This is a genomic window from Stutzerimonas stutzeri (assembly GCF_018138085.1).
In the GTDB taxonomy this organism is placed as follows: Bacteria; Pseudomonadota; Gammaproteobacteria; order Pseudomonadales; family Pseudomonadaceae; genus Stutzerimonas; species Stutzerimonas stutzeri_AI.
Window position 1 is genome coordinate 2,497,835 of the sequence record NZ_CP073105.1, and the last position, 115,343, is coordinate 2,613,177.

At 63.3% G+C, this 115,343-nt stretch carries 99 protein-coding genes and 1 pseudogene (2 of these 100 running past the window's edge); 51 read left to right on the forward strand and 49 right to left on the reverse strand.

Annotation, left to right across the window (positions count from 1 at the left end; all coding sequences use genetic code 11):
* From ercA to exaC, 9 genes are all read right to left on the reverse strand, one after another.
* Positions 1-687: the 5' portion of an alcohol dehydrogenase-like regulatory protein ErcA gene (gene ercA / locus KCX70_RS11505; protein ID WP_021206801.1), read on the reverse strand. It extends 477 nt beyond the left edge of the window; 687 of the gene's 1,164 nt are visible here — the first part of the coding sequence; it begins with the start codon at positions 685-687; its stop codon lies beyond the left edge, outside the window.
* A gap of 156 nt (positions 688-843) precedes the next feature.
* Entirely contained in the window at positions 844-2,760 is a 1,917-nt protein-coding gene (locus KCX70_RS11510) for an alpha/beta hydrolase family protein (protein WP_212617614.1), read from the reverse strand.
* A 41-nt stretch (positions 2,761-2,801) separates the two neighbouring features.
* A complete protein-coding gene (gene pqqE / locus KCX70_RS11515; RefSeq protein ID WP_212617615.1) occupies positions 2,802-3,956 on the reverse strand; it encodes a pyrroloquinoline quinone biosynthesis protein PqqE in 1,155 nt (384 codons plus the stop codon).
* Positions 3,928-4,206, reverse strand: a complete 279-nt coding sequence (gene pqqD, locus KCX70_RS11520) for a pyrroloquinoline quinone biosynthesis peptide chaperone PqqD (protein WP_021206804.1) — start codon at positions 4,204-4,206, stop codon at positions 3,928-3,930. The genes pqqE (KCX70_RS11515) and pqqD (KCX70_RS11520) overlap by 29 nt, the downstream gene beginning before the upstream one ends.
* A gap of 107 nt (positions 4,207-4,313) precedes the next feature.
* Positions 4,314-5,066, reverse strand: coding sequence for a pyrroloquinoline-quinone synthase PqqC (gene pqqC, locus KCX70_RS11525; protein ID WP_021206805.1), 753 nt, complete (start codon positions 5,064-5,066; stop codon positions 4,314-4,316).
* 89 nt (positions 5,067-5,155) lie between these two features.
* Positions 5,156-6,067 (reverse strand): pyrroloquinoline quinone biosynthesis protein PqqB, encoded by a 912-nt coding sequence (pqqB, locus tag KCX70_RS11530; RefSeq protein WP_021206806.1) that lies wholly within the window; start codon positions 6,065-6,067, stop codon positions 5,156-5,158.
* A 48-nt stretch (positions 6,068-6,115) separates the two neighbouring features.
* On the reverse strand, positions 6,116-6,187 hold the full coding sequence (pqqA, locus tag KCX70_RS11535) for a pyrroloquinoline quinone precursor peptide PqqA (RefSeq protein WP_003253598.1): 72 nt from the start codon (positions 6,185-6,187) through the stop codon (positions 6,116-6,118).
* A 136-nt stretch (positions 6,188-6,323) separates the two neighbouring features.
* A complete protein-coding gene (locus KCX70_RS11540; protein ID WP_212617616.1) occupies positions 6,324-7,442 on the reverse strand; it encodes an NADH:flavin oxidoreductase in 1,119 nt (372 codons plus the stop codon).
* A 237-nt stretch (positions 7,443-7,679) separates the two neighbouring features.
* Complete coding sequence (gene exaC / locus KCX70_RS11545) at positions 7,680-9,200, reverse strand: acetaldehyde dehydrogenase ExaC (protein WP_212617617.1); 1,521 nt, start codon at positions 9,198-9,200, stop codon at positions 7,680-7,682.
* Between the two features lie 419 nt (positions 9,201-9,619).
* Here exaC and pqqA (KCX70_RS11550) point away from each other — a divergent pair, with 419 nt between their 5' ends.
* The 6 genes from pqqA (KCX70_RS11550) (at position 9,620) to KCX70_RS11575 (ending at position 13,701) form a co-directional block, all read left to right on the forward strand.
* Positions 9,620-9,709 (forward strand): pyrroloquinoline quinone precursor peptide PqqA, encoded by a 90-nt coding sequence (pqqA, locus tag KCX70_RS11550; protein WP_207765120.1) that lies wholly within the window; start codon positions 9,620-9,622, stop codon positions 9,707-9,709.
* A gap of 56 nt (positions 9,710-9,765) precedes the next feature.
* The gene (gene pqqD / locus KCX70_RS11555; RefSeq protein WP_212617618.1) at positions 9,766-10,059 is read left to right on the forward strand and encodes a pyrroloquinoline quinone biosynthesis peptide chaperone PqqD; all 294 of its coding nucleotides are present in this window, start codon (positions 9,766-9,768) and stop codon (positions 10,057-10,059) included.
* A complete protein-coding gene (pqqE, locus tag KCX70_RS11560) occupies positions 10,028-11,173 on the forward strand; it encodes a pyrroloquinoline quinone biosynthesis protein PqqE (RefSeq protein ID WP_212617619.1) in 1,146 nt (381 codons plus the stop codon). The genes pqqD (KCX70_RS11555) and pqqE (KCX70_RS11560) overlap by 32 nt, the downstream gene beginning before the upstream one ends.
* 84 nt (positions 11,174-11,257) lie before the next feature.
* A complete protein-coding gene (locus KCX70_RS11565; protein WP_212617620.1) occupies positions 11,258-11,761 on the forward strand; it encodes a urate hydroxylase PuuD in 504 nt (167 codons plus the stop codon).
* Positions 11,742-12,842, forward strand: a complete 1,101-nt coding sequence (serC, locus tag KCX70_RS11570; RefSeq protein ID WP_212617621.1) for a 3-phosphoserine/phosphohydroxythreonine transaminase — start codon at positions 11,742-11,744, stop codon at positions 12,840-12,842. The genes KCX70_RS11565 and serC overlap by 20 nt, the downstream gene beginning before the upstream one ends.
* Complete coding sequence (locus KCX70_RS11575; protein ID WP_212617622.1) at positions 12,835-13,701, forward strand: phosphoserine aminotransferase; 867 nt, start codon at positions 12,835-12,837, stop codon at positions 13,699-13,701. The genes serC and KCX70_RS11575 overlap by 8 nt, the downstream gene beginning before the upstream one ends.
* Before the next feature lie 101 nt (positions 13,702-13,802).
* On the opposite strand, the gene KCX70_RS11580 is transcribed toward KCX70_RS11575, so the two are convergent.
* Positions 13,803-15,581, reverse strand: a complete 1,779-nt coding sequence (locus KCX70_RS11580) for a PQQ-dependent methanol/ethanol family dehydrogenase (protein WP_212617623.1) — start codon at positions 15,579-15,581, stop codon at positions 13,803-13,805.
* Positions 15,582-15,864: 283 nt separating this feature from the next.
* Between KCX70_RS11580 and KCX70_RS11585 the strand changes: the two genes are divergently transcribed.
* Both KCX70_RS11585 and KCX70_RS11590 read left to right on the forward strand, forming a co-directional pair.
* Entirely contained in the window at positions 15,865-17,100 is a 1,236-nt protein-coding gene (locus tag KCX70_RS11585) for an ABC transporter substrate-binding protein (protein WP_212617624.1), read from the forward strand.
* Positions 17,101-17,336: 236 nt separating this feature from the next.
* Positions 17,337-18,533 (forward strand): MFS transporter, encoded by a 1,197-nt coding sequence (locus KCX70_RS11590; RefSeq protein ID WP_212617625.1) that lies wholly within the window; start codon positions 17,337-17,339, stop codon positions 18,531-18,533.
* Between the two features lie 110 nt (positions 18,534-18,643).
* Here KCX70_RS11590 and KCX70_RS11595 read toward each other — a convergent pair whose 3' ends face one another.
* Together KCX70_RS11595 and pedF are read right to left on the reverse strand one after the other, a co-directional pair.
* Positions 18,644-19,531: a substrate-binding periplasmic protein gene (locus KCX70_RS11595; protein ID WP_212617626.1), complete on the reverse strand. Its 888-nt coding sequence runs from the start codon at positions 19,529-19,531 to the stop codon at positions 18,644-18,646.
* A 5-nt stretch (positions 19,532-19,536) separates the two neighbouring features.
* Positions 19,537-19,974, reverse strand: coding sequence for a cytochrome c-550 PedF (gene pedF, locus KCX70_RS11600; protein WP_102850556.1), 438 nt, complete (start codon positions 19,972-19,974; stop codon positions 19,537-19,539).
* A gap of 345 nt (positions 19,975-20,319) precedes the next feature.
* Between pedF and exaA the strand changes: the two genes are divergently transcribed.
* Positions 20,320-22,179: a quinoprotein ethanol dehydrogenase gene (gene exaA, locus KCX70_RS11605; RefSeq protein WP_212617627.1), complete on the forward strand. Its 1,860-nt coding sequence runs from the start codon at positions 20,320-20,322 to the stop codon at positions 22,177-22,179.
* A gap of 121 nt (positions 22,180-22,300) precedes the next feature.
* On the forward strand, positions 22,301-22,951 hold the full coding sequence (locus KCX70_RS11610) for a pentapeptide repeat-containing protein (protein WP_212617628.1): 651 nt from the start codon (positions 22,301-22,303) through the stop codon (positions 22,949-22,951).
* Between the two features lie 65 nt (positions 22,952-23,016).
* Here KCX70_RS11610 and KCX70_RS23295 read toward each other — a convergent pair whose 3' ends face one another.
* A complete protein-coding gene (locus tag KCX70_RS23295; RefSeq protein WP_249121633.1) occupies positions 23,017-23,229 on the reverse strand; it encodes a hypothetical protein in 213 nt (70 codons plus the stop codon).
* Here KCX70_RS23295 and KCX70_RS11615 point away from each other — a divergent pair.
* From KCX70_RS11615 to KCX70_RS11625, 3 genes are all read left to right on the forward strand, one after another.
* Positions 23,152-23,670, forward strand: coding sequence for a 3'-5' exonuclease (locus KCX70_RS11615; RefSeq protein WP_249121738.1), 519 nt, complete (start codon positions 23,152-23,154; stop codon positions 23,668-23,670). The genes KCX70_RS23295 and KCX70_RS11615 overlap by 78 nt on opposite strands.
* 86 nt (positions 23,671-23,756) lie before the next feature.
* Positions 23,757-24,296: a DUF421 domain-containing protein gene (locus tag KCX70_RS11620; protein ID WP_212617629.1), complete on the forward strand. Its 540-nt coding sequence runs from the start codon at positions 23,757-23,759 to the stop codon at positions 24,294-24,296.
* A 204-nt stretch (positions 24,297-24,500) separates the two neighbouring features.
* On the forward strand, positions 24,501-25,817 hold the full coding sequence (locus tag KCX70_RS11625) for a methyl-accepting chemotaxis protein (protein ID WP_212617630.1): 1,317 nt from the start codon (positions 24,501-24,503) through the stop codon (positions 25,815-25,817).
* 56 nt (positions 25,818-25,873) lie between these two features.
* Here the strand turns inward: KCX70_RS11625 and KCX70_RS11630 are convergent, their stop codons facing one another.
* Complete coding sequence (locus KCX70_RS11630; protein WP_249121634.1) at positions 25,874-26,905, reverse strand: potassium channel family protein; 1,032 nt, start codon at positions 26,903-26,905, stop codon at positions 25,874-25,876.
* A gap of 230 nt (positions 26,906-27,135) precedes the next feature.
* Between KCX70_RS11630 and KCX70_RS11635 the strand changes: the two genes are divergently transcribed.
* On the forward strand, positions 27,136-28,770 hold the full coding sequence (locus tag KCX70_RS11635) for a histidine kinase N-terminal 7TM domain-containing diguanylate cyclase (protein ID WP_249121739.1): 1,635 nt from the start codon (positions 27,136-27,138) through the stop codon (positions 28,768-28,770).
* On the opposite strand, the gene KCX70_RS11640 is transcribed toward KCX70_RS11635, so the two are convergent.
* The 4 genes from KCX70_RS11640 to KCX70_RS11655 all read right to left on the reverse strand — a co-directional run bounded on the left by KCX70_RS11640 (position 28,745) and on the right by KCX70_RS11655 (position 31,564).
* Positions 28,745-29,062, reverse strand: a complete 318-nt coding sequence (locus KCX70_RS11640; protein ID WP_212617632.1) for an EthD family reductase — start codon at positions 29,060-29,062, stop codon at positions 28,745-28,747. The genes KCX70_RS11635 and KCX70_RS11640 overlap by 26 nt on opposite strands.
* Before the next feature lie 108 nt (positions 29,063-29,170).
* Positions 29,171-29,824 (reverse strand): response regulator, encoded by a 654-nt coding sequence (locus KCX70_RS11645; RefSeq protein WP_102850549.1) that lies wholly within the window; start codon positions 29,822-29,824, stop codon positions 29,171-29,173.
* Positions 29,802-31,088 carry a histidine kinase gene (locus tag KCX70_RS11650; RefSeq protein WP_212617633.1) on the reverse strand — a complete coding sequence of 429 codons (1,287 nt, stop codon included), beginning with the start codon at positions 31,086-31,088 and terminating at the stop codon, positions 29,802-29,804. Before KCX70_RS11650 ends, KCX70_RS11645 begins: the two co-directional genes overlap by 23 nt.
* A 38-nt stretch (positions 31,089-31,126) precedes the next feature.
* Positions 31,127-31,564, reverse strand: coding sequence for a copper-binding protein (locus tag KCX70_RS11655; RefSeq protein WP_102846226.1), 438 nt, complete (start codon positions 31,562-31,564; stop codon positions 31,127-31,129).
* Between the two features lie 155 nt (positions 31,565-31,719).
* Here KCX70_RS11655 and KCX70_RS11660 point away from each other — a divergent pair, with 155 nt between their 5' ends.
* The 6 genes from KCX70_RS11660 (at position 31,720) to KCX70_RS11685 (ending at position 37,767) form a co-directional block, all read left to right on the forward strand.
* Positions 31,720-32,913: an ABC transporter substrate-binding protein gene (locus KCX70_RS11660; protein ID WP_212617634.1), complete on the forward strand. Its 1,194-nt coding sequence runs from the start codon at positions 31,720-31,722 to the stop codon at positions 32,911-32,913.
* Positions 32,914-32,917: 4 nt separating this feature from the next.
* Entirely contained in the window at positions 32,918-33,400 is a 483-nt protein-coding gene (locus tag KCX70_RS11665) for a tetratricopeptide repeat protein (protein WP_102850545.1), read from the forward strand.
* Positions 33,401-33,436: 36 nt separating this feature from the next.
* Positions 33,437-34,408, forward strand: coding sequence for a YVTN family beta-propeller repeat protein (locus KCX70_RS11670; RefSeq protein WP_212617635.1), 972 nt, complete (start codon positions 33,437-33,439; stop codon positions 34,406-34,408).
* Complete coding sequence (locus KCX70_RS11675) at positions 34,405-35,130, forward strand: ABC transporter ATP-binding protein (protein WP_212617636.1); 726 nt, start codon at positions 34,405-34,407, stop codon at positions 35,128-35,130. Before KCX70_RS11670 ends, KCX70_RS11675 begins: the two co-directional genes overlap by 4 nt.
* Before the next feature lie 836 nt (positions 35,131-35,966).
* Positions 35,967-36,758, forward strand: coding sequence for an ABC transporter permease (locus KCX70_RS11680; RefSeq protein WP_212617637.1), 792 nt, complete (start codon positions 35,967-35,969; stop codon positions 36,756-36,758).
* A gap of 343 nt (positions 36,759-37,101) precedes the next feature.
* On the forward strand, positions 37,102-37,767 hold the full coding sequence (locus KCX70_RS11685; protein WP_021206838.1) for a response regulator transcription factor: 666 nt from the start codon (positions 37,102-37,104) through the stop codon (positions 37,765-37,767).
* 230 nt (positions 37,768-37,997) lie between these two features.
* On the opposite strand, the gene nahK is transcribed toward KCX70_RS11685, so the two are convergent.
* From nahK to KCX70_RS11710, 5 genes are all read right to left on the reverse strand, one after another.
* A complete protein-coding gene (gene nahK, locus KCX70_RS11690; RefSeq protein ID WP_212617638.1) occupies positions 37,998-40,634 on the reverse strand; it encodes a hybrid sensor histidine kinase/response regulator NahK/ErcS' in 2,637 nt (878 codons plus the stop codon).
* Positions 40,564-41,691, reverse strand: coding sequence for a nitric oxide-sensing protein NosP (gene nosP / locus KCX70_RS11695; protein WP_165788471.1), 1,128 nt, complete (start codon positions 41,689-41,691; stop codon positions 40,564-40,566). The genes nahK and nosP overlap by 71 nt, the downstream gene beginning before the upstream one ends.
* Before the next feature lie 239 nt (positions 41,692-41,930).
* Entirely contained in the window at positions 41,931-43,118 is a 1,188-nt protein-coding gene (locus KCX70_RS11700) for a porin (protein ID WP_102850539.1), read from the reverse strand.
* A gap of 276 nt (positions 43,119-43,394) precedes the next feature.
* Positions 43,395-45,923, reverse strand: coding sequence for a pyrroloquinoline quinone biosynthesis protein PqqF (pqqF, locus tag KCX70_RS11705; RefSeq protein WP_212617639.1), 2,529 nt, complete (start codon positions 45,921-45,923; stop codon positions 43,395-43,397).
* A gap of 104 nt (positions 45,924-46,027) precedes the next feature.
* Complete coding sequence (locus KCX70_RS11710) at positions 46,028-46,975, reverse strand: MerR family transcriptional regulator (RefSeq protein ID WP_212617640.1); 948 nt, start codon at positions 46,973-46,975, stop codon at positions 46,028-46,030.
* Between the two features lie 237 nt (positions 46,976-47,212).
* On the opposite strand from KCX70_RS11710, the gene KCX70_RS11715 reads away from it, so the two are divergent.
* Complete coding sequence (locus KCX70_RS11715) at positions 47,213-47,659, forward strand: PAS domain-containing protein (protein WP_212617641.1); 447 nt, start codon at positions 47,213-47,215, stop codon at positions 47,657-47,659.
* A 210-nt stretch (positions 47,660-47,869) separates the two neighbouring features.
* Complete coding sequence (locus tag KCX70_RS11720; protein ID WP_212617642.1) at positions 47,870-50,506, forward strand: EAL domain-containing protein; 2,637 nt, start codon at positions 47,870-47,872, stop codon at positions 50,504-50,506.
* Between the two features lie 63 nt (positions 50,507-50,569).
* On the opposite strand, the gene hemH is transcribed toward KCX70_RS11720, so the two are convergent.
* Positions 50,570-51,595: a ferrochelatase gene (gene hemH / locus KCX70_RS11725; RefSeq protein ID WP_212617643.1), complete on the reverse strand. Its 1,026-nt coding sequence runs from the start codon at positions 51,593-51,595 to the stop codon at positions 50,570-50,572.
* 74 nt (positions 51,596-51,669) lie between these two features.
* On the reverse strand, positions 51,670-52,569 hold the full coding sequence (locus KCX70_RS11730) for a TIGR01777 family oxidoreductase (RefSeq protein ID WP_212617644.1): 900 nt from the start codon (positions 52,567-52,569) through the stop codon (positions 51,670-51,672).
* A gap of 352 nt (positions 52,570-52,921) precedes the next feature.
* Here KCX70_RS11730 and KCX70_RS11735 point away from each other — a divergent pair, with 352 nt between their 5' ends.
* The 4 genes from KCX70_RS11735 to KCX70_RS11750 all read left to right on the forward strand — a co-directional run bounded on the left by KCX70_RS11735 (position 52,922) and on the right by KCX70_RS11750 (position 57,176).
* The gene (locus tag KCX70_RS11735) at positions 52,922-53,884 is read left to right on the forward strand and encodes a YbgA family protein (protein WP_212617645.1); all 963 of its coding nucleotides are present in this window, start codon (positions 52,922-52,924) and stop codon (positions 53,882-53,884) included.
* 1 nt (position 53,885) lies between these two features.
* On the forward strand, positions 53,886-54,827 hold the full coding sequence (locus tag KCX70_RS11740; protein ID WP_212617646.1) for a MerR family transcriptional regulator: 942 nt from the start codon (positions 53,886-53,888) through the stop codon (positions 54,825-54,827).
* A complete protein-coding gene (gene phrB / locus KCX70_RS11745; RefSeq protein ID WP_102850531.1) occupies positions 54,824-56,251 on the forward strand; it encodes a deoxyribodipyrimidine photo-lyase in 1,428 nt (475 codons plus the stop codon). The genes KCX70_RS11740 and phrB overlap by 4 nt, the downstream gene beginning before the upstream one ends.
* Before the next feature lie 163 nt (positions 56,252-56,414).
* Positions 56,415-57,176 (forward strand): SIR2 family NAD-dependent protein deacylase, encoded by a 762-nt coding sequence (locus KCX70_RS11750; protein WP_212617647.1) that lies wholly within the window; start codon positions 56,415-56,417, stop codon positions 57,174-57,176.
* A 70-nt stretch (positions 57,177-57,246) separates the two neighbouring features.
* Here the strand turns inward: KCX70_RS11750 and KCX70_RS11755 are convergent, their stop codons facing one another.
* Both KCX70_RS11755 and KCX70_RS11760 read right to left on the reverse strand, forming a co-directional pair.
* Positions 57,247-57,558 (reverse strand): DMT family transporter, encoded by a 312-nt coding sequence (locus tag KCX70_RS11755; RefSeq protein ID WP_102850529.1) that lies wholly within the window; start codon positions 57,556-57,558, stop codon positions 57,247-57,249.
* Positions 57,558-58,193 (reverse strand): FMN-dependent NADH-azoreductase, encoded by a 636-nt coding sequence (locus tag KCX70_RS11760; RefSeq protein ID WP_212617648.1) that lies wholly within the window; start codon positions 58,191-58,193, stop codon positions 57,558-57,560. The genes KCX70_RS11755 and KCX70_RS11760 overlap by 1 nt, the downstream gene beginning before the upstream one ends.
* Before the next feature lie 115 nt (positions 58,194-58,308).
* Here KCX70_RS11760 and KCX70_RS11765 point away from each other — a divergent pair, with 115 nt between their 5' ends.
* Positions 58,309-59,193 (forward strand): LysR substrate-binding domain-containing protein, encoded by an 885-nt coding sequence (locus KCX70_RS11765; RefSeq protein ID WP_212617649.1) that lies wholly within the window; start codon positions 58,309-58,311, stop codon positions 59,191-59,193.
* 6 nt (positions 59,194-59,199) lie between these two features.
* Here KCX70_RS11765 and KCX70_RS11770 read toward each other — a convergent pair whose 3' ends face one another.
* Both KCX70_RS11770 and KCX70_RS11775 read right to left on the reverse strand, forming a co-directional pair.
* The gene (locus KCX70_RS11770; RefSeq protein WP_212617650.1) at positions 59,200-59,820 is read right to left on the reverse strand and encodes a glutathione S-transferase; all 621 of its coding nucleotides are present in this window, start codon (positions 59,818-59,820) and stop codon (positions 59,200-59,202) included.
* 82 nt (positions 59,821-59,902) lie between these two features.
* Positions 59,903-61,918 (reverse strand): DEAD/DEAH box helicase, encoded by a 2,016-nt coding sequence (locus KCX70_RS11775; protein ID WP_212617651.1) that lies wholly within the window; start codon positions 61,916-61,918, stop codon positions 59,903-59,905.
* A 214-nt stretch (positions 61,919-62,132) separates the two neighbouring features.
* Between KCX70_RS11775 and uvsE the strand changes: the two genes are divergently transcribed.
* The gene (gene uvsE, locus KCX70_RS11780; RefSeq protein WP_102845795.1) at positions 62,133-63,155 is read left to right on the forward strand and encodes a UV DNA damage repair endonuclease UvsE; all 1,023 of its coding nucleotides are present in this window, start codon (positions 62,133-62,135) and stop codon (positions 63,153-63,155) included.
* Positions 63,156-63,375: 220 nt separating this feature from the next.
* Here the strand turns inward: uvsE and KCX70_RS11785 are convergent, their stop codons facing one another.
* Positions 63,376-63,594, reverse strand: a complete 219-nt coding sequence (locus KCX70_RS11785; RefSeq protein ID WP_031310751.1) for a hypothetical protein — start codon at positions 63,592-63,594, stop codon at positions 63,376-63,378.
* A 255-nt stretch (positions 63,595-63,849) separates the two neighbouring features.
* Positions 63,850-64,986: an aminotransferase class V-fold PLP-dependent enzyme gene (locus KCX70_RS11790; protein ID WP_212617652.1), complete on the reverse strand. Its 1,137-nt coding sequence runs from the start codon at positions 64,984-64,986 to the stop codon at positions 63,850-63,852.
* Between the two features lie 570 nt (positions 64,987-65,556).
* Between KCX70_RS11790 and KCX70_RS11795 the strand changes: the two genes are divergently transcribed.
* On the forward strand, positions 65,557-67,293 hold the full coding sequence (locus KCX70_RS11795) for a glycoside hydrolase family 5 protein (protein WP_212617653.1): 1,737 nt from the start codon (positions 65,557-65,559) through the stop codon (positions 67,291-67,293).
* 205 nt (positions 67,294-67,498) lie between these two features.
* A complete protein-coding gene (locus KCX70_RS11800; RefSeq protein WP_212617654.1) occupies positions 67,499-68,587 on the forward strand; it encodes an endonuclease/exonuclease/phosphatase family protein in 1,089 nt (362 codons plus the stop codon).
* A gap of 42 nt (positions 68,588-68,629) precedes the next feature.
* Here KCX70_RS11800 and KCX70_RS11805 read toward each other — a convergent pair whose 3' ends face one another.
* Entirely contained in the window at positions 68,630-69,088 is a 459-nt protein-coding gene (locus KCX70_RS11805) for a hypothetical protein (protein ID WP_021206862.1), read from the reverse strand.
* Between the two features lie 305 nt (positions 69,089-69,393).
* Between KCX70_RS11805 and putA the strand changes: the two genes are divergently transcribed.
* A complete protein-coding gene (gene putA, locus KCX70_RS11810) occupies positions 69,394-73,338 on the forward strand; it encodes a trifunctional transcriptional regulator/proline dehydrogenase/L-glutamate gamma-semialdehyde dehydrogenase (protein WP_212617655.1) in 3,945 nt (1,314 codons plus the stop codon).
* Positions 73,339-74,000: 662 nt separating this feature from the next.
* Here the strand turns inward: putA and KCX70_RS11815 are convergent.
* On the reverse strand, positions 74,001-74,477 hold the full coding sequence (locus tag KCX70_RS11815; protein ID WP_212617656.1) for a GreA/GreB family elongation factor: 477 nt from the start codon (positions 74,475-74,477) through the stop codon (positions 74,001-74,003).
* 177 nt (positions 74,478-74,654) lie between these two features.
* Here KCX70_RS11815 and KCX70_RS11820 point away from each other — a divergent pair, with 177 nt between their 5' ends.
* Both KCX70_RS11820 and KCX70_RS11825 read left to right on the forward strand, forming a co-directional pair.
* Entirely contained in the window at positions 74,655-75,083 is a 429-nt protein-coding gene (locus KCX70_RS11820) for a DUF2141 domain-containing protein (RefSeq protein WP_212617657.1), read from the forward strand.
* A gap of 335 nt (positions 75,084-75,418) precedes the next feature.
* A complete protein-coding gene (locus tag KCX70_RS11825) occupies positions 75,419-75,691 on the forward strand; it encodes an HU family DNA-binding protein (protein ID WP_019339665.1) in 273 nt (90 codons plus the stop codon).
* Positions 75,692-75,985: 294 nt separating this feature from the next.
* On the opposite strand, the gene KCX70_RS11830 is transcribed toward KCX70_RS11825, so the two are convergent.
* Positions 75,986-76,750: an SDR family NAD(P)-dependent oxidoreductase gene (locus KCX70_RS11830; protein ID WP_212617658.1), complete on the reverse strand. Its 765-nt coding sequence runs from the start codon at positions 76,748-76,750 to the stop codon at positions 75,986-75,988.
* A 509-nt stretch (positions 76,751-77,259) separates the two neighbouring features.
* Here KCX70_RS11830 and KCX70_RS11835 point away from each other — a divergent pair.
* Both KCX70_RS11835 and KCX70_RS11840 read left to right on the forward strand, forming a co-directional pair.
* Positions 77,260-78,018, forward strand: coding sequence for a hypothetical protein (locus KCX70_RS11835; protein ID WP_212617659.1), 759 nt, complete (start codon positions 77,260-77,262; stop codon positions 78,016-78,018).
* 216 nt (positions 78,019-78,234) lie between these two features.
* A complete protein-coding gene (locus tag KCX70_RS11840) occupies positions 78,235-79,332 on the forward strand; it encodes a hypothetical protein (protein WP_212617660.1) in 1,098 nt (365 codons plus the stop codon).
* Between the two features lie 88 nt (positions 79,333-79,420).
* On the opposite strand, the gene KCX70_RS11845 is transcribed toward KCX70_RS11840, so the two are convergent.
* Both KCX70_RS11845 and KCX70_RS11850 read right to left on the reverse strand, forming a co-directional pair.
* A complete protein-coding gene (locus tag KCX70_RS11845; protein WP_212617661.1) occupies positions 79,421-79,810 on the reverse strand; it encodes a response regulator in 390 nt (129 codons plus the stop codon).
* Positions 79,807-81,594: a sensor histidine kinase gene (locus KCX70_RS11850; RefSeq protein ID WP_212617662.1), complete on the reverse strand. Its 1,788-nt coding sequence runs from the start codon at positions 81,592-81,594 to the stop codon at positions 79,807-79,809. The genes KCX70_RS11845 and KCX70_RS11850 overlap by 4 nt, the downstream gene beginning before the upstream one ends.
* A 234-nt stretch (positions 81,595-81,828) precedes the next feature.
* Here KCX70_RS11850 and KCX70_RS11855 point away from each other — a divergent pair, with 234 nt between their 5' ends.
* The 6 genes from KCX70_RS11855 to KCX70_RS11880 all read left to right on the forward strand — a co-directional run bounded on the left by KCX70_RS11855 (position 81,829) and on the right by KCX70_RS11880 (position 89,741).
* Complete coding sequence (locus KCX70_RS11855) at positions 81,829-83,340, forward strand: CoA-acylating methylmalonate-semialdehyde dehydrogenase (protein ID WP_212617663.1); 1,512 nt, start codon at positions 81,829-81,831, stop codon at positions 83,338-83,340.
* 68 nt (positions 83,341-83,408) lie between these two features.
* Positions 83,409-84,299 carry a 3-hydroxyisobutyrate dehydrogenase gene (gene mmsB, locus KCX70_RS11860; RefSeq protein ID WP_102850511.1) on the forward strand — a complete coding sequence of 297 codons (891 nt, stop codon included), beginning with the start codon at positions 83,409-83,411 and terminating at the stop codon, positions 84,297-84,299.
* Positions 84,300-84,301: 2 nt separating this feature from the next.
* Entirely contained in the window at positions 84,302-85,357 is a 1,056-nt protein-coding gene (locus tag KCX70_RS11865; protein WP_212617664.1) for an enoyl-CoA hydratase/isomerase family protein, read from the forward strand.
* 12 nt (positions 85,358-85,369) lie between these two features.
* Positions 85,370-86,521 carry an acyl-CoA dehydrogenase family protein gene (locus KCX70_RS11870; protein ID WP_102850509.1) on the forward strand — a complete coding sequence of 384 codons (1,152 nt, stop codon included), beginning with the start codon at positions 85,370-85,372 and terminating at the stop codon, positions 86,519-86,521.
* A gap of 154 nt (positions 86,522-86,675) precedes the next feature.
* Positions 86,676-88,319 (forward strand): long-chain fatty acid--CoA ligase, encoded by a 1,644-nt coding sequence (locus tag KCX70_RS11875; protein WP_392602167.1) that lies wholly within the window; start codon positions 86,676-86,678, stop codon positions 88,317-88,319.
* 351 nt (positions 88,320-88,670) lie between these two features.
* Complete coding sequence (locus KCX70_RS11880) at positions 88,671-89,741, forward strand: CaiB/BaiF CoA transferase family protein (protein ID WP_212617665.1); 1,071 nt, start codon at positions 88,671-88,673, stop codon at positions 89,739-89,741.
* 365 nt (positions 89,742-90,106) lie between these two features.
* Here the strand turns inward: KCX70_RS11880 and KCX70_RS11885 are convergent, their stop codons facing one another.
* The 5 genes from KCX70_RS11885 to KCX70_RS11905 all read right to left on the reverse strand — a co-directional run bounded on the left by KCX70_RS11885 (position 90,107) and on the right by KCX70_RS11905 (position 95,708).
* Positions 90,107-91,240: an acyl-CoA dehydrogenase gene (locus KCX70_RS11885; protein WP_212617666.1), complete on the reverse strand. Its 1,134-nt coding sequence runs from the start codon at positions 91,238-91,240 to the stop codon at positions 90,107-90,109.
* A 9-nt stretch (positions 91,241-91,249) separates the two neighbouring features.
* A complete protein-coding gene (locus tag KCX70_RS11890) occupies positions 91,250-92,437 on the reverse strand; it encodes an acetyl-CoA C-acyltransferase (protein ID WP_212617667.1) in 1,188 nt (395 codons plus the stop codon).
* A 13-nt stretch (positions 92,438-92,450) separates the two neighbouring features.
* The gene (locus KCX70_RS11895) at positions 92,451-93,218 is read right to left on the reverse strand and encodes an SDR family NAD(P)-dependent oxidoreductase (protein ID WP_212617668.1); all 768 of its coding nucleotides are present in this window, start codon (positions 93,216-93,218) and stop codon (positions 92,451-92,453) included.
* Positions 93,219-93,795: 577 nt separating this feature from the next.
* Positions 93,796-94,821, reverse strand: a complete 1,026-nt coding sequence (locus KCX70_RS11900; protein ID WP_212617669.1) for an AraC family transcriptional regulator — start codon at positions 94,819-94,821, stop codon at positions 93,796-93,798.
* Positions 94,818-95,708: a LysR family transcriptional regulator gene (locus KCX70_RS11905; RefSeq protein WP_021206881.1), complete on the reverse strand. Its 891-nt coding sequence runs from the start codon at positions 95,706-95,708 to the stop codon at positions 94,818-94,820. The genes KCX70_RS11900 and KCX70_RS11905 overlap by 4 nt, the downstream gene beginning before the upstream one ends.
* 175 nt (positions 95,709-95,883) lie before the next feature.
* Here KCX70_RS11905 and KCX70_RS11910 point away from each other — a divergent pair, with 175 nt between their 5' ends.
* A complete protein-coding gene (locus KCX70_RS11910; protein WP_212617670.1) occupies positions 95,884-96,660 on the forward strand; it encodes an enoyl-CoA hydratase in 777 nt (258 codons plus the stop codon).
* Positions 96,661-96,982: 322 nt separating this feature from the next.
* On the opposite strand, the gene KCX70_RS11915 is transcribed toward KCX70_RS11910, so the two are convergent.
* The 8 genes from KCX70_RS11915 to KCX70_RS11950 all read right to left on the reverse strand — a co-directional run bounded on the left by KCX70_RS11915 (position 96,983) and on the right by KCX70_RS11950 (position 105,700).
* Entirely contained in the window at positions 96,983-97,993 is a 1,011-nt protein-coding gene (locus KCX70_RS11915; RefSeq protein ID WP_212617671.1) for a branched-chain amino acid ABC transporter permease, read from the reverse strand.
* A 2-nt stretch (positions 97,994-97,995) separates the two neighbouring features.
* Positions 97,996-98,883 carry a branched-chain amino acid ABC transporter permease gene (locus KCX70_RS11920; protein ID WP_021206884.1) on the reverse strand — a complete coding sequence of 296 codons (888 nt, stop codon included), beginning with the start codon at positions 98,881-98,883 and terminating at the stop codon, positions 97,996-97,998.
* A gap of 69 nt (positions 98,884-98,952) precedes the next feature.
* Positions 98,953-100,167, reverse strand: a complete 1,215-nt coding sequence (locus KCX70_RS11925; RefSeq protein ID WP_212617672.1) for an ABC transporter substrate-binding protein — start codon at positions 100,165-100,167, stop codon at positions 98,953-98,955.
* Between the two features lie 90 nt (positions 100,168-100,257).
* Positions 100,258-100,974: an ABC transporter ATP-binding protein gene (locus KCX70_RS11930; protein WP_021206886.1), complete on the reverse strand. Its 717-nt coding sequence runs from the start codon at positions 100,972-100,974 to the stop codon at positions 100,258-100,260.
* Entirely contained in the window at positions 100,971-101,744 is a 774-nt protein-coding gene (locus tag KCX70_RS11935) for an ABC transporter ATP-binding protein (protein ID WP_212617673.1), read from the reverse strand. The genes KCX70_RS11930 and KCX70_RS11935 overlap by 4 nt, the downstream gene beginning before the upstream one ends.
* Positions 101,745-101,994: 250 nt before the next feature.
* Positions 101,995-103,260 carry an OprD family porin gene (locus KCX70_RS11940; RefSeq protein ID WP_212617674.1) on the reverse strand — a complete coding sequence of 422 codons (1,266 nt, stop codon included), beginning with the start codon at positions 103,258-103,260 and terminating at the stop codon, positions 101,995-101,997.
* 103 nt (positions 103,261-103,363) lie between these two features.
* Positions 103,364-103,957 (reverse strand): peroxidase-related enzyme, encoded by a 594-nt coding sequence (locus KCX70_RS11945; RefSeq protein WP_212617675.1) that lies wholly within the window; start codon positions 103,955-103,957, stop codon positions 103,364-103,366.
* A 66-nt stretch (positions 103,958-104,023) separates the two neighbouring features.
* On the reverse strand, positions 104,024-105,700 hold the full coding sequence (locus KCX70_RS11950) for an AMP-binding protein (protein WP_212617676.1): 1,677 nt from the start codon (positions 105,698-105,700) through the stop codon (positions 104,024-104,026).
* A 244-nt stretch (positions 105,701-105,944) separates the two neighbouring features.
* Between KCX70_RS11950 and KCX70_RS11955 the strand changes: the two genes are divergently transcribed.
* The 9 genes and pseudogenes from KCX70_RS11955 to KCX70_RS11995 all read left to right on the forward strand — a co-directional run.
* Positions 105,945-107,108: an isovaleryl-CoA dehydrogenase gene (locus KCX70_RS11955; protein WP_212617677.1), complete on the forward strand. Its 1,164-nt coding sequence runs from the start codon at positions 105,945-105,947 to the stop codon at positions 107,106-107,108.
* Positions 107,109-107,187: 79 nt separating this feature from the next.
* Positions 107,188-108,795 (forward strand): carboxyl transferase domain-containing protein, encoded by a 1,608-nt coding sequence (locus tag KCX70_RS11960; protein ID WP_212617678.1) that lies wholly within the window; start codon positions 107,188-107,190, stop codon positions 108,793-108,795.
* A 96-nt stretch (positions 108,796-108,891) separates the two neighbouring features.
* The gene (locus KCX70_RS11965) at positions 108,892-109,695 is read left to right on the forward strand and encodes a gamma-carboxygeranoyl-CoA hydratase (RefSeq protein WP_212617679.1); all 804 of its coding nucleotides are present in this window, start codon (positions 108,892-108,894) and stop codon (positions 109,693-109,695) included.
* A 712-nt stretch (positions 109,696-110,407) separates the two neighbouring features.
* A pseudogene (locus KCX70_RS23515) lies at positions 110,408-110,501 on the forward strand (biotin carboxylase N-terminal domain-containing protein); the annotation flags it as partial.
* Between the two features lie 133 nt (positions 110,502-110,634).
* Entirely contained in the window at positions 110,635-112,554 is a 1,920-nt protein-coding gene (locus tag KCX70_RS11975) for an acetyl/propionyl/methylcrotonyl-CoA carboxylase subunit alpha (RefSeq protein ID WP_212617681.1), read from the forward strand.
* 148 nt (positions 112,555-112,702) lie between these two features.
* Positions 112,703-113,602, forward strand: coding sequence for a hydroxymethylglutaryl-CoA lyase (locus KCX70_RS11980; protein ID WP_021209296.1), 900 nt, complete (start codon positions 112,703-112,705; stop codon positions 113,600-113,602).
* A 148-nt stretch (positions 113,603-113,750) separates the two neighbouring features.
* Positions 113,751-114,446 carry a CoA transferase subunit A gene (locus KCX70_RS11985; RefSeq protein WP_212617682.1) on the forward strand — a complete coding sequence of 232 codons (696 nt, stop codon included), beginning with the start codon at positions 113,751-113,753 and terminating at the stop codon, positions 114,444-114,446.
* 2 nt (positions 114,447-114,448) lie between these two features.
* Positions 114,449-115,075 carry a CoA transferase subunit B gene (locus KCX70_RS11990; protein ID WP_212617683.1) on the forward strand — a complete coding sequence of 209 codons (627 nt, stop codon included), beginning with the start codon at positions 114,449-114,451 and terminating at the stop codon, positions 115,073-115,075.
* Between the two features lie 138 nt (positions 115,076-115,213).
* A protein-coding gene (locus tag KCX70_RS11995; RefSeq protein WP_021209293.1) for a MerR family transcriptional regulator crosses the window boundary here: on the forward strand, positions 115,214-115,343 show its beginning. Its footprint extends 266 nt past the window's final position; 130 of the gene's 396 nt are visible here — the first part of the coding sequence; its start codon is at positions 115,214-115,216; its stop codon lies off the right edge, out of view.

A 115,343-nucleotide genomic window follows, 5' to 3' on the forward strand; every position in this document is an offset into this window, starting at 1 on the left:
CCCGTTGATCAGCCGCATCGCCTCCAATGCATGAGGGTCGGTCAATGGGCCATGGCCGGTGGAGACGAAGGCCTCGATCGCATGCACCAGCGCATCGATGCCGGTACAGGCGGAGAGGAACGGGTCCATGCTGAGCGTGGTTTCCGGATCGATCAGCGAGACGTCCGGCACGGCGCCCTTGCTGACGATCGAGAACTTCATGCGCTCTTCCTGGTTGGAGATGATCACGAATTGCGAGACATCCGCCGAAGTGCCGGCGGTGGTCGGGATCAGGATCAATGGCGGGCTCGGCACCCGCAAGGTATCGACGCCTTCGAATTCGATGATGCAGCGCCCATGGGCCACCGCGATGCCGATGCCCTTGGCGCAGTCCATGGGACTGCCACCGCCCACCGCGACGATGACATTGCACCCTTCGCTGCGATAGACCTCGGCGCCAGCCATTACCTCTTCCGCACGGGGATTGGCCGATACCTGGGTGAACAGATGATAGTCGATGCCCTGGTTGGTCAGGCTGGCCTGAACATCGCCGACCCAGCCGGCGGCGACGACGCCCGGGTCCGACACCAGCAGCACCTTGCGTGCGCCGAAATTCTTCGCGTAATTGCCGACGCTATGGCGGCATCCTGCGCCGAAAACGATCTCTGGCGAGACGAACTTACGCTGCAGGCTAAGGTTTGGGCTCATACAACGGCCTTCGTAATTATTTGTTACCGACACCAAGCCTACTGCTTTGCGCAATCAAAGCAATCGGCAAAAAGGTGCAGCCCGGGCCAGGCTGGGGAGTCTACAGGTTCGCCGGCTGGACCGGGTGACTCGAAGCGCCCGCAATGACGCCTGCCGCTAGCCGAGTAGCCGCTGGTAAAAACGATACTCGCACTCGAGGGCGTCGGCCAGGTTGGCTGCCTGGCGGAACCCGTGGCGCTCCTGCGGGTAGAGACGATACTCCACGGTAATCCCTTGCCGCTTCAGGGCATCGACCATGGATTCGGTCTGCTCGGGCAATACCACCGCGTCCTTGCCGCCCTGAAAGAAGATCACCGGCACCTTGATCCGCGCGGCATTGTTAAGCGGCGCGCGCTGGCGATAGCGGTCAGCGTGCTGCTCCGGATCGCCGATCAACCAATCCAGGTAATCCGCCTCGAACTTGTGCGTGACGCGGCGCAGGGCAAGCGGATCGCTGACTCCGTAAAGACTGGCGCCACCCCTGAAGCCACTGTCGGACGCCAACGCGCAAAGCGCTGTATATCCGCCGGCGCTGGAGCCGCGGATGAAGGTGCGGGCCGGGTCGATCTGCCCGCTCACGTTCAGCGCCCGGACCAAGGCTGCGGCGTCCTCGACATCGACCATACCCCACTGGTTCTTCAGGCGTTGCCGATAGGCACGGCCGAAGCCGCTGCTGCCGCGATAGTTGAGATCGGCAACGGCAAAGCCGCGTTGGGTCCAGTACTGAATTCGTGGATCGAATACCGGATAGCAGGCGGATGTCGGTCCCCCATGCAGGAAAACCACCAACGGCGGTTTTTCCCCTGTCAGGCTTCGGTAGTCAGCGTTGCTCGGCGGATAGAAGAACGCATGAGCTGTCTCGCCATTGGCCGTGGCGAAGCTGAACGGCTGCGGTCGCGACAGCTGCTCGGCCGGCAGCGGCTCAGCGCCGCCCGCGACGATTCGCACCTCTCCGGTTCGCCGTGTGATGGCCAGCACAGCGGGCGCGCGATTGGCGGCGCCGGCAATGCAGTAAAAATATCGATCATCTGCGGCAAGCTGTCGGCAACGGTCGAATCCGGTCGCCAACTGGCGCTCCTGGCCGTCTCCATTGCGCTCGAACAGCAGTCCATAGCCATCGATCATGCGCGTCAGCAGCAGGCCGCCGTCGGCCAACGGCAGGTAGCTGACGGTTCCGAGCTGCCAAGGCGCAGGGGCGTGGTCATAAGGAGCCGCCAGGTCGTCGGCCTCGGCGTCGACGTCAGCATCCGGCGCGAACGCCGGGACCAGCCGGCCGCACTGCTCGCGCCAGGGTTGCCACCAGCCCGCCCTGTCACTCAGGCAGTAGAGCGAGTCATCGGGGGCGAAACGCGGTTGCTGCAGGGATTCGCCGCCCTCCGCTCCGGCCAGGCGTAGCGCCGGCCGCCAGGCGCCGTCATCGCCACGTTCGGCCATCCACAGGCTGGTCGCCGTCCACGGCTGTTCGGGCCGCTGCCACTGGATCCAGGCCATCCGCCGGGATTGGGCATCGACGACCGCGGAGGAGTAGAAGTCCGCGCCTTCGCCGAGCACGCTGCGAGCGCCATCGCTCGTCGAGAAACTGACCAGCCGGTGCACAACGGGCTGCGCGGCGTGGCTTTCTTCTACCGCGATGATGGCCGACTGGCGCGAATCGAATTGCAGATCGCCGTAACGGCAGTCGGGGCACGCGGTCAGCGCGACAGGTTCGTCGAACCGGCCCCGTTCGAAGGATTGCAGATGAATCTGCTGGTCCGTTTCATCGACGAAGGCGACGCCCTGCGTCGTCACGCAGAACGCGCCGCCGCCATATTCGTAGACGCGGCTGCGCAGCGACCGGCCGGCTGGCGTCGCACAGACGAGCTGCCCGTCCCGCCAGTACCACAGCGTGCAGAGGGCGTCCGCCGGGTCGTATTCGATCCAGAACAGGCCGTCATGGCCTGCGCGGATCTCAGCGAAGTCGCGGCTCGCCGCTGCCGCCTTTTCGGCGCTCCAATCGCTTGGCCAGAAGCCGAAGGGTGTAGCAGTCTTGGTCATCGTGATCGCGCTCGACAGCCATAAGCTCGTGTCGAGCCACCTTATACCTTGAGGATCAGTTTCGAAGCCTTCTCGTTGCGGAAGGTCAGTTCTTCCAGTCCGCGGGGAGCCTGCTCGGCCTCGGTACGTGCCGCGAGAATCTTGCCGTGATGAGCCGACTTGCTGCACACCGGATCCGCGTTGGCTGCGTCGCCGGTGAGCATGAAGGCCTGACAGCGGCAGCCTCCGAAATCCTTTTCTTTCTCGTCACACGACTGGCATGGCTCGGGCATCCAGTCGAAACCACGGAACTTGTTGAAGCCCATCGAGTGCTTCCAAATCTGTTCGATGCTCTGCTCGCGTACGTTCGGAAAGCTGATCGGCAATTGGCGGGCACTGTGGCAAGGCAGCGCGGTACCGTCCGGCGTGATGTCGAGGAACAGGTTGCCCCAGCCGTTCATGCAGCCCTTGGGGCGTTCTTCGTAGTAATCGGGCGTCACGAAGATCAGTTTGCACGGGTGGTTCTCGGCGGCGAGCTTGTCACGCCACTCGTTGGTAATCCGCTCGGCCCGCACCAGCTGCGCCTTGCTCGGCAGTAGTCCGGCGCGATTGAGCTCGGCCCAGCCGTAGAACTGGCAGGTGGCAAGCTCGACGAAGTCAGCCTCCAGCTCCAGGCAGAGCTGGATGATGCGATCGATGTTGTCGATGTTGTGCCGGTGGGTGACGAAGTTCAGCACCATCGGATAGCCATGCGCCTTGACCGCCCGCGCCATTGCGAGCTTTTGGGCGAACGCCTTCTTCGAGCCGGCCAGCAGGTTGTTCACTTCCTCGTCGGCGGCCTGGAAACTGATCTGGATATGGTCGAGCCCGGCCTCGGCGAACGAGGCGATCTTCTCCTCGGTTAGGCCGATGCCGGAGGTGATCAGGTTGGTGTAGTAACCGAGGTCGCGCGCCGCCTTGATCAGCTCGGCCAGGTCCTGGCGGACCAGGGGCTCACCGCCGGAAAACCCCAGCTGCGCCGCCCCCAGCTCCCGCGCCTGGCGGAACACCTCGATCCACTGCGCGGTGGTCAGTTCGTCCTGGTTGCGGGCGAAGTCCAGCGGGTTCGAGCAATACGGACATTGCAACGGACAGCGATAGGTGAGCTCGGCCAGCAGCCACAAGGGTGGGCCAGGCTCGAAACCCGGTTTAGCGAAGCTCGATCCAGAACCGTTCAACGGCTACCTCCAGGAACGCAACGATGTCTTCCTCGATACCTTCCGCATCGGGAAACCTGCTCTGCAACTCGGCGACGATATTGCCGACCGTGCGGGTGCCGTCCACTTCGCCCAGTACGGCCGATGCGCTCTCGTTGAGCTTGATCATGCCCTCGGGGTAAAGCAGGACATGACAGTTCTGCGCGGGCTCCCATTGGTAACGAAAGCCGCGGCGAAAGGCTGGGATTTGCGTCAGTTGGATATCGCTCATGTTGTCTGTCTCGCCGATGGCAGACGGTGGCCTGCGAGTGGTAAATCTGTGACCTGTCGGATGAGTCGGCGGCGCCAAGCCCTGGCAGTCCAGTTTGGCGCCGATGCTCAGACGGTGATGCCCTTATGCCAGACGCGCTCGCTCGTTACTGTGTGATACGGCGGGCGGTCCAGCTCGTAGGCCATGCTCATGGCATCGAGCATGCTCCACAAGACGTCGAGTTTGAACTGAAGAATGTTCAGCATGCGCTCCTGGCTTTCGCGGGTCGTGTAGTGCTCCAAGGTGATGCGCAGGCCGTGTTCGACATCGCGGCGCGCTTCTTTCAACCGCTTGCGGAAATAGTCGTAGCCAGACGGATCGATCCAGCTGTAATGCTGCGGCCAGGCGTCCAGTCGGGACTGGTGAATGGTCGGCGCGAACAGCTCGGTGAGCGAGCTGCTGGCTGCCTCCTGCCAGACCGCTCGACGCGCGAAGTTGACGTAGGCATCCACCGCGAAGCGCACACCCGGCAGCACCAGCTCCTGGGACAGCACCTGCTCGCGATCCAGCCCTACCGATTCAGCCAGGCGCAGCCAGGCCTCGATACCGCCCTCCTCTCCGGGCCTGCCGTCATGGTCGATGATGCGCTGTATCCATTCACGCCGCGTCTCGCGATCCGGACAGTTGGCCATGATCGCCGCGTCCTTTACCGGGATGCAGACCTGATAGTAGAAGCGGTTCGCGACCCAGCCCTGAATCTGCGCGCGGGTCGAGCGACCTTCGTACATGGCCCGATGGAACGGGTGGTGGATATGGTAGTAGTCGCCCTTGGCGCGTAGCGCCGCCTCGAACTCGGCGGGGGTCATGGCTGGCTGAGTCATAGAGTTTCCTTACGGTGATAGCGAGCGGCTGTCCGGGCGCGCCTGGCTGCGTTGGACAGCGATACCTGTAGGCTTGGCGATCTATCCTGCTAGAGCTCGATGCTCATGCCATCGAACGACACCTCGATCCGATGCCTGTCGAGCTCGGCACGCTCGGCGGAATCCTCGTCGAGGATCGGATTGGTGTTGTTGATGTGGATGAGGATCTTGCGGCTGGCTGGCATGCCGTCGAGCACCTCGATCATGCCGCCAGGCCCGCTCTGTTGCAGATGCCCCATCTCGGAACCCAGCTTGGTTCCCACTTCCCGCACCCGCATCTCATCGTCACGCCAGAGCGTACCGTCGACCAACAGGCAGTCGGCGCCTCGCATCAGGTCCAGCAGCTCGGGGCTGACCTGGCCGAGGCCGGGCGCGTAGAACAGCTTGCCGCCAGTGTTGCGGTCCTCGATCAGCAGGCCGATATTGTCGCCGGGATGCGGGTCGTTGCGGTGTGGCGAATAGGGTGGCGCCGAGCTGCGCAGCGGAATCGGCGTGATCTCGAGATTCGGACAGGTCGGAATACGGAAGCTGCCTTCCAGCGCGATCGGGTTCCAGCGCAGGCCGCCGTTCCAGTGCTCGAGCATCTTGAACAATGGGAACCCGGTGGTGAGGTCCTGGTGGACCATCTCGGTACACCAGACTTCGTGCGGGCAGCCTTCACGCAGCGTCAGCAAGCCGGTGGTGTGGTCGATCTGGCTGTCCAGCAGGATGATGGCGCCGATCGCGGTATCGCGCGGCGCCCGTGCCGGTTGCAGCTTGGGAAACGATTCGAGCTGGGCACGGATATCCGGCGAGGCGTTGCACAGGATCCAGTCTTCGCCGTTGTCGCTGATGGCGATCGATGACTGGGTGCGCGCTTGGGCACGCAGCGTGCCGGCTCGCAGCCCGGCGCAGTTGGCACAATTACAGTTCCATTGTGGAAAGCCGCCGCCAGCAGCCGAACCGAGGATCTGGATGAACATGGGCAGCTCCCAAAAAGCGGAGCCCCGGCCGGGGCCGGGGCAGATCAATCAGCGGTTGGCGAAGTACATGGTGACTTCGAAACCAATGCGCAGGTCGGTGAAAGCAGGTTTGGTCCACATGGTTCGATTCCTCTTTTTATGGATGGCGGGTTATCCCGACGACTCATTAAGCACCCTGTTCCGTCAAAAGCAGAATGGTACTTTGGAAGGAGACAGCGCCCTGCCTTGGTAGTGCCCGCTCGCTGTCGGCAGCGAACTATCGCTGCCGCGTAGCCGGGCGGTCGTTCATGCCCCGCCAGGCCAGTTCGTTGGTGAGCGTGGCCATGGGCGAGAACATGTCGTAATCGAACGAGGTCATCCTGTCGCCTTGCTCGGCGCGTAGCGGCCAATCGTGATTGGCCAGCGCGGCCTTGCCCACCGCGACGAGGTCCAGTTCGCCATCGTCCAACAGCTTCTGCGCCTGCTCGCGGGTCTGCACACCACCGTTGCCGATCACTGGTATCGACACACTGGCCTTGGCAATCGCCGACAGCGTCGGGCCTTCTTCGAACGCTGGCGCACCGACGTCGTATTCGGTGATGTGCAAGTAATCCAGCCCCGCGTCGGCTAGGGTGGCGAAGCGAACCCTGGCCGCCTCTACCCCGCCGTCCCATTTCAGCCGGCTCGCGGACACCATGCCCTGGGACAGCCGCATCCCGACCAGAAATTGCGCACCGACCGCTTCGCGCACGGCCTCGATCACCGCCAACGGCAGCGCCAGCCGAGCCTTGAAATCGCCACCCCATCGATCGGTGCGCTGGTTGAACTCGGCGCTCATGAACTCGTGCAACAGATAGCCATTGGCGCCGTGCAGCTCGACGCCGTCGAAACCGGCATCACGCGCGTGCCGGGCGGCCTGAACGAATCCGGCAATGGCCTGCTGGATTTCTTGCTCGGTCATCTCGGCGGGCGTGGCGTACGGACCTTCGCCACCATAGAAGCTCAGTTGCTCACCACCAGGCTGCACCGCAGATGGCGCAACGTGGCGGGCATGGTGAACGTTGCCCTGGGTCTGCGCGCCACCGTGCATGAGCTGTGCAACGAAGGCAGCACCCGCCTCGTGCACGGCCTGGACCAGGGGTTTCCAGCTGTCCCGCTGGACCTCGGTCGCCAGCCCCGGCTGATTGAAGTACCCCTGGCTGTAGGCGGTATCGGTGTAGGTACCTTCGGTTATCAGCAAGGCGAAACCGCCTTCGGCGAACGCCTGGTAGTAGTCGCGCATCAGCTCGTTGGCCGTCCCGTCCGGCTCGGCGCTGACGCGCGTCATCGGTGCCAGCACGGTGCGATTGCGCAAGGTCAGTTGCTTGAGCGTGAAGGGTTCGAACAGCTGGGGCATGGGCCTTTCCTCATGAAAGCGGGGCGTTTCCGAATCTGAGGGGTTTCAGGGCAGCGGAGTTCGGTGATTAGCGATGGCTGGTCTGTCGCGAACAAAAAAACGCGGCCCTAAGGCCGCGTTGCGTTGACGAACCAGCGACCGCACCCTGCCGGTCGATGGTCCCGCACTCAGGGTGCGAGCAAGTCCTGCCGACGCGCTGGAGCGAACGCGCCGGGTCCAACGAGTGACGACGCTGGCTTAGAAGAAGCCCAGCGGGTTGATGTCGTAGCTGACCAGCAGGTTCTTGGTCTGCTGGTAGTGATCGAGCATCATCTTGTGGGTCTCGCGGCCGACCCCGGACTTCTTGTAGCCACCGAAGGCGGCGTGCGCCGGGTACAGGTGGTAGCAATTGGTCCACACGCGACCGGCCTTGATGCCACGGCCCATGCGGTAGGCGCGGTTGATATCGCGGGTCCAGACACCAGCGCCCAGGCCGAACTCGGTGTCGTTGGCGATCGCCAGTGCTTCGGCCTCGTCCTTGAACGTGGCCACCCCGACCACCGGCCCGAAGATCTCTTCCTGGAACACGCGCATCTTGTTGTGGCCCTTGATCAGGGTCGGCTGCACGTAGTAACCGGTCGACAGGCTGCCTTCAAGCTTCTCGGCGTTGCCACCGGTCAGGATCTGCGCACCTTCCTGCTGAGCGATTTCCATGTACGAAAGGATCTTGTCGAACTGCTGCTCGGACGCCTGTGCGCCGACCATGGTGTCGGTGTCCAGCGGGTTGCCGCGCTTGATAGCCTTGATCTTCTTCATCACCACTTCCATGAAGGGTTCGAAGATCGATTCCTGAATCAGTGCACGCGACGGGCAGGTGCAGACCTCGCCCTGGTTGAAGAACGCCAGCACCAGGCCTTCAGCGGCCTTTTCGATGAACGCCGGCTCGGCATTCATGATGTCTTCGAAGAAGATGTTAGGGCTCTTGCCGCCCAGCTCGACGGTGCTCGGAATAATGTTCTCGGCAGCGCAGCGCATGATGTGCGAGCCCACCGGGGTGGAACCGGTAAAGGCGATCTTGGCGATGCGGGTGCTGGTGGCGAGCGCCTGCCCCGCCTCCTTGCCAAAGCCCTGAACGATGTTCAGCACGCCGGCTGGCAGCAGGTCGCCGATCAGCTCAGCGAAGACCATGATCGACAGCGGAGTCTGCTCGGCGGGCTTGAGGATCACGCAGTTGCCGGCAGCCAGTGCGGGCGCGAGCTTCCAGGCGGCCATCAGCAGCGGAAAGTTCCACGGAATGATCTGACCGACCACACCCAGCGGCTCATGGAAATGGTAGGCCGCGGTGTGTTCGTTGATTTCGGCGGCGCTGCCTTCCTGGGCGCGGATGCAGCCAGCGAAGTAGCGGAAGTGATCGGCTGCCAGCGGCACGTCGGCGTTCAGGGTTTCGCGCACGGCCTTGCCGTTGTCCCAGGTCTCGGCGATGGCGAGCTTCTCCAGGTTGGCTTCGATGCGGTCGGCGATCTTCAGCAGGATCAGCGCGCGATCCTGGACCGAGGTCTTGCCCCAGGCGTCAGCGGCAGCATGCGCGGCGTCCAGCGCCTTCTCGACGTCTTCGGCGCCGGAGCGCGGGAATTCCGCGATGACCTGCCCATTGACCGGCGAGGTGTTGACGAAATACTCACCCTTGACCGGCGGGACGAATTCACCGCCGATGAAGTTGCCATAGCGTGGCTTGAAGGAAATGACGGAGCCTTCCGTACCGGGTTGGGCGTAGATCATGAGCGGCCTCTCCAATGTTCTGCTTATCGAGCCTGACCGGGGATGGACAGGGCATGGAGCGATAGTAGGCAGCGCGACAGCCGTGCCGGAATGCACCCAAGGGAGAGATGCGCTCGTCATTTGGTAGTAGATGCCGGGTGGCGTCCAGGCGGCCTGTCGCAGCGGCGATTAGCCTCGGGAACGGCCTGCGGCGGATCGAGAAATCCGACAGGTTAATCCGCGTCGCCCAGCTGGAAATTGACCATCGGCAAGCCCGATCAGGCGGATCGCAAATTCTCTTGCGACGCAACAAAAGCGCGACCAATTACCCATGAAATCGAGCCGAAAGTCCTATTAGGACGCCCCTCCTCGCACCGTAGTTTTCGGCTGGCGGCACCGTTCCATTTCCCTGATACGGAAAGTCAAAAACGAAAACAACGATGAGGAGATACCCCATGCAATGGATCGATCCTGACTTCTGCGACCTGCGACTGGGCTTCGAAGTCACCGCGTACGTCTACGTACGCTGAGCCCCTGACCGGCGTGGCGGCGCAAGCCGTCACGCTGGCGGTGCGAGGAAATCGACATGACCATCCCGAACACTGCGCTTGAGCGCTGCTACGAGATCCGCCCGCCGTTCCTGTTTCGCTGGGAAGACTCGCAGCAGGCCCACGTGCTGCTCTACCCCGAAGGCATCGTCAAGCTGAACGCCACCGGCGGCGACATCCTCCGGCACTGCGACGGCAAGACCAGCGTGGCCGAGCTGATCGACCGGCTCAGCCACATCTACAACGCAACCGACCGCGACGCCATAAGCAAGGGCGTCCTGAACTTCCTGGAGGTGTCCCATGGCAAGGGGTGGATCCGAGCTAAGGCTTGATGGCAGCGGCAACCCCGTCTGGCTGCTGCTGGAGCTGACCTACCAATGTCCGCTGCAGTGCGCGTTTTGCAGCAACCCGCGCAACTTCGGCGACTACCGCCAAGACGAGCTCAGCACCGCCGAGTGGATCGACGTGATGGCCCAGGCCCGCGCCATGGGCGCCATGCAGATCGGCTTCTCCGGCGGCGAGCCGACCCTGCGCAAAGACCTCGAGACGCTGGTCGCCGAGGCCGATCGCATGGGCTACTACACCAACCTGATCACTTCCGGCATCGGCCTGACCGAAGCTCGGCTGCACGCCCTGAAGGACGCCGGGTTGCGCCACATCCAGCTCGGTTTCCAGTCCACCGACCGCGACGTGGCGCGCCAGCTGGCCGGGGTCGATGCCTGGGAGCGCAAGCTCGGCATGGCACGGCTGATCAAGTCGCTGGACTTTCCCATGGTGCTGAACGTACCGATTACCCGACAGAACATCGGCCAGATCCCGGACATCATCGACTTCGCCATCGAGCTAGGCGTGGAATACCTCGAACTGGCCAATGTGCAGTACTACAACTGGGCGCTGCTCAACCGTGATGCGCTGATGCCGACCCGCGCCGATCTGCAGCGTGCGGAAAGCCAGGTGCAGCAAGCGCGCAAGCGTCACGGCGATCGGCTGACCATTTTCTTCGTCATCCCCGACTATTACGAAGGCCGACCCAAGGCCTGCATGAACGGCTGGGGCGCCATCCACGTCACCGTCGCGCCCAATGGCGACGTGCTGCCCTGCTCCCAGGCGGCCAACTTCAAGCATCTCCAGTTTCCCAACGTGCGCCAGCAGCGTCTGGCGCAGATCTGGCACGATTCGCCGGTGTTCAACCTGTACCGCGGCGATAGCTGGATGCCCGAGCCCTGCCGCAGCTGCGACGAGAAGGAAAAGGACTTCGGTGGTTGCCGCTGCCAGGCCCTGCTGCTGACCGGCGACGGCGCCAACACCGATCCGGCGTGCAACCGGTCGCCGCATCACCAGTTGGTGCGCCAGGCCGTGGCACTGGCCGAAGAGGCCGCCCGCCCGCAGGGCACCCTGATTGCCCGCCAAGCCAGCCAGGGGGTCGAAATTGAAACTGCCCCATGATTCATTCGCCGGCACTCTCGGCGCCGGCCTCGTATTGACGCTCGGCTGCTACCTGCTGCTGCGCGTGCTGGTCTAGGAGGCGTGATGCAGTCGCCCATCCTCGACGTGCTGGCCCGCTACGCGCATTTGCTATTCGCGCTGGTCTGGGTTGGCCACAACTACGCCAACTTCATCCAGAATCCGCGCTTCGTGCCGCTGCACAACGGCATCGACACTGCCACGCTGAATCGCGACCTGGAAGCGCGGATGAAGCGCGAGCACGGCATCTTCCGTTACGCCTCATTAGTGGTCTGGCTGTCCGGGATGGCCATGCTCTGGCATCGCGGTTGGCTGCCCGACGCCCTGTTGCTCAAAGGTCCGCTGGCGGTCATCGGCCTCGGCGCCTGGATCGGCACGGCAATGCTGCTCAACCTCTGGCTCGTGCTCTGGCCACACCAGAAGAAGTTGCTCGGCTTCGTCCCGGCGACGCTGGAGGAGCGCGTGCGCTGCTCGCGTATCACCTTCCTGTCGTCGCGCAGCAATACCATCCTGTCGATTCCCCTGCTGTTCCTGATGGCGACTGGCGGCCATGGCTTGCACCTCTACTGAACCGTCCGCTCGCTACAACTTCGCCGCCGGTCCGGCGATGCTGCCGGTCGAGGTGCTGACGCAGATCGCCGAGGAGTTGCCGAACTGGCAGGCGAGCGGCTTTTCGGTGCTCGAGCAACCGTTCACCGATGCGCCGTTCAAGCACTTGATGAGCGATACCGAACAGTTGCTGCGCAGGCTCCTGGCGATTCCGCACGGCTACCGCGTGCTGTTCCTGCAGGGTGGCGCATCGGCGCAGTTCGGGCTGTTACCGCTGAACCTGCTTCGCCCCGGACAAAGCGCCGACTACCTCGAAAGCGGCCACTGGGCACGCAAGGCGATCGCCGAGGCGCGTCGGCACGCACCGGTCAGGGTTGTCGCCAGCGGTGCCGCACGAGGCTTCAGCGCCCTGCCCTCGTTCGAACACTGGCGGCTCGATCCCGATGCCGGCTATTGCCACCTCACCAGCAACGAAACCAGCAACGGCCTGCAGATGCAGCATTTCCCAGAGTCGCCCGTGCCGCTGGTTGCCGACATGACCTCCGACCTGCTGACGCGCCCCTTGCCGGTCGGGCGCTTCGGGCTGATCTATGCCAGCGCACAGAAAAACCTCGGCGTCGCCGGCCTCTGCCTGCTGATCGTGCGCGATGACGTGCTACGCAAGCCGCCGCGCGGGCTGCCCGCCGCGTTCAGCTATGCCGTCCAGGCCGAGCAGCAGAGCCGCTTCAACACACCGCCAACCTTTGCCCTGTATGTCGCCAACCTGATGCTGCGCTGGATCGAGCGCCAGGGTGGCCTCGAGGTGATGGCCGCCAACGCCCGCGAGCGCAGCCAGCGGCTTTATCGCCATATCGACGCCAGCGGCTTCTACCATTGCCCGCAGCGCGTGGCAGACCGCTCCACCATCAACGTCTGCTTCCAGTTACGCGATCCGCAGCGGGTCGCGGCGTTCGTTGCCGAGGCGGCACATCAGGGGCTGCATCACCTGGCCGGCCACGCGGCGGTCGGCGGCCTGCGGGCGAGCTTGTACAACGCCATGCCGCTGGAGGGCGTCGAGCGGTTGCTGGCGTTCATGCAACGGTTCGAGTGCCGCCATGGCTGAGGGGGTTTTGCCAGCACAGCGCACGCGTCTGCGCCACCGCTTCGCACTGGACCTGGCGAGCCTGGCGTGCCGCCTCCCCGCGCAGCCAATCGCTCAACCGGTCGAGGCGATGGGCCTGCAGTTCCAGACCCCGGTGGGTATCGCGGCCGGCTTCGATCGACTCGGACGGCTCGGGCGCCGGGCTTCGACGCTGGGCTTCGGTTTTACCGAGATCGGCAGCCTGACCGCCGCCGACCTGCCCCTTCTGGCAGCTCCCCGGCTAGGCGCGGCACAACTGGGCGTCAACCTGACGCTCGACGCGGGTCATGCGATCGCCCAGACCTGCGCGCTGCTCCAGGGCGCCTGGCCTTGGGCCGACTATCTGTTGCTCAACCTCATCGGGCCAGCCTGTGCGCCTTTGCTGGAGCAGCCCGGGCGTCTCCAAGCGCGGCTCGCCTCACTGCGTGACCATCACCGACATCTCAACTGCGCCTATGGTCGGCAGGTCCCGCTGGTGGCCAAGCTACGCTGCCTGCCCGACAACCTGCCGCTGGCCCTGGTCGACCGGCTTCTGGGGCTGGGCTTCGATGGTCTGCTGCTGGCCCATGACCCCGGACCGCCAGCTACACGCCAACGCTACCTGGCCTGGCAGGATGAGCGTGTCCAGGCGCAGGCGTGCGCGCAGGTCGCGCAGCTGCACCGTCTCTGCGGACCGAACGCTGTATTGATGTCGGTGGGTGGCATCCAGACGGCCGATCACCTGCGTGAGCGTAGGGCGGCCGGCGCGCAGCTGGTCCAGGTGCATGCGGCCCTGCTGCAGCAAGGACCCTGGCTGGCGCGCCGCCTGCTGGGGGCGGGAACCGAAGGTCCGGTTCGGTAGAGGGCGCAAGGCTAGCCGCGCGAAGGCGTTGCCCTCCACGACTGCCTGCGCACAAACGAAAAGGGCCGGCTAAGAGCCGGCCCTTTGTCTTCAGGTGTCGATCAACGCTTGGCGACGACCTGGTCCTTCGGCAGCTTGAACGTCCAGACCATGCCACCCTGGTTGAAGTCCTTGATGCGCTTGGCGACTTCGCCGCCCCACAGCGGGACCGCACCACCCCAGCCGGAGAGCACGGAGACGTACTGCTCGCCGTCCATTTCCCAGGTAATCGGCGAGCCGATCACGCCGGAGCCGGTGTTGAACTCGTAGAGTTTCTTGCCGGTCTTGGCGTCGAACGCCATCAGGTAGCCTTCCGGGTTGCCGGTGAATACCAGGTTACCCTTGGTTGCCAGCACACCGCCCCAGAGCGGCGCGTAGTTCTTGTAGCGCCAGACTTCCTTGCCGGTCTTCGGATCGATGGCGCGCAGTACGCCGATGTAGTCCTCGTTCAGCGGATGAATGGTGAAGCCGGCACCCAGATAGGCCGCGCCCTTCTTGTAGGCGACGCCTTCGTTCCAGATGTCCATGCCCCATTCGTTGGACGGCACGTAGAACAGCCCGGTGTCCTGGCTGTAAGCCATCGGCATCCAGTTCTTGCCGCCGAGGAACGACGGCGCGACGAAGACCGACTTGCCCTTGTCCGCGTCGCCCGGGGCGCCAGGACGGTTGGCATCGTCGTAGACCGGACGGCCATCCTTGTCCAGACCCTTGGCCCAGGTGATCTTGTCGACGAAGGGGAAGCCGCGGATGAACTTGCCGTTGGTGCGGTCGAGAACGTAGAAGAAGCCGTTACGGTCCGCGGTGCCGGCGGCCTTGACGGTTTTTCCGCCGTCCTTGTAATCGAAGGAGATCAGCTCGTTCACACCGTCGAAGTCCCAGCCGTCATGTGGCGTCGACTGGAAGTGCCATTTGATCGAGCCATCGTCCGGGTTCAATGCCAGGCGGGACGACGAGAACAGGTTGTCACCCGGGCGCAGGTGCGAGTTCCACGGCGATGGGTTACCGGTGCCGAACAGCAGCGAGTTGGTATCCGGATCGTAATAGCCGCCCAGCCAGGGCGCGGCGCCGCCAGTCTTCCACAGGTCGCCCGGCCAGGTCTTGCCGGCCTCACCACCGGAGATGCCGTTCTCGACCTTCTTGCCGTCCTTCATCACGTAGCCCATGTGGCCTTCGACGGTCGGACGGGTCCAGAGCAGCTCGCCATTCTTGGCATCGAATGCCTGGATCATGCCGACAACGCCGAATTCGCCGCCTGCCAGGCCAGTGATGACCTTGCCCTTGACGACCATGGGTGCGGCGGAAATGGAGTAGCCGGCCTTGTAGTCAGCGACGGTCTTCTTCCAGACGACCTTGCCGGTGTCCTTGTTCAACGCGACCAGCTTGGCGTCCAGGGTGCCGAAGATCACCAGGTCGTCATACAGCGCGACACCGCGGTTGATCACGTCACAGCACGGCATGATGCCATCGGGCAGGCGCGCATCGTACTGCCAGATTTCCTTGCCGGTACGGGCGTCCACGGCGAAGACGCGGGAATAGGAGCCGGTCACATACATCACGCCGTCCTTGATCAGCGGCTGCGCTTCCTGACCACGCTGCTTTTCGCCGCCGAGGGAGAACCCCCAGACCGGGCGCAGTTGGCTGACGTTTTCGGTGTTCAGTTTGTCCAGTTGACTGTAGCGCTGCCCTTGCAGGCCCAGGCCGTTGGTGACGATCTGATCGGTGGACTTGGCGTCGTTGAGAATTTCCTGATCAGTGACTGCCCAAGCCGACACGCTGGACATCGCCATGGCGGCGCATAGCGCGGTCAGGGCGAAGGGCTTGCGAAGACCGGTGTGCTTCATTGCGGCTACCTCTACGGGTTCATTGTTATCGTCGCCGGGAAGTTTTCCCGGTCTGTTGCCGATTCTTCGTTGCAGGCCCTTTGCCAACAATTGCACGCAGTACCGATTTTCCTACTCCCTTGGTAGCAATACCGTCACGCAGGGCGCGCCAGCTCAGCGATCGAAGGGTCTGGCCGAGCGCAACCCGACACCGAAGTCGCAGCCCGGGGGCCCGAAAAGACAATTTCTCGCGGTGACAACTGCCCGTAAAAAAGCGGTTCCCCCGCTCACAAGGACATGAGCCATGCTTCGTCCCCTTTTTCTTATCCTGCTATTGGCGCTGACGGCTGACGGCCAAGCAGCAACGGCGATTCGCGTCGGCCTGAACTACCCGAGCACCGGTAACTACAAAAGCGAAGGGCTGGAGCTGCGCCGTGGCGCCCTGCTCGCGATCGACGACATCAACCGCGAGGGGGGCGTGCTCGGCAGGCCGCTGGAGCTGGTCAGCCACAACACGGCGGCACGCGACGAAAAGGCCAGCGCCAACATCGAGCGGTTTGCCGCCCAGGGTGTTTCCATGGCTTTCGGTGGCGCCACCAGCGAGGAAGCCATTGCCGCCGGCCAGCGGGCACGCGAGCTCGGTCTGCTGTTTTTCCCCACGCTGGCCTATGCCAATTCGATTACCGGCCGTGACGGGCAGCGTTATCTGTTCCGCGAAACCAACAGCGCCTGGATGAGTGCGCGGGTGCTGGGCGAGTACCTCAGTTGGCACCTGCCCAACCGCCGTTACCACTACATCAGCCTCGAAGACAGCTGGGGCCACAGCATGGAACAGGCGCTGCGTGAGGCCACTCGCAGCCGCGATCGAGCCCGTCATGGCTTCTCCAGAATCAGTGCCAGAGGCGCGCATCATGACGAGTATCTCGCCGCGCTGAAGAAAGCCGATGCGAGTGATGCCGATGTGTTGGTCGTCGTGCTGCTCGGCCAGGATCTGGTGCAGACGATGCGTCTCGCCCATGATCTGCGCCTCGATCGACGAATGCAGATCATCGTCCCCAACCTGACCAGCAGCATCGTCGAACAGGCCGGTCCGCAGGTCATGGAGCATGTGATCGGCACCACCGCCTGGACCTGGCAGGTGCCTGCGCTGGTCAAAAACACCCAGGGTCAGGCATTCGTCGATGCCTACATCGCGCAGCATCGACGCTACCCCGACAGCACCACCGCCTCGGCCTATAGCATCGTTCGGGAGTGGGCCGCCGCCGTTCAGCGAGCCGGAAGCCTGGACAGTGAGGCAGTCATCGGCGCGTTGGAGGATCATCACTACAGCCTGCTCAAGGATGACCAGTACTGGCGCGGCTTCGACCATCAGAACGTACAGAGTATCTATGCCGTGCGGGTCCGCTCGCGCAGCGAGATCATGCAGGACCGCTTCAAGCAGGACTACTTCACCATCATCCACCGCATGGGCGGTGAGGAAGCGGCCCCAAGCCGTGACGATTGGCTGGAAGAGCGCGGCGACGATCCAATCCTGCGATAATCGCCGGCCAAGCGTGCCGGACACCGTTCGACCACGCCTCCTCGCAGCGTCAGCAGGCCCAACGGGCGCGCTGGCGCTTTTTTCGTTTCCACGTGGGAATCGCCTGCCGCGCGAACGCGGTGACCGGCACGATGCCCGGTCGCTGAGCGCAGCCTATCGAGCAGCGGTCCCGTGGTGCGACGAGAGGCTGGCGAGCGGCACCGGCAGTTCCCGATCCAATCGCCGCAGGACGATCCATGAAGCAACAGTGGCCGGCGTTTCCCTGGGTATGTTTCGCCATGTGCGTCGGGGTCATGGGCACCGCGCTCATTTCACCGCTCTATCCGCTCTATCAGCAGGTCTGGCACCTGCGCACCAGCGACGTATCGCTGATCTACGTGGTGTACATGCTGGGTGCGCTGGCAGGGCTGCTATTCATGGGCCGACTGTCGGACACGTTGGGGTTTCACCGCGTGATGCTGGCGGGCCTGCTGCTCGGCTGGGGTGGCACCTTGGTGACGATGCTGGCGTGGAACCTGCCGAGCCTGAATATCGGGCGCTTCGCGGTTGGGCTGTCCTCGAGCCTGATCGTCACCAGTGCTTCCGTTGGCCTGGTGCAGATCTCCCGTGACGGCGCCTCGCAGCGTATTTCCACCCTCACCAGCTTCCTGCTCGCCTTCGGCTTCGGGCTCGGGCCCTTGACCGGGGGCGTCATCGGCCAGTGGTTCGCCGACCCGCTGAGATCCGCCTATGTGCCGTCGCTGGGCCTCGGCGTGCTGGCGGTCTATGCATTGCTACGCCTGGACTTCGTAACACCCGGCGCCGGACCGGGCGTGGCGCTCGGCTGGCGAACCTTCATCCCGCGCCTGGCCTGGACGCGACGCAGCGATTCGCACGCCTTTCTGCTGACCTGCGCCTGTCCATTCTTCGCCTTCGGCGTGTTCGGACTCTACGCGTCCATGGCGCCGCTGTTCCTGAAAAAGATGCTGCCGTGGCACGGCCCGGTGGTCAGCGGCACCTCGATCGGCGTGATCCTGCTTACCTCAGCGATGGTGCAGCTTGCCTGCGCCCGGCTGCCGCTGCGCTGGGGCGGACTGCTCGGCCTGCTGGCCGTGGTGCTGAGCAACGCCATGCTGGTGCTCAACTTCAGCCTCGGTTCGGCGCTGGTCTTCATCGTCGGCGTCTGCGCCGCGGCTACCGGCCACGGCCTGTGCCTGCTAGCGGGCATCAGCATGGTCAACCGCATCGCTAGCCCTTCCGAACGCTCCGGGCTGATTTCGACCTACCTCGTGTGTGGCTACGTTGGCAGCATCGTGCCCTTGCTCGGCGTCGGCTGGATCGCCGACCACTACGGCCTGCCGGTGGCGGTGACCTCGCTGGGGCTGGGTGTGATGATTATCGCAACGCCTCTGGCCGGACGGTTCTTCCTCCACCCGCGGATGCGGGACGCTTGACGACGGAGATGGCGATCGAACGGCAGCTTCCGATCGCTGACTGACTACGGTTCCATGTGTTCGCAGCCTGGAATTCCCGGGTCGCTGCCGCATCGCGACCCATTCGCCCTTTACTGTGCCTGGTACAGATCGGGCAGCTCGTATTGCAGACCGTAACCGTTGAACATCTTCTTCAGACCGCCTTCCTCGATCAGCTCCTGAACCTGGGCTTCCAGCGCATAGGCAAGCTGACGGTTGGACTCATGGACGGCCATCCCGAGATCCCAGGCCTGGCGGCCCATGTTCGGGTAGGCGTTTTCGGCCAGCTTGAGGTGATCGTCTTGGGCGTTGTGCAGCATCCAGTCGATCTCGCCGCGCATGGCCATGGTGGCGTCCACCTCACCCGTATGCATCGCGTTGAATGCCGCCTGCGCGGTGGGATAGTGGTGCAGCATCTTGGCGATGCTGCCGTTGAACACCGAGGACAGGTAGAACGACGGCACGCTGTCGATCTCCACGCCGACCGGATGGAAACGCAGCACACCCACACTGGACAGCTCTTCCAGGCGGCGGTCGTCGTAGGCGGCCTGCCAGCGCTCACGCTGGTAGGGTGCGAACATCACCACCTGCTCGTTGACCAGCTCGCCGACGTCGTTGCGCTTGAGGCTGTACTCACGGTCGTAAGGCACGCGCATCATCACGTCGGCCAGGACGTCCGGGCGCAGGTAGTGCCCCTTCCAGATGAAGTTGCGCAAGTCATCGTCCAGCGTTTCGCCGGGCGTGACCCAGAGCACCTCGACCTTCAGCCCGAGCGCCTTAGCCAGTGCGTTGGCGAGGTCCACATCGACCCCGCGCGGTTTGCCATCCTCGATGAAACTATAGGGCGGAAAGTTCTCGTACATCGCCACCTTGAGCACGCCCGAGGCGACGATGTCATCGTATGCCCGCACCTTGATCACGCCCGCCTGAGCCAGCAAGCACCACATCGATAGGCACAGAACCGCTAGCAACTGGCGCATGGCGATCACCGCTTGGCAGCTTCGCTTTCGATGTAGGTGCGAATCGCCCAGAGCGCTTCCTGGCTGAGGTAATCGGCCATACGCGGCATGTACACGGCGCCGTCGCGGACCGCTCCGTTGATCACGCGCTCCTTGAACCACTCGTCGCCGTCATAGCTGACTTCCAGGTCTCGCAGGTCGGGCGCGATACCGCCAGAGATCGCCTCCAGGCCATGGCAACGCGCGCAGTTCTGGTTGTAGGCGGAAGCGCCGATCTCGACGGCTTTGTCATGGTCCTTGCTGGGGGCGCGATAAGGGTTCTCATCCACCCACTCTTCTCCCAGGGGAGTCAGGCCCTTGGTCTCGACCTTTTGTGGCGTGACGTCGCCGTGAGCCAGCGCCAGGCCGGCAACACCAAGCAGACCAGCAGCAAAGAGAGCGCGCAGTGCGATTTTATTATTCATGACTACCACCGTTGATTTCGAATACCTGAGCAAGGCAACCCCATTCGGAGCGCATGCTGGACATCTTGGAGTTTGCGACTCCACGGCAGAATGGTGCTTTGGTTGCCTGCTTCTCCTCCCTTGGTAGTAGGGCCTCATGAGGCCTGTGCACGGCACACCTGTAGCGGTTCGAAAACACAGGCTGATTGGGAAGTTTTCCCTGAATCAGCGGGAGCTTTTCCGTATCGGCCGCCACGCCCGGCTTCCACTATTCGAATCGCCTGGCCTGTTGCTTGCCCCCAAGCAACCGACCGCATCGCGAGCGCAGCGCCTGGCCACGTTCGAATCGACCAAGGGAAACCAATAATGACAACTCGATCAGATCTGGGCAGCAGATGCCCGCTTGCCATCGCCGTGCTCGTTGCCGGACTCACCTCCAGTGGCGTCGCAACTGCCAGAAACGTCACCTGGGAGGACATCGCCAACGATCACCTATCGACCGCAGACGTGCTGCAGTACGGCATGGGCACCAACGCCCAACGCTGGAGTCCGCTGGACCACGTTAACGATGAGAACGTCTTCAAGCTGACACCCGCCTGGTCCTTTTCCTTCGGCGACGAGAAACAGCGGGGGCAGGAGTCCCAGGCCATCGTGCATGATGGCGTTATCTACGTGACTGGCTCCTACTCACGTGTCTTCGCGCTCGATGCACGCACCGGCAAGCGCCTCTGGAGCTACGCACACCGGCTGCCGGCCGATATCCGACCTTGCTGCGATGTGGTCAACCGCGGGGCGGCCATCTTCGGTGACAAGATTTACTTCGGAACCCTCGACGCTCAAGTGGTCGCGCTGAACAAGGACACCGGCAAGGTCGTCTGGAAGAAGAAGTTCGGAGATCACGGGGCGGGCTACACCATGACCGGCGCGCCCACCCTGATCAAGGACCAGAAGAGTGGCAAGGTCCTGCTGATACACGGCAGCTCCGGCGACGAATTCGGCGTCGTCGGCAAGCTGTTCGCCCGCGACCCGGACACCGGCGAGGAGGTCTGGATGCGCCCCTTCGTCGAAGGCCACGTGGGCCGCCTCAACGGCAAGGACAGCACGCCGACCGGAGACGTCAAGGCGCCCTCCTGGCCCGACGACGCCAACTCCCCCACCGGCAAGAAGGAAGCCTGGAGCCAGGGTGGTGGCGCGCCCTGGCAGAGCGCGAGTTTCGATGCCGAGACCAACACCATCATCGTCGGTGCGGGCAACCCGGCTCCCTGGAACGGCTGGGCACGCACCGCCGAAGGCGGCGAGCCGAAGGACTATGACAGCCTCTACACCTCCGGGCAGGTTGGCGTCGATGCCAGCACCGGCGAAGTGAAATGGTTCTACCAGCACACGCCGAACGATGCCTGGGACTTCTCCGGCAACAACGAGCTGGTTCTGTTCGACTACAAGGGCAAGGACGGCAAAACGGTCAAGGCGACCGCCCACGCTGACCGCAACGGTTTCTTCTACGTCGTCAATCGCCAGGACGGCAAGCTGCAGAATGCGTTCCCCTTCGTCGACAACATCAGCTGGGCCAGCCATATCGACCTCAAAACCGGTCGACCGGTGGAAAACGCAGGCCAGCGCCCGCCGAAACCCGAGCCTGGTGAAGCGCATGGCAAGTCGGTGGAGGTCTCGCCACCGTTCCTCGGCGGCAAGAACTGGAATCCCATGGCCTACAGCCAGGACACCGGCCTGTTCTACGTCCCCGCCAACCACTGGAAAGAGGACTACTGGACCGAAGAGGTCAGCTACAAAAAGGGCAATGCCTATCTCGGCCAGGGTTTCCGGATCAAACGCATGTACGACGATCACGTCGGCATCCTGCGTGCAATGGACCCGCGCACCGGCAAGGTGGCTTGGGAGCACAAGGAAGCGCTACCGCTCTGGGCCGGCGTGCTCGCCACCAAAGGCAACTTGGTGTTCACCGGAACAGGCGATGGCTACCTGAAAGCCTTCAACGCGAAGACCGGCGAGGAGCTCTGGAAATTCCAGACCGGTAGCGGAATCATCGCGCCCCCGATTACCTGGGAGCAGGACGGCGAGCAGTTCATTGGTGTGACGGTCGGCTATGGCGGTGCGGTACCGCTGTGGGGCGGAGACATGGCCGCACTGACCAAACCGGTCGCTCAGGGTGGTTCGTTCTGGGCCTTTCGTATCCCGAGTTGGGAAAACCAGACCGCCAGACGCTGATTCGGCAGCAAGCTAATGCGATGGCGGGAGCGTCGCCCGGGTTGGCGCTCTCTCGGCGCCCCGCCATTGCCCTGGCCATCGCCGGATGGCCGACATTTTTCCCCGATGCTTCGGAGCCGCCATGAACATGTCCCGCTATCTGCTGCCCATCGCGCTGCTCGTCAGCGCACCACTGCATGCTGAAGACGAGCAGCCCCCGACCATCAACGGTTGCATCATTCAACCGGAGAGCAAATGTCCCCACGCCGATCTCCGCGGTGCTGACCTGAGCAACCAGGACATGCGCAAAATGGATCTGGCAGGGGCCGATCTGACCGGCGCCAATCTGCGCCACGCCAACCTCGACCTGGCCAACCTGGAGAAGGCCGATTTGACCGGTGCCAACCTCACTCGAGCCAACCTGCAACAAGCCAACCTGCGCCTGGCGATTCTCAGCGATGCGCAGTTGGTCGCGATACAGGGATGGGGCCTGTTCGGCCAGGCCGCACGGCTCGACGGCGCCAATCTGACTGCAGCCAATCTCGAGTTCGCGCGCCTGAGCGGGGCAAAGCTGCAGCGCGCCAACCTGACCGCTGCCAATCTGGAGATGACCTGGTTGAGCAAGGCTGACCTCAGCCATGCCAATCTGACCGATGCAAATTTGCAGGAAGGCAAGCTCAACGAGGCCAATCTTGCAGGCGCTACCCTGACCGGCGCGCGGCGGCACTACGCAACCTTCCAGGGCACCTACATGGAAGATTGCCTGGACTGCCCACGCGACTGGGAACAATAGGCAAGCGCTGTCGATGTTTGGATGCGCTTTACTAAGGGGCCCTATGTAGATTCACGACGCTTTCGTCAGCGGAGGCACACATCATTCGAATCCCTCAGGTAACGCAGCTCGACAGCCTGCCCTGCTTCGCCGGTCTGGCCCTGGACCGGATCGTAATCCCTCGCACGCCTACGGAGTTCCGTCAGGCGGTCGAAGATGTTCTGGGCCATGCGCAGATCGGCTTCGACACCGAATCCAAGCCCACCTTCCGGGTGGGTGAGCGCTCCGATGGTCCCCATCTGATTCAGCTCGCGACGCCGGAACGGGCTTATCTGTTGCAGATCGGAGCGCAAGGATGCGCGGAGGCGGCGAAGCAGATACTGGAATCCGAGCGGGTGCTCAAAGTCGGATTCGGCCTGAGTTCAGACCGCAGCCGTCTTCACACCCGGCTCGGGATCGAACTGCAGCACAGCATCGATCTCGGAACAGCGCTGCGATATGAGGGCAAGAAGGGCCAGGTCGGGCTCCGCGGTGCGGTGGCCGCGGTGTTGGGTGCAGCCATCAGCAAGTCCCGGCGCGTGTCGACGTCCAACTGGGCCAATGCGCGCTTGACCGAGGCACAGCAGCGCTACGCCGCCAACGATGCCTATGCCGCGCTAGCCGTGTTTCTGGCGCTTGGGGATGATCCGGAGCGGCTGCTGGCCGACCGCATCATGCCAGCGCGGCGCCCGCAACCCTGACGATTCGACTCCATAAACCCGGCACCGCCGTGCAACCCGTCCGCGCGATTGTCGTCTACCGCAGACGTTCCCCAACGGAGGTAGCCGTGGAAGGCATGTTTTTTAGCGGTTGGTCGACCCTGCTTCGCACGCTCGTCATCGGCGTGCTGGCCTATATCAATCTCATCGTTTTGCTGCGCATTTCAGGCAGACGCACCCTTTCGAAGATGAACGCCTTCGACCTGGTCGTCACCGTGGCGCTGGGATCGACTTTCGCCACCATTCTGCTGAACCGGAACGTGGCACTGGCCGAAGGTACGCTGGCGCTCGCGTTGCTGATCGGCCTGCAGTTTCTGGTGACCTGGACCAGCGTGCGGGTTGGCTGGGTGCGCAAGCTGGTGACCGGTGAGCCTGCGCTGCTGTATTACCAAGGGCAGATGCTGGGCGAGGCGATGCGCAAGGCCCGGGTGACCGAAGACGAAGTGCGCTCTGCCCTGCGTTCCAGCGGCATCTCGGCACAGGACGGCGCCGAGGCGGTGGTGCTGGAAACCGACGGTAGCTTCAGCGTCGTCAAGAAAGGTGCTGGCGACAGCCGCTCTACCCTGTCCGACGTAGTGACGCCCGGCCCGCGAGACGTCCAGATGTAGCTCTGACTCAACGAGCACCAGAGCGCATGGCTGCCTGGTAAAAGCGCAGCCATCGTACGCTGGTAGCGGCCATGAGCCCCTTGCCCTGCCAGCAGTGGCGACGCCTGGTCCGGGTAAAAATATGTTTGAAAGTCACTCAAGAAAAACTTGTACATGCCGATGAGCTTGTACAACATTCGTGCTTTCACTCATCGGACCACAAACATGTTCAACAAGCAGTTGAAACTGGAGCTAGCGGCGTTGCGCGAAGAAGTCGCGACCAACCGACAGATCAAGGAGTCGTTGTACCGCGAGATGATGGTGCTGGAGGTTGATCCCAACGGTCACGTTCAGTACGCCAACCCGGTTTTCCTGAGCGAGATGGGCTTGCGCCTCGACGATATCGTCGGCTGCTCGATCGATAGCTTCTTTTCCGATGAGTTCCGTAAAGAGCCCAACTACACCAGCCTCAAGCGCGCCATGCAGCGCGGCGAGCATCTCAACGGTGCCTTCCGCATGCTGCAGGCGAACGGAAAAGAAGCCTGGCTTCGGTCGATCTGGCAGCCCATCAAGGCCGCTGACGGCTCGCTGCGCCACTTCACCTTATGCGCCAACAACCTGACCCGCACCATTGCGACCTCACGAGAGCATGAAAGCATCATCAGTGCGCTCAAACGGTCGACCGCCGTGATCGAATTCGATCTGGACGGGCACGTCATCACCGCCAACGATCAGTTTCTCAACGCCATGGGCTACCGGTTGGAACAGATCAGGGGCAAGCACCACAGCCTGTTCTGTACCCGCGAAGAAAGCGATTCGTCGGCCTACCGCGACTTCTGGGCATGCCTGAACCGTGGCGAGTATGTCGCTGAACGCTTCAAGCGTATCGACGCGCACGGCCAGGTCGTCTGGCTCGAAGCCTCATACAACCCGGTACACGACGCTTACGGAAAGTTGTACAAGGTGATCAAGTTTGCAACCGTGATCACGGACCAGGTCAATCGCGAATTGGCGGTCGCCGAGGCAGCCACCATTGCCTACGACACCTCGCAGCAAACCGATCTGAGCGCCCAGCGAGGCGCCGCTGTGGTACAGGAGACGGTCGGCGTCATGCGCAAGATCGCCGCGCAGATGCAGGAAGCATCCGACGGGATCGAGGCACTGGACAAACAATCGCAGCTCATCAGCGCAATTCTTAAAACGATCAGCGACATCGCCGACCAGACCAACCTGCTCGCACTGAACGCGGCCATCGAAGCCGCTCGAGCCGGCGACCAGGGCCGTGGTTTTGCCGTGGTGGCCGATGAGGTCCGTCAGCTCGCGGCGCGGACCAGCAAAGCAGCGGGTGAGATCGTCGGCGTCGTCGGCAAGAACCAGGACCTCGCGCAGGCCGCCGTACACAGCATGTCGACCAGCCGCAGCCAGGCCGAAAACGGGCTCGAGCTCGCCAACCAGGCCGGCTCGGTGATCGTGGAAATTCAAGACGGCGCCCAGCGCGTGGTCAGCGCGGTGGGCCAGTTTGCCAGCCAACTGAAGAACTGAACGCGACGGACCTGAGCCGTCGGGCCTACGCCTGGCCTTTCCAGACGCAGGCCCGTTCAGCCCGAACGCTGCGCGGCGGTCCCGTAGATGTGCTCCCAACGCCAGCCATCCGCCTCGAGCAGCGCGGTCAGCAGTGCGCGTCGCTGCTGCTCAGTCCCATCCTCGCCCGTGCGTGCTTTCAGCGGAATGTGCACAACCTTGAGTGGCGAAACGTCGATGTCAGGTCGTGCCACATCGGAAGAAGCACCATTCAGATAGTGCGTGCGTTGCAAATAGAGATACCTATCGAGTGCCGACCCGAGCATCTTGCGCTTGAGTCCGTCCTGGGGGACGTCCTCGGCGACCTGGTCGAGCAACCTCAGCACATCATCGAGCATGACGACAGCCGGAATGATGTTCTTGCTGGCATGCCTGTTGTGAAAGCAGCGGATCACCGGATAGGCGTGATGGTTCAAGGTGTGCTCCACCAGCATCTGGCGGATGTCGCTGGCGTTGTCGTAGAAACGCGAAAAGTCGGAGCCGTTCCAGCTGTTCACCAGGATTTCCTGTGGCGTCCGGCCCATGCTGGTGATCAGCAGGCTGAGCTGATTTTGCAAGCTGACGGCTGACAGCACCGGAACGATGTAGGTAATCGCAGCTGTGATGAAGGTCAGCCCGCAAAAGGCGGCGGCACTGGTCAGAACCCGCCAGCCATCGCCCGATGCCACGTAGTCCCCCACGCCCAGCGTCGACAAGGTGAAGCCCGCGAAATAGAGCACTTCCCACGAGTCGGCTGCCAGTTTGGTCGTGCCATCGACCACCGCGCCGGGATCCGAGGCGAGCATCAGAAACAGGCTGAGCCACAAACAGACGATCCAGGTGAGCAACACCAGCATCAGCACGCACTGGCCGGCGTATTCGAGCGGCTTCGACGCCCCTCGCCGCCCCGCCGCGATAAAAAAGCCCCGCCACACCAGCCGGGAGACGCCATTGGTGATCGTCCCGCCGCCCCGCGTCGACAATGTGGTTTTGGTGATATCCGCCGCTGTGATCAGAAAAAGCGCGATTCCCAGGAAAAGAAAGACCATATCGGTGCTGTGGCGCTCCATTGCAACGTAATCAAAGTATGAAGAACGCAGCCGTCGTAAGTTCAGAATCGACGCCCTAGCTCCGCTGAGAGCGCCGAAAGAAAGGCAGAACGCCAGTACAATCATTCACCCGGATACACGGCTTTGAGGTATCTTCGCCGCACAGAAATTCGCTCACCTGCGCACGTATCGAGGGCGGCCCGATGTTGGCCTGTTTGAATTCAGATTGGAGTTTTTCAGCCCCCGTGCTGATGGCTCTGCTGGTTGGCCTCGGCGTCGCGGTGTTGACTCGCTGGGTTCGTCACCAACGGCAATTCGCCGGCAGTTCCGCTTTCACCTTGATGCACCTGGCTATCCTCTGGTGGCTCGGCGTTGCTGCGCTGGAAATGAGCGTTCACCAGCAGAGCTGCAAGATGTTCTGGGCAGGCATGGCCTGGCCCGCGATCCTCGGTGTGCCGACGTTCTGGTCGGTGTTTCTCTGGCAATACGCCAACAGCGTGCATCGCCCACTCAAGCCGCTCGCTATCATCGCCCTCATGGCAATGCCGGCGCTGTTCTGGCTGCTGGCACTGACCAACCCCTGGCACTGGCAGTTCTACGGCACGGCAAGCGCGCCGATCTCTTCAGCGCCCAACGCACCGATCGCCTACCAGCACGGACCGTTGTTCTACCTGGCGGCCGCTTATGGCTACCCTTTCATGCTGTTCTGCATCGGCATCACCTTGCGCGCGGCGGTGCTCAGCCGCGGCTTGCATAGGCGGCACTATGTGGTTTTCCTGGTGCTTACCACCATTCCCTGGGCGGCCAATATCAGTTACATCGCGTTTGGCTGGTCGCTGTTCGGCTTCGATCCCACGCCGTTCAGCTTTGCGCTGACGCTTGCAGGGTTCGGTTGGGCGATCAGCGGGCTGCGGCTGTTCGATCTGTTGCCAATAGCGCGCCACCTGCTGCTCGATGCATTGATCGACCCGGTGCTGGTGGTCGACCCGCAACGCCGCGTAATCGAGGCCAACCCCGCTGCACTTCGCCTGGCGCACCTCAAGCGCGACTGGCGCGGTCGCCCGTTGGCGCAATGGCCCTACATCGGCAGCACGCTGGACGACATCGTGCAGCGGGAGCTCGGAGACGCGCCGCAGATGCTGAGCGTCGACGCGCAGCAGCAGCATTTCGAGGTCCGCGTTCGATCGATCTGTCGCGCTACGCGGGAAGGGCCGGTGAGACTGGGGCAGATGCTCTATCTGCGCAACATCACCGAGTTCCAGCGCAGCCAGCAGCAACTGGCCGAGGCGCTGGCACTGAGCGAACAGCAACTGGCGACCATTACCAGCCTTCATGAAACGCTGCAGAACCAGGCACTTCGCGATCCGCTCACGGGCCTGTACAACCGGCGTTACCTGCAGGAATTCTTCGCCCACGAGCTGGCCCACGCGCAGCGTGATGGAACACCTATCGCACTGGCCATGGTCGACCTCGATCATTTCAAGCGACTGAACGACACATACGGCCACGCGGCCGGTGACGACGCCTTGAAGGGCGTGGCGGCATTCCTGCTGGGCGGGTTGCGCAACACCGATGCGGCTTTTCGCATCGGTGGCGAGGAGTTCTTGCTGGTATTGCCGCGCACCCCGCCGCACGAGGCCGTGGCGAAGCTGGTGCGGCTGTGCGAACAATTCGCAGCCCAGGCGCTGGATACGCGCGCCGGCGCGCTACGCCTGACCATGTCCATAGGCGTAGCGCACTATCCATCACAAGCCAGCGACCTGGACGGCCTTATGCAGCAGGCCGACCGGCAGCTCTATCTGGCCAAGAACAGCGGACGGAACCAGGTCAGGTCGGCGCACGACACCATTGACGCGGCGGTCAGTGCCCTACCACGACCTCGCTAACCTGCCGGATCGGCGTCAAATCGGTGTAATTGGCGATGTCCGCCATGATCTCTTCGGCGTGAGGGCCTATGCCGGCCTGAAAGGCTTCGACCGAATCACAGAAGATGTGGCACATCGCAACGTACGGCGCCGGCTTGTCAGGGGTGCCGCCGGCAATGGCCTTGTCGATCGTGTAGTAAAGGCAGGCATCGCCCATGCGGGCTTTGAGCAGCGGCAGATGCTTGTCGCGATAATAGTCGTGGTCGAACCGGGCGCCCGGTGTGTTGGGGTACATCACGCTGACTTTGATCATGCAACGGCTCCTCGATCGCGGGCGCTACCCGCGGGGATTAGGGACGGTCAACTATTGCACGGTTCGGCAGTGACAACCATGCGCGGGGGTTGTGCTTACAGCTCCATCTTAGCCGGCAACCCGTTCGCCAACCCGCAGCACGCCGGTGTCGATGGCCAGGTGAACCAGTTCGGCGTGTGAGCTGACCTGGAGCTTGCTCTTGAGCATGGTCAGGTAGTTGGAAACGGTCTTGCCACTGATGCACAGCCGCTCAGCGATCAACCGCGTAGGGGTTCCCTTGGCAAGCATCACGAATATCTCGAATTCGCGCTGCGTCATTTCCTGCAGGCGCGGGTCCGGCGCGTCAACTGTCACCGGATTGCGCGCCAGCTGGGTCGCCAACGGCTGCTCGATATACGCATGACCAGCCAGAATACGCCGCACCGCATCCACCAGCACCTCGGGCGATGAGCTTTTGGTGATGTAGCCCGCGGCGCCTGCATCCAGCGCCTGGCGCACCAACGGCAGCTCGTCGTGCATGCTGAAAAACAGCACACGCAGTTGGGGCAGTCGCTGCAGCAATCGCCGTGTGGTTTCAACGCCGCTGATGCCTGGCAAGCCAACGTCCATGATCACCAGGCTGGGTGGGGCTTGCTCGGCCCTCGACAACGCTTGCTCGCCATCGCAGGCCTCGATCACCTGAGCTTCCGGAAGCAAGACCCGCAGCAGCGCGGCATAGCCTTGCCTAACCACAGCGTGATCATCGACAAGCAGAATCTTCATTGGACGCTGACTCCTTATAGGGAATGTCGAGGTAGACGACCCAGCCGGTGCTTCTGCAGTGGGTTGCGATCAGGGTGCCTTCCAGCGCACGCGCGCGCTCTTGCATTGACCGCAGACCGATGCCGGGCCGTCGTGCCCCCTGGTGGCCATTGCCGTTGTCACGGATCAGCAGCCTTAACCTCCGCCCGCTCAAGCGCAGCCGCACACGTACGAAGCTGGCCTGCGCATGTTTGGCCACGTTGGTCAGCGACTCCTGCAAGAGACGATACAGGTGCTCCTTGGTATGCAGTGGCAGGCTCGGCACACGGTGATCGATCCGCAGGCGCAGTTCGATACCTTGAGCGCTCTGCCACTGCTCGGCCAGCAGGCGCATGGCCTCTGGCAGCTCGAGATGATCGAGCATCACCGGGTAGAGCTCATGGGTCAGGCGACGGAATCCATCCTGCAATTGCTCGCAGTGCTCGTCGAGGCGGTGCGCGGTGCTGCTGACCATACATGGCTGGTCCTTGATCGCCTGGAGCAAGCAGGCCTGAGCGCGGATGCCAGCAAGGTATTGGCCCAGATCATCATGCAGCGTCTGAGCGAGCTGGGTGCGTTCGCGCTCCTGCAATGCCAGTAAAGCGCGCGTCAGATCGTCGTTGTCCCTTCGTGCATTCTCCAGCGAGCTCACCATGCGGTTGAAATGGCCGGCCAGCTGCCGCGCTTCGAGCATCGACTGATTCGGCAGACGTGTATCGAGCTGGCCTTGCGATACCCGGCCGAAGGCTGCGAGCAACTGATGCAGTACGTCCGAGGCTGGACGAACGGCCCAGCGAATCGCCAGCAGGCTCAGCGCCAACGCGATGCCGAACAGCACCAGCAGCTGGCGCAGCGAATCCCGGACTTCCTCAATTTCATCTTGCGGATCGACGCTTAATTGCAAAGCCCGGCCATCGGCTAAGCGGACGGTCAGCGGCTCGGCGAGCGAATCCGGATACAAGGCCGCTTCCAGCCAGCCGCGCCGCTCCGACAATGGCTGTGTCTGGACGGCAGCATCATTCAACCAACGCACCTTAACGTGTCGCAGGTGACGGGTAAGACCGGGCTGCAAGTCGGCCGGGTCGCGCTCTGCAACGTCTTTGAGATAGCCGATCACAGCACCCGCGGCATCGAGCTCCCGGACCACATCGTGACTGGCCTGGCGCAGGAGCACCACCGTGCAGATGCTCGCCACCAGACCGAAAAACAATGAGACCAGCAGACTGATTCGCCAAAGTGCCGACATGCGCAGCGCCCGGAGCCGTTAGATCGAAGGCCAGTGCATCACTTGACCACGAAGCGCCCTTCCATGCCTTTGTTTTGCAGCCCTTGGCAGTAATAAGCAAAGCTGCCGGGCTTGACGGGCACGAAGAACAGCTCCGCCTCGCCCGCGTCTTCGAACTCCAGCTCGACCAGCGTGATGGCCTTGATCTCGACCCCACCGGCCTCGACCTTGCGCAGGAATATCGAGCGCGCGAACTCCGGCGCCTGGAACGCACAGGCCTTTTGTCCGTCGACAACGACCTTCAACCGATAGGCCGTGCCGGTTTCAAGCTGATATTCCTTCTGCGAGACGGCGTAATCGCTTTCCTCGGAACCGAAGCGAAGATCGGGTAATGCCTGCGGGCGCAGGGTCAGGTCGCCGGCTGCGTGAACCTGATCGAAACCGATCAGGCTACCGAACAGCAAAAGATTGAGGATCAGGGCTCTGCAAGGCGTCATGGGGGGCAAGCTCTTCTTATTGTGGATGAGCGCCATCCTAGGGCGCCTCGCCGACGCGCTGGCTACTACCTTGGTACACAACGACTGGTACTTTCTGCATATTTCCCCGCCCCGCCAGGGTTCCTATGCTGGTCGCAACGCCATAGGAGTCGCCCATGCCCCATCCTTTGCTACGCACCGGTCGCCTGCTGGTACTGTGTTGCTGCGCCGCCCTGGCGAACACCGCAGCGGTCGCTGGCGAAGCGCTGGACGTGCGCATCGGCTATCTAGGTTACCGTCCGGATCCGGGCCCGCTGCTCTCCAACGTCATTCCCGAGCCGGACGATGCCGGGCTGCGCGGAGCGGAGCTGGCGATCACCGACAGCAACACCACAGGTCGCTTCCTCAACCACAGCTACCAGCTGACCGCACGTAACAGCGACTCGCCAGAACACCTGCTCGACGACGCGCGCGCGTTGCGCAACGACGGCCTGCGGCTGTTCATCGTCAACGCACCGGACGACAGCCTGCGCCAGCTCGCCGAAGCATTACCCGACAGCCTGCTGATCAATGCCGGCAGCGCCAGCGACGAACTGCGCACCACGACCTGCCTGGCCAACGTGCTGCATACCCTGCCGAGCCGCAGCATGCTGGCCGATGCCCTGGGCCAGTTCCTCGCGGTGCGCCGCTGGAACCGCTGGCTGCTGATCAGCGGCCCGACGCCGGAAGACCAGGCCTACGCGGCGGCCATCCGGCGCGCAGCCAAACGCTTCGGCCACAAGATCGTCCTCGAGAAGGCCTGGACCTTCGACAATGACCAGCGCCGCACCGCCCAGGCGGAGATGCCACTGTTCACACAGGCCGACGATTACGACGTGGTGGTGGTGGCGGACGAGCGAGGCGACTTCGGCGAGTACGTGCCCTATCAGACCTGGCTACCGCGCCCGGTGGTCGGCACCCAGGGCATGACGCCCACCGGCTGGCACAAGACGGTGGAAACCTACGGCGCGGCGCAGTTGCAGAAGCGCTTCGAGGCGCTTGCCAACCGCTGGATGAACGACCGTGATTTCGCCGCCTGGATCGGCGTACGCAGCATTGCCACCGCGGTTACCCGACTGGGCAACCCCGACCCGGCAGGCATCCTCCAGCTTTCCCTTAGCGAAACGCTACCGGTGGACGGCTTCAAGGGTCGCAAGCTGACCTTTCGCCCCTGGAGCGGCGAGCTGCGCCAGCCGATTCCGCTGGTGCACCCACGCGGTCTGGTTTCCAACTCGCCCCAGGAAGGCTTTCTGCATCCGACCAGCGAACTGGACACGCTGGGCTTCGACCGGCCCGAAAGCCAATGTCGTTTGAGCGAGCAGGAACTCTGAGCCAATGCCAGCCAATTCACTACGTCTGGCACTACTCCTGACGGCGCCCGCGGCGTTTGGCGAAACCAGCGATCTGAGCTACGAATCCTTCGTCGATAGCGACAAGCGAATCAAATGCCTCTACGGGTACGCAGCGCAGAAAACCGGCGATCACGCCGCGGCGCTGAAGATATTCGAAGACTGCGTCGAGCGCTGGAACGACGTCTATTCGATGATATGGCTGGCGCAGATGTACGAATCCGGCACCGGAGTGCCCCTGAGCCTGGAAAAGGCGGCTGCGCTCATCAAACTCGGTGCCGAGCAACCGGATACCGCCGCCTACGTAAGTCTCGCCCGTTATCACTGGGGCGTTGCGCTCGCCGAGGGCCGTGGCGTCACGGTTGACGTACAGGCCGCACGCTACTGGCTGCAGCGCGCCTCGGCAGATGGCCAGACCGAGGCCGATGACTATCTACGACGGCTGGATTCACCCACTGCGCCTCGCTGACGGCAAGCGCCCTTACAACAATAACGAGACCGAACCATGACCCGAACGCTCCTTGCCTCTGCCATCGCCTGCGGCCTCGCGTGGACCGCCAGCTCTGCGCTGGCGGCCACTGCCTATGTGTCCAACGAAAAGGACGACACCATCAGCGTGATCGACCTGGACTCGATGGAAACGGTGGACACACTGGAGGTCGGCCAACGGCCTCGCGGCTTGGCACTGTCCCATGACAACAAGCTGCTCTATATCTGCGCCAGCGACTCGGACACTGTCCAGGTGATGGACCTGGCGACGCGGAGGATCATCAAGCAGTTGCCATCGGGCGCCGACCCGGAACAGTTCGCCCTGCATCCCAATAACAAGTGGCTGTACATCTCCAACGAAGACGATGCGCTGGTTACGGTGGTGGATGTCGACAGCGAAGCGGTAATTGCCCAGATCGAGGTAGGCGTCGAGCCCGAGGGCATGGCCGTGTCGCCCGACGGCAAGTGGGCGATCAATACCAGCGAAACCACCAACATGCTGCACTGGATCGATACCGCCACCAACACGCTGGTAGACAACACCCTGGTCGACCAGCGCCCGCGGCATGTGGAGTTCAGTCATGACAGCAAGACCCTCTGGGCCTCGTCGGAAATCGGCGGCACCGTGACGATTGTCGATGTCGACCAGCGCAAGGTGCAAAAGACTATCGATTTCGAGATCAAGGGCGTACACCGCGACAAGATCCAGCCGGTCGGCATTCGCCTGAGCGCCGACGGCAAGTACGCCTTCGTCGCCCTCGGCCCGGCTAACCGCGTAGCGGTCATCGACGCGAAGACCTACGAGGTGCTCGACTACCTGCTGGTTGGGCATCGCGTCTGGCATATGGCGTTCAACCCCGATGAAAGCCGCCTGCTGACAACCAACGGCGTCAGCGGGGACGTGTCGGTCATCGACGTGCCCTCACTCAAAGTGACCAAGTCGATCAAGGTCGGGCGTTATCCCTGGGGCGTGGTGGTCGCGCCATGAGCGCGCTGGAGGTAGCGGACGTCAGTTTCGCCTATGGTGCACGTCAGGCGCTTCAGGACGTCAGCTTCAGCGCCGCCAGCGGGCGCTTCACCGCGCTGCTCGGGCCCAACGGGGCCGGCAAGTCGACGTTGATCGCCCTGCTCACCCGTCTTTACGACCTGCAGCGCGGCGAGATCAGGGTGGACGGTCATAGTCTGCGCGAGCAGCCGCGCGAGGCACTGCGGCGTCTGGGCGTGGTGTTTCAGCAAAGCACGCTGGATCTGGACCTGAGCGTCGAGCAGAATTTGCGCTACCACGCCGCCCTGCACGGCATGCCGCGCAAGTTGGCCGGCGAGCGCATCGAGCTGGAGCTGGACCGCCAGCAGCTCGGCGAGCGGCGCAAGAGCAAGGTGCGTGAGCTCAACGGCGGGCATCGCCGTCGCGTCGAGATTGCACGCGCCCTGCTGCATCGACCGCGTCTGCTGCTGCTGGACGAAGCCAGCGCCGGCCTCGACCCGGCGAGCCGCCAGGCTCTGAACGATCACGTCCGGTCGCTGTGCGATGAAGGCATGAGCGTTCTCTGGACGACCCATTTGCTCGACGAAGTCAGCGCCGACGATGACCTGATCATCCTCAACCGCGGTCAGCTCGTTGCACAGGGCAGCGCCGCCGGGCTGTCAGCTGCCGATGGCGGCCTGCAGCAGGCTTTCGCGCGGCTCACCGCCCAGCCGGTGCCGACATGAGCCCTTGCGCCCCGAACCGCACGCCTCCCCTCGTGGGCGCGGTCTTGACCGCGAAGAGAGTGGACAGGCACGTTCGCGGTCGAGACCGCTCCCACAGCACCGGCGACCTTCTTCTAAAGCCCTGTTCATTACCATGCAGGGCTCACCAGCCAGCGGGTGCCGACATGAATCCTTGCGCCCAGAACCGCACTCCTCCACTCGTGGAAGCGGTCTTGGCCACGAAGAGAATGCACCGGCACGTTCGCGGTCGAGACCGCTCCCACAACACCGGCGAGCTTCTTCTGAAGCCCTGTTCAATACCATGCAGGGCTCACCAGCCAGCCGGTGCCGACATGAGCGCTTGCGCCCCGAACCGCACGCATCCCCTCGTGGGAGCGGTCTCGACCGCGAAGAAAACGCACCGGCACGTTCGCGGTCGAGACCGCTCCCACAACACCGGCGACTTTTTCTGGAGCCCTGTTCATTACCATGCAGGGCTCACCGGCCAGCGGGTGCCGACATGAGCCCTTGCACCCCGAACCGCACTCCTCCCCTCGTGGGAGCGGTCTTGACCGCGAAGAGAATGCACCGGCACGTTCGCGGTCGAGACCGCTCCCACGGCACCGGCGACTTTTTCTGGGTCCCTGTTCAACCATGCAGGGCTCACCAGCCAGCGGGTGCCGACATGAATCCTTGCGCCCCGAAACGCACTCCTCCCCTCGTGGGAGCGGTCTTGACCGCGAAGAAAACGCACCGGCACGTTCGCGGTCGAGACCGCTCCCACGGCACCGGCGACCCTTTTCTGGAGCATTCATGTCCCTGAACTTCTGCCCCGAAATACTCAGTCAGGAGCTTTCATGACCGCCTATTGGGAATGCCTGCGCACCATCATCGGCCGCGAGTGGCTACGCTTCGTGCAGCAGCGCTCACGCTTTTTCAGCGCCCTGGTGCGCCCGCTCCTGTGGCTGGTGGTGTTCGCTGCCGGCTTTCGCGCGGCACTGGGGATCGCCATCATCGAGCCCTACGAAACCTACATCACCTACGAGACCTACATCGTGCCTGGCCTGGCCTGCATGATCCTGCTGTTCAACGGTATGCAGGGTTCGCTGTCGATGGTCTACGACCGCGAGATGGGCAGCATGCGGGTGCTGCTGACGAGCCCGCTGCCGCGCAGCTTCCTGCTGGCGAGCAAACTGCTGGCGACCTCGCTGATCTCGCTGCTGCAGGTCTATGCCTTCCTGGCGATCGCCTGGTTCTACGGCGTGCAGCCGCCGGTGGCTGGGCTGCTGACTGCGCTACCGGCGCTGCTGCTGGTCGCGTTGCTGCTTAGCGCGCTGGGCCTGCTGCTGTCGAACGGCATCCGCCAGCTGGAAAACTTTGCCGGGGTGATGAATTTCGTCATCTTCCCGATGTTCTTCCTCTCTTCGGCCCTCTATCCGCTGTGGAAAATGCGCGAAGCCAACGAATGGTTGTTCTGGATCTGTTCGGTCAACCCGTTCACCTACGCAGTGGAGCTGGTTCGCTATGCGCTGTACGAACGCCTCGATCCGCTGTCGCTGGGGGTCTGCCTCGGCCTGACGCTGCTGTTCAGTTTGCTGTCGGTTCTCAGCTTCAACCCGCAGCACGCCGCACTGCGACGGGCTGCTTGAATAAAGCTTTACTACCTTGGTACTGATTTCGATGTCGATCGTAGGATTTCCAACATGGCGCATTTTGCCCTGTAATGTGACCGACCTAAGTCCTTGGGGGACTGGATGATGCCTGGCGTGCCGGCGGCATTGACGAACGCAGCCATGGGCGGGTTGCCCGATATCACCCGGCTGCGCCAGGCGCCCGCTGCCGCCGCTACGCCGACACACATGCAGCCGCGGGGAGCAGGCTGGCGACAGACAGGGATAATGAGCACGCGCCCGGATAAGGCGACGCCGCGTGGCATGAGCGCCTTTACCGAACCACACCTACGCATAATCACAACAAATGAGGTGACCGGCCTTGTACAAGATACTGATTGCTGATGACCACCCGCTGTTTCGCGAAGCCATCCAGAACGTGATTCGGGACGGTTTTCCCGGCAGCGAGATTCTCGAGACCGCTGACCTCGATAGCGCCCTGGCCATCACCCTGGAGAACGACGATCTCGACCTGGTGCTGCTCGACCTCAACATGCCGGGGATGCACGGCCTCAATGGGCTGATCAACCTGCGCAACGAAGCGCCGACCATCCCGGTGGTCATCGTCTCGGCCGAGCAGGACAAGCAGATCGTGCTGCAGGCCATTACCTATGGTGCCTGCGGCTTCATCACCAAGTCGTCGCCACGCGCACAGATGACCGATGCCATCGAGCAGATTCTCAACGGCAACGTCTACCTGCCCTCGGACATCATTCGCAGCCAGAAAGCCAGCACTCGCCGCGCCCAACACAATGAACAGAGCATCCCGCCCGAGCTGTTGCAGGCCCTGACGCGCAAGCAACTTTTAGTACTCGAGCGCATGACCAAGGGCGAGTCGAACAAGCAGATTGCCTACAACCTCGACATCGCCGAGACCACCGTCAAGGCCCATGTCTCAGCCATCCTGCGCAAGCTGAACGTGCACAACCGCGTGCAAGCGATCCTCTCAGCCGGCGATATCGACTTCACTTCCTACTTGCGTCGTTGAGGCAAAGAACTGCTCCTTCGCCACGCCTGCCGCCAAGCGCGCTTGCCCGCTGGTGCAAAGGCACCCAGGCAAATATTCGACAACGCCCGATCGCTACGAACGGCGCTTCGGGCACCCGCTCGGCTGGAACCATCCGTAGCTGAGCCAGGGGCTGCGTCGTCCCAGCAGGCATCGCCCCTGCGACACCCTCACCTGCTCAGACAAGCCCTGCGAATCGGGCCCCGCGCAGGTCAGGAATGCCCCTGCTCCATCATGTGACACATGGCGGTTTTCAGTTTCATGGGCCGCACCGGCTTGTGCATCAGCATGTGGCCCAGCTCTCGCACCTGTTGCTTCAGCTCGTTGCTGTAGTTGGCCGTGATCATCAGCGCCGGCAGCGGGCTCGCCCGTCGGGCATTGACCGTCTCCACCACGTCGACGCCGTTGCAGCCGTTATCCAGGTGATAGTCGGCGATGATCAGGTCGGCGTCGGCGTGGAAATTGTCGACCTGCCCGGCCAGATCCTGCTCGGAAAGCGCGGTGACCACTTGGCATCCCCAACCCTCCAGCAAGGTACGCATTCCGGCGCAGATCGCCGTGTCATTGTCGAGCACCCATACCCGCGCGCCTTTCAGCCGCTCCAGTAGCAGATCGGTGCTGGCGACCTCTGGGGTGGCTTTTGGCGCCCGCTTGGCCAGCGGTACTTCGATGGCGAACTTCGAGCCGTGCCCCGGCACCGAACTGACCTGGATGCGATGGCCGAGAATCCGCGCGATCTTCTCGACGATGGCAAGACCCAGGCCGAGTCCGCGGTCCTGCTGCGGCCGCACGCCTTCGCCGCGTTTGAATTCATGGAAGATTTCTTCAAGCTTGTCTTCGGGGATGCCGACGCCGGTATCCCAGACCTCGATCGACAGGCTCTGCCGGCGGCGGCGGCAGCCGAGCATCACGCGGCCGCTGGGCGTGTAGCGAATGGCGTTGGTGAGCAGGTTGCGCAGGATGCGCGCCAACAGCTGGATGTCGCTGCGCACCAGCGCCGAACAGGGAATGAAGTCCAGTCGCAGCTGCTCGCTGCCGGCAATCTGGCGAAACTCCACCGCCAGGTTTTCCAGCAGTTCACTGACGGCGAACGGCGCGATGTCCGGCTTGATCACACCGGCATCCAGCTTGGAAATGTCCACCAGCGTGCCGAGCAGGTTTTCCACATCTTCCAGGGAATTGCTGATGTTGCGGATCAACCCGCTGCTGGGTGCCGCAGGTTGTTCGAGCAACGCGCTGGTGAACAGCCGCGCCGCATTGAGTGGCTGCAGCAGGTCGTGGCTGACCGCCGCGAGAAACTTGGTTTTCGACAGGTTGGCCAGCTCTGCCTCGCGTTTGGCCTCGCGCAGACGCGCCTCGGCATGGGCGCGCTCGTCGATCTCGCAGAGCAACTGCTCGTTCAGGCTGGTCAGCTCCGCCGTGCGCTCACGCACCCGCTGTTCGAGGTTCTGATAGGCCTGATGCAAGGCCTCAGCGGTGCGACGACGATCGGTGATGTCCTGGATCAGAACGAATATGCCCGCCACTTCGCCGTTGGCCTGGCGGTTGGGCACGTAGGAACGCAGCATGTAACGCTGCTGTCCGGAGTGGTTGCGCTCGGCCAGCTCGAAGCTGACGCTTTCGCCGGACAGCGCGCGGTCGATGTAGGGCTCCAACTGCTGCCAGTGCTGGCCGCTGTGAACGTCACGCAGGGATTGACCGAGCATGCCGTCGCTGGGCCAGCGATACCATTCCTCATAAACCTTGTTGGTGAACTCGTAAGTCAGGTCCGCCGAGACGTAGGCGATCAACGCCGGCACGTGGTCGGTGATCAGGCGAATCCAGCGCTCGCTTTCACGCAGGGCTTCGGCATGGCGATAGCGCTCGGTGATGTCGGTGAAAGTGTTGACGAAACCGCCGGTGGGCAGCGGATGCGTACGGATCTCCAGCGTGCGGCCGTCGAACAGATGCTGTTCCAGTTCGGTCAAGGGCTGGCCATCGGCGTCGAAGGTGTTGGGTGTCAGCAACTTGAGTTCGCTGTCGGCCATCACCTCTTCGAAAGGCCGATGCGCCTCGATTGGCGCCAGGCCGCAGAGTTCGAGGAAGCGGCCGTTCCAGAGTTCGAGGCTGCCATCGGCGCTGACCATCGCCACGCCCTGGGACAGGTTGTCGACGGCCCGCTGCAGCAGTCGCGACTTTTGCGCCAAGGCTTGTTCCCGGCGCATGGTCTCGCTGAGTTTCACCTCGGTGATGTCGGTGTAGAGCATCACCAACCCGCCCTCGCGGGTCGGCCGCTCACTGACCTGAACCCAGCGGCTGTTATGCAGGCGGTAGACGGTCGGCTCGTTGGCCTTGCCGCGGTGTTCTTCGGCGATCATGCCGCTGCTTTCGGCCAGCCGCTTGAGCTCCGACAGTCGTGTGCCGCTGTTTATGCGTGCCCGGGTGCGGCTCCATAGCGACTTGAAACGCTTGTTGAACAGGACGATGCGCTGGTCCTTGTCGAACAGCACGAAGGCATCGGAGATGCTCTCGATGGCGTCCACCAGATGCTGATGCGCGGTTTCGGCACGCAGGCGCGCATCGCTGAGCAGGCGGTTGCTGGCCTTGAGTTCGGCCATCGCCTGGTTCAGCGCATCGGTCCGCTCACGCACCTGCTCGGCCAGTTCGACCGAATGCTGAAACGCCGCATAGGAGGCGTCGCGTCCGCTGCCGCTCGATTCGATACGCTCGATCAAGGCGTCGTTGATGCGACGCAGCTTGTAGTTCTCGCGTTCGAGCTCAGCCTGCCTGACGAGTAGCTCAGCGGCTGCCCCGCCCTCCAGGCCGGCCGATGGCGACGCCGGTGAAGGTCTGGTTGATGTGCATGCCATTGAACTGCTCTCCATAGGTGTTGAAGCCGATCACCTGCTGGCGCCGAAGAAAGGCCGAAGTGTCTTCTGTGGAGCCATTGCCCTCGATTTCGAGGCGCCTGAGGAAACAGTCGCAGCCGATGGTCAACAGCGGCGGACCGAGGCGCTGCTCGAGACGCTCGAACAGCGACTCCAGATTGGGCATCAGCGGGCCGGGGCGCATGGCGGTGAGCACGATGCCGTTCTCCACCGCACAGTAGAACGTCAGGCTCAGGTCCTCGTTGACCTTCTGAATCGAGCGCACGTAGTAGTGCTCGTTGATGCGCACCGCCAACGGATGCGCCGCGAACAGCCGGTGATCCAGTTCGCTGAGTTCGACACCGATCAACCGTGCGTACTCTTCTGCGGCAGGCTCGGCATTGAGCTCATAGACGCGGCGCGAATGGCTGTCGGCGCGCGTGACCACCAGCTTCTCGGAGCGCGGCAGGACGTGGTGGGTGGTGAACACCTCGAAATCGAGCCAGGTGTTGATCAGCACGACGATGGCCGCGCCGCTGTGAAACTGGCCGTCGTAATAGACGTGGGTATCGGTCAGATGGTTGTCGTCACCGGCCGAGCCGCCGAAATGCGGAATGCTGCCGAACGCGGCACTCAGTGCTGACAGGACAATCTCTTCGCGGCTGGATAAGCCATCGAGCAAGGTCAGCGCGAAACTGTGATCCTTGATCGGCGCCAGCGAGTTGCTGCGGCAGTCGCTGCCCAGACGTTCGACCAATTGCTGTGCGTCGATGAGGCTGAAGCGGTCCATCTCGTCGATCAGTTCGCATGCGATTGAGAAGCTACGGTGATCGAAGCCGACCGCGGTGACGCAACTGCGACCGTAGCCTTGCGAAGTAATTTCCCCGGCGGAGGTGCAGCCAACCAGCCGGACGCCCCCGAAGTACTGATGCAGGGCGGTTCCCAGCGCGGGCAGGTCGTACTCGGCCGAACAGAAGAACAGGACGAAGCCCAGGTGCGGATGGATCAGCTGGCGAGCCAGATCCTGGGCGACCGTTTCGGGATCACGCGCCTCTGACATGGCCGTGCGCACTTCTTTGGACTCTTGCTCGATCACGCACGCACCCCAATACACACTTATCGTATGACCTCATTCTTGGTCAGGGCATTGGGTACGAAAATGCTACTTCAGTACCGGCGACGACATGCCTAGGTAGCAAAGCGACGAAAGACCGCGGGACTGGCAGCGGGTGAAGCGCAGGCGATCAGACAAAAAACGGGCACCCCGAGAGGTGCCCGTCTGGTGACCGTTGAGGCGGTTTAGAAGCTGAGCGTGGCACCGATGGCGAAGGTGCGGGTGTCCTCGTCGAGGGCGTCCGTGTCGTGGCCGCGCAACTCGAACTCGTTCACCTCGGCAACCAGCTTCAGGTTGTCGTTGATGGTACGGAAGTAGGCGATGCCGCGGGTCTGGTAGTCGGCTGCGGTGCCCAGGCCGTTGCCGTCATCCTTGGTCTTGCCGGTGGAAAGCGCGATGCGGTTCTTGCCGAAGGTGTAGGAGCCTTGCAGCAGGTAACCATCGCTGTCGACATCGCGCAGGTGGGCTTTACCGGCGTTATTGGTATAGAACGGGTTGATGCCCTCGGCCTGGAAGCCCGACGCGGTGAGCGAGAACCCGGCCATCTTGGCTTGAACGCCATAGCCGAGACCTTTGGAATCGACGTCGTCGACCGTACTGTCGGTATTCTTCGAGCTCTGCTGCATACCGTTGACCCAGGTGTAGAACTGCGCGCCGCCGAGGTCGAACTGATAGGTGACCTCGGTTTCGAAGCGGGGGCTGTCCTGGTAGGCCTCATCCAGCGCCGAACTCTGGTCGTCCGTGGTATCGACCGGGTCCATGATGCCGGCAGCGATACGCAGGCCGCCCATCACCGGCGAGCGATAGGTAACCTGGGACGTCGGGAACGGGTACGGGTAGCCGGTACCGATGTTGCCGAAGGAGACGCCGCCGAAATCGACCAGACCCAGGGTGTCGCTGACCTGGCCGTAGCCGGTGAGCATCTCGTCGAGGAAGATGTTGGAGCGGCCGAACAGACCGAAGTCCTTACCGAAGAGCACCTCACCCCACTGGTCGTTGGATGCGGTGCCGTAGAACTGGCGGACGTCGATGCCGGTCTCGGTACCGTTGCTGTCGCTGTCGTTGATGGTGACCCAGAAGGACGAGCGACCGCCCACTTTCACGTCATCGAGTTGTTTGCCGAAGTTGAAGCCGATGTAGTTGGGCAGGAAACCCATCTTTACCCGCGACTGGTCGCGATCGAACTGTTCGCCGGCACGGTCGACCTTGCTGCTGACGTAGAAGGTATTGAAGTAGCCGTCGACGGAGAATGTAGTGTCGTCCTTGTCGTACAGCTTGATTTCGGCAACCGCCGACTGGCTCAGGGTCATGGCAATCGCGCTGGCCAGGGCCAACGGGATCAGGGTTGTACTCACGTTCTTCTTGTTGTGCATGGCGCTCTCCGCTGATGTGACGACAGGCAGTCGTGTCGAGGCGGATTATCGAAAGCGCAACCGAGGGCCCATAGGCTCCAATAGCGGCGACTGGCTACTACTTTCGCCGAGCTCGCCGTCTTGCGTACTAAGGCGATCGTGCCCGTTCCGTCCGTCGTAGCGCTTAGGTCGTACGCCGTCACGCTTAGGTAGGCACGCGCACCGGCCCGGCTCGCCAACAGGACGGCAGGCAGGGGGCAGCTTGAATCTGATAAACGAAGGAGTAACGGCTCGGGATCAGCCCTGCGCCGCGGCGGGCGCAGCGGCGTTGGCCACCACGACCCAGCCGGCGGTGCGCGCACGTAGTACGGCCAGGGCGGCCGTCAGGTCCTGGCGTTGCAGAGCGCGCATGGCGGACGCAACCTCCCGCGGGTGGCCGGCGTCATGACCGGCTAGAAGACTCTGCCAGAGCTGTTCCGCACGAGCCCGCAGATCCGTTTCGGCGATCAGGTGCGTATCGCTCGCATCACGCACGGCTCGCTCGATGACGCCTGCAGGTAGAACATCCAGGCTACTGGCGAAGTCGGCAAGAAAAGTCTCGATATGCGCGAGGATCTCTTCTGCGGACGCAGAGGGCGATTGCACGGCGAAGAGCATGCCGGGATGACCACCGAACTGACAGAAGCGGCTGAAGACGGCGTAACCCAGTTGCAGTTCGCTGCGCAGGCGACGAAAAAAGGGGCCTTCGATCAACCTTGCCAATACGCGCCAGGCCGCTTCGCATACGGCGGTTTGCTGCGGCAACGGGCAAAACAGCAGGAGCGCCGCCTCGGCCATTGCCGCCCCACCGCTCAGGTCGTGCCAACGTATGCCTGCCAAACGGCCACCGGGCGCAATGGATATCGAGGATGCAGAGCCCGGCAACGCCCTGAGCGCATCGGTCAACGGCCCACTCAACGTCGGCGGGAAGCCTGTCGCGAGCGCCTGCCACTGCGCTGACCTCCACTGCGTCCAGAGCCTGCCTGCATCCAGAGCTTCGCAATGCGTAGCCGGCGTTGCGTCTGCCAGTAGTCGGGGCATGCGGTCGAGCAATTGCCGAATCAGCATCTCGTCACCGCCCAACGCGACCTCACGTTCCGCGAGCCGTTGCCCCTGGATAAAGGACGCCTCCGCAGGCTGGCGCATCAGCTCGGCAATATCGGCAAGTATCAGGGGGATGGCCTCGGCAGCACCCACCAGGCTCAGGGTCCAGGCGTCGCCGAGGTCATCGAACCGCTGTCTCACGCCTGCTTGTTGCACAGCCCAGTCGACGGACTGAAGCGCGTGTCGCAGCACATGCCGGAGTCCCGGCGCCGCTTGCCCCGCCGGGAACTGCCAGCGCAGGTAGAACGCGCCCTGCCCGTCCGCGTCGGCCGGCCCGAGCCAGTGCAGCGCCGGCGGCATCGAGCTCGCCTGGTACTGGCGGGCAGCGGTCTGTAACCAGGGATTGATCGACGGCGGCCGCCAATGCCATGCCTTTTGCTCCGCCTGTAGCGGCGGCTCCCGTTTCAGTCGCAGCGCGAAGCCTGCGCGCTCGATGGGTTGGCAATCGCAGTCGTCGGCAGTCATCACCAGCGGTCCCGTGGCAGTCATCTGCGCCACAAGCGCCGCGAACGCCTGGCGAATCGCGGACTCATCGCTGTCGTCGCTCCAGGCCAGCGGCTCAACCCAATGACGCAGCTTGGCCAAGGGGTCTGCGCCTTGCAGGCTTCGTTGGCGCACGCGCCGATATTCGCCATGGCAAAGCTGCCAGTACGACTCGCCTGAGCAATAACGCAACCAGTCGAGCACCGCCTCGACGATCACCGCGCGCTCGCCCAGCCCTTGCTCCGTCAACGACAGTTCAACGACGACGACGCTTTGCCCCGCAAACCAGTACGGCGTGCGTAGCCTGACCGAATGGCACAGACCGGCGTCGCGCAGGCGCCGGGCGAAGCCGTGCTGTGCCTGAGAAGTGACCGCGAAGGAAAGAACATCCAGCGCCGCCTGACTATGCTCGGGCATGTGTTCGAGCGAAAACAGCAGGTTCAACCGGGGCTCGGCGCCGCCGATGTGCAACCGGAGCCAGGCATCGCGACTGCAACGCAGCGGCGGCGCGTCCCGCGTGACCGGGCAGCCCGCTGCCAGCATGCCGTCGGCAAGCTCGGCGAGCCGCTGCAACTGTGCATGGCTCTGAGGACCGATGATCAGCAGCTCGATCTGGCCGCTGTGGTAGAAGCGCCGGTGATAGCCAACCAGCGCCTGTTGGAACGCGGGTTGCTCTACCGGCAGCGTGTCGCGGTTGCCCGCGTGGAAGCCGGCGAACGGATGGCTCGGGTCGAAGGCCGTGCCCAGGGCAGCATCGCAAAGCGTTTCGACATCCCGCGCGCGCGCCTGGAATTCAGCCTGCAATACCTCACGCTCGCGCAGCTGGGCGGCAGGATCGAGCAGTGGATGCGCCAGCATGTCCAGGAGGCGATGCAAGGCGGGCTCGAGCTGACCGGCCGGTAGCTGGAAGAAGAAGTCGGTGTGCCGCTCGCGAGTCGATGCGTTCAGTTGCCCACCACAGCCTTGAACGAAGGCCATCAGGCCCTCTTCCGCCGAATAGCCTCGGCTGCCGAGAAACAGCAGGTGCTCGAGAAAATGGGCCAACCCGGGATAGTCCCGCGGCGCATCATGGGCACCGGCATGGACTCGCACCATCGCCGCGGCCTGCGAATGGCCGGAAAGGGGCAACAGACGCACCCGCAAGCCGTTGGCCAGTGTCGTCTGAGGCGGTCGCCGGGAGGTGTCGGATGGACGAGGCATGCAATAACCCGTTGCGGCAGGATCGATGAGCATCGCGCCCATTACCCATGGCCGCAATGCCGCTTTAGCATCGTTTGCCGAACGCCACGCGGCAAGCGTCGCGGCTAGGTGTCCAGCTTGCCGTCCAGAAACTGGAGAAGACGGCGCTGCATCAGTCTACTGGCACTGCCCAGGCAGGCGATTGGCGAGCCCCGCAGCGCGTCCTCGGCCGCCTCGCCAGCCATGGCCAGCGGGCAGTCGAGCCGCAGCGCAAGCTTGCGCACCTGCCGGAGCAGCGGCATTTTGGGCGGGGCGTTGGAATACAGTACCAACGCACGTGGCCGCACCTTTTCGCAGACCAGCGCCAGCTCATCCAGCGGCTGCCCGATGGCCAGCACGCTGACCGCGACCTGATCGCAAGACAGCAACAGTCCGGCGACCAGCAACTCCAATTCGCGGCAGTGTCCCGGCATCGCTGCGAGGACCACACGATCGTCCGTTTGCGCGCGACCCAGCTGCAGGCGTTGCAGCACGCGGGCACGCAGAAAATTGTCGAAGAATAGCCATTCGCTGGTCTGACCGAAGTCACTCTGGCACACCAGCAATTGCTGCCACAGCGGCAGCAGGATGTCCTGAAACACAACTGCAAGCGGGTAGGTCGAGAAAATCTGACCGTAGAGTTGGTCGAGGCGATTGTCGTCGAAGCGATTCACGGCCTGCTGCACCTGCGCCCGCCACTCGCTCCATTCGCTGGCCACCGCTTGTGGCTGCTCCAGCGGCCGGCCGACCCTGCTCGCCTCGCTGCGTGACAGAATGCTGCCGACTTTGCTGACGGCCACACCGCGCTCGGTCCAGGCGAGGATCCTGCGCACCGCTTCGACATCGGCCATGGAGTACAGACGATGGCCGCTTTCGGTACGGGTCGGTTGGATCAAGCCGTAGCGACGCTCCCAGGCGCGCAAGGTAACCGGATTGACACCGGTCAGCCGAGACACCTCTCTGATCGGAAACAGCTCCTGCTGCTTGAACGACTCGGAGTAATGCAATGTGGAGGCGCGGGCGGTATCGGTCATGACACGGTCGATTCGTGTGAGGGTTTCGGCATTGTAACCCAGGGCTCACAACCAGCGACTTTACCGCGGCGATACGTCCCGGATCGTGCAGCGCCTCGCAAGGCAAGCCTGAGGTCCAGACGACGCCGCCAGCCGCCACGATGCTCTGCCGAAGCGGGATCCACTTGCCACGCCTCAGGTGTGCCGCCGCAGGGTAACTGATCTAGAATGCCCGCGAAAACGGATACGAGACACCCCATGATCAATGCGAAATTGCTGCAGTTGGTGGTCGAGGCCTCCAATGACGGAATCGTGGTTGCCGAACAGGAAGGCGACGACAATATCCTCATCTACGCCAACCCGGCCTTTCAACGGCTCACCGGTTACGAGGTCGACGAGATTCTCTACCAGGACTGTCGCTTCCTGCAGGCCGACGACCGTGACCAGCCCGCGATCGCCGCGATCCGCGAGGCGATTCGTACCGGCACGCCCTGCCGGCACGTCATTCGCAACTACCGCAAGGACGGCGCTGCCTTCTGGAACGAGCTGTCCATCACGCCCGTGTTTAACGAAGGCGATCAGCTCACCTACTACATCGGTATCCAGAAAGACGTCACCGCGACCGTCGAAGCCGAGCAACGGGTCCGTGAACTGGAGGCTGAAGTCGCGACCCTTCGCGAGCAGCTCGCCGCGATTGGCGGCTGAGCCTGCCGCCTGACGATGTCTGCGCCGCACTTCAGTCTGCTTTGGCTTCGCCGATACCCTGCATAGAGGGCCACCGATCGAGGCTGGCCTGTCCGCATTTCCGCGAGCGGCCCGTACATTGCCGTGCACGCACGCGAAAAAGATGCGAATAATAGCCATACGCCATTAGTTTTCCGCCTATCTACGGCGGCTGCACCGGGATCCGTTCATTTGACTTCTTACGCTTTCGTCGAAAACGCCACGGTGCTACTCGCCCTCTGCTGGTTGTTGTCTTTCACAGCGCGCCATTGGGGGCAGAAGCATCATCTGTCGGAGCAGTTCATAGCTGGCCTGTGGTTCGGTGGCGCCTGCATCACCGGCATGCTCATGCCCATCGCAGCGCAATCGGGCATCATTTTCGATGCACGCACCGTGGTGCTGAGCATTGCGGCGCTGTTCGGTGGGCCGCTCGTGGCCGGCATCGCGGGGCTGGTGACCGCCGCTTATCGGGTATGGCTCGGCGGCTCGGGGGTCTGGGTCGGGCTGCTCAACGTGGCGCTGCCGATTGGGCTGGGCCTCGGCTATCGCTACTTTTATCGGCGCGGCCGGATAGCTGTCGGCTTCTGGCAGTTGCTGGTGTTCGGCCTGTTGCTGCATGCCGGGGTGGTGGCCTCGCTCCTGCTGCTGCCAGCCCCTTTCGTCAAACCTACCCTGGAGCAAGTGGCGCTTCCGATGTTGCTGGTCTTGCCGACCGCGGTGGTCCTGCTGGGACTGCTACTGGCCGACATGCTCAACCGCGAGCAGATCGAACGGGCGATGCACCTGAGCGAGGCCCGCCTGAGGGCCATCACCCAGGCGATACCCGATGTACTGCTGGTCATTGATGAAGACGGCTGCTATCTGGAAGTCATCGCCAATGACGCGGCCCTGCTTCAGGACGTCAAGGACAGACTGGTCGGCAAGACTCTCGAAGACATACTGCCCGCGCCACAGGCCAAGAAGTTTCGCGAGCTGATCCGCACCACACTCGCCAGCAACGCCCCGGGACTGCTCGAGTATTCGATCCAGACCGCCGACGGCCTCAAGGTGTATGAGGTCCGGGCCCAGCGCCTCAACGTGGCACAGTCCTACAAACCAGCGGTAGTCTGCCTGAGCCGGGACATCAGCGATCGTGCCCATGCGGAGCAGGAGCGCCGCATCGCCTCGATCGCCTTCGAGTCGCAGCAAGGCATGATCATCACCAACGCCGACAACCGCATCCTGCGGGTCAACCAGGCGTTCAGCGAAATCAGTGGCTACAGCGCCGAGGAAGCCATCGGCCAGGACACGCGCCTGCTCGCCTCCGGTCGTCATTCGGCCGAGTTCTACCTGAACATGTGGCGCAGCATCCAGCAGACCGGTGCCTGGCAGGGCGAGATATGGAACCGGCGCAAGAGCGGCGAGGTGTACCCCGAGTGGCTGGCGATCAGTACGGTGCTCGACGCTCAGGGCAAGGTTTCCAACTACGTGGCGGCCTTCACCGACATCACCGAGCGCAAGCAAGCCGAAGAACGTATCCATCACCTGGCCTTCTATGATCCCTTGAGCGGCCTGCCCAACCGCCGCCTGTTGCTCGACCGCCTCAGACAGGCATTGGCCGCGACGGCCCGTAGCCAGCACTACGGCGCGCTGATGTTCATCGACCTGGACAACTTCAAGAACGTCAACGACCTCCACGGCCATCAGGCCGGGGATCAACTGCTCTGCGTGGTGGCCGAGCGACTCGGTGGTGAAGTGCGCAGTACTGACACGGTGGCACGTCTGGGTGGCGACGAGTTCGTGGTCATGCTCGAGGACCTGGACGTCAACGCCGAGTATGCCGCCGCCCAGGCCGAGCAGATCGGCGAGAAGATACTCTCCGCGCTCAACGAGCCTTACCGGTTGGGCTCACTGCTATTGCACAGCAGTGCGAGCATGGGCGTGGTGCTGATCAGCTCCAGCGACGGCGACGCCGAAGAGCTGATGAAGCGCGCCGACATGTCCATGTACGAGGCCAAGCAGGCTGGCAAGAACGCCCTGCGCTTCTTCGACCCACGCATGCAACAGGCCGTACAGGAGCGTTTGCGCCTGGAAGACGAAATCCGCCGCGGTCTCGAGGCGGGCGAATTCGTGATTCATTTCCAGCCACAGATCGAGCGGCACCGAGGGTTGATAGGCGCCGAGGCGCTGGTGCGGTGGCAACATCCGCAGCGCGGCCTGCTTTCCCCGGTCCATTTCATCGGGCCAGCCGAGCGTGCCGGCCTGATCGAAGCGCTGGATTTCGTGGTGCTCACCCAAGCCTGCGAGCAACTGGCCGCCTGGGCTGGGCGTCCGCAATGGTGCAGCCTGACGCTGGCGGTCAACCTCAGCGCGAGCCTGCTGTATCAGGCCGACTTCGTTCGGCGCTTGCTCGAATTGCTCGCGCGCACCGGTGCCAATCCGCGCCTGCTCAAACTGGAAATCACCGAGTCGCTGCTGCTGGACGACATGGAAGAGGCAGTCATCCGGATGAAAACGCTGAAGCAGCACGGCATTCGCTTCTCCATTGACGACTTCGGTACCGGCTATTCGTCGATGGCCTATCTGCAACGCTTGCCGCTCGATCAGCTGAAGATCGACCAGTCGTTCGTGCGTCAGCTGGCCGATGACGCCAGCAGCCAGACCATCGTGCGGGCCACCTGCGCCCTCGCCGCCGGCTTCAACCTGGAAGTTATCGCCGAGGGCGTAGAAACCGAGGCGCAACGTGCGCTGCTGATCGCCAACGGCTGCGACATGTTCCAGGGCTACCTGTTCAGCCGCCCGGTGCCGCTGGAAGAGTTCGAAGCGCTGAAGCTCGAGTCTGCTCACTAGCAACACCAGCGCTCGACGGGGCCCGCCACGCTGGACGGCGGGCCGACGCGTATCAGTGCCGACCTAGAGCGCCAACGGGGCCCGACGGCACAAGGCGACCAGTGCCTCGACCCAACGCTCATCGGTATTCAGGCAAGGGACCAGCTGGAGCTCCTCGCCGCCGGCCGCAATGAACTGTTCATGACCGCGATCGCCGATCTCTTCCAGTGTCTCGATGCAATCGGACACGAAGGCCGGGCACATCACCAGCAGCTTCTTGACGCCCTTGGCAGCCAGCTCTTCCAGGTGTGCCTCGGTATAGGGCTCGATCCATTTCGCCCGGCCCAGACGCGACTGGAACGACACCGACCATTGGTCTGCGCTCAGCCCGGCCCGTTCGGCGAAACTGGCGGCACTCTGGATGCATTGGGCGCGGTAACAGCTGGCAAGCACTGCGCCTTCCGCGCGCTGGCAGCAATCACTACTGCGCAGGCAGTGCGAGCCGGTCGGATCGGTCTTGCGTAGATGCCGCTCCGGCAAGCCATGAAAGCTGAGCAGGAGGTGGTCGAACGGTTGCTCGAGGTGCGTCTTCACACTGTGCACCAGGGCGTCCAGGTATTCCGGCTGGTCAAAGAACGGCTGCAGGATCGCCAGCTGAATGTCGAGGCCATGTTCGCGGATCACTCGACGCGCTTCCTCGATGGCGGTCGTCGTCGTACTGTCGGCGAACTGCGGATACAACGGAGCCAAGGTGACCTGCTTGATGCCCTGCCCGGTCAACTTGAGCAGCGAACGCTCGATCGACGGCTCACCGTAGCGCATCGCCAGCTCTACCGGCCCTTCGCTCCAGTGCGGGCGAACCGCGTCGGCCAGGCGTTGGCTGAGCACCACCAGCGGTGAGCCTTCCGGCCACCAGATGGAGGCATAGGCGTGGGCCGACTGTTCCGGGCGCTTGATCAGGATCAGCGAAACCAGCAGCCGGCGAACGGGCCACGGCAGGTCGATAACGTAGGGATCCATCAGAAACTGGTTGAGATAGCGACGTACATCGGCCACCTCGGTGGAAGCCGGCGAACCCAGATTGACCAACAACAACGCCTGCTCGGACATGCACATTCCTGACTACTGATTTAAGGGATCGCGCCGTCGCCCCGGTGGCCGGCGGCGCTATTTTCACACAGCGCCTACGCCTTGCGCAGGTCCGCCAATGCCGCATCCAGATCGACGAAGCGGAAACGGAACCCTGCCGCCTCCAGCCGCGCGGGGACCGTTCGCTGCCCACCGAGAACCAAGCCGGACAGTTCGCCCAGCACCGACCGCAATAGCAGTGCAGGTACCGGCAGCAAGGCCGGCCGACCCAGGCTGCGGCCCAACGCCTTGGCGAACTCGGCGTTGCGCACCGGGTGGGGCGCGCAGGCATTGTAAGGACCATCGGCCGCCGGCTGCTGCAACAGAAAATCTATCAGCGCGACTTGGTCGTCTATATGAATCCACGGCATCCACTGCCGGCCATTACCCTGTCGTCCGCCCAGCCCGAGCCAAAACAGCGGCAGCAAGCGTTGCAGAAAGCCGCCCTCACGCGCCAGCACCAGGCCGGTACGCACCAGCACGACGCGCAGTCCGAGGCGCTTGGCGCGCACGGCGCTTTCCTCCCAGGCGCCACACAGCTGGCTGGCAAAGTCGTTGCCGGCCGGGCCGTCGTCCTCGTTGAGCTCCCGCTCGCCGCCATCGCCATACCACCCAACAGCCGAGCCGGAAATCAATACCTGGGGCTGTTGCTCACGCGTGGCAAGCCACTCGATCAGTTCTTCGGTGAGGTTGATGCGACTGTTCCACAGCAGCAGGCGTCGAGCGCGCGTCCAGGGCCGGTCGGCGATCGGCGCGCCGGCAAGGTTGACCACCGCATCCAGAGGGACGTGATCGATCTCCTGCAACCGCCCGACGCCCGTGACTGCCTGGCCACAGCGCTCGGCCACCTGTTCAGGTGAGCGGCTCCAGACCCAGAGGCGATGCCCCTGGGCAAGCCACTGCTTACACAAGGCCCGCCCGATCAATCCGGTACCACCGGTGATCAGTATGTTCATGGCGCCCTCCTCTCTAGCGTTAACACCGGACCGACCTGCGCGGCCGCACGGCGGATGCCGCATCTTATACAGGCTGAAAAACTTGTACAGATTTACTTCTAGCTTAGTCGATTGCCTGCTCAACGCGAGGCTGGTTCCGGCAAGCCAAGCGCTGAGCCAGGAGCTGTTCGCGAAGCTCGGCCTGGCTGGGCGGAACGGGTTACTGACGGCCGTTCGCCCGGCCGTTTTACAGCCAAGCCTTGTTACATATTAGCGTTGTACAAGAAGCATTGACTTGTACAACGGACGACTTAAGATGAGCTCAACTTGTACAGCCACTTACGTTTGTACAACCACACAGTGAGGTCGCCCCATGCTTAGCTCGTCTCGCGCGCCCATAAAAGTCGGCATCAGCGCCTGCCTGCTCGGAGAGCCGGTGCGATTCAACGGCGGCCACAAGGAGTCGCGCCTGTGCAGCGAGACGCTTGCCAGGCATTTCGAATTCGTACCGGTGTGCCCGGAGGTGGCGATCGGCCTGGGCACGCCCCGGCAGCCGATCCGTCTCGTTGGCGACCCGGACCAGCCGCGCGCGGTGGGCAGCGTGCACGCCGAGCTGGATGTGACCGATGCGTTAAGCGCCTATGGCCGACAGGTCGCCACTGAACTGCACGACATCTGCGGCTTCGTCCTCATGCAGAAGTCGCCCTCGTGCGGAATGGAGCGGGTCAAGGTCTATCAGGCCAATGGTCATCCGATCGAGGGCGGCGGTTCCGGCTTGTTCGCCCACGCACTCATGCAGGCACGGCCGGACCTACCCATCGAGGAGGACGGCCGCCTCAATGATCCGGTGTTGCGGGAAAACTTCCTGACCCGAATCTTCGCTTACGCCGAGTGGCAGCGGCTTGTGGCCAGTGGCGTCACGCGAAAGGCACTGGTCGAATTCCACTCGCGCTACAAATACCAGCTGATGGCGACCGACCCCGTGCAATACAAGGCGCTCGGCAGGCTGGTCGCCACGGTTGGCAAGCAACCGCTGGAAGCCTTCGCACCGAGCTACTTCAGCCAGCTGATGGAGGCACTAAAGAAGACGGCATCACGCGGCACCCATACCAATGTGCTGCAGCACTTGAGCGGCTACCTGAAGCGCGACCTCGGTACGCAGGACAAGCAGGAGCTGCAACGGCTGATCGACCAGTACCGCGAAGGCGTCGTGCCGCTGGTGGTGCCGATGACCTTGCTCAAACATCACTTCCGCCGCCATCCCGACCGCTACGTGGCCACGCAGGTCTACCTGCAGCCCCACCCGGAAGACCTCAGCCTGCGGAACGGCATCTGACATGGCCCTCACATCCGATGAAGATAACGGCGCGACGGGCCCGGAAGGCTGGTTCCCGATCCGCGAGGTGGCGCGCCTTACGGGTGTCAATCCGGTCACGCTACGGGCTTGGGAACGGCGCTATGGGCTGATCGTGCCGCGCCGCACCCCCAAGGGCCATCGGCTCTATGACAACAGCCATGTGCTTCGCATCCGCGGCATCCTCAACTGGCTCGACCGCGGTGTCGCGGTCAGTCAGGTCAAGCAACTGCTGGACAGCCACCAGATCGTCGACCTGACCGAACACAACCCCTGGCGTGACCTGCATGAACAGATGCTGCAGGCGACCGCTCAGTTGGCCGAGCGGCAGCTCGATGACAGCTTCAACCGGGCATTTTCGCTTTATCCGCCGCGCACGCTCTGCGAGCACCTGCTCCTGCCGTTGCTTGCCAGCCTCGAACAGCGCTGGACCGGGCAATTCGGCGCCGAGCTGGAGCGCGGGCTGTTCAACACCTGGTTGCGGACCAAGCTCGGGAGCCGCCTCTACCACTTCAATCGACAGCACAACGGTGCGCCGCTGCTCTTGATACCACTGGGCGACCGCCGCTTCGAGCCTGGTCTGTGGTTCTGCGCATGGCTGCTTTCCAGTGCGGGCTGGCCGGTCGAGATCATCGAATGGCCCGTTCCACTGGCCGAACTGCCGTTGGCATTGGCACGGCTCAATCCATGCGGGCTGCTGCTCTACGGCAGCCAGTCGATGGACAGTGGCGACCTGAGGCGACAGCTGCCTCGGCTCGTCGACCCGCAGCGGTTGCCCCTGCTGATGGCGGGCCCGACGGCAAGCATTCATCAAGCCGAACTGCGCGACATTGACGGCCTGACCCTGGCGGCCGACGCCCTTGCTGCGCTCGACGCCCTGCAGGCAAATCCCTCGTTCGAGAAACCTCAAGGCCCTATTCGATGAACCAGCTGTACTGGCTACGCACCGACCTGCGAGTCGCCGACAACACGGCACTGACCGCGGCGATGAACGCCGGCCCGACCCTGGCGCTGTATCTGATAACGCCGGAGCAGTGGCGCGCCCACGACGATGCGCCATGCAAGATCGATTTCTGGCTACGCAACCTCGCCGAGCTGTCGACGCGTCTGAGCGAGCTCAACGTTCCATTGCTGATCCGCACCCTGGATGACTGGCGCGAGGTTCCGGCGCTGATGGTCGAGCTGTGTCGGACGCATCGGATCGACGCCCTGCATGCCAACGACGAGTACGGCGTGAACGAGCAGCGCCGGGACCAGGCCGTCGCCGAAGCGCTCCGGCAGGATGCTGTGCCGTTCCATCGCCACCTCGATCAGTTGCTCTTCGCGCCGGGCAGCATCACGACCCTGGCCGGCGAATGCTTCAAGGTGTTCAGCCAGTTTCGCAAGGTCTGCTATTCGCGGCTCAGCCACTCGCTGCCGCGCAGCCTGCCGACGCCCGCGCCACAGCGCTGGCTGGCGATGGAAAGCGATCCCGTACCTACCTCGGTGGAAGGCCTGGCATCACCGGATCAAAGTCTGCAAACCTACTGGCCGGCCGGCGAAGCGGCCGCACACCGGCGCCTGCAGACCTTTGCCGAGAATGTCATGGCGGATTACCAGTCGCTGCGCGATATGCCTGCCGAGCCGGGGACCAGCCAGGTTTCGCCCTATCTGGCGGCCGGCGTACTTTCGCCACGGCAATGCCTGCACGCCGCACTGGTCACCAACCGAGGCGAGCTGGACAGCGGCAATCCCGGCGCGGTCACCTGGATCAACGAGCTGCTCTGGCGCGAGTTCTACAAGCACATTCTCGTCGGCTACCCGCGGGTCTCGATGGGCCGCGCGTTTCGCAGCGAAACCGAGTTCCTGCCCTGGCGCCGGGCACCGGACGACCTGGCGGCGTGGCAGCAAGGCCGCACCGGCTTTCCGATCATCGACGCGGCGATGCGCCAGCTACTGGCCACCGGCTGGATGCACAACCGCCTGCGCATGGTGACGGCAATGTTCTTGAGCAAGAACTTGCTGATCGACTGGCGCGAAGGCGAGCGATGGTTCATGCAGCACCTGATCGACGGGGACCTGGCGGCCAACAATGGCGGCTGGCAATGGAGCGCCTCGACCGGTACCGACTCGGTTCCGTACTTCCGGCTGTTCAACCCCATGAGCCAATCGACCCGGTTCGATCCTGACGGCCGCTTTCTCAGACGCTGGCTACCGGAACTCGCGACGCTGGGCGAACGCGACATCCATAACCCACACAAGCTGAATGGCCTGTTCGCAGACGTCGACTACCCGCTCCCTATCGTCGACCTGCCGATGAGCCGCGAGCGCGCGCTGACCGCATTCAGGCAGCTGGGCGAACAGCGCTGAGCGCAATCTGCGGCAACCCACGACAGGCATCGCCTACCGGCAGCGCCTGTACCGAGCAATCCGTTATTGACGCCGGCGAGCGATGGCATCCGCTGGCGGTGGGTGGTATTGATTGGTGCTGTTCGATCCGTCCAGCCAGCCAGTAACCGCCTCGGAGGCACCGATGACCCCCACGCCACTCGCCGAAACCCTGCGTAGCGCGCAACACGTCGTGGTATTCACCGGTGCGGGCGTTTCGGCGGAAAGCGGTATCCCGACCTTTCGCGACGCGCTGACCGGCCTCTGGGAACGTTTCGATGCGTCTTCACTGGCCACTGCGGAGGCGTTCCGCGCCGATCCCGCGCTGGTCTGGGGCTGGTACGAATGGCGCCGCATGAAAGTGATGCAGGCCAAACCCAACCCCGCACACCTGGCGATCGCCGAACTGGCTCGGCATGTGCCTCGGCTGACGCTGGTGACGCAGAACGTCGACGACCTGCACGAGCGCGCCGGCAGTCGCGAGGTGATCCATCTTCACGGCAGCCTGCACCAACCGCGGTGTTTCGACTGCGGCCAAGCGGGCGACGCCTCGCTCGACGCACCGAACGAACCCGAAGGCGGACGTCGCCTGGCGCCGCCTCGCTGCCTGATATGCGGCGGAGCGCTTCGCCCTGGCGTGGTCTGGTTTGGTGAAAGCCTGCCGGCCGGCGCCTTGACCGCCGCATTCGAGGCGGCCGGACGCTGCGATGTGCTGATCTCCGTCGGCACATCCGGGATGGTCTACCCGGCTGCCGAAGTTCCAGGGCAGGCCTGGCGCGCCGGAGCGACCGTCGTCCACGTCAATCCGCAGCCGGAAGTCACTCACCGCCAGCGCGAATACGCACTGAAAGGACTGGCCGGGGAGCAACTGCCGAAACTGCTCGAGCAGGCCTTCGGGCGTCGGTGAAGCCCTTCGATCGGCCTGGCCGAGCAGCGCCCCGCTGCACTCGGCCGAACGCAACGCCGCGACCGGCGCGCTACCTGAGTCCGGCAATGCCGACGACGATCAGCGCGACCGACATCAGCTTCACCGGCGTCAGTGCCTCGCCCAGCAGCAAGGCCCCCAGCAGTACCGTGCCCAGCGTGCCGATACCGGTCCAGATCGGATAGGCGATGCTCACCGGAAGCTCCCTTAGCGCCAGCGTCAGGCAATAGATCCCCGCGCTCGCGGCGACCACCACCAATGCACTGGGTAGCAGCCGAGTGAAGCCTTCGGCGTATTTCATCGCCATCGCGAAAAGCACCTCGAAGCCGGCCGCCAGCATGAGGAACATCCAGCCGTTGGCCATCAGAAATCCAACGCCAGCTGTGCCAGCCGCTGCCGCGCCGCCTGATAGGAATCTTCGAAGGCCAACCCGCCGAACTCGTCGTTCTCCACCGCGACCACCTCGACATCGGTAATGCCGATCAAGCCGAGCACGGCTCGCAGATGGGTGTCGGCATGGTTGAGGTGCGCATTGATCCCGCCCTGGCCGTAACCGCGATCGCCCCGAGTGGTGATGATCAGGCCGCGCTTGCCCAGGACTCGCGGCTTGTACTGACTGGCCGGGTCTTCAGGCGTGAAGTCGAAGGTACGCCCAATGCGCACGATCTGGTCGATCCAGGCCTTCACGCCGCTGGGTACGCCGAAGTTGTACATGGGCGCCGCAATCACCAGGCGATCCGCATCGAGCAACTCGTCGGCCAGCGCATCGCTGAGCGCCAGGTCCGCGTGCATTGCCGGTGAGCGTTCGGCTGGCGCGCTGAAGGCAGCCGCCACCCAACCCTCGGTGACCGGTGGCAAGACGATACGCCCCACCTCTCGCCGCGAAAGCCTGACCTCGCCTTGCTCGGCTGCCAGCGCCCGCAAAAAATGCTCGAGCAAGCGTCGTGAATGGGAACGTTCACCGCGCGGGCTGCCTTGTACCGCTAGAATTTTTTTCATCTCTCACCTCCTGCGCCGCATCTTGCGGCTGACGCACCTAAAGCTATTGGGCAGAGCCGACGAGGACAAATGAGCAATACTGCAGCGGAATGAACTGAATTCACCTGAGATAGCCATGTTCGCGAATCTTCCGCTCACCGCATTGCGCACCTTTGAATCCGCTGCGCGACTGCAAAGCTTCAAGGCCGCGGCCGAGGAGCTGGCGGTCACTCCCACGGCGGTATCGCATCAGATCAGGACGCTCGAAAATTGGCTGGGAGTGGCGTTGTTTGAACGCCTGGCCCGTGGCGTTCGGCTCACCGAATGCGGCGAGCGGCTGTTCGGCAGTCTGCATGGGGCATTGCTGGACATCGTGCAGAGCGTCGCTCAACTGCGCCCGCAACCCAGTACCGGCAGCCTGACCCTATCCACCACGCCGGTCTTCGCGGCGCTGTGGCTGATCCCGCAACTCGGGCAGTTCTATCAGGCGCATCCGGGGATCAAAGTCCGCGTCGAAACCAGCACCGAGCTGCTCGACCTGCAGCAGGACGCCAGCATCGACCTGGTGATTCGCTACGGTTACGGCAGCCACCCCAGCCTGCACAGCCAGTGCCTGCTCGACGAACGTTTCGGCGTATACGGCGCGCCGGGGCTCCTCGCCGCTCTGGACCCGGCACGACTGACTCTGATTACCGTGCGTTGGCGCAACTCACAGCTTTACGATCGCAGCTGGAAGGCCTGGTGCGAGGCAGCCGGCGAGTCCTGGCTGGAACACGCAGAACTGCGCGAGTACGACGAGGAGCATTACGCGTTGCAGGCCGCCATTGCCGGGCAAGGCTTGGTCCTGGCGAGCAATGTGCTGGTTTCGCAGAGCCTGGCGATGGGGCTGTTGCAGCCATTGCGCCCCGATATAACCGTGCCCGGGGCGAACTACACGGCGCTTTGCGTACCTGGCCGTGAGCGGCATCCGCCGGTCAAGGCCTTCTTCGACTGGCTGAACGAGGCATCGGCCAGTCGCTGAGACCGATCACGTCAGCGGCGTCATCACGGCGCGCTGGTAGGCCGGACGCGCTTGCAGTCGCGCATACCAGGCTTGCAGGTGCGGCAGTACGGGCCGCTCGATGGGCATCTCGAACCAGGCGTAGGCGAAGCAGCCCAGTGGAATATCGCCCATGCCGAAGCGTTCACCCGACAGATACGGCTGCCTGGCCAAGGTCTCATCGGCGATGGCGAGCAGCGTGCCGCAAGCCTCCAGCGCCGATTGTACGGCGGCCATGTCGCGCTGATCCTCGGCGGTGCGCACGATGTTCCAGAACAGCGGCCGGAATGGCGTTGCCAGGGACGACGTGACCCAGTCCATCCATTTGTCCGCGCCGGCACGCTGCCGCGGATCGGCGCCCCACAGCGTGCCAGCGCCATACTGCGCAACCAGGTAGCGAACGATGGCGTTGGATTCCCACAGCACCAGATCGCCATCCTCGAGACAAGGCACCAGACGATTCGGATTCTTGGCCAGGTACTCGGCTTCGCCCACCACACCGAAGGCGCCTCCCGCATCGATACGGGTATAGGGGCCCTCCAGCTCTTCGAGGCACCAGAGCGCCTTTCTCACATTGGTCGAGTTGATTCGCCCCCATAGCTTCAGCATGTCTTCGCCCCTTGTGCGTAGTGGTTCATCGGCAAGCCCACGTTTGCCGCAGCATTATCGGTGTCGCGTCACTGCCTGCCGTTCAACGCGTTTTCTTTCGCGCCGAGAGCAGGCGTGTGGCGCCCTGCGCCTTCTGTGTATACCAGAACACCCGGCTCACGCCGCGGGTAATCGCCACGTAAGCCAGGCGCAAATTTTCATCTGCCATGGCCTGATCGTAGCCATTTCGGAAGAACCCCGAGTAGGCATACAGGGCATTGCGAAGCGGGTGCTTCTCCACCGGCAGGCAATCGTCGACGATGATCGCGACCTCGGCCTGCAACCCCTTGGCCCGGTGAATAGTGCAGGCCTTGACCGGCAATCGCTTGTCCAGCTCAGCCTGAATGGCGCGCAACGGCTCGTTGCGGCGGCTGAGCAACAGCACGGCGTTACGATCCGCATCCGGGCGAGTCGCAACATGCCGACACTGCGTCTCGATTTCGGCGATCAGTGCTGGCAAGCCCGCCTTGACGTCGAAGCGCGTCACCAGCTTCACGCCGTGGTCGCCGGGCTGGGCGGCCTTGGCGGCATTGCTGGTCTTGGCCTGCTTGAACTCGACGCCCTCGAGCACCGCCTCGCCATCGCGAATGATCGGCTCGATGGAGCGATAGTTGGTCTCCAGCATCAGCACCCTGCTCTGCTTCGATGCGCCCTTGCCGGGGAAGTATTTGTCGAAGTCCATGAACAATTCCGGGGAGCTGCCGCGCCAACCGTAGATCGATTGCCAATCATCCCCGATCGCCATCAGGCTCACCGTTTCGCCCTGACGCACGAGTGCGCCGTGCAGGGCTTGCAGCCACTGGACGATCTGCGGCGAGATATCCTGAAACTCGTCGATCAACAGGTGGCTGAACGGCGCCAGCGCGTCCTTGGTGACGTCCGGGCTACCGGCTGCCAGCTGCTCGGTGAGTCGCTGGAAGGCACCGTTGAAGGTCATCAACCCCTGCGCCTGCAGAGTGGCCTGAAAATACCGCCAGAACAGGACCAGCGCCTCGACGAACCATCGCTCGCGCTCCGAACACTCCAGGCGCTGGATCTGCATCTGCTCGATGCGAATGCCGATGCTTTCGATAAAACCCGCCTGCGCGTAGAAGGCTTCGAACAGCGGCACCGATGCGAACTCGCCAGCCAGCTTGAACGCGTCCAGCGGTGCTTTCGGCGCGGTGCGTCTTGCCTGCCCGCAAGCCTCTGGCGCGGGCAGGCTCAACAACTGATGAACCCGCGCCCGAAAGTCCTCCTGCTCGTCGTAGCAGGCCTGGTACGCCTGCTTGAGCAAGCGTTGCTGCGCCGCCCCCAAGCGCGCGGAAGCCAGCGGATTGTCCGGCTCGGAAGGCGAAGCTCCCTTCTGGTCCAACTGCTCGAACCATTGCGGTTTTCCCAGCGACACCTTCGCCAATGCCGCCATCGCCGAATGAAAGGTGCGTACACACCGGCGTGCATGGGCAGGGTCGAAGTCGACGTTCCAGAAGCCCAGCACCCGGACTAATTGATCGCGCAACTCGGCGCAGGAAGCATTGGTGAAGGAAATTACCGTCAGGCGTTCCGGCGGTACGTTCAGATGGCAGAGCATGAACACGACCCGCAGGATCAGCGTAGTGGACTTGCCCGACCCCGCCCCGGCGAATATCCGCGTCACCGGACTGTCGTCGAGGATCATGCGCCACTGTTCATCCGAGGGCGCCCGCACGACTCCGGCCTCGACAGCGCGCCCCACGCGCAGGCGCATGGCCTCGATCTGCTGCGTGTCGACGGTCATCCTTGCCGGGCCGTAAAGCCCGTCGTCAGCGGAAGATTTGGCTTTGCGCGTCTGTGCCCGCGGCTTTGCCGTCGCCTGCCGGCCTTGTGGTGCCTTGGCCGTCTTAACCGTCTTGACCGTCTTGACCGTCTTGACCGACTTTGCCGGTGCCTTGCCGGGCTTGCCGGATGACGGCTTACGGCCATCCGGCCAGCGCCTCAGAATCAGCTCTTCTTCGGACTGTACATAGGCCGAGGTGCGTGGAAAGCAACGGGCCAATGCACTGGATACCAGCAACTTGTAGCGCTTGACGGCAGACAACATGAACAACCAACCAGAGCAACAAAAGTAGACGCGCCATGGTACGAGGTTTTCCCTCGGGACAGGACCCCGGGGCGATGCCCAGCGGCATCGGCGAGCCGGCCGCTCCAGTAAATGGCCGCTCATCCGGGGCCGTCGTTCGTCAGTTGCGCGGCACCCTGCCCCGCTTATGGCCACTAAACAGGACACGTCATGGCGCCACACGCCCAAGGTCCCTATGTACAGAATCGGTTTCGCCTGCCTGTATCGCCACCCCGTCCACAGCGAATCGCTGAAGACGCTGGAAAGCATCGAACGGGCGTTCAACCCGCGTTCGACCACCTTGCGCTGGCTCAACAGCGTGTCGCAGGCGGCCGCGCGGGAAAAGCTGAACGAGATCATCGAGCACAATCTGGCCGCGCAGCTGCGGTTGCTCGACTATGTCGGGACCCTGCCCGAGCCCTTGCGCATGCTGCGTCTGAGCAGTGACCTGCTGCCCTTCTACAGCCATCCGCAAGCAAAGGCCTTTTACGACCAGGCCGAGGTGCGCAGCGTGCTGGAGTCCGGCTTCGCGCAGATCGGGGAGCGTGCCAGGACGCTGGGCATCCGCCTCTCGCTGCACCCGGGGCAATATTGCGTGCTGGGTTCGGACAAGCCGCAGGTCGTGGAAAACAGCCTGGCCGAGTTCGAATACCACGCCGACATGATCCGCATGATGGGCTTCGGTCGGCGCTTTCAGGATTTCAAATGCAACGTGCATATCGCCGGACGGCTGGGCGCCGATGGCATCCGGGCTGTCTGGCCACGCCTTTCAGAGGAAGCGCGCAACTGCATTACCTTCGAGAACGAGGAGAAGACCTACGGCGTCGATGACTGCCTGGGACTCGCCGACCTCGCGCCAGTGGTGCTGGATATCCATCACTGCTGGATCAACGAAGACGACTACATCGACCCCAACGATTCGAGGGTTTCGCGCATCATCGACAGCTGGCGCGGTGTGCGACCCACCATGCACTACTCGCAGCCACCCGAACGCCTGATGGAGCTGGGCTTTTCCGCAGACGACAAATTGGAAATGCCGGCACTGCTGGAGCAGGTCGGCAAGCGCGACCTCTACAGTCATAGCAAGCGCATGTGGAACCGCTGGACCAACCTGTACGCCCGTGAATTCCTCGACCGCTTCGACATCATGTTCGAAGCCAAGGACAAGAACCTGGCGACGCTCGACTACTACCGTGACTACCTCGCTCAAGTTCGGTAAGCCCAAGCTGCCGGCGCCACGGATCCATGACCGAGCCGTTTCGGCGCGGCTTCGGCGGGCGAGCACTGCCGGCCTGGCGTTGTACGTCTTCGTTGGGTGAAGTCTGATGGCGAGGCGCAAGACCGAAGCGGTCGTTACGCAGAATGCTTGATGTTGCGCGTCGGCGATGCCGAGCGTTGATCCTGCGCCGACCGTTGTGGTTAGCGCAGGATAAAAGTGGTCAGGAATTCCTTGGCTGAATGTCGTGCTCCCGGCGTTTGGCCAGCATGTCAGCGGCGATCAGTGCCAGCAATGGCAGTACACCGACCTTGAGGCCCAGCTCCCATGATCCGAGGAACCCAATCAATACCGCTCCTACAACAACGATGGCTGCAATGCAGTGAGCGCAGAAGCGCCATAACTCGAGTGCAACGACCTGAGCTTTCTGGTTGTTGATCATAGTTAGCCCCTCTCTCTTGTTGTAATAAGCTTCGTACAACTTGAGCGTAGTCAGCCTGGCAACTTCTGCAAACACATTTTTGTTTCAGGAATGTGTCTAGCTCGCAGGTTTCAGCGTTATTTTCGCAACAGACACAGCGCCCACGCGGGGTTTGGCCATATAACTCGATGAAACAAGCACTGCAAAAGACAACGGTACTTGCACAGGCCACACGACGAGCGGTCGCAATGGCCGTGGCAATGCACCGATACCGCGTTACTTCGCCACGGTAATTTCATCGAGTGCATCACGCAGCACATCAAGCGTGCGATCGATATTGTTCAGTTTCTCCAGGCCGAACAAACCGATACGGAAGGTCTGGAAATCAGCTGGCTCGTCGCACTGCAGCGGAACGCCGGCGGCGATCTGCAGGCCCTGCGCGGCGAACTTGTGGCCGTTCTTGATCTCCGGATCCTCGGTGTAGCACACCACCACACCGGGCGCCTCGAAGCCTTCGGCCGCTACGCTCTTGAAGCCCCGCTCCGCCAAGAGTGCGCGGACACGCCGACCGATCTCGATCTGCTGACCGCGAACGGTTTCGAATCCACGCGCCTGCGTTTCCAGCATGACGTCACGAAACAGCGCCAACGAGTCGCTGGGCAGCGTCGCGTGGTAGGCGTGTCCGCCCTGCTCATAGGCCTGCATGATCTGCAGCCATTTCTTCAGGTCGCACGCGAAGCTACTGCTCTGGGTGCTTTCCACTCGCTCCCGAGCGGCCTCGCTCAGCATCACCAAGGCGCAACAAGGGGACGCGCTCCAGCCCTTCTGTGGTGCACTGATCAGCACGTCGACACCCGTCGCCTTCATGTCCACCCAGAGCGCGCCGGAGGCGATGCAATCCAGCACGAACAGACCGCCGACCGCATGTACGGCGTCGCCTACCGCCCGCAGATACTCGTCATGCAGGATCATCCCCGATGAGGTCTCGACGTGCGGCGCAAACACCAGATCAGGCTTCTGTTCTGCGATGGCTGCGATCACCTCATCCAGCGGCGCCGGCGTGAATGCCGCTTGCGGCGCCTGCGCCTGCGGCCGCGCCTTGAGAACGGTCGTGCGCGCCGGGATGCCTCCCATCTCGAAGATCTGGCTCCAGCGATAACTGAACCAGCCGTTGCGAAGCACCAGGCAATGGCGGTCATGCGCCAGTTGGCGTGCGACCGCCTCCATACCGAAGGTCCCGCTGCCGGGCACGACGGCTACCGCATCGGCGTTGTAGACCGCCTTGAGCGTTCTGGAGATGTCATTCATCACAGCCTGGAAGGATCGGGACATGTGATTGAGGGAACGATCGGTATAGACGACCGAGTATTCGATCAGCCCATCAGGGTCGACGCGAGGGAAAAGACGCGACATGGCAGGACTCCGCAGCAAGAACCGGTCTTCGACCCTGCACCAAGCCAGGGCGCTTTACAAGCACAACACCGCCTCATCCCCGCCTGTAACCCGCAATCGGTTTCAGCACGTTTTACTCGTGTAACCGCAAGCCGAACCTCGCTCCAGTTACATCCCAAATAAGTTCAACGCCCTGCATGCCATTCGTCGCTTTTTAATATGTTCTGGTTCGTGACCCGATTAACGGTCAATTCAAAAAACTGACGCCATTATCGCCCGCTGGCCTCGCGGTACGGGCCTTTGAGAACAAACCGGTTTTACTGGCCATCGGCCATTTGATATCAAAAAGATGGCCACGATAATGATCGACGTAATATTGGCGGCAGTATTACGTCTTTCTAGATTCAAAAGATAAAAGAAACAAATTATAAATGCGCAAAGAAACGGCTCTTACCCAGCCGTTTCGCCTAGTGGTTCGTTCTATCGGTGGATTCCGCCTGCTTAGCAGCACCGCTTATTGATCAACCTCCCCTGTCGATTCATCGAACGCGCCGAAGACGCGTCACGATGCCCAATGGTCATGGTGAGCCAATGTCCGTTACATCTTTTGCCAACACCCGCAACGGCCTCTTGTCCGCCGTTGCCCTTGCCGCGTTGCTGGGCTGCATCCCCGGCATCGGTGCGGCTCAGGCTGCAACCACCGGCAGCACCAGCACATCGACGATTGCCTATTCGGCGCTGATCAACAAATTCACCAACAGCTATTGGTTGAACGGTTCCTGGCGTGCTTCGGCAGGTGTTTCGGTCGCCGCGACCGCACAGAACAAGGCGGCCTTCGTGCCAGGCGCCTCGGTGCGCACTGCGGACGGGCAGATCCGTACCATCACCTCGGTGAAGCCGGCCAGCGGTGGGCTGACCATTTTCATGAACGGCCCGGTGCTCGACGGCAAGCTCGTCGGTTACCCGAACAGGCTCAGCATAAGCAACGTCGCCAGCTCGACGCCGGTCACGGTGCCAAACACCACTCCGGTTGCACCCCAGCTGTATTCGGCGCTGATCAACAAGTTCACCAACAGTTATTGGTTGAACGGTTCCTGGCGTGCTTCGGCAGGCGTTTCGGTCGCCGCGACCACGCAGAACAAGGCGGCCTTCGTGCCAGGTGCCTCGGTACGCACCGCGGACGGGCAGATCCGCACCATCACCTCGGTGAAGCCGGCCAGTGGTGCGCTGAGCGTGTTCATGAGCGGGCCCGTGCTCGACGGCAATGTGGTTGGCTATCCGAACAAGCTCAGCCTCGCCACTGCCCCGGCAATTCGGCCGGCCGCCCCATCGGGATCGACGGAGGTCACGCTGCCGGCAGCCGGTCCGGTGCAGCTTGTCGGTGTAGCGCTGTCCGGCGCCGCCTTCGGCCCATCGGTGCTGCCCGGCAAACATGGCACCAACTACATCTATCCGGCCGAGTCGTATTACAAGAAGTACGCCGCGCAAGGCCTCAAGCTGGTTCGCCTGCCCTTCCTCTGGGAGCGCATGCAGCCTCGGCTCGACGCCGAGCTCGATGCCGCACAGCTGGCGCTGCTTACCCAGTCGCTCGACTACGCGCAGAAGTACGGTGTGAAGGTCGTGCTGGACATGCACAACTACTATCGCTACTACAAGCAACCGATCGGCTCCGAGACCGTCCCGATTCCGTCGTTCGCCAACGCCTGGAAACGCATCGCGCAGAAGGTTGGCAAGCACCCTGCCCTCAGCGGGTACGGCCTCATGAACGAGCCGAACACCAAGGGGCTTTGGCCCGCAGCGGCCCTGGCCGCCGCCAAGGAAATCCGCAAGGTCGACCAGACGCACTGGATTTACGTGGCGGGTGATCGTTTCTCCAGCGCCTGGCACTGGCCGCAGTCCAATACCCAGCTGATCGCTGATCCCTGGATGCGTGATCCGGCCAACAAGCTGATTTTCGAAGCGCACATGTACCTCGACCGTGATACGTCGGGCCTGTACCAAGACAAGACGGAGACCTTCGCGCCGGACCTGGGCATCAATCGCGCCAAACCCTTTGTCGACTGGCTGAGGGCCAACAAGCTGCGCGGTTTCATCGGCGAGATGGGCGTGCCGAACTATGCCCCCGATGCGATCGTTGCGATGGATAACCTGCTCGGCTATCTGCGAGACAACTGCGTTCCGCTCACCTATTGGGCTGCGGGTCCATGGTGGGGCAACTACATCCTTGCACTCGACGTGACCGGCGGTGCCGAACAGCCCCAGTTGCCGGTACTGAGAAAACACGCGACGGCGCCGAACAGCTGTGCGGCCATTGGCGAACCGATGTAACGTCACCCGCTGCGATCCGAAGAGGCCTGACAGGCACTGCCTGTCAGGCCTTTTTCGTTTCCGCATGCTGCCGTTGCCTGCGCGTGCATATGGCTGGCCGGCGACGAGCGGAACCAAACGGGAGGCAGCGGGACGAATGCCTTGTGCCTGATGACAGGTCGCAACAGCCGGCAGTGTCTCGAGCCGAACACACCGAGGAGTGGGAATGACGAAATGGATCTTGCTGACAGCGACCGGTCTGCTGGTGGTGTTGACCTTGCTGCCGCTCTGGAAAAATCCGGCCTGGTGGGTCCGCGCGCTGGATTTTCCACGCTTGCAGCTGTGTGTGCTGGCCTTCGTGTTGCTGCTGGCCCAGGCGTCGCTACTGTCCTACTCCGAGCCGCTGCAAATCCTGGTTTCCGTACTCGCAGGCGGTTGCCTGGCCTATCAGGCCTGGTGGATCGCCCCCTATACCCGGCTGTGGCCTCGCGAGGTCAAGTCCGCCGACTCGCGCCGCGACAGGCCGCGCATCCGGGTGATGGCGGCCAACGTGCTTACACCGAACCGACAGGCCGACACGCTCAAGGCGCTGGTACGCCAGTACCGTCCCGATGTGCTGGTCACACTTGAAACCGATCGCTGGTGGGAAGCGCAGCTCGAAGAGCTTACCGATGAGTTGCCACACGTGATGCGCTGTCCACTGGACAACCTCTACGGCATGCACGTCTGGTCGCGGCTACCGCTGGAAAACGGCGAAACCTGCTTTCTCGTCGAGGATGACGTGCCCTCGATGCATGCGCGGGTTCGCCTGAACGAGCAGCTGGCGATACGCATGCATTTTCTGCATCCAGCGCCGCCCAGCCCCACCGAGAACGAAGAGTCCACCGAACGCGACACCGAACTGTTACTGGTGGCCAAAAGCGTTCAGGACGACGAGCCCGACACGCCGATCATCGTGACCGGGGACCTCAACGACGTTGCCTGGTCAGCCAATACGCGCCTGTTTCGCAAGGTCAGCGGATTGCTTGATCCGCGTGTGGGTCGTTGCATGGTCAACAGTTTCCATGCGCAGCACTGTTTCCTGCGCTGGCCGCTCGACCATCTCTTCCACAGTCACCACTTCCAGCTGGTGCGCATCCAGCGTTTACCCGCGTTCGGATCGGATCATTTCCCCGTGATGGTCGAGCTTCAGTACGACCCCGCGCCGGAACAGCAAAGCCTGCAACCTGACGCCGCGGACGAGCGCGAGGCGCAACGCAAGATCGATGAAAAGCAGGTCAAGGAAACCGACGTGCCGGAACCGGAAAAGCGCTGAAATCGACCAATCGAATACAGCACGTCGTTATCAGCCGCCGGCTCAGACCTCGTTGACCCGATTGAACTGCATCGCCAGCCGCATCGTTTCGTGCGACTCCAAGGCAAGCAGGTCCGTGGCGAGATCGCGTGCGCCGTCGATTTCGGCTCGACGCGCCAGCGACCGGTATAGATCCATCACCTGGTTATGGATGGTGAACAGCTCGCGTGAGATCTCCTCGAGACTCATGGTCGCGTACGGCTTGGCGCAAGGCTGGCCGCGAATCACCGGATTACGCGCCACATAGTCGTAGATCCAAGTGTGCAGAGCTTTCGGGTCGGCGTGATGCTCAACGCGTTCGATGGTGTTGGCCAGGGCTTTCTCATGATCGGCGAGATAGGCCAGCAACCACTGTGCGCGCTGCTCTTCGTGGCGCAGCGCACTGCGGCCCAGGCACCTGGCCAGTTCTCGATGGGTATCCCGAGTCCAGTCGATGAGGTCCTCGAATCGCTCGATCTTCATATTCCCTCCATAGGGCCGATCGCAACGGAGCCGGATGCGGGCGGCCCTGGGCAAGCTCGGCGTATGAGGCTTACCCGATGGGTCTGTGAATCGCATTACGCGAGCCATGATTCAAGACTAGTCACGACTTGCCCGGTTAGCTGCCGAGGTGCCGCTGAAGCTGTATCAGTGTCTTACCGCCCGCCAGCGCGCGCCGACCACCGCACCGGGAACGTCTACGCTGATAGGAGGCTGTCAATCGTACAAGCCGTACCGCGACGGTACGGCTCCCGCACCCGCACATCACAGATTGAGGGGTAGGCAACATGGCGACCACCACACTCGGCATCAAGCTCGACGAGGCTGCCCGTGATCGACTCGAAGCGGCAGCACGCCGAATCGACCGCACGCCCCAGTGGTTGATAAAACAGGCGCTGCTGCATTACCTCGAGCAACTCGAACGCGGCACTGCCCCGCTCAGCGAGCATCCCTTGCCGCCCGCGGACGCCCTGGAAGCCGAAGTCGAACCCGGCACTCAGCCATTTCTCGAGCTGGCCGAAAGTGTGTTGCCGCAGTCGGTACTACGAGCCGCGATCACCGCCGCTTATCGCCGCCCTGAACAAGAGGCGCTGCCGATGCTCCTGGAGCAGGCACGGCTGTCGCCGGACCAGGCCGAAGGCGCGCATCGGCTGGCGCTGCGCATCGCCGAGAAATTGCGCAACCAGAAAAGCGCCGCGGGACGCCAAGGGCTGGTGCAGGGCCTGCTGCAGGAGTTCTCGCTATCGTCGCAGGAGGGCGTGGCGCTGATGTGCCTGGCCGAAGCCCTGCTGCGGGTGCCGGACAAGGGCACCCGTGATGCGCTGATCCGCGACAAGATCAGTACCGGCAACTGGCAGCCACACCTGGGCAACAGCCGGTCGGTGTTCGTCAACGCGGCTACCTGGGGGTTGATGCTGACCGGCCGGCTGGTGGCCACGCATAACGAATCCAGCCTGTCCTCGTCCCTCAACCGCTTGATCGGCAAAGGCGGCGAGCCACTGATTCGCAAGGGCGTGGACATGGCGATGCGCTTGATGGGCGAACAATTCGTCACCGGCGAAACCATCGACGAAGCCCTGGACAACGCGCAGACGATGGAAGCCAAGGGCTTCCGCTATTCCTACGACATGCTCGGAGAAGCGGCACTGACCGCCAGCGATGCTCGGCGTTACCTGGCGTCTTACGAGCAGGCGATCCACGCCATCGGCAAGGCGTCGCGTGGCCGCGGCATCTACGAGGGGCCGGGCATCTCCATAAAACTGTCGGCGCTGCACCCGCGTTACAGCCGTGCGCAATACGACCGGGTGATGGACGAGCTGTATCCGACGCTGCTGTCCTTGACTCAACTGGCACGACGCTACGACATCGGCATCAACATCGACGCCGAGGAAGCGGACCGTCTGGAGCTGTCACTGGACCTCCTCGAGCGGCTCTGCTTCGAACCCTCGCTGAACGACTGGAACGGCATCGGCTTTGTCATCCAGGCCTATCAGAAGCGGTGCCCGTACGTGGTGGAATTTCTGATCGATCTGGCCAAGCGCAGCCACCATCGGTTGATGATCCGTCTGGTCAAAGGCGCTTACTGGGACAGCGAAATCAAGCTTGCGCAAGTCAACGGGCTGGAAGGCTACCCGGTCTATACCCGCAAGGCTTACACCGACGTGTCCTTCATCGCCTGCGCCCGCAAGCTGCTCGCGGCGCCCGAGGCGATCTATCCGCAGTTCGCCACACACAACGCCCATACCCTTGCCGCCGTGTATCAACTCGCGGGCCCGAACTATTACCCCGGCCAGTACGAGTTCCAGTGCCTGCACGGCATGGGCGAGCCGTTGTACGAACAGGTGGTCGGCAAGGGCGAAGGTCGTCTGGATCGTCCGTGCCGCATCTATGCGCCGGTCGGCAGCCACGAAACCCTGCTGGCTTACCTGGTACGCCGACTGCTGGAAAACGGCGCGAACACCTCGTTCGTCAACCGCATCGCGGACAAGAGCATCTCGCTGGAGGTGCTGGTGGCCGATCCGGTGGCGACCGTCGAGCAGATGCTGGCCACGGAAGGCACGCTGGGCCTGCCGCATCCACGCATCCCATTACCACGCCATCTCTACGGAGAGCGACGACTCAACTCGTGCGGCATCGATCTTTCCAACGAACAACGCCTGGCCTCGCTTTCCTCCGCCCTGCTGGCCGATGCGCACCAGCGCCACGTGGCGACACCCTTGCTCGGCTGCGAGGCCGTCTCGACGGCACCGACCGAACCCCTGCTCAACCCGGCGGACCATCGGGACGTGGTCGGCGAGGTGCAGGAAGCCAGCGAAGGCGACGTCGATAACGCGCTGCGGTGCGCGGTCGACGCGTTCTGTGCCTGGCGTTCGACATCGCCAGCGGCCCGCGCGGCCGCCCTCGAGCAGGCCGCAACGCTGATGGAGCAGCGCATGCAGGCGTTGATCGGCGTGCTGATTCGCGAAGCCGGCAAGTCGTACGTCAATGCGGTTGCCGAAGTCCGCGAAGCGGTGGATTTCTTACGGTTCTACGGCGCCGAAGTGCGCAGCAACTTCGACAACGACAGCCATCAGCCCCTGGGGCCGGTGGTCTGCATCAGTCCCTGGAACTTCCCGCTGGCGATCTTCACCGGCCAGGTCTGCGCAGCGCTGGGTGCCGGTAACACGGTACTGGCCAAGCCCGCCGAGCAAACGCCGCTGATCGCCACCCTGGGTGTGCAGATCCTTCATGAAGCGGGCGTTCCCAGGGGCGCGCTGCAACTGCTGCCCGGCCGGGGCGAGACCGTCGGTGCGCGGCTGGTAGCGGACGAGCGCATCCGCGGGGTGATGTTCACCGGCTCCACGGCGGTGGCCTCGCTGCTCCAGCGCAGCATTGCCGGACGGCTGGACGAACGCGGCCGCAACATTCCGCTGATTGCCGAAACGGGCGGACAGAACGCAATGATCGTCGACTCCTCCGCACTGGCAGAGCAGGTGGTGCTGGACGTGATGAATTCAGCATTCGACAGTGCCGGCCAGCGCTGCTCGGCGTTACGCGTGCTATGCGTGCAGGAAGACGTCGCGCAGCGGGTCATCGACATGCTCATGGGCGCCATGGGCGAAGCACGCATGGGCAATCCGCAGCGGCTGGCCATTGACGTCGGACCCGTCATCGATGCCGAGGCGCGAGATAATATCGAACGGCACCTGCAGGCCATGCGCGACAAAGGGCGTCGGGTCCATCAGCTGGCCCGAATCGACAAACAAGCCTGCTCGAACGGCACTTATGTCACACCGACGCTCATCGAGCTGGAGCGCCTGGACGAGCTGCAACAAGAGGTGTTCGGTCCGGTATTGCACGTGCTGCGCTATCGCCGCACCGAACTGGACCAGTTGCTCGATCAGATCAATGCCGCCGGCTACGGCCTGACCCTCGGCGTCCACACCCGGATCGACGAGACCATCGCCAAGGTCATCGAACGCGCCAAAGTCGGCAACCTCTATGTCAACCGCAACATCGTCGGCGCGGTGGTCGGCGTGCAGCCGTTTGGCGGCGAAGGGCTATCCGGCACCGGACCCAAGGCGGGAGGTCCGCTGTATCTGTATCGCCTGCTGGCCGAGCGTCCGCATGATGCGCTGTTGCGAGCCCTGGATTTCAGTGGCGCACCGGCGTTGCCCGAGGTGCATCGCTCACCGGCGCAGATCGAGGCCGCCAGGCAGTTCCGGCAATGGGCGCAGGACAATGGCCAGAGCGATCTCGTAGCGCTGTGCAATCGCTACGCCGAGCAGTCTCAGGGCGGCACCACGCGGGTATTGAATGGTCCCACTGGCGAGCGCAACAGCTACAGCCTGCTGCCGCGCGAACATGTGTTGTGCCTGGCCGCCGAGGAGCGCGATCTACAGGCCCAGCTTGCCGCCGTGATGGTCGTGGGTAGCGAAGCCATGGTGGCGGAATCAGCGGTCAGCAACGCTGTGCTCGACAAGCTGCCACCCGTCGTGCAGAAGCGGATCACCCGCATCGCGGACTGGACCAGCGACACCGCGCGCTTCGATTTCGTGCTCCATCACGGTAATTCCGACCAGTTGCGTGACGTCAGCCAGCAGCTTGCACGCCGCAGCGGGCCTATCGTCGGCATACAGGGCATGGCGCCTGGCGACATCGATATCCCACTGGAGCGTTTGCTGATCGAGCGCGCACTTAGCATCAACACCGCGGCAGCCGGGGGCAACGCGAGCCTGATGACCATTGGCTGAGGCCCGACGAGGCGGACCTCGCATAAAAAAAATAAAGCAGTGCACGCCGCCCATTGTAGGAGCCGCGACCCGCGCCGAACGGGCCGGCTCGGCGTCTGAAAAAGCTTCGCCCCGAGGTCGGGCCTCCCACAAGAAATAAAGCGGTGCACGCCGCCGCTATTGTGGGAGCCGCGACCCGCGGCGAACGGGCCGGCTCGGCGCCGGAAAAACTTCGGCCCGGGGGCGGGCCTCCCACAAAAAATAAAAAGCAGTGCACCCCGTCGCCTTTGTGGGAGCCGCGACCCGCGGCGAACGGCGCCGGCTCGGCGTCTGAAAAAGCTTCGCCCCGAGGTCGGGCCTCCCACAAAAACAAAGCGGTGCACGCCGCCCATTGTAGGAGCCGCGACCCGCGGCGAACGGACCGGCTCGGTGCCGAAAAAGCTTCGCCCCGAGGTCGGGCCTCCCACAAAAAAATAAAGCAGTGCACGCCGCTGCTATTGTGGGAGGTGCGCCCCGCGGCGAACGGCCCCGGCTCGGTGCCGGAAAAACTCCGCCCCGAGGTCGGGCCTCCCACAAAAATAAAAAGCAGTGCACCCCGTCGCCTTTGTGGGAGCCGCGACCCGCGGCGAAAGCGGACTTCCAGGCTTCCCGCGAAGCCAGCCCTCACCTCGGGCGGAGGGCTATCAACAGATCGTCAGCACGCAGTATGGCTGCGGTCGGCCCTCTACCCGCAGCTCGCCCTCGTCGCCTTCCCGGCAGCCAAGCAAGGCCCGCCCCAGCGGCGCGTGCGGTGAGATGACCAGCACCTCGGTTTGCCCCATCGTCACGCTCAATCCAGCGGCGTCCGGCCCCAGGAACACCCAGCGGCAACTGTCCCCCAGTTCGAGCGAAACCAGGGCAACCAGGCGAATCGGCTCATTTGTCAGGTCGCGCACCGGCAGATTGCGATAACTCGCCAGTGCCGCCTCGATTTCCGCGACCCGCCGGCGCTGGCCATCGGCCAGATATGCTGCCTCTAGCCCGCGCGTGTCGTATTTGTTCTCTGCCTTGCTCTCGGCATGGGTAGCCGCTTCGTGAGAAGCCCTGAGTGCGTCCTTGGCGATCCTCAGGTCGGCTTGCAGCTTGTCGATGATCAGCGTCTGCAGGTGGATCTTGTCCATGTGGGCTCGGATACGAAAAGGCCGGCCGGCTAGCATCGCATTGCCAACTGCAGAGAACCATCCTCGGCGTTCGTCGCTGGGCTAGCCGTTCGGCTGCAACAACGCCAATATGGCGTGCCGGAGCCGCTGCGCGATCGCTCCAGCCCAATGATTCAGTTGCCCTACCGGAGCTTATCGATGACGTTACGTTCGCTATTTTTGCTGTTCGCCGTTTCGGCCAGCGGGGCGGCCTTTGCTAACGGGCAGTCGCTGACGATCAGGCTCAACGGCGTCCAGCACGACCATGGAGCTGTCCGGGTCGCGCTGTTTTCCGATCCGCAGACCTTCCGCAAGGTAGACAAGGCCTTCGCCACGCGTGAGGTACCCGCCGCAGCGGGAACCATCACGCTGGTGTTCGATGACGTACCCGCCGGCCAATACGCTGTCATGGCCTACCACGACGAAAACGGCAACGGTGAGCTGGATCGCCGCTTCGGCATGTTTCCCACCGAAGGCTATGGCCTGTCCAACAACCCCAAGATAATGGGGCCACCAGCGTTCGAGGACAGCGAATTTACGGTTAGCGGTACTGCGCCGACCAACGTGGAAATCGACATTCGCTACTAGTGGTATCGCCCCCGGCCGATTGCTGGCGCGATGGCGAGGAATTCACGGCTTATCCCCTGCCGATCCATGTTCACCGGAGCGTACAGCGAACCAGATCATCCCCTTGCAGGGGCCGCAACAGCGCCGTAGAGGGCGATCGGCGGGCGGCCGATGGTCGGGAGGCCAATGAACCGAAGCCGGCAAGACGCTGTCCAGACAGAAGCGTCCGGATCAGCCAAACAAGCGATTTGTCGGCCAGGCGGGATAAATTTTTTGCAAAAAGGGGAAATTTGCCGCAGGCGACGGAGCGAGACGCTGCTTATACTGACCACCCTTCCCAATCTGGAGCCATACCCGTGAATAAAGCCGAGTTGATTGAAGCGATCGCCGCCTCCGCCGATGTTCCGAAAAGCACTGCCACTCGCGTATTGGATGCCTTCACCGAAAGCGTAACCAACACCCTGCAGAACGGCGACAGCGTAACGCTGGTCGGCTTCGGTACCTTTGCCGTCAAGGAACGCGCCGCTCGTGACGGCCGCAACCCGCAGACCGGTGCCACCATCAAGATTTCCGCAGCCAAGCTGCCAGGCTTCAAGCCGGGCAAGTCGCTGAAAGACGCAGTGAACTGACACCCCGCTGCCAGGTTCCGGGCCGCTGACGTTCCTCGCGAACGCAGCGCCTGCCCGGATCGGCCGTTACAGCAACCCCCTCCCGCAACGTTCCTCACCCGCTCCCTCGCGCCATTCAGCGGCCTCAGCGCCACTCCGAGCGTCTACGTCACCGCTTTCCATCCTGAACAACGCCCCGGCCTTACAGAACGGCGCCCGCCGACACAAAAGCTAGAGGCCGAACGAAGACGCCTTTTCCTCCAGCCTCCAGCTTTCCAGCTTTCCAGCGCTTTTATCGTCCAACCCCGTGCAGGTTCACTTGTCGCGATCGACCGCGAAACCCGCCCACGCTTGACGCGATGGCATGATCTCCAGCCGGTTAATGTTGATGTGCGCCGGTAGCGTGGCCACGTAGAAGATCTGTTCGGCAATATCCTCGGCCGTCAGCGGCGTCGTGGTGCTGTAGAGCGCGTCGGATGCGGCCTGGTTGCCCTTGGTGCGTACCAGGGTGAATTCGGTTTCGGCCATGCCGGGTGCGATATCCGTGACCCGGACGCCGGTGGCGATCAGGTCGCAGCGCAGGTTGTAGCTGAACTGCTGAACGAATGCCTTGCTTGCCCCGTAGACATGACTACCGGGATAAGGCCACTGGCCCGCAACTGAGCCGATGTTGACGATACTGGCGCCCTTGCCCGTTTCGATCAGCGTCGGCAACAGCGCATGGGTGACGTTGACCAAGCCGGTGATGTTGGTATCGATCATGGTGTGCCAGTCATTCAGGTCAGTCTTCTGGGCCGGCTCTGGAGCCAGCGCCAGGCCGGCGTTATTGACCAGGCAAGTCACCGCTCGAAAGGCTTCCGGCAATGCGGCGACCACCTCCTTGACCGCCTCGTTCTTGCGCACGTCCAGCGTCGCGACATGAACCGGCACCTTGGCGCTGAGTTGCTTCTGCAACGCGTCCAGGCGCTCCGAGCGCCGGCCAGTGAGCACCAGCGACCAGCCTGCCTCGGCGAATCGGTGAGCCGTGGCACGTCCGAACCCGGACGTGGCGCCAGTAATGAAAACGACCTTGCTGTTCATGTTGTTCCTCTTCTCGATGGCAGCGCCCGTAGAAGCGCTGCGGTGGTATCGGTGAGCTATGGTCGATCGACCAGCGAAAAATTTCGAGCGCTTTTCAAGCTGTACGGCAACGCTCGCGCGCCACTGTTCAGCCGTCAGCCCGTGGCGCGCCCTCGATCCGACCTGCTTTCGCACAAGAGTCCCGACCATTGGGCTGGCCAGTCCGGCGGAACGCACCGCCTCGACACACCCGGCACGGTGCTCTCTGGCGGCGGGTGGCGGACGGAATCCATTCGCGGTCAAGACCGCTCCCACGGGTTAGCCGCAGCCTGCAATGCTGCACTGCCAGCTTTCTTGGGAGCGACGTGGCTCGCAGATAAATGAATGGCCAGCCCGGTGCCTCCGCCCCCCTGCGCCGCTACGCATCGTTGATGCTTTTTTCACCTCGCCTTCACACCGCGCTGTGCATCGTGGCATCACGCGGCGTCTCCCGCTGCGCTCCCCCAGGCTGTGCCCCTCGAGATCAGACGATGAACAAACTTCCTCAAATCACCCTTGCGTTCTGGGTCATGAAAATCTGCGCCACAACCCTCGGCGAAACGGCCGGCGACCTGTTGTCGATGACCCTTGATGTGGGCTACGCCGTGAGCTCGCTGATTCTGTTCAGCGCCTTTCTCGTCACGCTGCTGGCCCAACTGCGGACCCAGCGGTACAACCCGCCGTTGTATTGGGCGGTCATCCTGACCACCAGCACCGCGGGCACCACCATGTCGGACTTCATGGATCGCACGCTGGGCCTCGGTTATGCCAGTGGTTCGGCCTTGCTGATCGGGCCGCTGCTGGTGATCTTCCTCGTATGGCGTCTGAGCTGCGGCACGTTGGCGGTCGAGCGCATTCGCAACCTGCGCGGCGAATCCTTCTACTGGGCGGCGATCCTCGTGTCCAACACCCTGGGTACGGCGCTGGGCGACTATCTGGCCGATGACTCCGGCCTGGGCTTCGCCGGCGGCGCGCTGCTGATCGGCAGCCTGATTGCCGGTATCGCTTTGCTGCACGCTCGCACACGGCTATCGCCGGTGCTGTTGTTCTGGGCCGCGTTCGTCCTGACCCGCCCCTTCGGCGCGACGCTGGGCGATGTGCTGACCAAAGCGCCGGCACAAGGCGGGCTGGGATTCGGCACTGTTGGCTCGTCGCTGATCCTTGGCGGCGTACTGGCCGCGCTGGTGGCAGTCGCCACGATGTATCAACGGCGCCGCAGCCGCCAGGAAACGCTGCTGCTGGTCGGCTAGCGCTGGAAAGACCGAATGCACGCCGTGACCTGCGGATCAGGGCCACGGCGCGCTTTCTCGGCCGTCTAGCATCGGCCTCAGCGGGCAGCCCAGCGTGACCCAGCGCTCAATCTCTGGGGCATTAATACCCCGCTCGCGCCACATCGACTGTTCGATGGATTCCCCGCGACAGACGCACCGGCTAGAACTCGGGCTCTTTCACCAAGGGGTTCTGCAATGCACACAAGAAAAACAATCCTGGCAGCGACCATTTCACTATTCATCGCGAGCCACGCCCACGCCGTCAGCGAATCGAGGCAGGAGCAGACAGGCACCGACAACTACGCCGATGTGATGCAGCAAGGCGACGGCAACAGCATCGCGCAATTGCAGAACGGCACAGGAAACGTCGCCTACACCGACCAGAACGGAGTCGGCCTTACCGCCAACAGCGACCAGACCGGCGACGGCAACATCTCCACCCTCGAGCAAACAGGCTCAAATGGCGTAATCACCGTCAGTCAGGACGGTGCGTACAACCTCGCCACCGTGCTGCAGTCTTCGGCAGAAGTCGGCCATTCGGCGTCCATCTCGCAGGTGGGTACCAGCAACCTGGCTTACATCGAACAGCCGGACTTCAACGCAAACAGCGCGGCAATCAGCCAGAACGGAGAGAACAACGCAATCGAGGTGTTTCAGGAAGGATTCCTCGTCAAGAACTACAACGGCGTGCAGAACGGCACTGGCAACACCGCCTATATCGAACAAATAGGCGATGCTCATGCGCAGACTGATCAGACCGGTACGGACAACATCATCACCCTTACTCAGGATGGATTCCCCTTTGGCGCCAATGCATCGATCAGCCAGACGGGTACGGCTAACCAGGCAACGCTCGACCAGCGTTCACCCGGCCGCTACTCCTCGGGAGATGTCGAGCTGATCCAGATCGGTACGGACAACGTCGCGGACGTCGTGGAGTCTGCCGGCTTCGGCTCGTTTTCCTACACTCAGAACGGCACCGGCAACGAGCTGACCGCACAGCAAGGCGGGCGCTCGACGAGTGTAGAGGGAAGCTCCACGGGCGATTACAACCGGGTGGATATCCGCCAGGACTTCGACGGCAGCAGCCTAATCATCGATCAGAACGGAACCGCCAACGAAATCGACGTGGACCAGTCGGGCTATTACAGCTCTGCCAACATCGGACAGACCGGCACCGAGAACTACGCCTCCGTCGTGCAGACAGGCACGCTGGAAAGCGCGCAGAGCTACAACGCTGTGATCATGCAGAACGGAACGGGCAACTCGGCGCTCGTTACCCAGGGCCCGTGAGGCGTTACCACCCGGCCCAACCTCGACAAGCCCGCTGAAACGCGGGCTTTCTGTTGCGGGCGCCTACCGCGACGCGAGTTGTTGCGACTCAAGACCCTTCCAGCGCCAGCCAGACGCCTCGCTCCAGGTCACTGAAGAAAAACGGCTTCTGCAAGGTGGGAATGTCGGAGAAACGCGCGTCCATTCCTCCGGCGCCATAACCGGTCGCAAACAGCAGCGGAATATTACGCGCCATGAGCTGCTCGGCGATGGGAAAGCTGGGTACACCGTCGAGGTTGACGTCGAGTACCGCCAGATCGAAATTGCCGGTCTCTGCCGCTTGCAAGCCGTCGGCAAATCGCGAAAGCAGCTCGACGTGCGCACAACCGATATCGATCAGCATGTCCTCGAGCAGCATACCGACCAACGCCTCGTCCTCGACGACCAGGACCCGCAGGCGTCCGAAGGGATCTTGAGCGGTATCGGGATCATCAGTCATGGCAGCGGCACCTCGATATGGCATTCCACCCCTTCGACCGGGTAGGCCAATTGCACATCGGCACCAAGCTCACCCGCGAGCCCACGCTCGAGCAGGCGCGACCCGAACCCCTTGCGTACCGGGGACGACACGGCAGGCCCACCGAGCTCTTTCCAATGCAGATGCAGGCAGCGTCCCGTCTTGCAGGCCACGATTTGCCATTGCAGGCGGACATACCCCGCCTCACTGCTCAGCGCCCCGTATTTGGCCGCGTTGGTGCACAGCTCATGCAGCGCCATCGCCAGCGCCAATGCTGCCTTGGGTCGCAGACGTTGTGACGGGCCTGCCACGATGAAGCGTTTGTGGTCGTGGGCCTGAAAAGGTGCCGCCGCCTGATCGACGATGTCGTTCAGGTTCGCGGCCTCCCAGTTCTCCCGCGACAGCACGTCATGCGCCTTGGACAGCGCGATCAAGCGCCCTTCGAACCAGCGATAGCCTTCGCTGACATCGTCATGACGGAAACTCTGCGCAGCGATCGACTGCACGGTCGCCAGCGTGTTCTTGACGCGGTGATTGAGTTCGTTGAGCAGGAGCTGGCGATGATCTTCGGCCACCTTTCGCTCGGTGATGTCGACCAGCATGTTCACCGCGCCGATCACAGTGCCGGCTTTGTTACGCAATGGCGCGGGATAGGCGAGAAACGGCACACGGGTGCCGTCTGGCCGCTCGGCCACCGCCTCGGCCCCGTGAATGGGACGTTGTTCCTTCAGCGCAACGGCCATGGGGCACGCATCGTGAGGTAATGGAGTGCCGTCCGGCCAGTACAGCCGCCAGGTCACGCACCATTCATCGGTACCAATGGCCGGGGTGCGCCCCGCCAGGTCGACGCAGGCCTGGTTGAAGAAGGCCACCTTGCCGTTGGCGTCAGTGGTATAGACGGCGGTTGGCAAGGCATCGAGCAGCTCGCGCAGGCGCCGCTCGGCTTCCTGATTGGCGGCTTCCAGACGCTTGCGGTCGGTGATATCTCGCGTCACTGCCAGTTGCGTGAAGCCGGGCGATGCGCCCGGCGGGGCATCGGGCAACGCCAGCGGCACGGCATGGGTTTCCATGTGCCGGCGAGTGCCACCCAGGCTGATGATGTCGAATTCCCAGCTGAGCTTTTCACCGTTGCAGACACGTCGATGCTGGTCGCGCCAATACTCGCGATGTTCCGGGGCGATCAGGTCGTATACGCATTGCCCCTCCACATCGGCGGCGGTCTCGGCCCCAACCATGCGCAGGCCTGCCGGGTTCATTTGCACCAGCGTGCCATCCTGGTCGACGATCTTCACGCACTCGGGGGTGTTTTCCACGATCGCCGTCAGCCATTCGACACTGCGGCGGCGATCGGCATCGCCTTGGCGGGCCGGCGTGTTGCCCTGAAAGCAGACGACAGCGCCCGTGATTTGCCCGGTATCGCTGCGCAAGGCCTGGATATTGGCCAGCACCGGCGCCGCCTCATCGTCGGGCCGTTCGATCAGCAAGGCGATGTCCTGCCCGGGATGGCCTGTACGTATGGTCTCCGCCAAGGGCGTATCGGCAAAGGGCATCAGCGTCTTGTCCGGGCAAAGGATGCGCAGCCGCCCGTACAGCCGCAGACCATCGCCACACAGCTGGCTGGCGACTCGGTTGTACCGCTGCACCGCACCGTCGGCATCGAGCGTGCAGACGCCGATCGGCAGCAGGTCCAGCATGTGTTCCTCGAATGGCAACGGATGCTCGAAAGGCGCGACGACAGGGTTACCGGGGCTATCTGTGCTCAACATCTGTATCTATCTCAAACTCACTATTGGCTCTCGCTTCATCGACCTTGCAGCGGGGAAAACCGGCGCAGGCGTGGGCTCGCCCGACGCATTCGGCACATTCGCTCTACGCTTGATGACTGTGCATTTGTGCAGAACCACTATGCGGTAACCCGCATTGATGTAAACAAATCTGCACCCTAGGATCAGGGGGACGTGATCCGCTTTATTCAATAACAACAATCGCTAGGACCCACCATGACCCAGTCAAGTGCCATCCCCACAGTCAAGCTCCTGATCGGCGGTGAGCTGGTCGAGTCGTCTACCACCGAGTGGCGCGACATTATCAACCCTGCGTCTCAGGAAGTCCTGGCCCGTGTGCCTTTCGCTACCGAAGCGGAAATGAATGCCGCCGTTGCCAGCGCCAAGGAAGCCTTCAAGACCTGGCGCAAGACGCCAATTGGCGCGCGCTCGCGGATCTTCCTCAAGTACCAGCAGCTGATACGTGAAAACATGAAGGAGCTGGCGGCCATCCTCACCGCCGAACAGGGCAAGACCCTGCCTGACGCCGAGGGCGACGTGTTCCGCGGGCTGGAAGTGGTCGAACACGCCGCCGGCATCGGCAACCTGCAACTCGGTGAACTAGCCAACAACGTCGCCACGGGCGTCGATACCTATACCCTGCTGCAACCGCTGGGCGTTTGTGCCGGCATCACCCCGTTCAACTTCCCGGCGATGATCCCGTTGTGGATGTTCCCGATGGCCATCGCCACCGGCAACACCTTCGTCCTCAAGCCGTCCGAACAGGACCCGATGGTGACCATGCGCCTCGCCGAGCTGGCGCTGGAAGCCGGCGTACCCCCAGGCGTGCTCAACGTCATCCATGGTGGCGCCGATGCGGTGAACATGATCTGCGATCACCCGGACATCAAGGCCGTTTCCTTCGTCGGCTCGACCAAGGTCGGCACCCACGTCTACAACCGCGCCAGCCAGGCCGGCAAGCGCGTGCAATGCATGATGGGCGCGAAGAATCACGGCATCATCCTGCCCGACGCACACAAGGAGCAGACACTCAACGCCATCGCCGGCGCGGCCTTCGGCGCGGCGGGTCAGCGCTGCATGGCGCTATCGGTGCTGATCCTGGTGGGCGAGGCGCAAAGCTGGCTGCCGGACCTGGTCGCCAAGGCCAAGACACTGAAGGTCAATGCCGGCGCAGAAAGCGGCACCGACGTCGGCCCGGTAGTCTCCTGTGCTGCGCTGGATCGCATCGGTTCGCTGATCGAGCGCGGCGTCTCGGAAGGCGCCGAACTGGTGCTGGACGGCCGCAACCCGCAAGTGGCCGGCTACGAGAAGGGCAATTTCGTTGCGCCGACGATTTTCTCCGGAGTGACGCCCGAGATGAGCATCTACCGTGAGGAAATCTTCGGCCCCGTGCTCTGCGTGATGCAGGTCGACACCCTCGACCAGGCCATCGAACTGATCAACGCCAACCCCAACGGTAACGGCACGGCGGTGTTCACCCGTTCCGGCGCGGCAGCGCGACACTTCCAGGAAGAGATCGATGTCGGTCAGGTGGGCATCAACGTGCCGATTCCGGTACCGGTGCCGATGTTCTCCTTCACCGGCTCGCGCGCCTCCAAGCTCGGCGACCTCGGCCCGTATGGCAAGCAGGTGGTGCAGTTCTACACCCAGACCAAGACCGTCACCCAGCGCTGGTTCGACGAGAACGAAGTCGGCGGATCGGTCAACACCACCATCAACCTGAAATAACCGCGGCGGGCGTCGTGGCATAGGTCGCGGCGCCGCCAAACGCCCCCAATAAGAAAAAGGAAACGGCCATGCATATCGGTTTTCTCGGACTCGGCAACATGGGCGGGCCCATGGCCCATAACCTGCTCAAGGCCGGCCATCAAGTCTGTGTCTACGACCTTTCCGCGGCGGCGGTCTCCAACCTGGTGGAAGCCGGCGCGAAGGAAGCCACCTCGCCCGCTGGCGTCGCCCAGGCCGGTGTGGAAGTGATCATCACGATGTTGCCGGCAGCCACTCACGTGAAGCAGGTCTATCTCGGCGAGGACGGCCTGCTCGCCCACGTGCCCGCCGGCGTACTGCTGATCGACTCATCGACGATCGACCCGATGAGCGCACGCGAAGTCGCCGCCGCAGCAGCGGAAAAAGGCAATCCGATGCTCGACGCCCCCGTCTCCGGCGGCACCGTCGGCGCGGCAGCCGGCACCCTGACCTTCATGGTCGGAGGCAGCGACGCAGACTTTCAGAAGGCTCAGCCGATCCTCGCGACAATGGGCAAGAACATCGTCCACTGTGGTGGCAGCGGCAACGGCCAAGTGGCCAAGGTCGCCAACAACCTGTTGCTCGGCATCTCCATGATCGGCGCCGCCGAAGCGATGTCCCTGGGCGTCGCGCTGGGAATGGACCCCAAGGTCCTGGCCGGGGTGATCAACTCGTCCAGCGGTCGCTGCTGGAGTTCCGAGATCTACAACCCCTTTCCAGGGGTAGTGGAAAACAGCCCGGCCTCACGCGACTACAGCGGCGGCTTCGGCACCGATCTGATGCTCAAGGACCTGGGGCTCGCCAGCGAAGCGGCCAAACAGGTACGCCAGCCGGTTATCCTCGGCGGTCTCGCGCAGCAGCTGTACCAGGCCTTCAGCATGCAGGGCAACGGTACGCTGGACTTCTCCGCGATCATCAAACTCTACCGTCAGGAGCATTGAGCATGACCCAGGCAGAAGCGCCGGTACTGATCGAGGTCCGCAACCGCGTCGGCTACCTCACCCTCAACCGTCCGGCGGGACTGAACGCCGTGACGCTGCCGATGGTGCGCAGCCTTCATCGTCAGCTGCAGGATTGGGCGGACGATCAGGACGTGGTCGCCGTGGTACTTCGCGCCGCAGGCGAGAAAGCCTTCTGCGCCGGCGGTGACATCCGCTCGCTGTACGACAGCTACCAGAACGGCGAGGACCTTCACCGCGCCTTCTTCGAGGAGGAATACGCCCTCGACCAGTACATCCACGCCTACAGCAAACCGCTGCTGGCACTGATGAACGGATTTGTGCTCGGCGGTGGCATGGGGCTGGTCCAAGGCGCCTCGCTGCGGGTGATTTCCGAACGCACGCGCATGGGCATGCCTGAAGTGGGCATCGGCTATTTTCCAGATGTCGGCGGCAGTTATTTTCTGCCGCGTCTGCCGGGCAATCTCGGCATCTACATGGGCGTGACCGGCAATCATGTGGGTTCGGCCGATGCGTTGTATGCCGGCCTGGCCGATTACTCTGTGCCCTACGAGCGGTTCGCTGAGCTGGAACAACGCCTGGATCAACAAGACTGGCGCTCGCCGGCCCAGGCGACACTGACGAATATGGTCAGCTCCATGGGCTGTTCCGAGCTGCCGGACGCATCATTCAAGGCGCTCTTCCCTGCCATCGAAAAGCATTTCGCCCACGACAGCATTGCCGGCATTCGCCAGTCACTCGCCGAGGAAAACCGCCCCGAGTATCGCGACTGGGCCGCCGAAACGCTCAAGGTCATCGACAGCCGTTCGCCCCTGTCGCTCAGCGTCACGCTGGAGATGCTCCGTCGCGGACGCACGCTGTCGCTGGCCGAATGCTTTCGCATGGAGCTGCACCTGGACCGCCAATGGTTCGATCACGGCGACATCATCGAAGGCGTTCGCGCGCTGATCGTCGACAAGGACAAGAGTCCGCGCTGGAATCCGCCTACGCTGACTGAAGTCACGCCGCAGCGGGTTGCCGATTTCTTCGCGGGCGTCTGAGAGGAGCCATCCATGCAAGACATCGAACTGAGCGAAGAGCAGCGGATGATCCGCGATATGGCGCGCGACTTCGCCCGCGCCGAAATCGCGCCCAAGGCCCAGGCCTGGGAGCAGGCCGGCTGGATCGGCGATGACACCGTGACGCAACTGGGCGAGCTCGGATTGCTGGGCATGATCGTTCCCGAGCAATGGGGCGGCACCTACATCGATTACGTCGCCTACGCGCTGGCAGTCGAGGAAATCTCCGCCGGCGATGGCGCCATCGGCGCCTTGATGAGCATCCACAGCTCGGTCGGCTGCGGGCCCATCCTCAAATACGGTACACCGGAGCAGCAGGACCAATGGCTGCCGGACCTGGCTACGGGCCGGGCCATCGGCTGTTTCGCCCTCACCGAACCCCAAGCCGGCTCGGAAGCGCACAACCTGCGCACCCGCGCCGTGCTGGAAAACGGCGAATGGGTGATCAACGGCGCTAAGCAGTTCGTCAGCAATGGCAAGCGCGCGAAGATCGCCATCGTCTTCGCGGTCACCGATCCTGATCTCGGCAAGAAGGGCCTGTCGGCGTTCCTGGTGCCCACCGACAACCCCGGTTTCGTCGTCGACCGCATGGAAAGCAAGATGGGGATCCGTGCCTCGGACACCTGTGGCGTGACCCTTCGCGACTGCCGCATCCCGGAAGCCAACCTGCTCGGCCCGCGTGGCAAGGGCCTGGCAATCGCCCTGTCGAATCTCGAAGGCGGCCGCATCGGCATCGGCGCCCAGGCCCTGGGCATCGCCCGCGCGGCGTTCGAGGCAGCGCTGGGTTATGCCCGCGAGCGCATCCAGTTCGACAAGCCGATCATCGAGCACCAGAGCGTGGCCAACATGCTCGCCGACATGCACACCCGCCTGAACGCCGCGCGCCTGCTGATCCTGCATGCCGCGCGCCTGCGCAGCGCCAATCTGCCGTGCCTGTCCGAAGCCTCCCAGGCCAAGCTGTTCGCCTCGGAGGTCGCCGAGTACGTCTGTTCCAAGGCCATGCAGATCCACGGCGGCTACGGTTATCTGGAGGACTATCCGGTCGAGCGCTACTACCGCGATGCGCGTATCACCCAGATCTACGAAGGCTCCAGCGAGATCCAGCGGCTGCTGATCGCGCGCGAGCTGAACAATTACGGGCTGTGATGAGGCGGGCTTGGTGCTGAAAGGGAAACAATGCGGAGGTATTGACGACCGGTAGGCACGGACCTCTCGCACGACGACAACCGCAAGCAGTATTCCGAATGGCAGATGGCGGCCTGGCAGGCGCCACCCAGAGAACAATAAAAAGGATACGAAGATGCTCAAAGGTACGATGCAGCAGACCCCGCTGATGATCAGCGGCATCCTGACCCACGCCGCCCTCGCCCACGGCGACCGGGAAATCGTTTCGCGACTGGTCGACGAGCCCATCTGGCGTTACGACTATGCAGGCCTGGCGAGGCGCGCCGGCCAGGCCGCCGCGATGTTGCAAAGCCTTGGCGTCAAACCCGGCGACCTGGTCTCGTCCATGGCCTGGAATACGCATCGTCACTTCGAGCTGTTCTTCGCCGTACCGGGCATCGGTGCCGTGCTGCACACCGCCAACCCGCGTCTGTCGGACGAACAGATCATCTACACCCTGAACCACGCCGGTAGCGGCGTGTTGCTGTTCGATCGCAGCTTTCTCTCCGTTGTCGAACGAGTTCGGCCACGGCTGGAGCACATCCACACCTTCATCATGCTGTCGGATGCGCAACGCACCGAGCCGGGCGAGATCGGCGCGCAGAGCTACGAAACCCTGATCGCCAGGGAGCAGCCAATCACCGACTGGCCGCGGTTCGACGAGAACGCCGGCGCCATGCTCTGCTACACCTCAGGCACCACGGGCAATCCGAAGGGCGTGGTGTATAGCCATCGCTCCGTCGTGCTGCATGCCATGGCTGCGGGTCTCACCGGCGCTTTCGGCTTCTCTGCATTCGACTGCATTATGCCCTGCTCCTCGCTTTACCATGCCACCGCCTGGGGCGTGCCCTTTACCGCAGCGATCAACGGCTGCAAGTTCGTCCTGCCATGCGACAAGATGGACGGCGCCAGCCTGCAGGAGCTGATCCAGACCGAGGGCGTGACCTTCTCCGGGGGCGTGCCGACCATCTGGACCATGTACCTCAATTATCTGGAGCGCACCGGCGAGGACACCGGCCAGCTCAAGTGTCTGGTGATCGCCGGCTCGGCCGTGCCGCGCGCGCTGGCCGAGAAATTCGAGACCCGCTATGGCGTTAGCGTCCGCCAGCTCTGGGGCATGACCGAGACCAGCCCGCTCGGCGTGGTCGCCACCCCAACGCCCAAGCTCGCAGCGATGGGCGAAGCGGCCACCAACGAGGCCATCTGGACCCGCCAGGGCCGCCTGCAATTCGGCATCGAGCTGAAGATCGTCGACGAAGCGGGCAACGAGCTGCCCCACGACGGCACCAGCTCCGGCGCGCTGCTGGTGCGCGGCCCCTGGACGGTCGAGCGCTACTTCCGCAGCGACACCAGCGCACTGGACAAGGAAGGCTGGTTCGACACCGGCGACATCGCCACCATCGATCCCAACGGCTACATGCGCATCACCGACCGCAGCAAGGATGTGATCAAGTCTGGCGGTGAGTGGATCAGCTCCATCGACATCGAAAACATCGCTGTGGCCTGCCCTGGCGTGCGCATCGCCGCGGTGGTCGGCGTGCCCCACGAGAAATGGGAAGAACGCCCGATTCTCATCATCGAATCGCATGACGACGCCGAAATCAGCACCGAAGCGGTCCTCGCCTACCTCGAACCGCAAATCGTCAAATGGTGGATGCCCGATGCAGTGATCTTCGACGCCGTCCCCCTGACCGCCACCGGCAAAATCGACAAGAAGACCTTGCGCGACCGCTACCGCGACCACCTGCTGGAGATGACCACTAGCGCGGCAAACAGCTGACTGCACGGCACGGCTAACCGAACTACGAACGTAGGATGGGTGAAACCCATCAGCCATATAGGACAGGAGAAACCATCAGACAGGACCGCCATCCGGTCAGCCAGGGTCCGCTGTGGGCGCGTCAGCCGCTCGATGGGTTGCACCCATCCTACAAGAGCATTAGTACGGCGAACCAAACTACGTTCGTAGGATGGGTGCAACCCATCAGAGAGGACCGTCACCCAGCCTCAGCCAGGGTCCGAAGTGACCCCGCCAGCCGCTCGATGGGTGCACCCATCCTACGAGTAACAATGCGGGTGAAACGGATCATCCGCCTGAATCGATGCGCTATGCCTCGGGAGCTCGATATCGATGGATAAATCGCAACCTCGCCAAGGCCCTCTGCTCGGGCTGCGCGTGCTGGAATTCGCCAGCATCGGGCCCGGCCCGCACTGCGCGATGCTGCTGGCCGACCTCGGCGCCGAGGTGATCCGCATCGAGCGCGAGGGCGGAAATGGCTGGCCCAATCCGGTGGCCGATCGCGGCCGCAAGCGGCTGACCCTGGATATCCGCACCGATGCAGGTCGTCAGCAGTGCCTGACGCTCGCCGACGGCGCCGACGTCATCATCGAAGGCATGCGCCCGGGCGTGATGGAGCGGCTGGGCCTCGGCCCGGAGCAGGCTCACGCACGCAACCCACGACTGGTCTACGGCCGCATGACCGGCTGGGGCCAGACCGGGCCATTGGCCCAAAGCGCCGGACACGACATCAACTACCTGGCCATCACCGGCGCACTGGCCGCAATCGGTGGCCGTGAAGGCCCGGCAATCCCGCCGCTCAACTTGGTCGGCGACTTCGGCGGCGGCTCGTTGTATCTGGCGTTCGGCATCATGGCGGCGCTGTGGGAGCGCGAACGATCAGGCCAAGGCCAAGTGGTCGATGCCGCCATCATCGACGGCGTGTCCTCGATGATGACCTTCTTCGCCGGGCTGCTGCCCAGCGGCGCCATCTCGCTGGAGCGCGACCGCAACCTGCTCTCAGGCGCCGCCCCACATTACCGCTGCTACACCTGTGCGGACGGCCGCGACATCGCCGTCGGGCCACTGGAACCGCAGTTTTTTGCCGAGCTGATGCAGCGCATCGAGGCGCCCGATGCCCTGCTTAATGGCTGCACGGGCCCCAAACTCTGGCCGGAGCAGAGCGAGCAGCTTGCGGAGCTGTTTGCCACACGAACCCAAGCTCAATGGTGCGCCCTGCTCGAAGGCACCGATGCCTGCTTCGCGCCGGTACTTACACTGGACGAAGCCGCACAGCACCCGCACATGCAAGCACGTGGCGTGTACCGCGATATCGACGGCGCCCTACACGCGGCTCCGGCACCGCGGTTTTCACGTACGCCAGGGGCGATCCGGACATCGCAGAACGCCGACGGCTGGAGCTGAGCGCTCTTGTAGGAGCGGGCTCTGCCCGCGAACCGCAGCCACGCGGAACCCGGGATCGCAACCAGAGGTTGCTCCTACAAAAAGCAGCCGATTCATTGGCTAAACAGGCGCACCTCGCCCCTGTAGGAGCGGGCTCTGCCCGCGAACCGCCGCCACGCGGAAACCCAGATCGCAACCAGAGGTTGCTCCTACAAAGAGCAGCCGATTCATTGACTGACAGGCGCACCTCGCCCCTGTAGGAGCGGGCTCTGCCCGCGAACCGCAGCCACGCGGAACCCGAAGTCGCAACCAGAGGTTGCTCCTACAAGAGCAGCCGATTCAGCGACTGAACAAAAGTGCCTCGCCCGGTGATGCGGCTCGGGCAATCACTCGCCCAGATTGCGCGCAATCACCAATCGCTGGATGTCACTGGTGCCTTCGTAGATCTGGCAGACGCGCACGTCGCGGTAGATGCGCTCTACCGGAAAATCTTTGAGATAACCGTAGCCACCCAGCGTCTGGATCGCTGCCGAGCAGACCTTCTCGGCCATTTCGGAGGCGAACAGCTTGGCCATGGATGCTTCAACCAAAGCCGGCTGGCCGGCCTCGCGAAGCGCCGCGGCGTGCAACACCATCTGCCGGGCCACGGCGATCTGCGTCGCCATGTCGGCCAGGCGGAAGGCAACGGCCTGATGTTCGCTGATCGCCTTGCCGAAGGCCTCTCGCTCGCGAGCATAGTCGCGAGCCGCTTCGAACGCTGCTCGCGCCATCCCGACCGCCTGGGCCGCGATGCCGATGCGGCCGCCTTCCAGATTGGCCAGGGCGATGCGGTACCCCTCGCCCTCCTCGCCAAGGCGCTGGGATTCGTGCACACGCATGTCTTCGAACGCCAGTTGGCAGGTGTCCGAGGCATGCTGACCAAGCTTGTCCTCGACACGCACCACCTGGTAGCCGGGCGTGTCGGTGGGCACGATAAAGGCGCTGATGCCGCGCTTGCCGGCGTCCGGGTCGGTCACGGCGAAGACGATTACCGTGCCGGCATGCTGGCCCGAAGTAATGAACTGCTTGGCGCCATTGAGCACATAGTTGTCGCCGTCACGCCGGGCGCGGGTACGCAGGCTGCTGGCGTCGGAGCCGGCATGCGGCTCGGTGAGCGCGAAGGCGCCGATCTGCGCACCACTGGCGAGCGGCGTCAGGTAACGCTGCTTCTGCTCTTCGTTGCCGAAACGCAGGATCGGCACGCAACCGACCGAGTTGTGCACGCTCATGATGGTCGAGCAGGCGCCATCACCCGCGGCGATTTCTTCCAGTGCCAGCGCATAGGCCATGTAGCCGGTCTCGCTGCCGCCCCACTGCTCCGGGCAAAGCATGCCGAAAAAACCGAGTTCAGCCATCTCGGCAATCGCCTCGGCTGGGTAGCGATGTTCACGGTCCCAATCGGCGGCAAACGGCTTGAGGCGTTCCTGGGCGAACTGCCGGGCCATGTCCCGGATGCTGGTTTGGTCTTCGTTGAGCAACATGGCAAATCCTCAGTCGAGCAGCTCGACGGCCACGGCGGTCGCTTCGCCACCACCGATGCAGATGGCCGCGATGCCCTTGCGCAGGCCGCGGTCGCGCAGTGCGGCGATCAGGGTGACCAGGATCCGCGCGCCGGACGCGCCAATGGGATGGCCCAGGGCACAGGCGCCACCATTGACGTTGACCTTGGCGTGATCCAGCCCAAGCTCGCGCATGGTGACCATGCTTACCACGGCAAAGGCTTCGTTGATCTCGAACAGGTCCACCTCGTCGAGACGCCAGCCGGTGCGTTCCAGCAGCTTGTGAATGGCGCCGATAGGCGCGGTGGGGAACAGATTGGGCGCGTCGGCGAACACCGCGTGGCCGTGAATCACTGCCTGGGGTTTCACCCCGAGCTGCTCGGCGTGGAAACGCCGCGTCAATACCAGCGCCGCGGCACCATCGGAAATCGAACTGGAGTTGGCGGCGGTAACGGTGCCACCTTCGCGGAAGGCGGGCTTGAGCGACGGAATCTTCTCCGGCATCGCCTTGGGCGGCTGCTCGTCGTCACGAACGGTCCGCTGCTCGCGACCGTGAGTGATCTCGAGCGGAACGATTTCGCTGGCGAAGCGGCCGCTGGCGATGGCATCGCGGGCACGCTGCAGCGAGGTCAGTGCGTAGGCGTCCTGTTCTTCGCGGCTGAAGCCATGCTGCTGCGCACAGTCTTCGGCGAAGGTGCCCATCAACCGGCCCTTGTCATAGGCGTCTTCCAGGCCGTCGAGGAACATGTGGTCGAGCACCTTGCCATGGCCCATGCGATAGCCACTGCGGGCTTTTTCCAGCAGGTAAGGCGCGTTGGACATGCTTTCCATGCCTCCGGCGACGATCAGGTCGACACTGCCGGCGCGCAACGCATCGTGAGCGAGGATCGCCGCCTGCATGCCCGAGCCGCACATCTTGTTCAGGGTGGTCGACGCGGTCGCCTTGCCCAGTCCAGCCCCAAGCGCGGCCTGACGGGCAGGCGCCTGGCCGAGGCCGGCCGGCAGCACGCAGCCCATCAGCGCTTCCTGCACTTGTTCGGCGGCGACGCCGCTGCGCTCGACTGCTGCGCGAATTGCCGCTGCGCCAAGCTCCGGCGCGCTGAGGCTTTTCAGATCACCCTGAAAACCGCCCATGGGGGTACGGGCGCTGCCCAGGATCACGATGGGATCGTTGTTCATCTGTCTTCTCCGATTATTTCGCAGCCATGCGCAGGGCGCCGTCGAGGCGGATGACCTCGCCATTAAGCATGTCGTTCTCGACGATATGGCGGACCAGGGCAGCGTATTCACTGGCGCGGCCCAACCGTGGCGGGAATGGCACACCGGCAGCCAGCGAGTCGCGGACTTCCTGCGGCATGCCGGCCATCATTGGCGTTTCGAACACGCCGGGTGCGATGGTCATGACGCGGATACCATGGCGCGCCAGTTCACGCGATGCCGGCAGCGTCATGGCGACCACGCCGCCCTTGGACGCCGCATAGGCGGCCTGTCCGATCTGCCCGTCGTAGGCCGCGATGGACGCGGTATTGATGATCACGCCGCGGTTGCCCTGCGCGTCGGCCTCGCCACGGGCAATGGCTTCGGCGGCCAGACGCAGCATGTTGAAGCTGCCGATCAAGTTGAGATTGATCACCTTGCTGAAGCTCGCCAGCCCGTGCGGGCCCTGACGGCCGAGAATCTTTTCGCCGCTGGCGACGCCGGCGCAGTTGACCAGCCCGTGCAGGCCGCCGAATTGCTCGACCGCCGCGTTCACCGCCGCCTGCGCGGCCGCCTCGTCACACACATTGGTGACCACGGCGTAGGCGTTGGCGCCCAGTTCTTCGCTGCGTTCGCTCAGCAATTCAGCGTTGATATCCGCCAGAACGACTTTTGCGCCCGCCGCGACCAGCGCTTCGGCAGCTGCCGCGCCCAGCCCGGATGCACCGCCGGTAATCAGGAAAACCTTGTCTTGAATGTTCACAGCACGACCTCGCGAAGATAGTTGGGACCAGACAGCCGCGTGCTGCTTGATCACCTTGCCTTCATCTTCATCAGACCCAAAGCCGGCGGCAATGGTCGTTGCACGCAATCGCGGTGACTGTTTTGGCCAAATCGCGGCGAGGTCGGTGCGTGCGGCTGAGCGGCTTGGTCAGCTCGACCTCGCTCCCCTCACCCCAGCCCTCTCCCCGGAGGGGCGAGGGAGCTAGATTGGCGTTGTGGCTGAGGGTGGTGGGCCGGCTTGGTCAACTTAGCTTCGCTCCCCTCATCCCGGCCCTCTCCCCGGAGGAGCGAGGGAGTCAGGTCGGTGTTGCGGCTAAGCGCGTGCGGCAGGCTGGGCCCAACAGGAGCAAAAACTAAAGCAAAGAAGAAAACCGGCGGCGACGCGCTTTTTGTGGGAGGCGCGCCCCGCGGCGAAACGGCGTTCGGCCCAACCCAGAAGCCAAAAGCTTCGCCCCGGGTCGGGCCTCCCTCCAAGAAAAAAGCAACGAAGCCCGACGTATTGACGATAGGCCATGCGGCGGATCGGCTACATTGATCTCGCGGTCGGGCCGCTCGATTCACTCATCCGCGCGCAAGATAAGCCCGCGGTACTGGCCTGGGTTGGTCCCGGTCCATTTGCGGAACGCTTTGTAGAAGGAGCTCACATCGGCAAACCCCAGACGCTCCGCGATTTCGGCGAAGGTGATCGAGGCGTCGGCCAGCCACAGCGTGGCCATCTCCTGGCGAATCTGATCCTTGATCGCCTGGTACGGCTGCCCAACTTCGGCGAGGCGCCGGCGCAGGGTCGACGGGGATACGCACAGCGATTGAGCCATGCGATCGCTGGTCGGCCATTGCTCCGCCGGCAATTCGCGCAACAGGGACTTGATGCGGCTGGCAAGGCTGGTCGTATCGCGGTAGCGGACCAGGATATTGGCCGGTGCCTGGGCCAGGAATCCGTGCAGTTCCTGCTCGCTGCGCCGTACCGGTAGATCGAGCACTTCAGCGGCGAAGATGATCCGCGTACTCGGCCGGGAAAAGCGCAGGTTGCGCGAGAACATCACCCGGTAGTCGTCGGTATAGGGCGGCTGTTCGCAGCGCAACTCGACGGCCAGCAGCGGAATGCGCCGGCCGACCAGCCAGCACGCCAGGCCATGCAGCAACATCCAGAACGTGAAGTAACCGAAGGCACGCAGTGGCGCTGCGTCAGCGTTCTCCACAAGCGTCACCTCCGCCAGGCTCTCGCTGCGCTTCAGCTCGCCATGAAAGCCTTCGAAGGTCAGCCCGAAGAAGTCCAGCGCCACCCGCAAAGCGCTGTCGAGCGTCGCTTGCGCCATTGCGGCTCGGCAGACGAAGGCAAAACTGCCGACGCGCATGCGCCGGGCGTCCATGCCGAAGAATTCATCGTCGAAATGCCGCGCCAGGCGTCGCCACAGTTTGCTGTACTCGACGACATCGATCCGGCCATCAGGGTCGTAAAGGTCGATCGGCGCCAGCCCCAGGTGGCGCATCAGCTGTTCAGGGGGCAGCGTTGGCGAGATGAAGGCCAGCAGCGCCTGCTCCACCAGCTGGACGGAAATCGTGCCCTTGCCTTCGCGGTTCATGCGCGCCCCATCATCACGTCATGGGTGTTGGCGGCCACGTCACGCAGGAAATCCCAGCACACCCGCATCCGCGCCAGGTCCTTGTTTTCCACCGGCATCAGCATCCAGAAGGTACGGGTGAACTCGATCTCGTCGACCAGCACTTCCTTCAGCAAGGGCTCCTTGTGCGCAGAGAACGCCGGCAGGATCGCCAGTCCGGCTCCGGCCGCGACCGCCTCCTGCTGCGCCATGATGCTGGTGCTGCGCAGCGAGTGCTGGCGCGGGCGGACTATTTCATCGAGGAAGTACAGCTCCTTGCTGTAGAGCAGATCCTCGATGTAGCTGACGAATACATGGCCCGCCAGGTCCTCCCGGCTGCGGATGGGCGGATGCGCGGCCAGGTAGGCTTCCGACGCGTAGAGCCGCAGCACATAGTCGGTCAGCTTGGTGATCACGTACGGACCGCGCTCGGGGCGTTCCAACGTGATGACGATATCGGCCTCGTGGCGCGCCAGGCGGACTGAACGCGGCACGGCGAGCAGATCCACGCCCAGGTGCGGATAGTCACGGGTCAGATTAGCCAACTGGCCGGCCAGCATCAGGGTGCCGTAGCCTTCGGTGGCACCGATGCGCACCTGACCGGACAGCTTGTCGGCGGTCAGGCTCGGCTGTTCGATGGAGGCGATGGCACTCTCCATGGCCTCGGCCTGGGCGAGCAGTTCGCGTCCGGCCTCGGAGAGCCGATAACCGGCTTTGGCGCGGATGAAGAGTTGCCGGTCCAAGGCTTTCTCCAGCGCTTGCACACGACGCGCCACGGTTGTGTGATCGACGGCCAGCCGCCGTGCGGCGATTGTCAGCTTGCCGGCACGCGCGAGTTCAAGGAAGAAACGCAGATTGTCCCAGTCCACTGCAGGCTCCAGTTCCTTTCGGTTTTCAGTAGGCCATCCACGGGCCTACTGTGCAAAAACACAGAATACCTGTGCATTTCGCACCATGGGTTTACTATTTTTCCGCTGCTAGGCTCGTCTTCGAATCTCGTTTCGCTACAAGGCATCTGTCCCAAACTCAGAACAAGGAACCGACATGAGCCAGAAGATCCAACTCGACATGCGCGGCCACACGGCCCTGCTGACCATTGCCAACCCACCTGCCAATACCTGGGACCGCGAGTCGCTGGCTGCCCTGGAGCAGTTGATCGGCCAGCTCAACGAAGACCCTGAAGTCTATGCGCTGGTCATCACCGGGCAAGGCGAGAAGTTCTTTTCCGCTGGCGCCGACCTCAAGCAGTTCGCAGACGGCGACAAGGCATCGGCCAGCGAAGTCGCCGCCCTCTTCGGCCGCGCCTTCGATGCGCTGACGCGCTTTCGCGGTGTGTCCATCGCCGCCATCAATGGCTATGCCATGGGCGGTGGGCTGGAATGCGCGCTGGCCTGCGACATCCGTATCGCTGAAGAGCAGGCGCAAATGGCGCTGCCCGAAGCCAGCGTCGGCCTGTTGCCGTGCGCCGGCGGGACGCAAAACCTGCCGTGGCTGGTGGGCGAAGGCTGGGCCAAGCGCATGATCCTCTGCGGCGAACGCATCGATGCGCAGCGCGCTGAGAAGATCGGCCTGGTCGAGGAAGTCGTTCCGCGCGGGCAATCGCTGGAGGCGGCGCTCAAGCTGGCCGAAGGCGCCAGCAAGCAAAGCCCCTCGTCGGTCAGCCGCTGCAAACGCCTGGTGATGAACGCGCGCAACGACGACCACACGTCCGGCTGGGCTGCCGAACGCGAACTCTTCGCCGAACTGTTCGATACGCAGGACCAGAAAGAAGGCGTTAACGCCTTCCTGGAAAAACGCAGCCCCAGCTGGAAAAACGCCTGAGCAACAAGGCCCTGCGCGACAGCAGGGCTATCTCACCGCCGAACAGCTTCGCCCCGAGGGCGGGGCTCCCACAACTAATCTGCACCTGTAGCGTTGTGACACCATGACGATCCCGGTGCCCTACCTCGCCGAATGCGCTCACCGCGGCTTACGGAATCCACACCGGCCCGTTTTGGTGGGAGCCGCGCCCCCGCGGCGAATGCAGCCCACTGGGCTGCTCAGGTAGTTCCGCCCCGGGGCAACTCTCCAATCATTGGCGAGCGCTGCTGGGCCGACCGGTCCGGGAGCTCGGACGCCACCGGTCTCCGCCTCCCTCCACCTTCTACTTGAAGTTCCGTTTGATCAGCCGCTCGACCCAGCCGACGATCCCTGCGCGGAACAGCAGTACGCAGGCCACGAAGATTACGCCGAGAATCACATGCACCCACTCGCCCAGCGGACCGTTGGACAGTGAGCTTTGCAGCGTGACCACCACCGTCGCGCCCACGACCGGGCCGAGGATGGTGCCCACTCCGCCGAGCAGCGTCATGAGGATCACTTCGCCGGACATGTGCCAGTGCGCATCGGTCAGCGACGCGAGCTGAAACACCACGGTCTTGGTCGAACCCGCCAGGCCGGTCAGCGCGGCGGAGATGACGAAGGCCAGCAGCTTGTGCGCATCGACGTTGTAACCCAGGGAAATCGCCCGCGGCTCGTTCTCGCGGATCGCCTTGAGCACCTGCCCGTAGGGCGAATGGATGGTGCGCTGGATGATGACGAAACCGAGCACGAACACCGCCAGCACGAAGTAGTACAGGGACAGGTTGCTCTGCATGTCGAACAGCCCCAGCAAGTAACCACGCGGGACGCCCTGCAGGCCGTTCTCGCCGCCGGTAAACGGCGCCTGGACGAAGACGAAGAACATCATCTGTGCCAGCGCCAGGGTGATCATTGCGAAATAGATGCCCTGCCGCCGGATCGCCAGCAGGCCGAACACCAGGCCCAGCACGGTGGAGGCCAGCGTGCCGGCGAGAATGCCCAACTCGGTGCTCAATCCGCTGTAGGTGCTCAACATATAACCCGTGATGTAGCCACCACAGGCGAAGAACGCGGCATGGCCGAACGACAACAGCCCCGCGTAACCCAGCAGCAGGTTGAACGCACAGGCGAACAACGCGAAGCACAGCAGCTTCATCAGGAACACCGGATAGACCATCATCGGCGCCACCAACGCCACGCCGAGCAGCGCCAGATAGAACAGATGCTGACGCCGCCGTGCCGCCTTCCGCCGTTCACGTTCGGCATTGGCACGCACGCTTATCGGAGACGCTTGAACGCTTTGTTGGGTCGTCATCTTCACGCCTCCTTACCAAACAGCCCGGCCGGACGAACCAGCAGGACCAAAACCATGATGACGAAAATCACCGTGTTGGCCGCCTCGGGGTAGAACACCTTGGTCAGCCCCTCGATCAATCCCATGGCCAGGCCTGTGATGATCGCGCCCATGATCGAACCCATGCCGCCGATCACCACCACGGCGAACACCACGATCAGCAGGTTGGATCCCATGCCCGGCGTCACCGCATAGATGGGTGCTGCGAGCACGCCGGCGAACGCCGCCAGCGCGACCCCGTAGCCGTAGGTCAGGGTGATCAGCAGCGGCACGTTGATGCCGAAGGCCTGCATCAGCTTCGGGTTTTCCGTGCCGGCGCGCAGGTACGAACCCAGCCGGGTCCGCTCGATCATGTACCAGGTGACGAAGCACACCGAAAGCGCCGCGACGATGACCCAGCCGCGATATGTCGGCAGGAACATGAAGCCCAGGTTGTGCCCGCCCTTGAGCATCTCGGGCATGGGATAGGACGAACCGGAGACGCCGAACAGCTTGACGAAGCTGCCCTCGACGATCAGCGCCAGACCGAAGGTCAGTAACAGCCCGTACAGGTGATCCTCACCGGCGATGCGCCGCAGCAAGCCACGCTCGATGCCAATGCCGAGCAAACCGACCAGCAAGGGCGAGAGCAGCAATGCGGCCCAGTAGTTGATGCCCAGATAATTGAGCCCGAGGAAGGCCGCGAAGGCGCCCAGCATGTACTGCGCGCCGTGGGCAAAATTGATGATCCGCAGCAACCCGAAAATGATCGCCAGCCCTAGGCTCAGCAAGGCGTAGAACGAGCCGTTGATCAGCCCGAGCAGCAACTGCCCGAGCAATACGCTCAGGGGAACGCCGAAAACGAGAGTCATGATTCACTACCCGGAAAAGTCCGTGACGCCCCGGCCGGCGTTGGCCAGGGATGGCTCGGTGCAGATCGATCAGTTCTGGGTGACCAGCTTGCACTGACTCTCGGCAAGAGGACGGAACGCCTCGTCGCCCGGAATGGTGCGTACGACCTTGTACAGGTCCCATTCACCCTTGGACTCCTCCGGCTTCTTGACCTGGACCAGATACATGTCGTGCACCATGCGGCCGTCCTCGCGGATCTTGCCGTTCTTGGCGAACATGTCGTTGACCGGGGTCTTGGCCATCTCTGCCCGAACGGTCTGGGTGTCGTCGCTGCCGGTGGCCTTCACCGCGTTCAGGTAATGGGTGGTGGCCGAGTAGATACCGGCATGCACCATGGTCGGCATGCTGCCTACTCGCGCTTCGTAACGTTTCGCCCAGGCGCGGGCTTCGTCGTTCATGTCCCAGTACCAGCCCGTAGTCAGCATCAGCCCCTGGGTCACATCCAGGCCCATGGCATGAATATCGTTGAGGAATACGACCATGCCGGCGAGCTTCTGACCGGATTGGGTGACGCCGAACTCGCTGGCGGTCTTTAGCGAATTCACCGTGTCGGCACCGGCGTTGGCGAGGGCGACCACGTCAGCACCCGAGCCCTGCGCCTGCAGGATGTAGGACGAGAAATCGCTGCTCGGGAAAGGATGGCGCACGGTGCCGACGACGCTGCCACCCTCGGCTTCTACGACCTTCTTGATGTCGGCTTCCATCGCGTGCCCGAAGGCGTAGTCGGCGGTGAGGATGAACCAGCTCTTGCCGCCGTCTTTCAGGACTGCATTGGCAGTGCCGTTGGCCAGCGCGAAGGTGTCGTAGGTCCAGTGGATGTGGTTGGGTGAACAGAACTCATTGGTGATGCTCGACGCCGCCGCACCGGAAATCAGCGCCAGCTTGCCGCCCTGCTCCACCACCTTTGCCGCCGCCAGTACCACGGAGCTGGCGACCAGACCGGTCACCATGTCCACGTTGCGCTCGTCGATCCACTGACGGACCGTGTTGGCGCCCACGTCCGGCTTGTTCAGGTCATCTGCATTGAAGGTGACGATCTTCTTGCCGTCGACACTGCCGCCGAAATCCTCGATGGCCATTTTCAGCGCTTCCAGGCCGCCGGGGCCCGACAGATCGCGGTAGGTGCCCGACATGTCGGCGAGATAGCCGATGCGGATTTCATCGTTGCTGATCTCGGCCTGTGCGGTACCGGCGATCATGCTGGAGACGAGAGCGGCGGCTGCGGTTTTCTTGATGATGTTCATAGTCACCCACTGTGATTGTTTTTGTTGTGGCCTTTATTGATATGCACACCGGTACATACTGCGAACCGGCAGTTCCTTCTGACGGGGCCGTCAGACCCCAAGACAGCTATTCAAAAACTCCTTTTTCGAATCCAGTTCGGCAGCGCTGATTTCTTCGATGATCTGCCCGTGTTCCATTACGTAGTGACGGTCGGCCAGCGGCGCGGCGAAGCGGAAGTTCTGCTCCACCAGGACGATGGTCAGGCCGCGCTTCTTCAGCTTGATCAACACCTCGCCGAGCTTCTGCACGATCACCGGAGCCAGGCCTTCGGTGATTTCGTCCAGCAGCAGCAGGTTGGCGCCGGTGCGCAGGATGCGCGCCATGGCGAGCATCTGTTGCTCGCCGCCGGACAGTCGCGTGCCCTGGCTGAAGCGCCGCTCGTAGAGGTTGGGGAACATTTCGTAGAGTTCGTCCAGGCCCATTCCACCGCTGCGCACGGTGGGCGGCAGCAGCAGATTTTCCTCGACGTTGAGGCTGGAGAAGATGCCGCGCTCTTCGGGGCAATACCCGACTCCGAGCCGCGGGATCTGGTGCGCCGGTATGCCCATGGTCTCGTTGCCGTTGACCACGATGGAGCCGGTGCGGCGGCCGACCATGTTCATGATCGCGCGCAACGTGGTGCTGCGACCCGAGCCATTGCGCCCGAGCAATGTCACCAGTTCGCCGCGCCCGACGACCATGTCGACGCCGTGAAGAATGTGCGATTCGCCGTAGAAGGCGTGCAGGTCATCGACCCGAAGCTGGTCGCGGTCGGCCATGGGCGTCATGCGTGAGCCTCCTCTGCGCCGGCTTCGCTGCCCATGTAGGCCTCGCGCACCTCGGGGTTAGCCGAGACGCTGTCGTAGTCGCCTTCGGCCAGGATCGCGCCGCGCGCCAGCACGGTGATCCGGTCACAGAGTCGGCTGACGACGCTGAGGTTGTGCTCGACCATCAGCACCGTGCGGTTTTCCGCGGCGCGGCGCACCAGTGCCACGACCATGTCGACGTCTTCGCCGCCCATGCCCTGGGTCGGCTCGTCGAGCAGCAGCACCACCGGATCCAGCGCCAGGGTGGTCGCCAGCTCCAGCGCGCGCTTGCGGCCGTAGGGCAGCTCGATGGCCAATGTGTGGGCGAAGGACTCCAAGTCCACCTCGGCCAGCAGCTGCATGACGCGGTCGTCGAGCGTGCGCAGGGTCCGCTCGGATTTCCAGAAGTGGAACGAGTTGCCGAGCTTCTGCTGCAGCGCAACGCGAACGTTTTCCATGACGCTCATATGGCCGAACACTGCGGAAATCTGGAACGAGCGCACCAGCCCGAGCCGGGCGATCTCATTGGCTTTCAGCGCGGTGATGGATTGGCCGCGATAGAGGATGTCGCCGCGGGTCGGTGTGAGGAATTTGGTGAGGAGGTTGAAGACGGTGGTCTTGCCGGCGCCGTTGGGGCCGATCAATGCATGGATGTGACCCTTTCGAACACGTAGGTCGACGGAATCAACCGCGGTGAAGCCGCGAAACTCCTTGGTCAGACCGCGCGTTTCCAGCACGAACTCTGGTTCCATGAGGTGCCCTCTAGCCTTTGATTATTGTTGTAGGTACGGCGCAGGTCGCTGGATGACCTTTACGTAAACGATAACAATCGATCGCGACGCGAGGCAAGCGTCGTTTTCAAACGTCCGATTGAGCCCGAGAGCAGGCACGGCGCGGGCTTGAACGGCCTCTCAACGCACGTGAAACATATTGAAAAAAACCGGGCCATAGGGCCCGGTAAAAAGATCAACGAGGAGGTGTTGCGGCAAAAGGCGCCCGGCTTTACCAGAGCGCCAGGGTGTAGCTGAGGATCAGGCGGGTTTCGTTGAGGTCGCTGCCGAAGTTGCTGCGCACCGTGGCGTTGCGCACCTTCATGCCGAAGTTCTTCAGCGGACCGTTCTGCACGACATAGGCGATGTCGGTGTCGCGCTCCCACTCTTCACCTTCGCCGCCGGCGGCCAGGTTGACGTTGTCACCGGACACGTAGCGGGTCATCAGAGTCAGCCCGGGCATGCCCAGGGCGGCGAAATCATAGTCGTAGCGAACCTGCCATGACTTCTCATCTTGGTTGCCGAAGTCATTGATCTGCAATAGGTTGATCAGCATGTTGTCGCCACCGCTGATGTACGCGAAGCCGGTGTCGCCACTCATCTTCTGATAGCCGCCGGTAAAGCCGTGACCACCGATCTTGTAGGTGAACAGTGCGCCGAAGGCATCGTTGTCGACGTTGCTGCCACCGTCATCGGTGGAGCGCACGTAGCGCAGGTCGGTCTTGAAGCTCTGGCTCTCACCCAGCGGCATGATGTGGACCAGTTGCGTGTTGTGCTGCTTGTAGATGCCGTCCAGGCCACCGTAGTAGTAGCTGGCCGTCAGCTCGGGGCTGAACTGGTATTTGCCGCCGGCGAACAGGAATTCGTCGCTGGTCTTGGTACTGCCCAGCACGATGTTGCGCGCACCGCCGTTGAAGACGGCCATCTCCTCGCTGTCCGAGGAGTCGCGATAGCTGATGTCGGTCAGCTTGCCGGCATCGAGCGTCAGGCCTTCGAGCTCCTTGCTCTGTAACCAGGCGCCCTGGTAGGTGTTGGGCAGCAGGCGGCTGTCGTTGCGCATCACCACCGGGATGATCGGCTGTAGCGTGCCGACATGCAGCGTGGTGTTGGACAGCTTCGCCTTGGCGGTCAGGCCTGCCGAGCCGTAGTCGTCCTGGGCGCGCTTGGATTCCCGGTCGCGCTGCAGGATGCCGGTACCGGAGCGATCCGGGCTGGAGTCGAGCTTGATGCCCAGCAAGCCAACGGCGTCGAGGCCGAAGCCGACGGGGCCTTCGGTGTAGCCCGATTCGATCTTCATGATGAAGCCCTGGGCCCATTCATCGGCCTTGGACTGGCTCGCACCGCTCTCGCGGAAGTCGCGGTTCATGTAGAAGTTGCGCAATTCGACGCTGGCCTTGCTGTCGTCGAGAAACGCGGCTGAAGCCATCGTCGAGGTGCCCAGGGCGGACGCCGCAAGGCTGCTGAGAATGAAGAAACGGCTCAGGGGTTTCAGTTGCATAGTCATCTCTCTTGTTATTGTCTTCGTGGATGCAGCTGTGAGCCCGACCTGCTTCTGTCAGGCTCGTGTTTACCGCTTGGTGCGGTAAATCCGTGGCCACCACTTAGCTCGCGGCCGGCCTGGGCACGCGGCCCAGCAAATAGAATTCGTCATTGGGCGGCGTGCGCGCCATCGACACCAGGCGGTTGGACAAACCGAACAACGCGGCAATCGCGCCGATATCCCAGATGTCCCCTTGGGTGAAGCCCAACCCTTCCAGCCGCGCCTGCCAGGCGTCATCCAGCACGCCACGCTGAGCGGCCAGATGCAGGGCGAAATCGAGCATCGCCCGCTGCCGCTCGCTGATCGGCGCGGTGCGGTAGTTGACGGCGATCTGATCGGCGATCAGCGGATCCTTGGCGAGGATGCGCAGGATCGCGCCATGCGCCACGACGCAGTACAAGCAGCCGTGATCGGCACTCACTGCCACTACGATCATCTCCTTCTCGGCCTTGGTCAGGCTGTCGGACTCACGCTCCATCAAAGCATCGTGGTAGGCAAAAAACGCGCGAAATTCATCAGGCCTATGGGCCAACATCAGAAAAACGTTGGGTACGAAGCCCGCCTTCTCCTGCACCGCGACAATGCGCTCGCGGACATCGGCAGGCAGTGAGGCAAGATCGTCGACGAGCGGAAAACGACTGATCGGCTGGGACATGTAGCGCTCCGTAACGTTGATCACCAGATGGCGCGGCCGACTGTTCGCCGGCGCGCCGCGGCTCGGTTAGTCGGCAAGGCCCAGTTCGGCGACGCTGACTTCGCGCATCTTGAACTTCTGCACCTTGCCGCTGATGGTCATGGGGAACTCGTCGACGAACTTGATGTGCTTGGGCGTCTTGAAGTGGGCGATACGGCCCTTGCAGAACGCGCGCAGATCGTCGGCCGTGGCCTGGTGGCTGGGGTGCAGCTTGACCCAGGCGACGATCTCTTCGCCGTAGGTCTTGTCCGGCACGCCGATCACCTGCACGTCGGCCACCGCTGGGTGGGTGAAAAGAAATTCCTCGATCTCGCGCGGATACACGTTCTCGCCGCCGCGAATGATCATGTCCTTGTTGCGTCCGACGATTTTGATATAGCCCTCGTCGTCCATGATCGCGAGGTCGCCGGTGTGCATCCAGCGCGCGCCGTCGATGGCGCTAGCGGTCGCTTCCGGGTTGTTCCAATAGCCCAGCATGACGCTGTAGCCGCGGGTGCAGAGTTCGCCGATCTGCCCGCGCGGCACGATGCGGTTGTGCTCGTCGACGACCTTGCTTTCCAGGTGCGGCTGGGTGCGGCCGACGCTGGTGACGCGGCGCTCGAGGTCGTCATCCGGTCCGGTCTGGGTCGAGACGGGGCTAGTTTCGGTCATGCCGTAGGCGATCTGCATCTCGGCCAGGTGCATGTCGTCGATGACCCGCTTCATTACTTCGATCGGGCAGGTCGAGCCTGCCATGATCCCGGTGCGCAGATTGGACAGGTCCAGCGACTGGCGCTCCGGGTGGTCGAGCATGGCGATGAACATGGTCGGCACGCCGTACATGCCGGTGGCCTTCTCTTCGGCCGCGGCCTGCAGTGCCGCCAGCGGCTCGAAGGCGGCGCTCGGGTAGATCATGGTGGTGCCGTGGGTCACGCAGCCCAGGTTGCCCATGACCATCCCGAAGCAGTGATACAGCGGCACCGGAATCACCAGGCGGTCGTGCTCGGTGAGCTTCAGACTCTCACCGACCATGTAGCCGTTGTTGAGGATGTTGTAGTGACTGAGGGTGGCGCCCTTGGGAAAACCCGTGGTGCCAGAGGTGTACTGGATGTTGATCGGATCGTCGAACTGCAACTGCTCGCTGCATTGGCGCAGCTGCTCGGGGCCGACCTGCTCGGCCATGCCCATCAACCCCTTCCACAACAGCATGCCGTCCACCGGCTTGTCGCACAGGCTGATCACCCCGCGCAGCTCCGGCAGCATGTGGCTGCGCAGCGCGCCGACCGCTGAGCCTTCCAGCTCGGGCAGCAGTTCGTGGAGCATCGCGTGGTAATCGGAGGTCTTGAACGTATCGGCGCAGATCAGCCAACGGCAGCCGGACTGTTTGAGCGCGTACTCGAGTTCATTGAGGCGGTAGGCCGGATTGATGTTCACCAGCACCACGCCGATCTTCGCGGTCGCGAACTGGGTGATGCACCACTGGGCGTTGTTCGGTGACCAGATGCCCACCCTCTCGCCAGGCTGCAAACCTAGCGCAAGCAGCCCGCGTGCGCAGCGGTCCACCTTATCGGCCAGCTGCGCCCAGGTGTAACGCAGGTTCTGATGCCGTACGACCAGGGCCTCACGCTCGGCGAACCGCTCGACTGCCCGGTCGAACGCCGCACCGATGGTCATCGCCAACAGGGGTTTGGTCTGCGGTCCGCAGGTGTAACTCGGAAGACTCATGTCGTAAATCCTCGGTCTTATGTTTGTTATGAGGCCTTGCGGTCCGGGGCCTGCCGATGTGTTGACAGCTGCTCCGGGCTGGGATTACGTTAACGTAAAGGTTACAGCGTGACAACCCACCGCACCCTTCGCCTGAAGTTGCTGTCGGGACGCGGTATCGAACAGGTTGCAGGACACGCCGATTCAACGTTTCACGGCGGCCGGCAGTCGAACCAGAACAACGACAAAATCGAACAGGTGGCACATGAACTACTCCGGCCTCAACTTCGCCCTCGGTGAAACCGTCGACATGCTCCGCGACCAGGTGCGCGGTTTCGTGGCCGACGAACTGGCGCCCCGCGCCGAAGCCATCGACCGCGACAACCTCTTTCCCAGCGACATGTGGCGCAAGTTCGGCGACATGGGCCTGCTCGGTATCACCATAGACGAGGAATACGGCGGCGCCGGCATGGGCTACCTGGCCCACGTCGTCGCGCTCGAAGAAATCAGCCGCGGCTCGGCCTCGGTGGGGCTGTCCTACGGCGCGCATTCGAACCTGTGCGTCAATCAGATAAACCGCAACGGCACGCCGGAGCAGAAGGCGAAATACCTGCCCATGCTGGTCTCCGGTGAACACGTCGGCGCGCTGGCCATGAGCGAGCCCAATGCTGGCTCCGACGTCGTGTCGATGAAGCTGCGCGCCGACCGCAAGGGCGATCGCTTCGTGCTCAACGGCAGCAAGACCTGGATCACCAACGGCCCGGACGCCAATACCTACGTGATCTACGCCAAGACCGACCTGGACAAGGGCGCCCATGGCATCACCGCCTTCATCGTCGAGCGCGATTGGAAGGGTTTCAGCCGTGGCAACAAGTTCGACAAGCTCGGCATGCGCGGCTCCAACACCTGCGAGCTGTTCTTCGACGACGTCGAGGTACCAGAAGAGAACGTACTGGGCGTCGAGAACGGCGGCGTCAAGGTGCTGATGAGCGGGCTGGACTACGAACGCGTGGTGCTCGCTGGCGGCCCGGTCGGGATCATGCAGGCCTGCCTGGACGTGGTGGTGCCCTACATCCACGACCGCAAGCAGTTCGGCCAGAGCATCGGCGAGTTCCAGTTCATTCAGGGCAAGGTCGCCGACATGTACACCCAGCTCAACGCCAGCCGCGCCTATCTGTATACGGTCGCCCAGGCCTGCGACCGCGCCGAAACCACCCGCAAGGATGCCGCTGGCGTAATCCTCTACACCGCCGAAGCGGCAACACAGATGGCGCTGCAGGCGATCCAGATTCTCGGTGGCAACGGCTACATCAACGAATTCCCCACCGGCCGGCTGCTGCGCGACGCCAAGCTCTACGAGATTGGCGCCGGGACCAGCGAGATCCGCCGGATGCTGATCGGGCGTGAGTTGTTCAACGAAACGAAATAAAAGCGGCTGCAGGCTGCAAGCTCCAGGCAACCGGCCTGCAGCCTGTGGCTTGAAGCCTGTAGCCCGAACGGAGTTCGTCATGGCCATCCTGAACACCCAAATCAACACCCGCTCGCCCGAATTCGCCGCTAACCGCGACGCGATGTTCGGGCAGGTGGAAACTCTTCGCGCGCTGCTCGCCAAGGTCAGCGAAGGCGGCGGCGAGAAAGCCCAGCAGCGCCATGTGTCGCGCGGCAAATTGCTGGTGCGTGATCGCATCGACGCCCTGCTCGACCCGGGCTCGGCATTTCTCGAAGTCGCGCCTCTGGCCGCCTACGAGGTGTACGGCGAGGACGTCGCCGCCGCCGGCGTGGTTGCAGGCATCGGCCGGGTCGAAGGCGTCGAATGCATGATCATCGCCAACGACGCCACCGTGAAAGGCGGCAGTTACTACCCGCTCACCGTGAAAAAACACCTGCGCGCCCAGGCCATCGCTCAGCAGAACCGGCTGCCGTGCATCTACCTGGTCGACTCAGGCGGCGCCAACCTGCCGCGCCAGGACGAAGTCTTTCCGGACCGCGAACACTTCGGCCGCATCTTCTTCAACCAGGCCAACATGAGCGCCATGGGGATCGCGCAGATCGCAGTGGTCATGGGCTCGTGCACCGCCGGCGGCGCCTACGTACCGGCGATGGCGGACGAGACCATCATGGTGCGCAATCAGGCGACCATCTTTCTGGCCGGCCCGCCGCTGGTAAAGGCGGCCACTGGCGAAGTGGTCACCGCCGAGGACCTGGGCGGTGCCGACGTGCACTGCAAGATTTCCGGGGTTGCCGACCACTACGCCGAAAGCGACGAACATGCGCTGGCCATCGCCCGTCGCTGCGTCGCCAACCTGAACTGGCAGAAGCTCGGCCATCTGCAGGCCCGGGAACCCCGCGCACCGCTGTACCCGCCCGAGGAGCTGTACGGGGTGATTCCCGCCCAGGCCAAGCAGCCCTACGACGTGCGCGAAGTCATCGCACGCCTGGTGGACGGCAGCGAATTCGACGAATTCAAGGCCCTGTTCGGTACCACGCTGGTCTGCGGCTTCGCCCATCTGCACGGCTATCCGATCGCCATCCTGGCGAATAACGGCATCCTCTTCGCCGAAGCCGCGCAAAAAGGCGCGCACTTCATCGAACTGGCCTGCCAGCGCGGAATCCCGCTGCTGTTTCTGCAGAACATCACCGGCTTCATGGTCGGGCAGAAATACGAGACCGGGGGCATCGCCAAACACGGCGCCAAGCTGGTCACCGCGGTGGCCTGCGCCCAGGTACCGAAATTCACCGTGGTCATTGGCGGCAGCTTCGGCGCCGGCAACTACGGCATGTGCGGTCGCGCCTATGATCCGCGCTTCCTGTGGATGTGGCCCAACGCGCGCATCGGCGTGATGGGCGGCGAGCAGGCGGCCGGCGTACTGGTGCAGGTCAAACGTGAACAGGCCGAGCGCAGCGGCCAGCAGTTTTCCGATCAAGACGAGCAGCAGCTCAAGCAGCCGATCCTCGAGCAGTACGAGCGCCAGGGGCATCCCTACTATTCCAGTGCACGGCTGTGGGATGACGGTGTGATTGATCCGGCGCAGACGCGCGATGTGCTGGGCCTGGCACTCTCGGCGAGTCTCAACGCACCGATCGAACCGACCCGCTTTGGTGTATTCCGGATGTAAGGGAAAAACCGATAACCGCGCTAGAGGCTGGAGGCTGGACGTCCTGCCTCCAGCTTCTAGCCAAGGGCCGAAGGCCTTCGTCTGCAGGAACCATTTATGAGCTCGTCGACCTTTAACACCATCGAACTCGAATATGCCGAGAAAGGCTTCGCCACGCTCTGGCTCAATCGCCCGGAGAAGAACAACGCTTTCAATGCCGAGATGATTCGCGAGCTGGTGCTGGCTATCGACCAGGTGCAGGCCAACAAGAATTTGCGCTTCTTGCTGCTGCGCGGCCGCGGCAAGCACTTCTGTGCCGGCGCTGACCTGGCCTGGATGCAGCAATCGGCGCAGCTGGATTTCAACGCCAACCTTAATGACGCCCGTGAGCTGGCCGAACTCATGTACAGCCTCTACCACCTCAAACTGCCGACGCTGGCCGTGGTGCAAGGCGCGGCGTTCGGTGGCGCGGTCGGGCTGGTCGCCTGTTGTGACATGGCTATTGGCGCGCACGACGCGGTGTTCTCGCTCTCCGAGGTGCGCATCGGCCTGGCGCCGGCCGTGATCAGTCCATTCGTCGTCAAGGCCATGGGTGAGCGCGCCGCGCGGCGCTACGCCATGACCGGCGAACGCTTCAGCGGCGAACGCGCCCGCGAACTGGGCCTGCTCTCGGAAACCTATGCCGCCGCCGAACTGGACGACGCCCTGCACGGCTGGCTCGATAACCTGATGCTCAACAGCCCGCAGGCCATGCGTGCCAGCAAGGATCTGCTGCGCGAAGCCAGCAGCGCATCGGTCAGCCCCGCGTTGCGTCGCTATACGGAAAATGCGATCGCCCGCATCCGTGTCAGCCCGGAAGGCCAGGAGGGGCTCAACGCCTTTCTGGAGAAGCGCAAGCCGCGCTGGTTGGGAGAGGTTTGATGCTCCGGGTTGTCTGGGATTCCGCCCCCTCACCCCAGCCCTCTCCCCAGGGGGGCGAGGGGGTTGGGTCGTGCGGCGCGATGGCGGCTCGTCGCAATGCTCGCGCGCTGCCGATACAGCGGACGAGCCGTGGTGCGCATCGCTTGGCTGAAGCCCTTTCGAATAAAACACAAGCTGGCGTAGTCGGACGCTTGACCACCGAACTGGCCTGGAACACTGCCCCCTCACCCCAGCCCTCTCCCCAGAGGGGCGAGGGGGTTGGGTCGTGCACCGCCTGGGTCGCGACGCCGGTCCGCGGCGACGCTGGTGTTACGTCAATTCACCGGAGAAGCCATCGGGTGCGTCTTTCGGCTGAAGTTTTTTCTGGAAGAGCGCAGTCCCGGGCGGTTGGGAGAGGCTCGATGCTCCGAGTCGCCTGGAACACCGCCCCCTCACCCCAGCCCTCTCCCCATAGGGGCGAGGGGGTTGAGTCGTGCGGAATTTGGAGCGCGATGCCGGCCCGCGGCGACGCTGGTGCTACGCCACCAGCTCGGAAAAGTCATCGCGCCTACCGCAGCGATGGCAACGATGCTCGTTCTGCCACATCAACCAGGCGAGCGACCGGCTACCAAACCACACCATTTCTTCGCCTCACTCCGTCATCCCCTCGCCCCTCCGGGGAGAGGGTTAGGGTGAGGGGAAACGACCTCCAGACCGCGCAGGAGCCACAGCAATGATTACGCATCTCCTGGTCGCCAACCGCGGCGAGACCGCCTGCCGCGTGATGCGCACCGCCAAGGCCGCGGGCCTGACCACCGTTACGGTATTTCACCTGGCCAGGCGCGCAGCCCGCTACCAAACCACACCATTTCTTCGCCTCACACCGTCATCCCCTCGCCCCTCCGGGGAGAGGGTTAGGGTGAGGGGAAACGACCTCAAGGCCACGCAGGAGCCACAACAATGATCACTACCCTCCTGGTCGCCAACCGCGGTGAGATTGCTTGCCGCGTGATGCGTACCGCCAAGGCCATGGGCCTGACCACCGTTGCCGTGCACAGCGCGATCGACCGTGACGCCCGCCACGCCCGCGAGGCCGATATTCGTATCGACCTCGGCGGCGCCAAGCCGGCCGAGAGCTATCTGCGGATCGACAAGCTGATCGCTGCCGCCAGGGCCAGCGGCGCCCAGGCGATCCACCCGGGCTATGGCTTCCTTTCCGAGAACGCCGACTTCGCCCGTGCCATCGAGGATGCCGGCCTGATCTTCCTCGGCCCGCCCGCCTCGGCCATCGACGCCATGGGCAGTAAATCCGCCGCCAAGGCGCTGATGGAAAAAGCCGGCGTGCCGCTGGTGCCCGGTTACCACGGCGAAGCGCAGGACGTGGAGACCTTCCGCGTCGCTGCCGAGAAGATCGGCTACCCGGTCCTTCTCAAAGCCACCGCCGGTGGTGGCGGCAAGGGCATGAAGGTGGTCGAGCGCGAAGCAGACCTCGCCGAGGCGCTGCAATCGGCCCAGCGCGAGGCGCAGTCGTCGTTCGGTGACTCGCGCATGCTTGTCGAAAAATACGTGCTCAAACCACGCCACGTGGAGATCCAGGTGTTTGCCGATCAGCACGGCAACTGCCTGTACCTCAATGAACGAGACTGCTCGATTCAGCGCCGGCATCAGAAGGTCGTCGAGGAAGCGCCGGCGCCGGGACTCCCCCCCGAGCTGCGACGCGCCATGGGCGAGGCGGCGGTGAAGGCGGCGCAAGCCATCGGCTACGTCGGCGCCGGCACGGTCGAGTTCCTGCTCGACGCGCGCGGCGAATTCTTCTTCATGGAGATGAATACCCGTCTGCAGGTCGAGCACCCGGTGACCGAGGCCATTACCGGCCTGGACCTGGTCGCCTGGCAGATCCGCGTCGCCCGGGGCGAGCCGCTGCCGATCACTCAAGAGCAGGTGCCGCTCATTGGTCATGCCATCGAAGTGCGGCTGTATGCCGAGGACCCGGACAACGACTTTCTCCCGGCTACCGGGACGTTGGACCTGTACCGCAAATCCACCGCTGGCCCCGGCCGTCGCGTCGACAGTGGCGTCGCCGAAGGCGACACGGTGTCCCCCTTCTACGACCCGATGCTCGGCAAGCTGATCGCCTGGGGCGAGAACCGCGAGGAAGCGCGCCTGCGTCTGCTGGCGATGCTGGAGGAAACCTGCGTCGGCGGCGTGCGCACCAACCTGGCGTTTCTGCGCCGCGTCATCGGCCATCCCGCCTTCGCCGCGGCCGAGCTGGACACCGGGTTCATTCCCCGTCACGAAGCCGAACTGATGCGTACACCCGGCGAGCTGGGCGATGCGTTCTGGCAACTGGCGGGCGAGCTTTACGCACAAACCGAACCCGCCAGGGTCCGCAATGACGACGCCCATTCGCCCTGGGCACGGCGCGACGGCTTGCGTTTCGGCATGCCGGCGCGGACCGGCGTACATCTGCAATGCAACGGGGAAAACCGGCTGGTGCGCATCGATGCGGCCAGCGCAACCCAGCCTGCCACCACGGGTCAGGCGATGCGTCGGCCAAAGGCGATTCGCAAGGGCGAGACCCTTTACCTTGAATGGAACGGAGAATTGCAGGCGGTGACGGCCCTCGACCCCATCGCTGAAGTCGAAGCCAGCCACCAGCACCACGGCGGGCTGACCGCCCCAATGAACGGCAGCATCGTGCGGGTACTGGTCGAGCCCGGGCAAAGCGTCGAAGCCGGTGCCACACTGGTTGTGCTCGAGGCCATGAAAATGGAACACAGCATCCGCGCGCAACAGGCCGGCGTGGTCAAAGGCCTGTTCTGCGCCGAAGGCGAGATGGTCAACGAAGGCACGGTGCTGCTGGAGATGGAAGAGGCTTGACGATGGCCAGGGTCGGACAGGGTTCGCCGTTTTCCACCCTGCGCACGAACGCAAACGCCGCAGGCTTTTCCACCGCAGCCGATGCGGCCTCGGATGACACAACGAAACCGGTGAGCCCGCACAATCGCACTCACCTCCTGGAGGACATATGAGCCTGCCCAAACAGGTCCGTCTGGTCGAAGTCGGACCGCGCGACGGCCTGCAGAACGAGAAGCAGCCGATCAGCGTGGCGGATAAAGTGCGCCTGGTCGATGACCTTACCGCGGCCGGACTTCGCTACATCGAAGTCGGCAGCTTCGTCTCACCCAAGTGGGTGCCGCAGATGGCAGGGTCGGCCGAGGTGTTCGCGCAGATCCGGCAGAAGCCGGGCGTGACCTACGCGGCGCTGACGCCGAATCTCAAGGGCCTTGAAGCGGCCATCGAAGCCGGCGTCAGCGAGGTCGCGGTGTTCGGTGCCGCCTCCGAAGCCTTCTCGCAGAAGAACATCAACTGCTCCATCGAGGAGAGCCTGGCACGCTTCGCGCCGCTGATGGCGGCCGCGCGCGAGCATGGCATCCAGGTGCGCGGCTATGTGTCCTGCGTGCTGGGCTGCCCGTACGAAGGGGAAATCGACCCGAAGCGCGTCGCCCATGTCGCCCGCGAGCTGTTCGCCATGGGCTGCTACGAGGTCTCCCTGGGCGACACCATCGGCACCGGGACGCCGGGCAAGACCCGCCAGCTGATCGAAGCGGTCAGCCGCGAGGTGCCGCGCGACAAGCTGGCCGGGCATTTTCACGACACCTATGGCCAGGCGCTGGCGAACATCTACGCAAGCCTGCAGGAAGGCCTTTGCACCTTCGACAGTTCGGTGGCCGGGCTCGGTGGTTGCCCCTACGCCAAGGGTGCCAGCGGCAACGTCGCCAGTGAAGACGTGCTCTATATGCTGAACGGCCTGGGTATCGATACCGGCGTTGACCTCGATGGGCTGATCGCCGCCGGGCAACGCATCAGTGATGTGCTCGGTCGGCCCAACGGGTCTCGCGTCGCCCGGGCTCGCAGTGGCAGCTGACGCCGTATTTCGGTGGGAGGCGCGCCCTCGCGGCGATGCGGATCGCAGGTCCGCCTGCTGAAGAAAAGCTTCGGCGCGAGGTCGGGCCTCCCACAAAAGTGGCACCTGTGACATTCGGCGCCAGGTCAGAACAACAAGAGAGGTCTATATGAACAAGATCTATCCCAACGCCAAGCAGGCGCTCGACGGCCTGGTCGAGAACGGCATGACCCTCGCCGTCGGCGGCTTCGGCCTGTGCGGCATTCCCGAGGCACTGATCGAGGCGCTGCGCGACACCGGCAGGAAGAACCTCACGGTCATCAGCAACAACGCCGGCGTGGACGGCTTCGGGCTCGGCCTGCTGCTCGAGTCGCGCCAGGTGCGCAAGATGATCTCGTCCTACGTAGGCGAGAACAAGGAGTTCGAGCGCCAGTACCTGGCGGGCGAGCTGGAACTCGAATTCACACCCCAAGGCACCCTGGCCGAGAAGCTGCGCGCCGGCGGCTCCGGCATTCCTGCGTTCTTCACCCGCACCGGCTACGGCACCTTGATCGCCGAGGGCAAGGAAACCCGTCAGTTCAACGGCGAGTGGTACGTGATGGAAGAGTCACTGACCGCCGACATCGCGCTGGTCAAGGCATACAAAGCCGACAAGGCGGGCAATCTGGTGTTCAACAAGACCGCGCGCAACTTCAACCCACTGGCCGCCATGGCCGGCAAGGTCTGCGTGGTGGAGGTCGATCATCTGGTGGAAACCGGCGAACTGGACCCCGACCAGATCCACCTCCCGGGGATCTACGTGCAGCGCATCATCCACAACCCGAACGCCGAGAAGCGCATCGAAAAACGTACGGTGAGGAGCTGATCATGGCCTGGACACGTGAACAGATGGCGCAGCGCGCCGCGCAAGAGTTGCAGGACGGTTTCTACGTCAATCTCGGTATCGGGCTGCCGACCCTAGTCGCCAACTACATTCCCGAAGGCATGGACGTCTGGCTGCAGAGCGAGAACGGCCTGCTCGGTATCGGCCCCTTCCCCACCGAGGACGAGGTCGACCCGGACCTGATCAACGCCGGCAAGCAGACCGTCACCGCCCTGCCCGGCAGCGCCTTCTTCGACAACGCCATGAGCTTCGGCATGATCCGCGGCGGCCATATCAACCTGGCGATTCTCGGCGCCATGCAGGTGTCCGAGAAAGGCGACCTGGCGAACTGGATGATCCCCGGCAAGATGGTCAAGGGCATGGGCGGCGCGATGGATCTGGTGGCGGGCGTCAAGCGCGTCGTGGTGCTGATGGAGCATACCGCCAAGGGTGCGCACAAGATCATCAGGCAGTGTGATCTTCCGCTGACCGGCGTCGGTGTGGTGGACCGCATCATCACCGACCTCGGCGTGCTGGATGTCACCGAGCAGGGGCTGAAACTGGTCGAGCTGGCTGATGGCGTAAGCTTCGAGCAGATCCAGGAAGCGACTGGCTGCACGATTCGACGCTGAAGCACGACGCTGGCCAGAAGCCACTGGGCATCGGGCCAGCGCAGCGTGTAGCCTTGGACCGAAGCAACATCGCAGCAGTGGCGAAACGCGCCCGGCTCGTCGCGAGCCGCGGGTGGACAGGCAAGACTGGATATTTTCATGGCAAAGCAGACTTACAGCATTTCCGATTTGGCCAACGAGCTCGACATCACCACCCGAGCGATCCGCTTCTATGAAGAGCAAGGCATGCTCTCGCCGACCCGGCGCGGCCAGGAGCGTATCTACAGCC

Excerpts from the sequence above, each read along its gene's own strand:
- KCX70_RS11775 (WP_212617651.1), bottom strand. The coding sequence starts at position 61,918 with ATGTTGTCTGCCGTCAAGCGCTACAAGTTGCTGGTATCCAGTGCATTG.
- nahK (WP_212617638.1), bottom strand. The coding sequence starts at position 40,634 with ATGGCATGCACATCAACCAGACCTTCACCGGCGTCGCCATCGGCCGGC.
- KCX70_RS11950 (WP_212617676.1), bottom strand. The coding sequence starts at position 105,700 with ATGAGTCTTCCGAGTTACACCTGCGGACCGCAGACCAAACCCCTGTTG.
- KCX70_RS11640 (WP_212617632.1), bottom strand. The coding sequence starts at position 29,062 with ATGATCAAAGTCAGCGTGATGTACCCCAACACACCGGGCGCCCGGTTC.
- KCX70_RS11900 (WP_212617669.1), bottom strand. The coding sequence starts at position 94,821 with ATGAACCGCGAAGGCAAGGGCACGATTTCCGTCCAGCTGGTGGAGCAG.
- KCX70_RS11835 (WP_212617659.1), top strand. The coding sequence starts at position 77,260 with ATGAACAAACTTCCTCAAATCACCCTTGCGTTCTGGGTCATGAAAATC.
- KCX70_RS11945 (WP_212617675.1), bottom strand. The coding sequence starts at position 103,957 with ATGTCCCAGCCGATCAGTCGTTTTCCGCTCGTCGACGATCTTGCCTCA.
- KCX70_RS11680 (WP_212617637.1), top strand. The coding sequence starts at position 35,967 with ATGACCGCCTATTGGGAATGCCTGCGCACCATCATCGGCCGCGAGTGG.
- KCX70_RS11935 (WP_212617673.1), bottom strand. The coding sequence starts at position 101,744 with ATGGAACCAGAGTTCGTGCTGGAAACGCGCGGTCTGACCAAGGAGTTT.
- KCX70_RS11635 (WP_249121739.1), top strand. The coding sequence starts at position 27,136 with ATGGCTCTGCTGGTTGGCCTCGGCGTCGCGGTGTTGACTCGCTGGGTT.
- phrB (WP_102850531.1), top strand. The coding sequence starts at position 54,824 with ATGAACCAGCTGTACTGGCTACGCACCGACCTGCGAGTCGCCGACAAC.
- KCX70_RS11910 (WP_212617670.1), top strand. The coding sequence starts at position 95,884 with ATGAGCCAGAAGATCCAACTCGACATGCGCGGCCACACGGCCCTGCTG.
- pqqA (WP_207765120.1), top strand. The coding sequence starts at position 9,620 with ATGAGGAGATACCCCATGCAATGGATCGATCCTGACTTCTGCGACCTG.
- KCX70_RS11665 (WP_102850545.1), top strand. The coding sequence starts at position 32,918 with ATGCCAGCCAATTCACTACGTCTGGCACTACTCCTGACGGCGCCCGCG.
- KCX70_RS11855 (WP_212617663.1), top strand. The coding sequence starts at position 81,829 with ATGACCCAGTCAAGTGCCATCCCCACAGTCAAGCTCCTGATCGGCGGT.
- KCX70_RS11735 (WP_212617645.1), top strand. The coding sequence starts at position 52,922 with ATGCTTAGCTCGTCTCGCGCGCCCATAAAAGTCGGCATCAGCGCCTGC.
- KCX70_RS11510 (WP_212617614.1), bottom strand. The coding sequence starts at position 2,760 with ATGACCAAGACTGCTACACCCTTCGGCTTCTGGCCAAGCGATTGGAGC.
- serC (WP_212617621.1), top strand. The coding sequence starts at position 11,742 with ATGGCTTGCACCTCTACTGAACCGTCCGCTCGCTACAACTTCGCCGCC.
- pedF (WP_102850556.1), bottom strand. The coding sequence starts at position 19,974 with ATGAATAATAAAATCGCACTGCGCGCTCTCTTTGCTGCTGGTCTGCTT.
- KCX70_RS11985 (WP_212617682.1), top strand. The coding sequence starts at position 113,751 with ATGAACAAGATCTATCCCAACGCCAAGCAGGCGCTCGACGGCCTGGTC.
- KCX70_RS11890 (WP_212617667.1), bottom strand. The coding sequence starts at position 92,437 with ATGAACAACGATCCCATCGTGATCCTGGGCAGCGCCCGTACCCCCATG.
- KCX70_RS11920 (WP_021206884.1), bottom strand. The coding sequence starts at position 98,883 with ATGACTCTCGTTTTCGGCGTTCCCCTGAGCGTATTGCTCGGGCAGTTG.
- KCX70_RS11660 (WP_212617634.1), top strand. The coding sequence starts at position 31,720 with ATGCCCCATCCTTTGCTACGCACCGGTCGCCTGCTGGTACTGTGTTGC.
- KCX70_RS11585 (WP_212617624.1), top strand. The coding sequence starts at position 15,865 with ATGCTTCGTCCCCTTTTTCTTATCCTGCTATTGGCGCTGACGGCTGAC.
- pqqE (WP_212617619.1), top strand. The coding sequence starts at position 10,028 with ATGGCAAGGGGTGGATCCGAGCTAAGGCTTGATGGCAGCGGCAACCCC.
- pqqC (WP_021206805.1), bottom strand. The coding sequence starts at position 5,066 with ATGACTCAGCCAGCCATGACCCCCGCCGAGTTCGAGGCGGCGCTACGC.
- KCX70_RS11710 (WP_212617640.1), bottom strand. The coding sequence starts at position 46,975 with ATGACCGATACCGCCCGCGCCTCCACATTGCATTACTCCGAGTCGTTC.
- mmsB (WP_102850511.1), top strand. The coding sequence starts at position 83,409 with ATGCATATCGGTTTTCTCGGACTCGGCAACATGGGCGGGCCCATGGCC.
- KCX70_RS11885 (WP_212617666.1), bottom strand. The coding sequence starts at position 91,240 with ATGTTGCTCAACGAAGACCAAACCAGCATCCGGGACATGGCCCGGCAG.
- KCX70_RS11755 (WP_102850529.1), bottom strand. The coding sequence starts at position 57,558 with ATGGCCAACGGCTGGATGTTCCTCATGCTGGCGGCCGGCTTCGAGGTG.
- KCX70_RS11795 (WP_212617653.1), top strand. The coding sequence starts at position 65,557 with ATGTCCGTTACATCTTTTGCCAACACCCGCAACGGCCTCTTGTCCGCC.
- hemH (WP_212617643.1), bottom strand. The coding sequence starts at position 51,595 with ATGTCCGAGCAGGCGTTGTTGTTGGTCAATCTGGGTTCGCCGGCTTCC.
- KCX70_RS11975 (WP_212617681.1), top strand. The coding sequence starts at position 110,635 with ATGATCACTACCCTCCTGGTCGCCAACCGCGGTGAGATTGCTTGCCGC.
- KCX70_RS11815 (WP_212617656.1), bottom strand. The coding sequence starts at position 74,477 with ATGGACAAGATCCACCTGCAGACGCTGATCATCGACAAGCTGCAAGCC.
- exaA (WP_212617627.1), top strand. The coding sequence starts at position 20,320 with ATGACAACTCGATCAGATCTGGGCAGCAGATGCCCGCTTGCCATCGCC.
- KCX70_RS11675 (WP_212617636.1), top strand. The coding sequence starts at position 34,405 with ATGAGCGCGCTGGAGGTAGCGGACGTCAGTTTCGCCTATGGTGCACGT.
- KCX70_RS11875 (WP_392602167.1), top strand. The coding sequence starts at position 86,676 with ATGCTCAAAGGTACGATGCAGCAGACCCCGCTGATGATCAGCGGCATC.
- KCX70_RS11980 (WP_021209296.1), top strand. The coding sequence starts at position 112,703 with ATGAGCCTGCCCAAACAGGTCCGTCTGGTCGAAGTCGGACCGCGCGAC.
- pqqD (WP_212617618.1), top strand. The coding sequence starts at position 9,766 with ATGACCATCCCGAACACTGCGCTTGAGCGCTGCTACGAGATCCGCCCG.
- KCX70_RS11820 (WP_212617657.1), top strand. The coding sequence starts at position 74,655 with ATGACGTTACGTTCGCTATTTTTGCTGTTCGCCGTTTCGGCCAGCGGG.
- KCX70_RS11765 (WP_212617649.1), top strand. The coding sequence starts at position 58,309 with ATGTTCGCGAATCTTCCGCTCACCGCATTGCGCACCTTTGAATCCGCT.
- KCX70_RS11930 (WP_021206886.1), bottom strand. The coding sequence starts at position 100,974 with ATGACGCCCATGGCCGACCGCGACCAGCTTCGGGTCGATGACCTGCAC.
- KCX70_RS11540 (WP_212617616.1), bottom strand. The coding sequence starts at position 7,442 with ATGCCCCAGCTGTTCGAACCCTTCACGCTCAAGCAACTGACCTTGCGC.
- KCX70_RS11915 (WP_212617671.1), bottom strand. The coding sequence starts at position 97,993 with ATGACGACCCAACAAAGCGTTCAAGCGTCTCCGATAAGCGTGCGTGCC.
- pqqD (WP_021206804.1), bottom strand. The coding sequence starts at position 4,206 with ATGAGCGATATCCAACTGACGCAAATCCCAGCCTTTCGCCGCGGCTTT.
- KCX70_RS11770 (WP_212617650.1), bottom strand. The coding sequence starts at position 59,820 with ATGCTGAAGCTATGGGGGCGAATCAACTCGACCAATGTGAGAAAGGCG.
- KCX70_RS11790 (WP_212617652.1), bottom strand. The coding sequence starts at position 64,986 with ATGTCGCGTCTTTTCCCTCGCGTCGACCCTGATGGGCTGATCGAATAC.
- exaC (WP_212617617.1), bottom strand. The coding sequence starts at position 9,200 with ATGATCTACGCCCAACCCGGTACGGAAGGCTCCGTCATTTCCTTCAAG.
- KCX70_RS11965 (WP_212617679.1), top strand. The coding sequence starts at position 108,892 with ATGAGCTCGTCGACCTTTAACACCATCGAACTCGAATATGCCGAGAAA.
- KCX70_RS11925 (WP_212617672.1), bottom strand. The coding sequence starts at position 100,167 with ATGAACATCATCAAGAAAACCGCAGCCGCCGCTCTCGTCTCCAGCATG.
- KCX70_RS11830 (WP_212617658.1), bottom strand. The coding sequence starts at position 76,750 with ATGAACAGCAAGGTCGTTTTCATTACTGGCGCCACGTCCGGGTTCGGA.
- pqqF (WP_212617639.1), bottom strand. The coding sequence starts at position 45,923 with ATGCCTCGTCCATCCGACACCTCCCGGCGACCGCCTCAGACGACACTG.
- KCX70_RS11990 (WP_212617683.1), top strand. The coding sequence starts at position 114,449 with ATGGCCTGGACACGTGAACAGATGGCGCAGCGCGCCGCGCAAGAGTTG.
- KCX70_RS11595 (WP_212617626.1), bottom strand. The coding sequence starts at position 19,531 with ATGCGCCAGTTGCTAGCGGTTCTGTGCCTATCGATGTGGTGCTTGCTG.
- KCX70_RS11700 (WP_102850539.1), bottom strand. The coding sequence starts at position 43,118 with ATGCACAACAAGAAGAACGTGAGTACAACCCTGATCCCGTTGGCCCTG.
- KCX70_RS11845 (WP_212617661.1), bottom strand. The coding sequence starts at position 79,810 with ATGACTGATGATCCCGATACCGCTCAAGATCCCTTCGGACGCCTGCGG.
- KCX70_RS11760 (WP_212617648.1), bottom strand. The coding sequence starts at position 58,193 with ATGAAAAAAATTCTAGCGGTACAAGGCAGCCCGCGCGGTGAACGTTCC.
- KCX70_RS11800 (WP_212617654.1), top strand. The coding sequence starts at position 67,499 with ATGACGAAATGGATCTTGCTGACAGCGACCGGTCTGCTGGTGGTGTTG.
- KCX70_RS11955 (WP_212617677.1), top strand. The coding sequence starts at position 105,945 with ATGAACTACTCCGGCCTCAACTTCGCCCTCGGTGAAACCGTCGACATG.
- nosP (WP_165788471.1), bottom strand. The coding sequence starts at position 41,691 with ATGTCAGAGGCGCGTGATCCCGAAACGGTCGCCCAGGATCTGGCTCGC.
- KCX70_RS11565 (WP_212617620.1), top strand. The coding sequence starts at position 11,258 with ATGCAGTCGCCCATCCTCGACGTGCTGGCCCGCTACGCGCATTTGCTA.
- KCX70_RS11840 (WP_212617660.1), top strand. The coding sequence starts at position 78,235 with ATGCACACAAGAAAAACAATCCTGGCAGCGACCATTTCACTATTCATC.
- KCX70_RS11940 (WP_212617674.1), bottom strand. The coding sequence starts at position 103,260 with ATGCAACTGAAACCCCTGAGCCGTTTCTTCATTCTCAGCAGCCTTGCG.
- uvsE (WP_102845795.1), top strand. The coding sequence starts at position 62,133 with ATGTACAGAATCGGTTTCGCCTGCCTGTATCGCCACCCCGTCCACAGC.
- KCX70_RS11750 (WP_212617647.1), top strand. The coding sequence starts at position 56,415 with ATGACCCCCACGCCACTCGCCGAAACCCTGCGTAGCGCGCAACACGTC.
- KCX70_RS11625 (WP_212617630.1), top strand. The coding sequence starts at position 24,501 with ATGTTCAACAAGCAGTTGAAACTGGAGCTAGCGGCGTTGCGCGAAGAA.
- KCX70_RS11630 (WP_249121634.1), bottom strand. The coding sequence starts at position 26,905 with ATGGAGCGCCACAGCACCGATATGGTCTTTCTTTTCCTGGGAATCGCG.
- KCX70_RS11590 (WP_212617625.1), top strand. The coding sequence starts at position 17,337 with ATGAAGCAACAGTGGCCGGCGTTTCCCTGGGTATGTTTCGCCATGTGC.
- KCX70_RS11580 (WP_212617623.1), bottom strand. The coding sequence starts at position 15,581 with ATGAAGCACACCGGTCTTCGCAAGCCCTTCGCCCTGACCGCGCTATGC.
- pqqB (WP_021206806.1), bottom strand. The coding sequence starts at position 6,067 with ATGTTCATCCAGATCCTCGGTTCGGCTGCTGGCGGCGGCTTTCCACAA.
- KCX70_RS11870 (WP_102850509.1), top strand. The coding sequence starts at position 85,370 with ATGCAAGACATCGAACTGAGCGAAGAGCAGCGGATGATCCGCGATATG.
- KCX70_RS11805 (WP_021206862.1), bottom strand. The coding sequence starts at position 69,088 with ATGAAGATCGAGCGATTCGAGGACCTCATCGACTGGACTCGGGATACC.
- KCX70_RS11850 (WP_212617662.1), bottom strand. The coding sequence starts at position 81,594 with ATGTTGAGCACAGATAGCCCCGGTAACCCTGTCGTCGCGCCTTTCGAG.
- KCX70_RS11645 (WP_102850549.1), bottom strand. The coding sequence starts at position 29,824 with ATGAAGATTCTGCTTGTCGATGATCACGCTGTGGTTAGGCAAGGCTAT.
- KCX70_RS11650 (WP_212617633.1), bottom strand. The coding sequence starts at position 31,088 with ATGTCGGCACTTTGGCGAATCAGTCTGCTGGTCTCATTGTTTTTCGGT.
- KCX70_RS11575 (WP_212617622.1), top strand. The coding sequence starts at position 12,835 with ATGGCTGAGGGGGTTTTGCCAGCACAGCGCACGCGTCTGCGCCACCGC.
- KCX70_RS11785 (WP_031310751.1), bottom strand. The coding sequence starts at position 63,594 with ATGATCAACAACCAGAAAGCTCAGGTCGTTGCACTCGAGTTATGGCGC.
- KCX70_RS11865 (WP_212617664.1), top strand. The coding sequence starts at position 84,302 with ATGACCCAGGCAGAAGCGCCGGTACTGATCGAGGTCCGCAACCGCGTC.
- KCX70_RS11610 (WP_212617628.1), top strand. The coding sequence starts at position 22,301 with ATGAACATGTCCCGCTATCTGCTGCCCATCGCGCTGCTCGTCAGCGCA.
- KCX70_RS11670 (WP_212617635.1), top strand. The coding sequence starts at position 33,437 with ATGACCCGAACGCTCCTTGCCTCTGCCATCGCCTGCGGCCTCGCGTGG.
- KCX70_RS11715 (WP_212617641.1), top strand. The coding sequence starts at position 47,213 with ATGATCAATGCGAAATTGCTGCAGTTGGTGGTCGAGGCCTCCAATGAC.
- KCX70_RS11655 (WP_102846226.1), bottom strand. The coding sequence starts at position 31,564 with ATGACGCCTTGCAGAGCCCTGATCCTCAATCTTTTGCTGTTCGGTAGC.
- KCX70_RS11730 (WP_212617644.1), bottom strand. The coding sequence starts at position 52,569 with ATGAACATACTGATCACCGGTGGTACCGGATTGATCGGGCGGGCCTTG.
- KCX70_RS23295 (WP_249121633.1), bottom strand. The coding sequence starts at position 23,229 with ATGGGGACCATCGGAGCGCTCACCCACCCGGAAGGTGGGCTTGGATTC.
- KCX70_RS11960 (WP_212617678.1), top strand. The coding sequence starts at position 107,188 with ATGGCCATCCTGAACACCCAAATCAACACCCGCTCGCCCGAATTCGCC.
- KCX70_RS11740 (WP_212617646.1), top strand. The coding sequence starts at position 53,886 with ATGGCCCTCACATCCGATGAAGATAACGGCGCGACGGGCCCGGAAGGC.
- KCX70_RS11880 (WP_212617665.1), top strand. The coding sequence starts at position 88,671 with ATGGATAAATCGCAACCTCGCCAAGGCCCTCTGCTCGGGCTGCGCGTG.
- putA (WP_212617655.1), top strand. The coding sequence starts at position 69,394 with ATGGCGACCACCACACTCGGCATCAAGCTCGACGAGGCTGCCCGTGAT.